Annotated in this window: 107 protein-coding genes and 1 tRNA gene (2 of these 108 only partly in view); 60 read left to right on the top strand and 48 right to left on the bottom strand. The window is 70.7% G+C overall.

The window, feature by feature from the left end:
- From Aco03nite_RS12025 to Aco03nite_RS12015, 3 genes are all read left to right on the top strand, one after another.
- Positions 1-470, top strand: the 3' end of a protein-coding gene (locus Aco03nite_RS12025; protein WP_203795162.1) for a DUF1800 domain-containing protein. It extends 1,069 nt beyond the left edge of the window; only the last 470 of its 1,539 coding nucleotides appear in the window; the start codon falls outside the window, past its left edge; its stop codon occupies positions 468-470.
- A 9-nt stretch (positions 471-479) separates the two neighbouring features.
- Positions 480-1,712 carry a DUF1501 domain-containing protein gene (locus tag Aco03nite_RS12020; RefSeq protein ID WP_203795161.1) on the top strand — a complete coding sequence of 411 codons (1,233 nt, stop codon included), beginning with the start codon at positions 480-482 and terminating at the stop codon, positions 1,710-1,712.
- 61 nt (positions 1,713-1,773) lie between these two features.
- A complete protein-coding gene (locus Aco03nite_RS12015) occupies positions 1,774-2,112 on the top strand; it encodes a hypothetical protein (RefSeq protein ID WP_203795119.1) in 339 nt (112 codons plus the stop codon).
- Here Aco03nite_RS12015 and malQ read toward each other — a convergent pair.
- Positions 2,067-4,007, bottom strand: a complete 1,941-nt coding sequence (malQ, locus tag Aco03nite_RS12010; protein WP_203795118.1) for a 4-alpha-glucanotransferase — start codon at positions 4,005-4,007, stop codon at positions 2,067-2,069. The two genes, Aco03nite_RS12015 and malQ, sit on opposite strands and share 46 nt — an antisense overlap.
- 52 nt (positions 4,008-4,059) lie before the next feature.
- Here malQ and Aco03nite_RS12005 point away from each other — a divergent pair, with 52 nt between their 5' ends.
- Positions 4,060-4,296: a hypothetical protein gene (locus tag Aco03nite_RS12005; RefSeq protein ID WP_239145079.1), complete on the top strand. Its 237-nt coding sequence runs from the start codon at positions 4,060-4,062 to the stop codon at positions 4,294-4,296.
- 161 nt (positions 4,297-4,457) lie between these two features.
- Here the strand turns inward: Aco03nite_RS12005 and Aco03nite_RS54035 are convergent, their stop codons facing one another.
- The 5 genes from Aco03nite_RS54035 to aroA form a co-directional block, all read right to left on the bottom strand.
- Positions 4,458-5,183: a carbohydrate-binding protein gene (locus Aco03nite_RS54035; RefSeq protein ID WP_203795116.1), complete on the bottom strand. Its 726-nt coding sequence runs from the start codon at positions 5,181-5,183 to the stop codon at positions 4,458-4,460.
- Positions 5,184-5,252: 69 nt separating this feature from the next.
- Positions 5,253-5,795 (bottom strand): DUF5709 domain-containing protein, encoded by a 543-nt coding sequence (locus Aco03nite_RS11995; protein ID WP_203795115.1) that lies wholly within the window; start codon positions 5,793-5,795, stop codon positions 5,253-5,255.
- Between the two features lie 39 nt (positions 5,796-5,834).
- Positions 5,835-6,635 (bottom strand): histidinol-phosphatase, encoded by an 801-nt coding sequence (gene hisN / locus Aco03nite_RS11990; protein WP_203795114.1) that lies wholly within the window; start codon positions 6,633-6,635, stop codon positions 5,835-5,837.
- 69 nt (positions 6,636-6,704) lie between these two features.
- A complete protein-coding gene (gene rsgA, locus Aco03nite_RS11985) occupies positions 6,705-7,811 on the bottom strand; it encodes a ribosome small subunit-dependent GTPase A (RefSeq protein ID WP_203795160.1) in 1,107 nt (368 codons plus the stop codon).
- A complete protein-coding gene (gene aroA / locus Aco03nite_RS11980; RefSeq protein WP_239145078.1) occupies positions 7,798-9,099 on the bottom strand; it encodes a 3-phosphoshikimate 1-carboxyvinyltransferase in 1,302 nt (433 codons plus the stop codon). The genes rsgA and aroA overlap by 14 nt, the downstream gene beginning before the upstream one ends.
- 233 nt (positions 9,100-9,332) lie before the next feature.
- On the opposite strand from aroA, the gene Aco03nite_RS11975 reads away from it, so the two are divergent.
- The 5 genes from Aco03nite_RS11975 (at position 9,333) to rsrA (ending at position 12,461) form a co-directional block, all read left to right on the top strand.
- On the top strand, positions 9,333-10,010 hold the full coding sequence (locus Aco03nite_RS11975; protein ID WP_203795112.1) for an SOS response-associated peptidase: 678 nt from the start codon (positions 9,333-9,335) through the stop codon (positions 10,008-10,010).
- Positions 10,011-10,202: 192 nt separating this feature from the next.
- On the top strand, positions 10,203-10,598 hold the full coding sequence (locus Aco03nite_RS11970) for a WhiB family transcriptional regulator (RefSeq protein WP_203795111.1): 396 nt from the start codon (positions 10,203-10,205) through the stop codon (positions 10,596-10,598).
- Positions 10,599-10,718: 120 nt separating this feature from the next.
- Positions 10,719-11,330: an alpha/beta hydrolase family protein gene (locus Aco03nite_RS11965; protein ID WP_203795110.1), complete on the top strand. Its 612-nt coding sequence runs from the start codon at positions 10,719-10,721 to the stop codon at positions 11,328-11,330.
- Positions 11,331-11,416: 86 nt separating this feature from the next.
- A complete protein-coding gene (locus Aco03nite_RS11960; RefSeq protein ID WP_373872595.1) occupies positions 11,417-12,202 on the top strand; it encodes a sigma-70 family RNA polymerase sigma factor in 786 nt (261 codons plus the stop codon).
- Positions 12,203-12,206: 4 nt separating this feature from the next.
- Positions 12,207-12,461 (top strand): mycothiol system anti-sigma-R factor, encoded by a 255-nt coding sequence (gene rsrA, locus Aco03nite_RS11955; RefSeq protein WP_203795108.1) that lies wholly within the window; start codon positions 12,207-12,209, stop codon positions 12,459-12,461.
- Positions 12,462-12,507: 46 nt separating this feature from the next.
- Here the strand turns inward: rsrA and Aco03nite_RS54670 are convergent, their stop codons facing one another.
- The gene (locus tag Aco03nite_RS54670) at positions 12,508-12,582 is read right to left on the bottom strand and encodes a 50S ribosomal protein bL37 (protein ID WP_369700219.1); all 75 of its coding nucleotides are present in this window, start codon (positions 12,580-12,582) and stop codon (positions 12,508-12,510) included.
- A gap of 135 nt (positions 12,583-12,717) precedes the next feature.
- On the opposite strand from Aco03nite_RS54670, the gene Aco03nite_RS11950 reads away from it, so the two are divergent.
- Complete coding sequence (locus tag Aco03nite_RS11950) at positions 12,718-12,933, top strand: biotin/lipoyl-binding carrier protein (protein WP_203795107.1); 216 nt, start codon at positions 12,718-12,720, stop codon at positions 12,931-12,933.
- On the opposite strand, the gene Aco03nite_RS11945 is transcribed toward Aco03nite_RS11950, so the two are convergent.
- Positions 12,930-14,402, bottom strand: a complete 1,473-nt coding sequence (locus Aco03nite_RS11945) for a tetratricopeptide repeat protein (protein ID WP_239145076.1) — start codon at positions 14,400-14,402, stop codon at positions 12,930-12,932. The genes Aco03nite_RS11950 and Aco03nite_RS11945 overlap by 4 nt on opposite strands.
- Positions 14,403-14,617: 215 nt before the next feature.
- Here Aco03nite_RS11945 and Aco03nite_RS11940 point away from each other — a divergent pair, with 215 nt between their 5' ends.
- Positions 14,618-15,652, top strand: a complete 1,035-nt coding sequence (locus tag Aco03nite_RS11940; RefSeq protein ID WP_203795158.1) for an SIS domain-containing protein — start codon at positions 14,618-14,620, stop codon at positions 15,650-15,652.
- A 15-nt stretch (positions 15,653-15,667) separates the two neighbouring features.
- Positions 15,668-17,215 (top strand): sensor histidine kinase, encoded by a 1,548-nt coding sequence (locus Aco03nite_RS11935; protein WP_203795106.1) that lies wholly within the window; start codon positions 15,668-15,670, stop codon positions 17,213-17,215.
- Here the strand turns inward: Aco03nite_RS11935 and Aco03nite_RS11930 are convergent.
- The gene (locus Aco03nite_RS11930; RefSeq protein WP_203795105.1) at positions 17,124-18,245 is read right to left on the bottom strand and encodes a glycosyltransferase family 39 protein; all 1,122 of its coding nucleotides are present in this window, start codon (positions 18,243-18,245) and stop codon (positions 17,124-17,126) included. The two genes, Aco03nite_RS11935 and Aco03nite_RS11930, sit on opposite strands and share 92 nt — an antisense overlap.
- 358 nt (positions 18,246-18,603) lie before the next feature.
- On the opposite strand from Aco03nite_RS11930, the gene Aco03nite_RS11925 reads away from it, so the two are divergent.
- The 4 genes from Aco03nite_RS11925 to Aco03nite_RS54665 are packed head-to-tail and all read left to right on the top strand — an operon-like array spanning position 18,604 to position 22,149.
- A complete protein-coding gene (locus tag Aco03nite_RS11925; RefSeq protein ID WP_203795104.1) occupies positions 18,604-20,286 on the top strand; it encodes a nitrite/sulfite reductase in 1,683 nt (560 codons plus the stop codon).
- Complete coding sequence (locus Aco03nite_RS11920; protein WP_203795103.1) at positions 20,283-20,438, top strand: hypothetical protein; 156 nt, start codon at positions 20,283-20,285, stop codon at positions 20,436-20,438. Before Aco03nite_RS11925 ends, Aco03nite_RS11920 begins: the two co-directional genes overlap by 4 nt.
- Positions 20,435-21,199: a phosphoadenylyl-sulfate reductase gene (locus Aco03nite_RS11915; protein WP_203795102.1), complete on the top strand. Its 765-nt coding sequence runs from the start codon at positions 20,435-20,437 to the stop codon at positions 21,197-21,199. The genes Aco03nite_RS11920 and Aco03nite_RS11915 overlap by 4 nt, the downstream gene beginning before the upstream one ends.
- On the top strand, positions 21,181-22,149 hold the full coding sequence (locus Aco03nite_RS54665) for a sirohydrochlorin chelatase (RefSeq protein ID WP_203795101.1): 969 nt from the start codon (positions 21,181-21,183) through the stop codon (positions 22,147-22,149). Before Aco03nite_RS11915 ends, Aco03nite_RS54665 begins: the two co-directional genes overlap by 19 nt.
- A gap of 762 nt (positions 22,150-22,911) precedes the next feature.
- Here the strand turns inward: Aco03nite_RS54665 and Aco03nite_RS11905 are convergent.
- Both Aco03nite_RS11905 and Aco03nite_RS11900 read right to left on the bottom strand, forming a co-directional pair.
- Positions 22,912-23,166, bottom strand: coding sequence for a WhiB family transcriptional regulator (locus Aco03nite_RS11905; RefSeq protein ID WP_203795100.1), 255 nt, complete (start codon positions 23,164-23,166; stop codon positions 22,912-22,914).
- Positions 23,167-23,578: 412 nt separating this feature from the next.
- Positions 23,579-24,529 (bottom strand): diacylglycerol/lipid kinase family protein, encoded by a 951-nt coding sequence (locus Aco03nite_RS11900; protein ID WP_203795099.1) that lies wholly within the window; start codon positions 24,527-24,529, stop codon positions 23,579-23,581.
- Positions 24,530-24,600: 71 nt separating this feature from the next.
- Between Aco03nite_RS11900 and Aco03nite_RS11895 the strand changes: the two genes are divergently transcribed.
- Together Aco03nite_RS11895 and Aco03nite_RS11890 are read left to right on the top strand one after the other, a co-directional pair.
- A complete protein-coding gene (locus Aco03nite_RS11895) occupies positions 24,601-24,978 on the top strand; it encodes a hypothetical protein (RefSeq protein WP_203795098.1) in 378 nt (125 codons plus the stop codon).
- Positions 24,979-25,016: 38 nt separating this feature from the next.
- On the top strand, positions 25,017-25,709 hold the full coding sequence (locus tag Aco03nite_RS11890) for a FadR/GntR family transcriptional regulator (RefSeq protein ID WP_203795097.1): 693 nt from the start codon (positions 25,017-25,019) through the stop codon (positions 25,707-25,709).
- A gap of 13 nt (positions 25,710-25,722) precedes the next feature.
- Here Aco03nite_RS11890 and Aco03nite_RS11885 read toward each other — a convergent pair whose 3' ends face one another.
- Positions 25,723-26,121 (bottom strand): ATP-binding protein, encoded by a 399-nt coding sequence (locus Aco03nite_RS11885; RefSeq protein WP_373872597.1) that lies wholly within the window; start codon positions 26,119-26,121, stop codon positions 25,723-25,725.
- Between the two features lie 159 nt (positions 26,122-26,280).
- Complete coding sequence (gene sodN / locus Aco03nite_RS11880; RefSeq protein ID WP_203795095.1) at positions 26,281-26,685, bottom strand: superoxide dismutase, Ni; 405 nt, start codon at positions 26,683-26,685, stop codon at positions 26,281-26,283.
- An 84-nt stretch (positions 26,686-26,769) separates the two neighbouring features.
- Here sodN and Aco03nite_RS11875 point away from each other — a divergent pair, with 84 nt between their 5' ends.
- The 3 genes from Aco03nite_RS11875 (at position 26,770) to Aco03nite_RS11865 (ending at position 29,639) form a co-directional block, all read left to right on the top strand.
- Positions 26,770-27,078 carry a S24/S26 family peptidase gene (locus Aco03nite_RS11875; protein WP_275415859.1) on the top strand — a complete coding sequence of 103 codons (309 nt, stop codon included), beginning with the start codon at positions 26,770-26,772 and terminating at the stop codon, positions 27,076-27,078.
- A 144-nt stretch (positions 27,079-27,222) separates the two neighbouring features.
- Complete coding sequence (locus Aco03nite_RS11870) at positions 27,223-28,476, top strand: NAD(P)-dependent malic enzyme (RefSeq protein WP_373872594.1); 1,254 nt, start codon at positions 27,223-27,225, stop codon at positions 28,474-28,476.
- A 221-nt stretch (positions 28,477-28,697) separates the two neighbouring features.
- On the top strand, positions 28,698-29,639 hold the full coding sequence (locus tag Aco03nite_RS11865) for a zinc-binding dehydrogenase (protein WP_203795093.1): 942 nt from the start codon (positions 28,698-28,700) through the stop codon (positions 29,637-29,639).
- 98 nt (positions 29,640-29,737) lie between these two features.
- On the opposite strand, the gene Aco03nite_RS11860 is transcribed toward Aco03nite_RS11865, so the two are convergent.
- Complete coding sequence (locus Aco03nite_RS11860; protein WP_203795092.1) at positions 29,738-30,580, bottom strand: alpha/beta hydrolase family protein; 843 nt, start codon at positions 30,578-30,580, stop codon at positions 29,738-29,740.
- A 125-nt stretch (positions 30,581-30,705) separates the two neighbouring features.
- Between Aco03nite_RS11860 and Aco03nite_RS11855 the strand changes: the two genes are divergently transcribed.
- Positions 30,706-30,867: a hypothetical protein gene (locus Aco03nite_RS11855; RefSeq protein WP_203795091.1), complete on the top strand. Its 162-nt coding sequence runs from the start codon at positions 30,706-30,708 to the stop codon at positions 30,865-30,867.
- On the opposite strand, the gene Aco03nite_RS11850 is transcribed toward Aco03nite_RS11855, so the two are convergent.
- The 7 genes from Aco03nite_RS11850 to Aco03nite_RS11820 form a co-directional block, all read right to left on the bottom strand.
- Positions 30,856-31,968 (bottom strand): acetate/propionate family kinase, encoded by a 1,113-nt coding sequence (locus Aco03nite_RS11850; protein ID WP_203795090.1) that lies wholly within the window; start codon positions 31,966-31,968, stop codon positions 30,856-30,858. The genes Aco03nite_RS11855 and Aco03nite_RS11850 overlap by 12 nt on opposite strands.
- Positions 31,969-32,057: 89 nt before the next feature.
- A complete protein-coding gene (pta, locus tag Aco03nite_RS11845) occupies positions 32,058-34,130 on the bottom strand; it encodes a phosphate acetyltransferase (protein WP_373872593.1) in 2,073 nt (690 codons plus the stop codon).
- A 68-nt stretch (positions 34,131-34,198) separates the two neighbouring features.
- Positions 34,199-34,375 carry a DUF6104 family protein gene (locus Aco03nite_RS11840; RefSeq protein ID WP_173476669.1) on the bottom strand — a complete coding sequence of 59 codons (177 nt, stop codon included), beginning with the start codon at positions 34,373-34,375 and terminating at the stop codon, positions 34,199-34,201.
- Positions 34,376-34,433: 58 nt separating this feature from the next.
- The gene (locus tag Aco03nite_RS11835) at positions 34,434-38,144 is read right to left on the bottom strand and encodes a multifunctional oxoglutarate decarboxylase/oxoglutarate dehydrogenase thiamine pyrophosphate-binding subunit/dihydrolipoyllysine-residue succinyltransferase subunit (RefSeq protein ID WP_203795156.1); all 3,711 of its coding nucleotides are present in this window, start codon (positions 38,142-38,144) and stop codon (positions 34,434-34,436) included.
- A 189-nt stretch (positions 38,145-38,333) separates the two neighbouring features.
- Complete coding sequence (locus Aco03nite_RS11830; RefSeq protein ID WP_203795088.1) at positions 38,334-39,143, bottom strand: ABC transporter permease; 810 nt, start codon at positions 39,141-39,143, stop codon at positions 38,334-38,336.
- The gene (locus Aco03nite_RS11825; RefSeq protein ID WP_203795087.1) at positions 39,140-40,060 is read right to left on the bottom strand and encodes an ABC transporter ATP-binding protein; all 921 of its coding nucleotides are present in this window, start codon (positions 40,058-40,060) and stop codon (positions 39,140-39,142) included. Before Aco03nite_RS11825 ends, Aco03nite_RS11830 begins: the two co-directional genes overlap by 4 nt.
- Before the next feature lie 208 nt (positions 40,061-40,268).
- Entirely contained in the window at positions 40,269-40,934 is a 666-nt protein-coding gene (locus Aco03nite_RS11820; RefSeq protein WP_203795086.1) for a hypothetical protein, read from the bottom strand.
- A 93-nt stretch (positions 40,935-41,027) separates the two neighbouring features.
- Between Aco03nite_RS11820 and Aco03nite_RS11815 the strand changes: the two genes are divergently transcribed.
- From Aco03nite_RS11815 to Aco03nite_RS11785, 7 genes are all read left to right on the top strand, one after another.
- The gene (locus Aco03nite_RS11815; RefSeq protein WP_203795085.1) at positions 41,028-41,789 is read left to right on the top strand and encodes a GNAT family N-acetyltransferase; all 762 of its coding nucleotides are present in this window, start codon (positions 41,028-41,030) and stop codon (positions 41,787-41,789) included.
- The gene (locus Aco03nite_RS54030) at positions 41,786-42,580 is read left to right on the top strand and encodes a lysophospholipid acyltransferase family protein (RefSeq protein WP_203795084.1); all 795 of its coding nucleotides are present in this window, start codon (positions 41,786-41,788) and stop codon (positions 42,578-42,580) included. Before Aco03nite_RS11815 ends, Aco03nite_RS54030 begins: the two co-directional genes overlap by 4 nt.
- A gap of 75 nt (positions 42,581-42,655) precedes the next feature.
- A complete protein-coding gene (locus Aco03nite_RS11805; RefSeq protein WP_203795083.1) occupies positions 42,656-43,369 on the top strand; it encodes a response regulator transcription factor in 714 nt (237 codons plus the stop codon).
- Between the two features lie 55 nt (positions 43,370-43,424).
- The gene (locus tag Aco03nite_RS11800; RefSeq protein WP_203795155.1) at positions 43,425-44,957 is read left to right on the top strand and encodes a sensor histidine kinase; all 1,533 of its coding nucleotides are present in this window, start codon (positions 43,425-43,427) and stop codon (positions 44,955-44,957) included.
- A 39-nt stretch (positions 44,958-44,996) separates the two neighbouring features.
- Complete coding sequence (locus Aco03nite_RS11795; RefSeq protein ID WP_203795082.1) at positions 44,997-46,721, top strand: S1C family serine protease; 1,725 nt, start codon at positions 44,997-44,999, stop codon at positions 46,719-46,721.
- A 235-nt stretch (positions 46,722-46,956) separates the two neighbouring features.
- Positions 46,957-50,124, top strand: a complete 3,168-nt coding sequence (locus Aco03nite_RS11790) for a cyclic nucleotide-binding protein (RefSeq protein ID WP_203795081.1) — start codon at positions 46,957-46,959, stop codon at positions 50,122-50,124.
- A gap of 35 nt (positions 50,125-50,159) precedes the next feature.
- Positions 50,160-50,375 carry a hypothetical protein gene (locus Aco03nite_RS11785; RefSeq protein ID WP_203795080.1) on the top strand — a complete coding sequence of 72 codons (216 nt, stop codon included), beginning with the start codon at positions 50,160-50,162 and terminating at the stop codon, positions 50,373-50,375.
- Here the strand turns inward: Aco03nite_RS11785 and Aco03nite_RS11780 are convergent, their stop codons facing one another.
- A complete protein-coding gene (locus Aco03nite_RS11780) occupies positions 50,376-50,744 on the bottom strand; it encodes a MerR family transcriptional regulator (protein ID WP_203795079.1) in 369 nt (122 codons plus the stop codon).
- A 67-nt stretch (positions 50,745-50,811) separates the two neighbouring features.
- Here Aco03nite_RS11780 and Aco03nite_RS11775 point away from each other — a divergent pair, with 67 nt between their 5' ends.
- Together Aco03nite_RS11775 and Aco03nite_RS11770 are read left to right on the top strand one after the other, a co-directional pair.
- A complete protein-coding gene (locus Aco03nite_RS11775; protein ID WP_203795078.1) occupies positions 50,812-51,654 on the top strand; it encodes a patatin-like phospholipase family protein in 843 nt (280 codons plus the stop codon).
- On the top strand, positions 51,654-52,709 hold the full coding sequence (locus Aco03nite_RS11770) for a 1-acyl-sn-glycerol-3-phosphate acyltransferase (RefSeq protein ID WP_203795077.1): 1,056 nt from the start codon (positions 51,654-51,656) through the stop codon (positions 52,707-52,709). The genes Aco03nite_RS11775 and Aco03nite_RS11770 overlap by 1 nt, the downstream gene beginning before the upstream one ends.
- Here the strand turns inward: Aco03nite_RS11770 and Aco03nite_RS11765 are convergent.
- Positions 52,688-53,485, bottom strand: coding sequence for a hypothetical protein (locus Aco03nite_RS11765; protein WP_203795076.1), 798 nt, complete (start codon positions 53,483-53,485; stop codon positions 52,688-52,690). The two genes, Aco03nite_RS11770 and Aco03nite_RS11765, sit on opposite strands and share 22 nt — an antisense overlap.
- 153 nt (positions 53,486-53,638) lie before the next feature.
- Between Aco03nite_RS11765 and Aco03nite_RS11760 the strand changes: the two genes are divergently transcribed.
- A complete protein-coding gene (locus Aco03nite_RS11760) occupies positions 53,639-54,784 on the top strand; it encodes an FHA domain-containing protein (protein ID WP_203795075.1) in 1,146 nt (381 codons plus the stop codon).
- Here the strand turns inward: Aco03nite_RS11760 and rocD are convergent.
- The 4 genes from rocD to Aco03nite_RS11740 all read right to left on the bottom strand — a co-directional run bounded on the left by rocD (position 54,781) and on the right by Aco03nite_RS11740 (position 58,433).
- The gene (rocD, locus tag Aco03nite_RS11755; RefSeq protein WP_203795074.1) at positions 54,781-55,998 is read right to left on the bottom strand and encodes an ornithine--oxo-acid transaminase; all 1,218 of its coding nucleotides are present in this window, start codon (positions 55,996-55,998) and stop codon (positions 54,781-54,783) included. The two genes, Aco03nite_RS11760 and rocD, sit on opposite strands and share 4 nt — an antisense overlap.
- A complete protein-coding gene (gene ddaH / locus Aco03nite_RS11750; RefSeq protein WP_203795073.1) occupies positions 55,995-56,792 on the bottom strand; it encodes a dimethylargininase in 798 nt (265 codons plus the stop codon). Before ddaH ends, rocD begins: the two co-directional genes overlap by 4 nt.
- A gap of 233 nt (positions 56,793-57,025) precedes the next feature.
- The gene (locus Aco03nite_RS11745) at positions 57,026-57,367 is read right to left on the bottom strand and encodes a hypothetical protein (protein WP_203795072.1); all 342 of its coding nucleotides are present in this window, start codon (positions 57,365-57,367) and stop codon (positions 57,026-57,028) included.
- A gap of 460 nt (positions 57,368-57,827) precedes the next feature.
- Positions 57,828-58,433, bottom strand: a complete 606-nt coding sequence (locus Aco03nite_RS11740; RefSeq protein WP_203795071.1) for an ATP-dependent Clp protease proteolytic subunit — start codon at positions 58,431-58,433, stop codon at positions 57,828-57,830.
- Between the two features lie 94 nt (positions 58,434-58,527).
- Between Aco03nite_RS11740 and Aco03nite_RS11735 the strand changes: the two genes are divergently transcribed.
- Positions 58,528-59,376: an Fpg/Nei family DNA glycosylase gene (locus tag Aco03nite_RS11735; RefSeq protein ID WP_203795070.1), complete on the top strand. Its 849-nt coding sequence runs from the start codon at positions 58,528-58,530 to the stop codon at positions 59,374-59,376.
- A gap of 16 nt (positions 59,377-59,392) precedes the next feature.
- On the opposite strand, the gene Aco03nite_RS54025 is transcribed toward Aco03nite_RS11735, so the two are convergent.
- A complete protein-coding gene (locus Aco03nite_RS54025) occupies positions 59,393-60,724 on the bottom strand; it encodes a polysaccharide deacetylase family protein (protein ID WP_275415858.1) in 1,332 nt (443 codons plus the stop codon).
- Positions 60,725-61,067: 343 nt separating this feature from the next.
- Positions 61,068-62,204 (bottom strand): carboxylate-amine ligase, encoded by a 1,137-nt coding sequence (locus tag Aco03nite_RS11725; RefSeq protein WP_203795069.1) that lies wholly within the window; start codon positions 62,202-62,204, stop codon positions 61,068-61,070.
- A gap of 125 nt (positions 62,205-62,329) precedes the next feature.
- Between Aco03nite_RS11725 and Aco03nite_RS11720 the strand changes: the two genes are divergently transcribed.
- Together Aco03nite_RS11720 and Aco03nite_RS11715 are read left to right on the top strand one after the other, a co-directional pair.
- Positions 62,330-63,655: a carbohydrate-binding protein gene (locus tag Aco03nite_RS11720; RefSeq protein WP_203795068.1), complete on the top strand. Its 1,326-nt coding sequence runs from the start codon at positions 62,330-62,332 to the stop codon at positions 63,653-63,655.
- Positions 63,656-63,710: 55 nt separating this feature from the next.
- Positions 63,711-64,709, top strand: a complete 999-nt coding sequence (locus Aco03nite_RS11715) for a glycoside hydrolase family 18 protein (RefSeq protein ID WP_203795067.1) — start codon at positions 63,711-63,713, stop codon at positions 64,707-64,709.
- On the opposite strand, the gene Aco03nite_RS11710 is transcribed toward Aco03nite_RS11715, so the two are convergent.
- Positions 64,710-65,351, bottom strand: coding sequence for a DedA family protein (locus Aco03nite_RS11710; RefSeq protein ID WP_203795066.1), 642 nt, complete (start codon positions 65,349-65,351; stop codon positions 64,710-64,712). It lies immediately after the preceding gene.
- Positions 65,352-65,450: 99 nt separating this feature from the next.
- On the opposite strand from Aco03nite_RS11710, the gene Aco03nite_RS11705 reads away from it, so the two are divergent.
- From Aco03nite_RS11705 to Aco03nite_RS11680, 6 genes are read left to right on the top strand one after another with little or no spacing between them, the layout of a single operon-like run.
- The gene (locus tag Aco03nite_RS11705) at positions 65,451-65,798 is read left to right on the top strand and encodes a PadR family transcriptional regulator (protein WP_203795065.1); all 348 of its coding nucleotides are present in this window, start codon (positions 65,451-65,453) and stop codon (positions 65,796-65,798) included.
- A complete protein-coding gene (locus Aco03nite_RS11700) occupies positions 65,795-66,784 on the top strand; it encodes a hypothetical protein (RefSeq protein ID WP_203795064.1) in 990 nt (329 codons plus the stop codon). Before Aco03nite_RS11705 ends, Aco03nite_RS11700 begins: the two co-directional genes overlap by 4 nt.
- Positions 66,777-68,423 carry an alpha-amylase family protein gene (locus tag Aco03nite_RS11695; RefSeq protein WP_203795063.1) on the top strand — a complete coding sequence of 549 codons (1,647 nt, stop codon included), beginning with the start codon at positions 66,777-66,779 and terminating at the stop codon, positions 68,421-68,423. Before Aco03nite_RS11700 ends, Aco03nite_RS11695 begins: the two co-directional genes overlap by 8 nt.
- A 51-nt stretch (positions 68,424-68,474) precedes the next feature.
- Entirely contained in the window at positions 68,475-69,236 is a 762-nt protein-coding gene (gene fabG / locus Aco03nite_RS11690; protein WP_203795062.1) for a 3-oxoacyl-ACP reductase FabG, read from the top strand.
- A gap of 59 nt (positions 69,237-69,295) precedes the next feature.
- Positions 69,296-69,685 (top strand): hypothetical protein, encoded by a 390-nt coding sequence (locus Aco03nite_RS11685; RefSeq protein ID WP_239145075.1) that lies wholly within the window; start codon positions 69,296-69,298, stop codon positions 69,683-69,685.
- 15 nt (positions 69,686-69,700) lie between these two features.
- Positions 69,701-71,164 carry a glutathionylspermidine synthase family protein gene (locus Aco03nite_RS11680; RefSeq protein ID WP_203795060.1) on the top strand — a complete coding sequence of 488 codons (1,464 nt, stop codon included), beginning with the start codon at positions 69,701-69,703 and terminating at the stop codon, positions 71,162-71,164.
- Here the strand turns inward: Aco03nite_RS11680 and Aco03nite_RS11675 are convergent.
- Positions 71,158-71,598, bottom strand: coding sequence for a hypothetical protein (locus Aco03nite_RS11675; protein WP_203795059.1), 441 nt, complete (start codon positions 71,596-71,598; stop codon positions 71,158-71,160). The genes Aco03nite_RS11680 and Aco03nite_RS11675 overlap by 7 nt on opposite strands.
- Complete coding sequence (locus Aco03nite_RS11670; RefSeq protein WP_203795058.1) at positions 71,591-71,956, bottom strand: hypothetical protein; 366 nt, start codon at positions 71,954-71,956, stop codon at positions 71,591-71,593. Before Aco03nite_RS11670 ends, Aco03nite_RS11675 begins: the two co-directional genes overlap by 8 nt.
- A 77-nt stretch (positions 71,957-72,033) precedes the next feature.
- Here Aco03nite_RS11670 and Aco03nite_RS11665 point away from each other — a divergent pair, with 77 nt between their 5' ends.
- Together Aco03nite_RS11665 and Aco03nite_RS11660 are read left to right on the top strand one after the other, a co-directional pair.
- Complete coding sequence (locus Aco03nite_RS11665) at positions 72,034-72,915, top strand: Gfo/Idh/MocA family protein (RefSeq protein ID WP_203795057.1); 882 nt, start codon at positions 72,034-72,036, stop codon at positions 72,913-72,915.
- Between the two features lie 292 nt (positions 72,916-73,207).
- On the top strand, positions 73,208-73,534 hold the full coding sequence (locus Aco03nite_RS11660) for a hypothetical protein (protein ID WP_203795056.1): 327 nt from the start codon (positions 73,208-73,210) through the stop codon (positions 73,532-73,534).
- Between the two features lie 7 nt (positions 73,535-73,541).
- On the opposite strand, the gene Aco03nite_RS11655 is transcribed toward Aco03nite_RS11660, so the two are convergent.
- Positions 73,542-74,528 carry a helix-turn-helix transcriptional regulator gene (locus Aco03nite_RS11655; protein WP_203795055.1) on the bottom strand — a complete coding sequence of 329 codons (987 nt, stop codon included), beginning with the start codon at positions 74,526-74,528 and terminating at the stop codon, positions 73,542-73,544.
- 264 nt (positions 74,529-74,792) lie between these two features.
- Here Aco03nite_RS11655 and Aco03nite_RS11650 point away from each other — a divergent pair, with 264 nt between their 5' ends.
- Positions 74,793-75,149, top strand: coding sequence for an STAS domain-containing protein (locus tag Aco03nite_RS11650; RefSeq protein WP_203795054.1), 357 nt, complete (start codon positions 74,793-74,795; stop codon positions 75,147-75,149).
- 45 nt (positions 75,150-75,194) lie between these two features.
- On the opposite strand, the gene Aco03nite_RS11645 is transcribed toward Aco03nite_RS11650, so the two are convergent.
- The 3 genes from Aco03nite_RS11645 to Aco03nite_RS11635 all read right to left on the bottom strand — a co-directional run bounded on the left by Aco03nite_RS11645 (position 75,195) and on the right by Aco03nite_RS11635 (position 77,868).
- Complete coding sequence (locus Aco03nite_RS11645) at positions 75,195-76,706, bottom strand: MDR family MFS transporter (protein WP_239145074.1); 1,512 nt, start codon at positions 76,704-76,706, stop codon at positions 75,195-75,197.
- 67 nt (positions 76,707-76,773) lie between these two features.
- Positions 76,774-77,346, bottom strand: coding sequence for a TetR/AcrR family transcriptional regulator (locus tag Aco03nite_RS11640; protein WP_203795052.1), 573 nt, complete (start codon positions 77,344-77,346; stop codon positions 76,774-76,776).
- 63 nt (positions 77,347-77,409) lie between these two features.
- Entirely contained in the window at positions 77,410-77,868 is a 459-nt protein-coding gene (locus Aco03nite_RS11635) for a hypothetical protein (RefSeq protein ID WP_203795051.1), read from the bottom strand.
- 50 nt (positions 77,869-77,918) lie between these two features.
- Here Aco03nite_RS11635 and Aco03nite_RS11630 point away from each other — a divergent pair, with 50 nt between their 5' ends.
- The 4 genes from Aco03nite_RS11630 (at position 77,919) to Aco03nite_RS11615 (ending at position 82,003) form a co-directional block, all read left to right on the top strand.
- Positions 77,919-78,272 carry a YybH family protein gene (locus tag Aco03nite_RS11630; RefSeq protein ID WP_203795050.1) on the top strand — a complete coding sequence of 118 codons (354 nt, stop codon included), beginning with the start codon at positions 77,919-77,921 and terminating at the stop codon, positions 78,270-78,272.
- A gap of 39 nt (positions 78,273-78,311) precedes the next feature.
- Positions 78,312-79,775, top strand: a complete 1,464-nt coding sequence (locus tag Aco03nite_RS11625; protein WP_203795049.1) for a serine/threonine-protein kinase — start codon at positions 78,312-78,314, stop codon at positions 79,773-79,775.
- Positions 79,776-79,862: 87 nt separating this feature from the next.
- Positions 79,863-81,737, top strand: coding sequence for a capsular polysaccharide synthesis protein (locus tag Aco03nite_RS11620; protein ID WP_203795048.1), 1,875 nt, complete (start codon positions 79,863-79,865; stop codon positions 81,735-81,737).
- A 23-nt stretch (positions 81,738-81,760) separates the two neighbouring features.
- Complete coding sequence (locus Aco03nite_RS11615) at positions 81,761-82,003, top strand: hypothetical protein (protein WP_203795047.1); 243 nt, start codon at positions 81,761-81,763, stop codon at positions 82,001-82,003.
- A 1-nt stretch (position 82,004) separates the two neighbouring features.
- Here the strand turns inward: Aco03nite_RS11615 and Aco03nite_RS11610 are convergent, their stop codons facing one another.
- Entirely contained in the window at positions 82,005-82,931 is a 927-nt protein-coding gene (locus Aco03nite_RS11610; protein WP_203795046.1) for an LLM class F420-dependent oxidoreductase, read from the bottom strand.
- A gap of 91 nt (positions 82,932-83,022) precedes the next feature.
- Here Aco03nite_RS11610 and Aco03nite_RS11605 point away from each other — a divergent pair, with 91 nt between their 5' ends.
- The gene (locus Aco03nite_RS11605; RefSeq protein WP_203795045.1) at positions 83,023-84,006 is read left to right on the top strand and encodes an ABC transporter substrate-binding protein; all 984 of its coding nucleotides are present in this window, start codon (positions 83,023-83,025) and stop codon (positions 84,004-84,006) included.
- Here Aco03nite_RS11605 and Aco03nite_RS11600 read toward each other — a convergent pair.
- A complete protein-coding gene (locus tag Aco03nite_RS11600; protein ID WP_203795153.1) occupies positions 83,999-84,745 on the bottom strand; it encodes an ABC transporter ATP-binding protein in 747 nt (248 codons plus the stop codon). The two genes, Aco03nite_RS11605 and Aco03nite_RS11600, sit on opposite strands and share 8 nt — an antisense overlap.
- 45 nt (positions 84,746-84,790) lie before the next feature.
- On the opposite strand from Aco03nite_RS11600, the gene Aco03nite_RS11595 reads away from it, so the two are divergent.
- The gene (locus Aco03nite_RS11595) at positions 84,791-85,555 is read left to right on the top strand and encodes an ABC transporter permease (protein ID WP_203795044.1); all 765 of its coding nucleotides are present in this window, start codon (positions 84,791-84,793) and stop codon (positions 85,553-85,555) included.
- A 16-nt stretch (positions 85,556-85,571) separates the two neighbouring features.
- Here the strand turns inward: Aco03nite_RS11595 and Aco03nite_RS11590 are convergent, their stop codons facing one another.
- The 4 genes from Aco03nite_RS11590 to Aco03nite_RS11575 form a co-directional block, all read right to left on the bottom strand.
- A complete protein-coding gene (locus Aco03nite_RS11590) occupies positions 85,572-87,968 on the bottom strand; it encodes an ABC transporter permease (RefSeq protein WP_203795043.1) in 2,397 nt (798 codons plus the stop codon).
- A 6-nt stretch (positions 87,969-87,974) separates the two neighbouring features.
- Complete coding sequence (locus Aco03nite_RS11585) at positions 87,975-88,706, bottom strand: ABC transporter ATP-binding protein (RefSeq protein WP_203795042.1); 732 nt, start codon at positions 88,704-88,706, stop codon at positions 87,975-87,977.
- Positions 88,707-88,812: 106 nt separating this feature from the next.
- Complete coding sequence (locus Aco03nite_RS11580; protein ID WP_203795041.1) at positions 88,813-89,472, bottom strand: response regulator; 660 nt, start codon at positions 89,470-89,472, stop codon at positions 88,813-88,815.
- A complete protein-coding gene (locus Aco03nite_RS11575; RefSeq protein ID WP_203795040.1) occupies positions 89,469-90,659 on the bottom strand; it encodes a sensor histidine kinase in 1,191 nt (396 codons plus the stop codon). Before Aco03nite_RS11575 ends, Aco03nite_RS11580 begins: the two co-directional genes overlap by 4 nt.
- 255 nt (positions 90,660-90,914) lie before the next feature.
- On the opposite strand from Aco03nite_RS11575, the gene Aco03nite_RS11570 reads away from it, so the two are divergent.
- Positions 90,915-93,155, top strand: a complete 2,241-nt coding sequence (locus Aco03nite_RS11570; protein WP_203795039.1) for an ATP-binding protein — start codon at positions 90,915-90,917, stop codon at positions 93,153-93,155.
- 21 nt (positions 93,156-93,176) lie between these two features.
- On the opposite strand, the gene Aco03nite_RS11565 is transcribed toward Aco03nite_RS11570, so the two are convergent.
- A complete protein-coding gene (locus Aco03nite_RS11565; protein WP_203795038.1) occupies positions 93,177-94,010 on the bottom strand; it encodes a helix-turn-helix transcriptional regulator in 834 nt (277 codons plus the stop codon).
- A 101-nt stretch (positions 94,011-94,111) separates the two neighbouring features.
- On the opposite strand from Aco03nite_RS11565, the gene Aco03nite_RS11560 reads away from it, so the two are divergent.
- Positions 94,112-94,942 carry an oxidoreductase gene (locus Aco03nite_RS11560; protein ID WP_203795037.1) on the top strand — a complete coding sequence of 277 codons (831 nt, stop codon included), beginning with the start codon at positions 94,112-94,114 and terminating at the stop codon, positions 94,940-94,942.
- Here Aco03nite_RS11560 and Aco03nite_RS11555 read toward each other — a convergent pair.
- The 4 genes from Aco03nite_RS11555 to Aco03nite_RS11540 form a co-directional block, all read right to left on the bottom strand.
- The gene (locus tag Aco03nite_RS11555; RefSeq protein WP_203795036.1) at positions 94,939-96,318 is read right to left on the bottom strand and encodes a hypothetical protein; all 1,380 of its coding nucleotides are present in this window, start codon (positions 96,316-96,318) and stop codon (positions 94,939-94,941) included. The two genes, Aco03nite_RS11560 and Aco03nite_RS11555, sit on opposite strands and share 4 nt — an antisense overlap.
- Positions 96,319-96,620: 302 nt before the next feature.
- Positions 96,621-96,692 (bottom strand) — tRNA-Arg (locus tag Aco03nite_RS11550).
- Between the two features lie 104 nt (positions 96,693-96,796).
- Positions 96,797-97,405: a DUF305 domain-containing protein gene (locus tag Aco03nite_RS11545; RefSeq protein ID WP_203795035.1), complete on the bottom strand. Its 609-nt coding sequence runs from the start codon at positions 97,403-97,405 to the stop codon at positions 96,797-96,799.
- Positions 97,406-97,407: 2 nt separating this feature from the next.
- Positions 97,408-98,199, bottom strand: coding sequence for a thioredoxin-like domain-containing protein (locus Aco03nite_RS11540; protein ID WP_203795034.1), 792 nt, complete (start codon positions 98,197-98,199; stop codon positions 97,408-97,410).
- Positions 98,200-98,285: 86 nt separating this feature from the next.
- Here Aco03nite_RS11540 and argS point away from each other — a divergent pair, with 86 nt between their 5' ends.
- From argS to thrC, 4 genes are read left to right on the top strand one after another with little or no spacing between them, the layout of a single operon-like run.
- Positions 98,286-99,947: an arginine--tRNA ligase gene (argS, locus tag Aco03nite_RS11535; RefSeq protein WP_203795033.1), complete on the top strand. Its 1,662-nt coding sequence runs from the start codon at positions 98,286-98,288 to the stop codon at positions 99,945-99,947.
- A 2-nt stretch (positions 99,948-99,949) separates the two neighbouring features.
- A complete protein-coding gene (gene lysA, locus Aco03nite_RS11530) occupies positions 99,950-101,335 on the top strand; it encodes a diaminopimelate decarboxylase (protein ID WP_203795032.1) in 1,386 nt (461 codons plus the stop codon).
- A complete protein-coding gene (locus Aco03nite_RS11525) occupies positions 101,332-102,630 on the top strand; it encodes a homoserine dehydrogenase (RefSeq protein WP_203795031.1) in 1,299 nt (432 codons plus the stop codon). Before lysA ends, Aco03nite_RS11525 begins: the two co-directional genes overlap by 4 nt.
- 49 nt (positions 102,631-102,679) lie before the next feature.
- Positions 102,680-103,729, top strand: a complete 1,050-nt coding sequence (thrC, locus tag Aco03nite_RS11520; protein WP_203795030.1) for a threonine synthase — start codon at positions 102,680-102,682, stop codon at positions 103,727-103,729.
- Between the two features lie 26 nt (positions 103,730-103,755).
- Here thrC and Aco03nite_RS11515 read toward each other — a convergent pair whose 3' ends face one another.
- Positions 103,756-104,205 carry a MarR family transcriptional regulator gene (locus Aco03nite_RS11515; protein WP_203795029.1) on the bottom strand — a complete coding sequence of 150 codons (450 nt, stop codon included), beginning with the start codon at positions 104,203-104,205 and terminating at the stop codon, positions 103,756-103,758.
- A gap of 156 nt (positions 104,206-104,361) precedes the next feature.
- Here Aco03nite_RS11515 and Aco03nite_RS11510 point away from each other — a divergent pair, with 156 nt between their 5' ends.
- From Aco03nite_RS11510 to rho, 4 genes are all read left to right on the top strand, one after another.
- On the top strand, positions 104,362-107,619 hold the full coding sequence (locus Aco03nite_RS11510; protein WP_203795028.1) for an efflux RND transporter permease subunit: 3,258 nt from the start codon (positions 104,362-104,364) through the stop codon (positions 107,617-107,619).
- Positions 107,620-107,683: 64 nt separating this feature from the next.
- Complete coding sequence (locus tag Aco03nite_RS11505) at positions 107,684-108,940, top strand: MFS transporter (protein ID WP_203795027.1); 1,257 nt, start codon at positions 107,684-107,686, stop codon at positions 108,938-108,940.
- Between the two features lie 22 nt (positions 108,941-108,962).
- Positions 108,963-109,907: a homoserine kinase gene (gene thrB / locus Aco03nite_RS11500; protein ID WP_203795026.1), complete on the top strand. Its 945-nt coding sequence runs from the start codon at positions 108,963-108,965 to the stop codon at positions 109,905-109,907.
- A 294-nt stretch (positions 109,908-110,201) separates the two neighbouring features.
- Positions 110,202-111,925 carry the 5' portion of a transcription termination factor Rho gene (gene rho / locus Aco03nite_RS11495; RefSeq protein WP_203795025.1) on the top strand. 373 nt of this gene lie beyond the right edge of the window, so only the first 1,724 of its 2,097 coding nucleotides appear in the window; it begins with the start codon at positions 110,202-110,204; its stop codon lies off the right edge, out of view.

Genomic DNA, 111,925 nt, shown 5'->3' with positions numbered 1-111,925 from the left:
TGGCGGCGACCGTGCGGACCCTCGGCTACGGCCCGGCGACCGGTGGGACCAAGTTCCTGGAGAGCCTCTACTGGATGGCCCGGGACGCCGGGCAGGCGCCGCTGGGCTGGGCGCCGCCGAACGGCTATCCGGACGTCGCCGCGGCCTGGGCGTCCCCGTCCGGTCTGCTGGTCCGGTGGAACTTCCACCTGAACATCGCGGCCGGGTGGTGGCCGGACACGCTGGTCAAGCCGGCGAACCTGGCGACCGGGATGGTCGGGGCGCTGCCCGCCACGTACGGGGCGCTGATCGAGCGGACCGCCGTCCGGCTGGCCGGAATCGCGCCTACCGCGAAGCAGATCGAGGCACTTGCCGATTTCTACGGCAAGACCCCGGCGTCGCCGTTGAAGGCGAACGATCCGGCGGCCGGCTGGATGTACCCGTACCTGATGGGGATGATCTTGAATGCCCCGTCCTTCGCGTTGAGGTGAACGGTGAGCATGGAACCCGAATGTGGATGCGAGGAGAACCGGCTCTCCCGGCGGCGGCTGCTCGCGGCGGCCGGCGCGGGGCTGGCGGTGGCGGTGGCGGACACCGGCCTGGCCTACGCGGCTGACCCCGGATACGACGGGGACGTGCTGGTCCTGCTCTCGCTGCGGGGCGGTTTCGACGGGCTGTCCGCCGTGGTCCCGGCCGGCGATGCGGACTATTACACGTTGCGGCCCTCGATCGGCGTACCGCAATCGCAATTGATCGGGGTTGATGGTCTTTTCGGTCTGCATCCGGCGCTGGCGCCGCTGCTGCCGCTCTGGACCGGCGGGCAGCTCGCGGCGATCCACGCGGCCGGGCAGGCGGCGCCGAACCGGTCGCACTTCGAGGCGATGGAGCAGCTGGAACAGGCCGCGCCGGCGTCCCGGACCCGGACCGGCTGGCTGAACCGGATGGTCGGGATGTTCGGCGAACCCGAGGTGTTCCAGGCGGTCTCGATGGGCACCGCGATGCCGGCCCGGGTGCTCGGCGGCCTCAGCGTCACCTCGATCGACAGGACGGTGCTCAGCGGCGAACAGGCGGGCCGGCCGATCGCGGCGACGATGGACCGGCTGTACGCGTCCGCCCCGGCCGCCCTGAAACGGACGTCCGGGCAGCTCACCGATGCGCTCGGCTACGCGTCCGGGCTGCGCGCGGCCGGTTATCAGCCGGCGAACGGCGCGGCCTACCCGGCCACCGACCTCGGCGCGGCGCTGAAGGACACCGCCCGGCTGATCAAGTCCCGGGCCGGGCTGCGGGCGGTGACGGTGGACTGCGGCGACTGGGACATGCACGAGAACCTCGGCCCCGCGGTCGCCGGCCGGTGGATGTTCGACCAGCTCAAGGCGCTCGCCACCGGGCTGGCCGCGTTCGCCGCCGATCTCGGCCCGGAGACGTTGCGCCGGGTCACCCTGGTCACCGTCAGCGAGTTCGGCCGCCGGGTGGCGCAGAACGGGTCGGGCGGGGTGGACCACGGCTGGGGCAACGCGATGTTCGTGCTGGGCGGCAACGTCAAGGGCGGCAAGGTGTACGGGCGCTGGCCCGGCCTGTCGGGCGGCTGCCTGCGGGACGGCGATCTGGACGTCACCACCGACTACCGGCAGGCGATCGGGGAGATCCTGCAGGCCCGGTGCGGGGTGTCCGACACCGGCACGGTGTTCCCCGGGGTGACGCCGTCGGCGCTGGGGATCGTCACCGCTCGCTGAATCCGGCGATATCCGCTAAAACGCCTATCCAGTGACACCTGGGGCGATACACACTGACACCATGTCGAGCAACCTGCTTGCCGAACTCATCGACGCACGGCGCCGGCCGCCGATGCCGTTCCTGCCACCGGCCCGCCCGCCCCTGCAGATCCGCCGGCGCCTGTCCGACGAGGGCGCGCCGTTCTGGCGGTGGGACTGCACCGGCTGCGGCGAGTACGGCGGCGGGCGCCACCACGAGGACGCGATGAACCGGGCGCTGCGGCACTGCCACGAACACCCGGTCCACCGCTCGTCACTGCTGCCCCCGGCACACTGCCGGGAACCGCACACCTACCTGCCGCTGCACCCGATGCTCTACGCGATCGACGACGACCCGCCGCCGGAGCCGCTGCGGCTCTGAAGGATCCCGGCCACCTTCCGGAACAGCGGGTCGGCCACCACCTCGGTCAGGTCCCGGCCGAGCGGGATGCGCCAGTTCGGGTACTCCTCGAAGGTGCCGGGCAGGTTCGGCTGCCGCCGCTCCAGCAGCACGTCGTGCAGCGAGGCGGTGACCAGCCGGCACGGGGTCCGGGCCAGGAACTCGTGCATCGCCGTCACCGCGGCCTCCGGATCGGCGTCCTCGGGCAGCAGCTTCTCGGCCCGCAACCGGTCCAGCAGTTGTCCCCGGTCCTTGCGCCAGGACGCCCACTCCTGCTCCACCGGGCCGGCCAGCTGGCCCAGCTCGGCGCGGACCTCGACCTGCTCACCGGCCAGGAACCCGGCCGCCGTCGGCAGGTCGTGGGTCGAGACGCTGGCCAGGGCGTTCCGCGGATAACCGGCGGACGGGCGGTACCCGCCGTCGTCGTCCCGGGTGAACCAGAGCACCGCCGAACCGAGCATGTTGGTCCGCTGCAGCCCCTCGGTCACCACCGGCAGAACCGTGCCCAGGTCCTCGCCGATCACCACGGCACCGGCCCGGGACGCCTCCAGCGCCAGGATGCCCAGCATCGCCTCCGGGTCGTAGTGCACGTACGTGCCCTTCGCCGGACCGAGACCGGCCGGCACCCACCACAGCCGCCACAGCCCCATCACGTGGTCGACCCGCAGGCCCCGGGCGTACCCGAAGATCCGCCGCAGCATGTCCCGGTAGGCGGCGTACCCGGTCTCGACCAGCCGGTCCGGCCGCCACGCCACCCCACCCCACTCCTGGCCGAGCTGGTTGAACGCGTCCGGCGGGGCACCGATCCGGGCGTCCATCGCCAGCACGTCCTGGAGCAGCCAGCTGTCGGCGCCGGACGGCTCCACGGCCACCGCCAGGTCGTAGACGATCCCGATCGGCATGTCCCGGGCCTCCCGGAACACCCCCTGGAACTGGGCCTCCAGCAGGTCCTGCACCCAGATGTGGAAGCCGACCCGGTCCCCGCGCAGCTCCCGTACCGCCGGACTGTCCGGGCGGCGCAGCTCCTCCGGCCACTCCCGCCAGTCCGCGCCGTGCTCCTCGGCGAGCACACAGAACCTGGCGAAGTCGGTCAGCCCGGGATCCCGGTCCAGATCGACCGGCCCGGCCAGCGGCCAGAGCAACTCCAGCGCGGCCGTCTTGGCCCGGAAAACCGCGTTGTAGTCGATCAGCTCCGCGGTGTCCGGCCGCAGATCATCCACCCGCTTCTGCAGATCCGGATCCGCCCGCTGGTACTCGGCGGTGTCGGCGATCCGCAGGTACAGCAGGTTCGCGAACCGGCGGCTGGACGGCGAGTACGGCGACGCCGGCACCGGCGCCACCGGGGTGATCGCGTGCAGCGGGTTCAGCACCACCATCCCGGCGCCCGCCGACCCGGTCACGAAATCCCGTAGGTCACCCAGGTCGCCCATGCCCCACGACCCGGCCGAGTGCAGGGTGTAGAGCTGCAGCATCCAGCCCCAGGTGTCCGGCGGCTCCGGCAACTCGACCGGGACCACCACCAGGGTGACCTCCTGATCCCGGCAGCGCAGCCGGTGCCAGCCCAGCGGCAGATCCCCGGTCAGCCGGTCCACCGATCGGGTGGTGCCGTCCTCCAATGTCAGCTCGGCCGGGGCGGGCAGCTCCCGGTCCGCTCCGGCGCGCAGCACGATCGTGGCGGGCAGCCGGTCGTCACCGGCCCGGCGCCGGGCCTCGGCCAGCGACCGTTCGACCGCCGCCGGGGTGCTCGCGTCGACACCCAGCATGCCGAGCACGCCGATCACCGACTCGTCGGCCACCTCGGTGTCGAGGCGCTGCCAATTCTCGTACCGGGTGGCCACCCCGTGCGCCTCGGCCAAGGCCACCAGATCCGCGTCCATCCGAACCCCCCTCGTGGGCATTACGTTGCGTACATCGGCCAGCATGGGGCACATGAGTGAGATGGTGGGAAAGCTGAAGAAATGGTTCGCCGTGGCGCTGGCCGTCGTGACCGTGAACGTGGTGTTCCCGGCCCAGGCCTGGGCAGCCGATGCCGAGCCGGCGCTGGCCGCGGTGCGCCGGTCCCGGGGCGGCGGCGGCTTCCTGTTCTTCGGGATGTTCTGCTGCCTGGCCGTGGTGGTCGGCGCGGTGGTGATCGTCTACCTGATCACCCGTCGCCGGAAGCGCTAGGTCCTGTGTGGCAGACCCCGCGGGAGCGAGGCGAGGTCCAGGTGGTGGCTGGCGCCAGCCGGACAAAGGTCGCATACCGGTGTTGTATGTGGCCTTTGTCCGGCTGGCGCCAGCCACCACCTGGGCCACGCCGTAGCCCCACGGGGTCTGCCACACAGGACCTAGACCTTTTTGAACAGGTCCGGCACCAGGGTGGGCTGCCAGCCGGGTAACGAGGTGTGCTTCTCGCGGACCCGGTAGATCACGTCGTCGTACTCGACGAACTGGCCGGGCGTGTACGCCGTGAACGCCCGCCACCGCGGCGCCGACTCCGGGGCGACAGTCACCCGCACGGTGACCGTCACCCGGTCCACGACCATGCCCGACGACCGGCGGTCGCCCGAGCCCAGCCCCAGCACCACCGAGTACGGCACCTTCGTCACCGGGGTGAACCGCTGCACCGGGTGGCCGTCGATCGTCCAGGTGATCGTCGTCGGGGTCCAGGCGAGCGCGTACGAGTGGAACGCGCCGCCACCGACCGGCGACGCGTCGAGCACGTCGACCGTCCCCTCCAGACTCCGCCCCTCGCCGTCGACGACCCCGATCGCACGCCAGGGCTCGTCGGCCCGGTTCATCAGGACCTTCACTTCGGCCCGGCCGTACGCCTGACCGAAGGTCTTCGTGGTCCGCATCATCGAACCCAGCACCAGCCGGCCGGAGCCGTCCAGCCGGGCCGACCCCACCGACCAGACCGCGGTGTCGGGCCCGGTGGTGAAGTCGTCGTCGATCACGACCTTGTCGGCCGTGTCTGCTTTCTGGACCGCCGAGGCTTTTGCGACCGCGGGGGCTTTTGCGACCGCGGGGGCACCGGTCACCGCCAGTGCCATGATGACGATCGCCCACTTCACGAGGGCACTCTGCGGAACCGGCGACACCTCCGGCAAGCCCCTGTGACCGGATCGTGATCTGGCGCGGGCTCAGTCGAATCCCGGTGCCCGGGTCTCGTGCATCGCCAGCTCCTCGGCGCTGGCGCCGCCACCTGCCGCACCCGCGTCGTAGGCGACACTCTCCGCCTCGTCGTCCCACCCGGAACCCTCGTCCGGCGCGACCAGGCGGCCGACCGGCCGGGGCGAGTCCCCGTCGAGCTGGCCGTCGTCGTACAGCGAGATCGGCGAGTCCGGGTCGGAGGTGGGGCTGGGGCTCCACACGTCCCGGTCGAACTCGCGCTCCTCGGAGCTGCCGACGGTCTCCTCGGACGACTGCCGCGGCTCGGCGCCGAAGTCCGGCTCCTCTTGCCGCAGCCGGCGGTCCAGGCCTTCGCCCTGCAGCGCCTCCTCGGGAGTGTCACCGAACCGGCCGGAGCCGCCCGGGCCCGTCCCGGCGAGCGCGGCCGGATCCGGCCCGTCCGCCCACCGTGAGCTGTTGACCTCGTCGTAGGCCGTGGAATCGTCGTCGGCGGTGTCCGGCAGACCGGACGCCTCCGGATCGGTCACCTCGGCCGGGTAGTCGTTGTCTCGCATGACCCGTCGACTACCCACCGATGAGGTCGATCATGCCGGTCAGTTACGCCGGGCCAGCGCCGTCAGCACACTTTCGTGCAGCAGGCCGTTGGTACCGACCACCGAACTGTTGTCCGCGGTCGGCCGTCCGTCCAGGTCGGTGATCTTGCCGCCCGCCTCGGTCACGATCGGGATCAGCGCGGCCATGTCCCACAGCGACAGCTCCGGCTCGGCCATCGCGTCCAGGGCGCCCTCGGCCAGCAGCATGTAGCCGTAGAAGTCACCGTAGGCCCGGCTGCGCCACACCCCCAGCAGGATGTCCATCATCTGCTCCAGGCGGCCGTTCTCGGCCCAGCCGTTCAGGCTCGCGTAACAGAAGCTGGCGTCGGTCATCTTCCGCACCGACGACACGCTGATCCGGGTCGCCGAGTGCTGGTTGCGGCCGGCGAAGGCGCCCAGCCCGCGCCCGGCCCACCAGCGGCGGCCCAGCGCCGGGGCGGAGACCAGCCCGGCGACCGGGGTGTCACCCTCCATCAGCGCGATCAGGGTGGCCCAGATCGGCACGCCGCGGACGAAGTTCTTGGTGCCGTCGATCGGGTCGATCACCCAGTAACGGTTGCCGGGGCCGGCCGTCGCGGTGGTCCGCCCGAACTCCTCGCCGAGCACCCCGTCCCGCGGCCGGGCCCGGGCCAGCGTCGCGCGGATCGCCTTCTCCACCGCGGTGTCCGCGTCGGACACCGGGGTCAGGTCGGGTTTCGACTCGACCTTCAGATCCAGCGCCCGGAACCGCGCCATCGAGATGGCGTCGGCCGAGTCGGCGAGGATGTGGGCAAGCGCAAGATCATCGGCATATCCGGCCATGCCGGAAAGTTAGCCCATCAACCGCGCCCGCCGCCCGTCGCCGGTCCTATTCGAGATCAACTTCGGGGCCTACTTGAGATCGGCCTCGGGCTGGTCCCGCCAGTCACCGTCGCCGGCCCTCGATGCCAGCAGCCTGCGGTACGACGCCAGCCGGCGCTCGTCGGCCCGGCCATCCGCCACCCACGCGTCCAGGGTGCAGCCGGTGTCGGCGGCCGTGTGACCACAGTTCGGCTGGTCCTCCAGGGTGCCCTCGACCAGGTCGGGGAAACCGTGCAGCAGGCTCTCCGCACTCACGTGGGCCAGCCCGAAACTCCGGATCCCCGGCGTGTCGACGATCCAGCCCGGATCCTTCCCCTTGCCGGCCTTTTTGCCCGGGCCGGCTTTATCGACTGATCCGCCTTTTCCGACCGACGGCAGTCGCAGGGCCACCGCGCTTGTCGACGTGTGCCGGCCCTTGCCGATCGCGCTGACCACGCCGACCGCCCGCAGCGCGTCCGGCACCAGCCGGTTGACAAGCGTCGACTTGCCGACGCCGGAGTGGCCGACCATTACCGAGATCCGCCCGGCCAGCCGGTCCCGCAACTCGTCCAGATCACTGCCCGGACCGACCAGCACGTACGGCAGGTCCAGCTCGGCGTAGTAGTCCAGCACCTGCTCCGGGCCGGCCAGATCGGACTTGGTGAGACAGAGCAACGGCTCGACATCCGCGTCGTACGCCGCCACCAGGCACCTGTCGATGAACCCGGTCCGCGGCGGCGGGTCGGACAGCGCGCTCACGATGACCAGCTGATCGGCGTTGGCGACCACCACCCGCTCCAGCCGGCCCTCCGGAGTGGTGTCGTCGTCGTCCGCGGTGCGGCGCAGCACCGACGTCCGCTCGCTGATCCGCACGATCCGGGCCAGCGTGCCCGCATCACCGGACGAGTCCCCGACCAGGGCCACCCGGTCGCCCACCACCACCGACTTGCGGCCCAGCTCCCGGGCCCGCATCGCGGTGATCACGTCGAGGTCGCCGGTGTCCTCGCGGACACAGCCGTACCGGCCCCGGTCCACGGTGATGACCAGGGCGTCGACGGCATCGTCGTGTTTCGGTCGGGTCCGGGTACGCGGCCGGGACGACTTACCCGGACGAATCCGGACGTCGTCCTCGTCGTACTCCCGTTTACGCGGAGGCAGATCCAACTCCGTTCGCCACGAGTCCCGCCCAGAGTTCCGGGAACTCGGGCAACGTCTTCGACGTACAACCTACGTCGGTGAGGTCGACGCCCGGCACGGAGAGTCCGATCACCGCGGCCGCGTGCGCCATCCGGTGGTCGGCGTAGGTCTCGAAGGCGGCCCCGCGCAGCGGCCCCGGCTCGATCCGCAGCCCGTCCGGGAACTCGGTCACCCGGGCGCCCACCTTGCCCAGCTCGGTGGCGAGCGCGGTGATCCGGTCCGTCTCGTGGCCCCGGATGTGCTCCACCCCGCGCAGCTCGGACGGCCCCTCGGCCAGCGCGGCCAGCGCCGCCACCACCGGGGTCAGCTCGCCCACCTCGGACAGGTCGGCGGTGATGCCGCGCAGCGTGCCGGTGCCCCGCACGGTCAGGCCCTCCGCCGATCGGGTGACCTCGGCGCCCAGCGACCGGAAGATCCCGATCGCCTGCTCCACCGGCTGCCAGCTCTGCGCCGGCCACCCGGCCAGGGTGACCGCGCCACCGGTGACCGCGGCCGCCGCGAAGAACGGCGCCGCCCCGGACAGGTCCGGCTCGATCGTCCAGGTGCGGCCGCTCAGCGGTCCCGGCTCGACCGTCCACACGTCCGGCACGCTGTCGTCGACCACCACACCCGCCGCCCGCAGCATGTGCGTGGTCATCCGCAGGTGCGGGGCGCTCGGCACCGGCGGGCCCTCGTGCCGCAGCGTCAGGCCCTTGGTGAACCGGGCCGCGGACAGCAGCAGACCCGAGACGAACTGGCTGGACGCCGACGCGTCGATCACCGCCGTGCCGCCCTCGACCGCACCCGACCCGTGCACGGTCAGCGGCAGGCCGTCGATCGGCGACGCGTCGATCGTCACGCCGATCGCACGCAGCGCCGCCACGATCGGGCGCAGCGGCCGCTTGCGCATGTGCGGGTCGCCGTCGAACTCGACCACACCCTCGGCCAGTGCGGCCGCCGCCGGCAGGAACCGGGTGATGGTGCCGGCCAGCCCCACGTCGATCCGGGCCGGCCCACGCAACGGTCCGGGAGTCACCGTCCAGCGGCTGTCGTCGGTGGTGTCCACCGCGACACCGATCGCCCGCAGACCGGCGGCCATCAGCTCGGTGTCCCGGGCCCGCAGCGGCGCCTCGATCACCGAGGGCCCGTCAGCGAGCGCGGCCAGAATCAGGGCCCGGGCGGTCATCGACTTGGAGCCGGGCAGCCGCACGGCAGCCGTGACCGGCCCGGTGGAGGACGGAGCGAGCCAGGGACGGAGTTCAGCAGTCACGCCCCCATTCTGCCGCCCACCCCCGACACCCCCACCCACCCACACACGGCAAGTCCCCACCCCGTCATCCCCGCCGCCCCATCCCGCCATCGCCGCCGATCCGCCTGATCCGGCCCGCCGGCAGCGCTGTCCTTCGGGCGCCCGGTTCGGCCCATCGGCGCGAGTGGGTGGTGGTGCCGGGTCGGGGGTTTCGGGGCGGACGAGGGGCTTGTGGGCGGCGTAACCTGCCGCTTATGTGCGGGCGATATGCGACCACCAAGAGCAACGCCGACCTGAGCCAGCTGTTCGAGGCGGTCGATGTGGCCGAGCCGTTGCGTGCCAGTTGGAACGTCGCGCCCACCAGTGCGGTTCCGCTCGTCCGGATGTCGGCCGAGCACGACGGCCGGGTGCTGGACACCGCGCTCTGGGGGCTGGTCCCGCACTGGGCCAAGGATCTGAAGGCCGGCGGCCGCATGATCAACGCACGTGCCGAGACGGTCACCGAGCTGCGGTCGTTCGCGCCGTCGTTCGCCAAGCGCCGCTGTCTGGTTCCGGCTGACGGCTGGTTCGAGTGGGTGCGGGACGGCAAGCAGAAGCAGGCGTTCTACATGACCCCGGCGGACGGTTCGACGCTGGCGTTCGCCGGGATCTGGTCGGCGTGGGGGCCGGAGTCGGTGCTCACCTGCAGCGTGATCACCACGGCCGCGCTGGGCGGGCTGACGAAGGTGCACGAGCGGATGCCGCTGATCCTGCCGGCCGACCGCTGGGGCGACTGGCTGGCCGGTGGCGGGGACGCGGCGGAGTTGTTGCGCCCGCTGTCCGCGAGTGATCTGGACGCGATCGAGGTGCGCCCGGTCGGCCCGGCGGTCGGCAATGTGCGCAACAACGGTCCGGAGCTGATCGATGCGGACACGAAAGTTACGCTTTTTTGAACTCTCAAAGATCAACGAGAATCTTTGTCGTGATATGTGAGCATTCTGAACAGGAAGTTTTGTTTAAAGATAGATAACCCCCTTGTTCTGATCTTGTAGCCTGCGGTACAAACCAGCGCCGGAGTGGTGCTGGACCGTAAGGTGCGGCCCGGCCGCCACATGCAGTTCCGGTCCCACGGGGGAGGTGGGCTGATGACACGAGCACGCATGCCGCGTCCGCACGAGGTGGCCATCGCGCGACGTGACCCGCGACTGCTCGAAGCGATCGCGCAACGCAGCACCGATGAGGCCTGGCGCACGCGGGGCGCCTGCCGGAGCGTTGATCCGGAGACGTTCTTTCCCGCGCCCAACGAGCCATCAGGGGGCGCCGTCGCGCTCTGCGGCACCTGTGACGTGCAGGGCCCCTGTCTCGCCTGGGCACTGCAGGTCGGTGACTGTCACGGGGTCTGGGGCGGCACCACGCCACGGGAGCGCCGGGCCATGCTGGTCGCCTGGCGCGAGCGGATCGAGGCCAACGGCGACGAGATCGACGGTACGCCGGACGACGAGGACCGCCGGCTGCTGACGCTGATCCCGCTCAGCAGGTGAAAGAGCGAGCACTGGTCAGAGCGAGCACTGGTCAGCGGGTGAAAGGGCGAGCACCGGTCAGTGGGTGAAAGACCGGGCACCGGTGCGGCGGCAGAGGTGGCCGCGGGTAGAACGTTCGGTGTGACCAGCACTGATCTGCAGATCGAGACTCCACGCGGCCCCGCCGCGGTGACCGTGACCGACCCCGTCGGGCCGGTGCGCGGCATGCTCGTCCTCGGCCACGGCGCCGGGGGAGGGGTGGATGCTCCCGATCTGGTGGCGGTGCACGACGCGGCAGTGGCGGCTGCCGTGCGGGTCGCTCTGGTCACCCAGCCCTACCGGGTCGCCGGCCGCCGGGCGCCCGCTCCGGCGGGGCATCTGGACGAGGCGTGGACGACTGTGGTGCGGGAGTTGGGCGTACCGGCGCAGGTGCCGTTGATCGTGGGCGGCCGGTCGAGCGGAGCGCGGGTCGCGTGCCGGACCGCGACCACCGTCGGCGCCGCGGGGGTGCTCGCCCTGGCCTTTCCGTTGCACCCGCCGGGCAAGCCGGAGAAGAGCCGGGCCGGTGAGCTGCCGGAGAAGGTGCCGACCCTGGTGGTGAACGGGGATCGTGACCCGTTCGGGGTGCCGGTGGCCGGTGGCGTGGTCGAGGTGGCGATTCGCCCGGGTGCGGTGCACGATCTGCGAAAGGGGCTGCCCGGCACGGTGGAGACCGTTCTGGAGTGGCTGCGGCGCTATTCCTGGGCGCTGTGAATCCGCTGAAAGATCACAAGGGAATGTCGAGCCCCGTCCCCGGCGTTGTCGGTGCTGGAAAGATGTCGGCGGGAAGGGGTTCTCAAGTGCGTGCCGGTACCGAATACGCCGAGCGTGGCGGTCGGGAGGCGACCAGGGTTCGGAGCCTGCTGGAGTCGCCCGAGTGGCCCGCCACCTCTACGGTGAGCGTCAGCACACCCGCGGTTTTGGAGAGCGTTGCACGGGTGTTGCCCGTATCCTCGGCGGGGCGGTCGAGGGGAGATGCCAGGGTGGCCCAGAAGGAACGAACGGACGAGCGCCGGGCGCGCTTCGAGCGTGAGGCGTTGCCGTTCGTCGACCAGTTGTACGCGGCCGGCCTGCGGATGACCCGCAACCCGGCCGATGCCGAGGATCTGGTGCAGGAGACGTTCCTCAAGGCGTTCTCCGCGTTCCACCAGTTCGAGCAGGGCACGAACCTGAAGGCCTGGCTCTACCGGATCCTGACGAACACCTACATCAACTCGTACCGGCGCAAGCAGCGTCAGCCGGTCCAGGCGCCGACCGAGGAGATCACCGACTGGCAGCTCGCGTCCAGCGAGTCGCACACGTCGCAGGGTCTGCGGTCGGCCGAGACCGAGGCGCTGGACCGGCTGCCGGACAGCGACATCAAGGAAGCGCTCCAGTCCCTGCCGGAGGACTTCCGGCTCGCCGTCTACCTCGCCGATGTCGAGGGTTTCTCGTACAAGGAGATCGCCGACATCATGGGCACGCCGATCGGCACGGTCATGTCCCGGCTGCACCGCGGCCGGCGCAACCTGCGCAAGCTGCTCGAGGGTTACGCCGCGGACCGGGGCATCACCCGTACCGCCACGTCCGAGCCGCAGGAGGCGTGACGAGATGGGGCAGCACGAGGACACCGATTGCAGCGCCGTGCTCGGCGAGGTCTACCTCTACCTCGACCTGGAGTGCTCGGAGGAGCGCCGCAGCCTGATTCAGAAGCACCTGGCCGAGTGCTCGAAGTGTGTGCGCGAGTTCGGCATCGAGAACGAGGTGAAGGCGCTGGTCGGCCGCTGCTGCGGGGACGAGCGCGCACCTGAGGAGCTGCGTGAGCGGCTGCGCCTGAAGTTGGGGCAGCTCGAGACCCCGCACTGAGTGCACGAAACGAAAAGGCCCGGCTGATGCCGGGCCTTTCGCGTGTTCAGCTGTTGGGGCGCTTGCCGTGGTTCGCGCCGCTCTTCTTACGGGCCTTCTTCTTACGGGCCTTCTTCGCCATGTCGGCACTCCTTCCGTGGTGCGTGAAACTCCGCTGCCGATCGTAGTGGGCCCGCCGCGCCGGGCCGGACCTACCCGCGCCCGATCCGTGATTTGATGACCTCACCGGAAGCTGATGAGGGAGGTGGTTGGACCCATGGCGGACGAGATCCGGGCCGAGATGGTGGCCAACGTGTGGAAAGTCGTGACGGCGCCCGGCGCCACCGTCGCCGAGGGGGACACGCTCGTCATCCTCGAATCGATGAAGATGGAGATCCCGGTGCTGGCCGAGCACGACGGCACGGTCGCCGAACTCAAGGTCAACGAGGGCGACGTGGTGCAAGAGGGCGATCTGATCGCGGTGATCAGCTAGTCGCGTCGCCAGCGCAGTAAAGAGCGGCCTCGTCCGCGCTGGCGCGGGGCGGCCGGAACCCGGATGGTGGCCGCGGCCAGCTCCCGGGTCGGCCGGTCCAGGCCCGGCGCGGCGAGAGCCAGCTCGGCGACCGCCCGCGCGTTCGCCCCGGAGGCGGTCTCGGTGAGCCGGGCGGCCACCACGGCGGCGACGTCCTCGCGCGCCTCCGGATCCACCCAGGCATAGGCGACCATGGCGAAGAGCGCGGCCTGGGTCACCCGGTCGACCTCGCCGTCGAGCAGCCCGAGCAGCAGACGCCGGCGGCTGGAGTCCAGCCAGGGCTCGTCGGTGCCGTGGTGCAGCAGCCCGAGACAGGCCCACACCTCCAGACCGTCCTGCTGCTCGGCCCGTGCCGTCTCCGGGTGGGCCAGCAGGGCCAGCAGCTCCCACGGCTCGACCAGCACCAGGCCGAGGGCCCGGTCGTAGGCGCCCGGCGGGTGCGGCCAGGCCGGGCCGGAGACCCGCTGGAGCCGGTGCAGGGCGTCGGCGGAGGGCTGCGCGTTGACCGGCGCCCGGCCGGCCGGCAGTGGTGTCCCGGACGGCAGGCCGCCGAGCCACGCCGCGTTGCGGCAGCACTCCTCCAGGTCGGTGTGCTCGTGTGCGTCGTCCGGGTGGTCGCGGACGAAGTCGGCCAGGGCGACCAGGTGCTCGACGTCGCCGTCGGCCCGGTGGCGCAGCCGGTGCGCGGTGTGCACGACGCAGTCGAAGTCCGGGTCGCGCTCCAGGGCCAGCTCGGTCCAGCGCAGCGCCTCGTCGAGGCGGCCCAGGTCGGCCAGGGTGGCCGCCACGTCGGCGTAGACGGAGAGGTCGTCCGGGTCGTAGGCGACGGCCCGGCGCAGAGCGGCCAGGGCTTCCGGCATCCGGCCGGCGCTGCGGTAGGCGTACCCCAACCAGATCTCGCCCAGCTTGGACGGCTGTGCCCGAGCGCCCCGCCCGGCCCATTCCACCGCCAGTCGGACCTCGCCGAGCCGGCGCGCCAGCGCCGAGCCGGCCCCGAGCAGCATCGCGTGCTCGCCGTGCGCGTCGACGGCGTGCCGGACCACGGTGAGGTACGGCCGCAGCGACGTCACGGTGGTGGCCGGCGCGGGATCGCCGACCGCGGTGCAGAGCCGCATGACGGTCCGGGCGAGCAGGCCCGGCTCGATCCGGGGGCCGAGGGTGGGGTCGGCCACCCACGGGACGCCGGCCCAGTGCTGTGCCGGGGTGGTGCCGCTGGCCGCGGCGAGCAGGGGCAGGCCTTCCTCGGGGCGCCCGGCGGCGGCGAGCAGGTGGGCGCGGGCGGCGAGCCGGCCGGCCGGGGCGTGTGGTTCCACCGGGAAGAGGTCCAGCCCGCCACCGGACCGGACGGCCAGCCGGCCGAGCAGTTCGTGGATCTCGGGGAGGGCTGGGGCGTGCCCCAGAGCGGCGGCGAGATGGCCTGCCGCCTGCATGGTTTCACCGCGCTCGAGGGCTTCGCGAGCGCGCGCGACATCACGGCGGGCCGAGGGGGAATCCACGAGTGAAGACCTTATGGGAACCGCGGTCGATTGTCAGTCCTCGCGTTTGCGCGTTAGTGCACGAAACCTTGACTCTTCGAGCTGATTCTTGCAAGACTGAGCACCTAACGAGCAAAAGGAGGATTCTCGTGACGCAGCGAGGCTTGGGGATGTCCACGGACATCGCGGAACAACCGGCCGGTTTCGCGCGATTGCTGGAGACGGAGTCGGCCGGCGCGATCGCCGCGGTGGCCGCCGAGGTCGCCCGCCGAGCGCCGCGCAGCATCCTCTTCGTCGGCCGGGGCACCTCCGACCACGCCGCGCTCTACGCCGCCTACCTGGCCGAGATCCGGCTGGGCCTGCCGGTGGCCAGCGCCTCGCCGAGCGCGATCACCCTCTACGGCGCCCGCCCCGACCTGACCGGCACGCTGGTGGTCGGCGTCAGCCAGAGCGGCGGATCCCCCGACCTGGCCGGCGTGATGAGCGTGGCGCGGGAGACCGGCGCCCTCACCCTGGCCGTCACCAACAACCCGTCGTCGCCGCTGGCGCAGGCCGCCGAGCTGTCGATCGACGTGGTCGCCGGGCACGAGCGGGCGGTCGCCGCCACCAAGAGCTACACCGCCGAGCTGCTCGCGCTGCTGATGCTGGTCGAGGGCATCCGGGCCGGTGACGGTCACCTGCCGGCCGAGGAGCGGGCCGCCCTCGACGAGCTGCCCCGGCTCGCCGAGAAGACCCTGACCGACCCGTCGGCCACCGAGCTGGCCCAGCGCTACCGGTTCGCGTCCAGCCTGGTCACCACCGGCCGGGGCTATGCGTACCCGACCGCCCGGGAGACCGCGCTCAAGCTGATGGAGACGTCGTACCTGCCGGCGCTCAGTTTCTCCGGCGCCGACCTGCTGCACGGCCCGCTCGCGATGGCCGACCCGGACGTGCCGGTGCTGGCGGTCGTCGGTGAGGGCCCCGGCGGGCAGTCGATGCGCGACGTGGTCACCCGGCTCAGCGACCGGCGGGCCGACGTGGTGACGATCGGTGCGGCCGACGTGCCGGGCGCCTCGGCCCGGCTCGCCGTCCCGGCCGTCGACGAGCGCTACTCGCCGCTGCTGGACATCCTGCCGCTGCAGCAGCTGGCGCTCTCGCTGGCCCTGGCACGTGGCGAAGATCCCGACTCTCCTCGGGGCCTGAAGAAGGTAACCACCACGCTTTAGAAATAAGCTGGGCTCGTGTCCACGCTGCGTGATCTCGTCGAGGAGCACACCACCCTCAACGCCGGCGACATCGACCACCTGCACCGGCTCGCCGGCGACTGGTTGTTGCTGTCCGACCTGTCCTTCGCCGACCTGCTGCTCTGGGTGCCGATCAAGGGGGATCCGCGGAAACCCCGCGAGTTCCTCTGCGTCGCCCAGGTGCGGCCGGTCACCGCGCCCACCGCGTACCAGGACGACCAGGTCGGCAAGATCGTCGGCGGGCCGGAGGTGGCGCATCTCGAGGTGGCCCTGACCCAGGAGCGGATCTGGCGGGAGGGCGACCCGGTCTGGTACGGGGACACCCCCGCCCGCCACGAGGCCATCCCGGTGCGCCGCCGGGACGAGACCGATCTGGAGGAGGGCTTCAGCGAGGTGATCGCGGTGATCGGCCGGGACACCAACCTGAGCACCGCGCGCACCCCCAGCCAGCTGGAGCTCAACTACCTGACCACCGCCGACGACCTGGCACAGATGGTCGCCGACGGCACGTTCCCGCCGCCCCGGCACCCGGGGGAGATCACCTCGGCGCCCCGGGTCGGCGACGGGCTGATCCGGCTGGACGCGTCCGGCAAGGTCACCTACGCCAGCCCCAACGCGCAGTCGGCGTACCGGCGGCTCGGTTTCAACGCCCACCTGGTCGGCGAGGAGCTGGCGAAACTGTCCAGCCGGCTGTCCGGCGACCCGCTGGAGGGCAACGACGCCGCCGAGCGGATCCTGTCCTCGCTGCGCGGCGAGTTCCCGGCCCGGATGGAGATCGAGGCGCGCGGCGCGACGGTGCTCACCCGGGCGCTGCCGCTGCTGCCCGCCGGGGTGCCGATCGGCGCCTTGGTCCTGGTTCGGGACGTGACCGAGGTGCGCCGCCGGGAGCGCGCGCTGATGACCAAGGACGCCACCATCCGGGAGATCCACCACCGGGTGAAGAACAACCTGCAGACCGTGGCCGCGCTGCTGCGCCTGCAGGCCCGCCGGGTGGACGCCCCGGAGGCGCGGATGGCGCTGGAGGAGTCGGTGCGGCGGGTCGCGTCGATAGCGCTGGTCCACGAGACCCTCTCGATGTCCAGTGACGAGGCGGTCGAGTTCGACGGCATCGTGGACCGGGTCGCCACCGCCGCCACCGAGGTCGCCGCCACCAGTTTCCCGGTCCGGATGCGCCGCGAGGGCACGTTCGGGGTGCTCCCGGCCGAGATCGCGACCTCCCTGGTGATGGTGCTCAACGAGCTGCTGATCAACGCGGTGGAGCACGGGTTCCCGGCGCCCGAGGACGACGATGCCGAGCCGGTGATCCCGGACAGCCCCGGCGAGGTGGTGGTCTCCGCGCACCGGTTCCGCAAGCAGTTGCACGTCACGGTGGCCGACAACGGTCAGGGCCTGCCGGACGGGTTCAAGGCCGAGGGCGGCAAGCGGCTCGGTCTGCAGATCGTCCGGGCGCTGGCTACCGGGGAGCTGCGCGGCAGCATCGAGCTGCGCAACCGGGCCGGCGGCGGCACCGAGGCGGTCCTGGTGGTGCCGCTCGGTACGCGGTGACCAGGTGGCCGTCGGCCCGCCGGACGGCGTGCTGCCCGGGGACGCCGAGCGCGGCCACCAGCACCACCGCGATCAGCGTGCGCAGCCGTAACCCGCGGACCGCGGCCGCCGCGCAGAGCGCCACCGCGGGCAGGGCGATCAGCACGTGCCGGGGCGCCCGCAGCGGCCCGGTCAGGAACGACGCCGCGAGCAGCAGCAGCGGGGGCAGCACGGCGAGCGCGGTCAGTTCGCGCAGCAGCTCCCGGTCGGTCCACCGGGCGGCCAGCGCCAGGCCGATCAGCACCAGCCCGGCGGTGAGCGAGCCGAAGAACTCCGCGGGGGCGGCGCGGGCCAGGTCCCAGGGCGTGCCCGGATGCCAGGTGAAGAGGCCGGTGTGCTGGCGCACCCCGAGGGAGAGCAACGGCGCCGGCGGTACGAGGGACAGCACCGTCACCGGGAACCACCAGAACAGGGCGCGTTCCCGGCTGAGCCGCCACCGGGAGAAGACCGTCCACGAGTGCCCGGCCAGGATCAGCAGCGCCGCCGGGTGGGCCAGACCGGTCAGGGCCACCGCGGTGCCGTACCCCAGCCAGCGCACCCAGCCGGGCCGGTCCATCGCCAGGTAGAGCAGCAGGGTCGCGAGTGTCGCGAGGAACAGCGCCGGCCCCCACGGCTCGGCGCCCTGGGCGGCCCGGTTGACGATCGGCAGCGAGACCAGCAGCAGTCCGGCGCAGAGCCCGGCGCCGGGGGTGAGCAGCCGGCGGCCGAGTTCGCCGGTGAGGGCGGCGGCCAGCGCGACGGCGATCAGGGACGGCAGGCGCTGCATCGCGAGGGAGTCACCGGTCAGCACCGTCCAGTAGTGCAGGAACAGATGGTAGGCCAGCCGCCCGGAGTCCTGGTCACGACCGAGATCGATGATCATGGCGGCGCTCGCGGCGCCGGTGCCCTCGTCCGGGCCGGGCAGTGGGGTGAGCAGCCCGATCCGCCCGATCGCCAGCATCGCGACGCCGGGCAGGAGCGACGGGGCCAAGGACCAGAATCGATTTCTCACCGTGCAGGCATGGTAACCGCGGGTGGCGATACAGCTTAGAAGCCAACTGTTACAAGATGTTGGCGTTGTGTAACACGGCACACTCCCGAAATCTGGACCGCGCTGGCCGAGAATCGCCGGGCGTGAGAGGCTTGCCGACATGACCGCTGCTGTTGACCGCCGCTTCGTGGCCCGCCGCCACGTTGACTACGGCCGTGTCCGCAGCGCCATGTGTCCGGCTTTCTGACGACGCCCGATTTCTATTTTCCGGGTGCTCGACCGCCGGGCCCACTCCTGACACAGATGTCACGAGCCTCCCAGGGCCGTGAGCGGATCGTCACGCCCACGAAACGCTCACGAACCCCGGAGGACCGCCGAGATGGCGATTGGAAACACTGCCGCCGCCCGCCCGCGTAAGGCGCGTGGTGAGGGTCAGTGGGCGCTCGGACATCGCGAGCCGCTCAACCCCAACGAGCGCAGCAAGAAGGACGACAACCCGCTGAACGTCCGGGCGCGGATCGAGAACATCTACGCGCACGGTGGCTTCTCCTCGATCGACCCCGCCGACCTGCGCGGCCGGTTCCGCTGGTGGGGGCTCTACACCCAGCGCAAGGCCGGGATCGACGGCGGCCGCACCGCGGTGCTGGAGCCGGAGGAGCTCGAGGACGAGTACTTCATGCTCCGGGTCCGCTGTGACGCCGGCTCGCTGAACCTGGCCCAGCTGCGCGCCATCGCCGAGATCTCCACCGAGTTCGGCCGGGACAGCGCCGACATCACCGACCGGCAGAACATCCAGCTGCACTGGATCCGGGTCGAGGACGTGCCGGAGATCTGGCGCCGTCTCGAAGCGGTCGGACTGCAGACCACCGAGGCGTGCGGCGACTGCCCCCGCGTCGTGCTCGGCAGCCCGGTCGCCGGTGTGGCGGTCGACGAGGTCATCGACGCGACCCCGGCCATCGACGAGATCGTCAAGCGTTATGTCGGCGACCCCCGCTACTCGAACCTGCCCCGCAAGTTCAAGTCGGTCATCTCCTGGCTGCCCGACGGGCCGTACCAGGCCAACGACATCTCCCTGGTCGGTGTGGTGCACCCGGACCACGGCCCCGGCTTCGACCTGTGGGTCGGCGGCGGCCTGTCCACCAACCCGCGCCTGGCCGAGCGGCTCGGCGTCTGGGTGCCGCTGGAGGACATCCCGGACGTCTGGGAGGGTGTCGTCGGCATCTTCCGCGACTACGGCTACCGCCGGCTGCGGCACCGCGCCCGCCTGAAGTTCCTGCTCGCCGACTGGGGCGTGGAGAAGTTCCGCGAGGTCCTGGAGAAGGAGTACCTCGGGCGGGCCCTGCTCGACGGCCCGGCGCCCGAGCTGCCGGAGAAGCCGCTGGACCACATCGGCGTGCACAAGCAGCAGGACGGCCGCAACTACATCGGCGCCGCCCCGGTCGTCGGCCGTTCCTCCGGAACCCAGCTCAGCAAGCTCGCCGATCTGGTCGAGGCGCACGGGTCGGACCGGGTGCGGCTCACCGCGTACCAGAAATTGCTCGTTCTGGACATCGCCGACGACCAGGTGGAACCGTTCATCACCGGCCTCCGGGCCATCGGGCTGGAGGCCCGTCCCTCGGCCTTCCGCCGCGGGACCATGGCCTGCACCGGCATCGAGTACTGCAAGCTGGCCATCGTCGAGACCAAGGCCCGCGGCGAGGAGCTGGTCGCCCGGCTGGAGGACCGGCTCAAGGACTTCGACGCCGACCTCTCCATCCACATCAACGGATGCCCCAACGCGTGCGCCCGCACCCAGGTCGCCGACATCGGCCTCAAGGGCCAGCTCGTCATGAACAAACATGGTGAGCAGGTCGAGGGCTTCCAGATCCACCTCGGCGGCGCCCTCGGCATGGCCAAGGGCGAGACGGCTGGCTTCGGGCGCAAGGTCCGCGGTCTCAAGGCCACCGCCGAAGAGCTTCCGGAGTACGTGGAACGCGTCGCCCGGCACTACCTGGACGGCCGCTCCGACGGCGAGACGTTCTCCAACTGGGTGCTCCGCGCCGAAGAGGAGCTCCTGAAATGAGCGAGCGACAGGCCCCGATGTACTGCCCCTACTGCGGGGATGAGGACCTGCGTCCCAACGAGGCATCGCACGGCGCGTGGGAGTGCCACTCCTGCGCCCGCGTCTTCTCGATCAAGTTCATCGGTCTGCTGTCCAAGGGAGTGGCCAAATGAGTCTTCTCAACGCCTCCGGTCTGAGCCTGATCAGCCTCGGTGAACCCGCTGCCGGCGCCGACCTCACCCGCCGGAAACCCGCGGAACTCGAGGCCCTGGCCCTCGCCGCCGCCGAGGCTCTCGAGGGCGCGCCGGCCGAGGAGATCGCCAAGTGGGCGACCGACACCTTCGGCTCCCGCTTCTGCGTCACCAGCTCGATGGCCGACGCCGTGGTCGCCCACCTGTTCTCCCGGGTGTCCCCCGGGGTGGACGTGGTCTTCCTGGACACCGGCCTGCACTTCCCGGAAACCCTCAAGGTCAGGGACACCGTCGTCCGTACGATGAACGTCAACGTCCGCTCGATCCGGCCCCGGCTCACCGTCGGCCAGCAGGATGGCGAACACGGCCCCCGCCTCTTCGCCCGCAGCCCCGACCAGTGCTGCTTCCTGCGCAAGGTCGAGCCCCTGGAGCGCGCCCTCGCCGAGTACGACTCGTGGGCCACCGGCCTGCGCCGCGACGAGTCGCCGACCCGCGCCAACACGCCAGTCGTCGCGTTCGACGCCAAGAAGGGCAAGGTGAAGGTCAACCCGATCGCCGCCTGGACCCAGGACGACGTCGACGCCTACATCAGCCGGTGGAACGTGCCGGTCAACGAGCTGTTCAAGAAGGGCTACGGGTCGATCGGCTGCTGGCCGTGCACCCGCCGCACCAAGGCCGGCGAGGACCCGCGGGCCGGCCGCTGGGCGATGTTCGAGAAGACCGAATGCGGTCTGCACGTCTGATCGGCGATCACCGGCCGGCCGTGGTCCTGGTGGCCCACGGCAGCCGTGATCCCCGCGCCGCCGCGTCCACGTCGGCGCTGGCCCGGGCCGTCCAGCGGGCCCGCCCCGACTGGCTGGTCCGCCCGTCGTACCTGGACCACGCCGGCCCCCGGCCCCTCGACGTCCTGGCCGCTCTGCCCGGCACCCGGGCGGTCCTGGTGCCGCTGCTGCTGACCGCCGCCTACCACGGGCGGGTGGACCTGCCCGCGGTGGTCGAGGAGGCGGGCACGCTACCGCTGACGGTGACCGCCACCGACGTCCTGGGCCCGGCGTCGCCGCTGCTGCTGGCCGCCCTGACCCGCCGCCTGTCCGCGGCCACGCCCGTCCACTCCCCGCCGTCCGACGCCACCACTCGTTCCTCCGCTCCCGGTGCCGGCCGTCGGTTGTTCGAGGCCGCACCGGAATGCCTGTTGTTCTCCGCTGATCCGGGACGGGGATCGGGCACTACCGGGTGGGACTGCCACCCGCTGGCCGTGGGGCTGGACGCGGTTGATCCGGGACGGGGGCCGGGCGCTGCCGGGTGGGACTGCCACCCGGCCGCCGCGGGGCTGGACGCGGTAGTGCTCGCGGCCGCCGGCACCAGGAACGACGCCGCCCGCCAGACCGTCACCGACGCGGCAGCGTCTCTCGGCAGGCATCTGGGCCTGCCGGCAGAGGTCTGCTTCGCCTCCGGCCCGGGAGCCCGGGCCGACGAGGCAGTCACCCGTCTGCGTGAATCCGGAGCCCGGCGGATCGGGGTGGCCGCCTACTTCCTGGCGCCGGGCCTCCTCTACGACGCGGCGATGGACGCCGCCAGGGCAGCCGGCGCGGTAGCGGTGGCACCCCCGCTGGGCGACGCCCCCGAGCTGGTACACCTGATCGCGTCCCGCGTCGAGTCGGTCCTACCGCGCTCGCTGGCCACCGCGGCCTGACTCCAGCTGGCCACCGCGGCCAGATCCCGGCTCCCATTCCACACCGTCCGTCCGTCCGCCTCGCCGGGCGGCCCATGCCCGCGCTCACCCCATCCGCGGCGGCCCATGCCCGCGCTCACCTCGCCCGCGGCGGCTTTGCCCGCGCCCTACCTCGCCCGCGTCCTACCTCGGCCCGCGCTCACCTCGCCCGCGCTCACCCCATCCGCGGCGGCTTTGCCCGCGCTCACTTCGCCCGCGGCGGCTTTGCCCGCGCCCTACCTCGCCCGCGCCTCACCTCGCCCGCGCCCTTCCTTGCCCGTGCCCACCTCGCCCGCGTGGGGTGGCTTGCCGGTCAGAGGTGGCTTCTGCGGGGCGGAGATCCACTGTGTGCGGTCAGCGCCCGGCCGGGCTGTCCCGGGGTGGGGGTGGCGGGTTCGGCGGGCGTAGCGGCCCTCAGGACGCCGCCGGCTGAGAGGTGGCTGTCAATCTCGGCGGCGGCTGCGGGAAGCGAGATCACGCCGTCACTCTCGGTGTTGATCACTCTGCGTTGTGCGACGATTCGGCAAAGGAAGAGAGTGAATCGTGATCGTCCATTGCGGAGTGTGCCGGAGTCGCGACTCAAAGCGTCTCGATCGGAATTTCGAGATCATTTCGTGGATCCGGCTAAACGTACCGTGATCGCATTAGCGCACTGTGGAATGAGAACGCAGGGTGAGTGCCCGGAAACAGCAAGACGCCCCGTGCCGACCGGCCCGGGGCGCAAATGCTGTGTGGGGGATTGATTCAGGCGGTGGGAGCGCCGACCCGAAGGCCGCCGCGGCGCTTGACGGCGCGCCGTTCATCCTCGCTCATCCCGCCCCATACGCCGGCGTCCTGTCCGGACTCGAGTGCCCAAGAAAGGCATCCCTCGGTCACCGGGCACCGCCGGCACACGGCCTTGGCCTGCTCGACCTGCAGGAGCGCCGGCCCACTCGTCCCGATCGGGAAGAACAGCTCGGGGTCCTCGTCGCGGCAGATCGCATCGTGACGCCAGTCCATGGCGGCAAACTCCTTGTTTCGGATGGGGTAATGAAAACAGTGCTGTTTACCTATATGCGAGCGCAGTGGTCGGCGACGGCTTGTGCCCGTACGCTCACCGATGCGTCAGCAAGCTTTTGTGTTTGGTAGCTCTTCTGCGCTTCTGTATTAGGAACGCGCACAAGCAGCAACCGGTTACTTCTTATCGCTTGTGAATGCTTTCACGAACTCACGCGATGTCAAGGGTAGCGCCGGAAGTTTCTCCCGGTGGGTGAGCTGGCTCACGCACCCATATGTCCGGTTCCGCCGCTCCCGGCCGAGCCGGTTGACGAACGCTCCCATCAATGTAGTACGGTCCCGGCCACTTCGCCGACCTTTTAACCCGGTTTCTGTAACGGATCGTGAGCGCCTGTCCGGTACACCTACCCCGAAGTCAGCAGACCACACGTAGTGCCGAGGGGACGGACACAAAGTGCACCTTCTGTCGTTCCCCTAGGTAGTCGCCGTCCAGCTGGAAGGGCTGGGGCCGGGAGGCCACGACCGTGAACTCCGCGACGTCATGTCGGCGCAACACCTGTTTACCTCGCGGATCATCGGCCCGCCACGCGAGTTCTGTCACGGTCCGGGCACTGCTCGGAATGGTCAGCCTCCGAAGTGCGGCGATATCCAGCCCGAGATCGAACGAGGCGTCCGGATTCAAATGGACAGCGCGGTCGCCGAGGTATGTCCAGGGCGCGGTGTTCTGCACGATGACCGTGCTGAGCCCGGTGTCCGGCGTCTCACCCGGGTACTCCAGGGTCAGCGGCGGATTCCTCCGGTCGGCCCCGGCGAGTAACTGGCCGGACATCGCCCGCAGGTAGAGGAACGGCGTCGAGGTCCGGCCGCGGAGCCGGGCCTGCTCCACCCGCCGGATCGTGGCGGCATCCCAGCCGAGCCCGGCGGTGAAGGTGAACCAGCGATCATCGGCGCGACCGAGACCGATCACCCGGTACCGGCCGTCGCGCAGCCCGTCCAGGATCACGCCGGTCCCGTCCACCCAGTCGCGGGGCAGCCCGAGCGCGCGGGCGAAGACGTTGGTGGAACCGCCGGGGACCACGGCCAGCGCCGGCAGCCGGTCGGCCGGAGTGCCGGGCCGGTCGGCGAAGGCGGACGGCGCGGTGAGCAGCCCGTTCACCGCCTCGTTCACGGTGCCGTCGCCACCGAGCGTGACGACCACGTCGAAACCGTCCGTGGCGGCGTCCCGGGCCAGCGCCGTGGCGTGCCCGCGGCGTTCGGTGTAACGGACCGTCAGGTCGACGGCGCTGTGCAGCGCCCGCACCAGGACGTCGCGACTGCGTTCGCTGGTCGTCGTAGCCCGGGGATTGACCACCAGCAGCGCTCGCATGCGCGGCACTGTATCCGGGATCGGTGTGATCAGGGTATGGGTAAGGTGCAGCAGTGACCGGTGAGAAACCCGTGACTACCGAAGCCGCCACCCTCGACTGGGGAGTGCGGCTCCTCTACCTGCAGGGCGCCGGGCTCGCTGTGCTCACCGCGTACCTGATCGTGCTGGAATTGACTCGCGATGAGGTCATCATCGCGATCGCCGCCTCGCTGACCGTGATGTGCGCCCTCGCCGCGGCCGTGGTTCTCCTGGTCGCGCGCGCTCTCGGCCGGCGTTCCGTCCGGGCCCGCGGGCCGGCCGTGGTGGTGCAGCTGTTCGTGCTGGCCACCGGCGGTTTCCTGGTGCAGTACGGCACGCTCTGGGCCGGCATCGGGCTGCTGATTCTGGGCGCCGTGACCGCTGCTCTGGTGCTGGTGCCACCGAGTAGTCGAGCGTTGGGCGTCGATTAGCGGGTCTCGGGGCGCTCATCAGGGCCTAACCTGAACGGGTGACCGGCTCAACGGTGCGCCCGCCCGCCTATCAGCAGCTAGCCGACGAGTTGCGTGCGGAGATCACGTCCGGGCGACTGCAGCCCGGCGAGCGCCTCCCACCCGAACCCGAACTGTGCGTCAAGATCGGCGTCAGCCGGAGCACGGTGCGTGAGGCTCTTCGCCTGCTCGCCAGCCAGCACCTCATCGTCACCACGAGAGGTGTCACCGGGGGTAGTTTCGTCTCCCACCCCGACGCCGAGCAGTTGGCCGACGGGCTCTCGACGGGCTTCGCCCTGCTCACCCACTCGGCCGCGGTCGGGTTCGCCGACCTGCTCGAGTTACGCCGGGCACTGGAGGTGCCGGCCGCCGGACTGGCCGCGCTGCGCCGGGACGAATCGCATCTCCTGGAATTGCGCAGCGCCCTTTTCGACCCGGTCGTTGACGACTTCGACACGATGATGGCCGCGCATTCGGCGTTCCACCGGGCGATGGCGAAAGCGACCGGCAACCCGCTCTTCGAACTGGTCGGACGGCCGCTCTACCAGGTCAGTTACGGCGAAGAAGTGATCGGCGACCTGCCCGAGGGCTATTGGGTACGCATCGACGCCGACCATCGCGCGATTCTCGACTGCCTCACCGCGGGCGATGCCGAGGGCGCCAGGCGCGCGGCGGCGGCCCATCTCGACTACATCGCCGAGACGGTGCGTTAGAAAAGGCCCTCAACTAATAGTCGGTACGCCGGGTCAGCAGGCGGATCGTCGCATAGCGGCCGTTCGCCTGGGCCTCGGCGGACGTGGTGAGCGCGGTCAGCACCTTCCACGCGAACGACGACTCGGACGGCAGTTTCGCCCCGCGGACCGTGGCGACCGTCACCTCGACGGTCAGCGCGTCCTCGGTCACCGCGAAGCGGCACTCCAGCTCCGCGTTCTGCGTGGCGATCGCCAGCAGCATGGCGCACGCCTCGTCGACGGCGATGCGCAGGTCCTCGATCTCGTCGAGGGCGAAGTGCAGGCGAGCGGCCAGGCCCGCCGTGGCCGTCCGGAGGACGCCCAGATATCCGCCGTCGGCGGGCACCGTCAGTAGTACGACGTCGTCTCCGACGTCCGGCTCGATATCCGTCACCTGAGTCACCCGGTCCCCTCCTCCCGATGGAGAGACTGTAGCGGCTGAAAGACGCTACGGGGCCACCCGGTCACCGCCTGTTTTCCACAAACCGGAGAAAACACGACAGCCGACCCCCAATAGGCGGCCGGCTGCTGTGTGAATCGAGGAAGCCCGTGGTCAGGCCTGCTTGGTCTCCCAGAAGATCTTGGAGATCTCCTCGATCTTGCCGAGCAGCTCGTCCGCGACGGCCACGTCGACCTTGCCCTTGGCGCCGGCGGCGCCAGCGAGTTTGGTGGCCTCGTTGAAGAGCTGGTGCAGGTGCGGGTACTTCTCGAAGTGCGGGGCCTTGAAGTAGTCGGTCCAGAGCACCCAGAGGTGGTGCTTGACCAGTTCGGCGCGCTGCTCCTTGATCAGGATGGCGCGGGTGCGGAACTCGGGGTCGGTGTTCCCCTGGTACTTCTCGGCGATCGCCTTGACCGACTCGGCCTCGATCCGGGCCTGGGCCGGGTCGTAGACGCCGCACGGCAGGTCGCAGTGGGCACTGACCACGGTGCGCGGGGTGAGGAAACGCGGAAGTCGCATCAGGACTCCTCCAAAGAGTTTGCGATGATCCGACTTGACCCTACCCCTTACATCCCGGACGTAACGCGACGGAGGCTTGATGCCGTGAGATGGCAATTGCCACTGTTCACCGCACTGGTGCACGGTCCCTCGATGGTTCCCACACTGCGGTCCGGGGACGCGTTGATCGTGCGCCGTGGCGGGCGGGTAAGGAGTGGCGACGTGGTGGTCGCCGAGTTCCGCAGCCGCCCCGGACTGCTGGTGGTGAAACGCGCGGCCGAACCCCGGGACGGCGGGTGGTGGCTGATCGGTGACAACGAGTTCGTGACCGACGATTCCCGTGCTCACGGCGTCGCCGACGTCATCGGGCGTGTGATATTTCGCTACTACCCCCGACCGTTCCGGGTAGGTTAGTGTCCTCTGATCCCCAGCGCACACCCGCGCTGGTGGTGGTTGTACCGGGTGATCCCCGCATCGCACCGCGGTCCTGGCGCATACTCGCGACCAAGATTTCAGCAGGTGCCACGTATCAATGTCGATGCAGTGTGGAGTTTCACCGTGTCTTTCTTCAGTTTCGAACTCGACCCCGCCCTCGCCGCCGACCCCGTCTTCGACCTGCACCGGCGGGGCAAGATGACGATGAGCGCGACAGTCCCGCTGGCCAGCAAGGACGACCTCTCCCTGGCGTACACGCCGGGTGTGGCCCGGGTCTGTGAGGCCATCGCCGAGGACGAATCGATCTACCCCGACTACACCTGGACCGCGAACACGGTCGCCGTCGTCACCGACGGTTCGGCGGTGCTCGGTCTCGGCAACATCGGGCCCAAGGCCGCGATGCCCGTCATGGAGGGCAAGTCGGTCCTGTTCAAGCAGTTCGGCGGCGTCGACTCGATCCCGATCGTGCTGGCCACCCAGGACGTCGAGGGCATCATCGCCACGGTCAAGGCGATGGCCCCGTCGTTCGGCGGGATCAACCTGGAGGACATCAGCGCGCCGCGCTGCTTCGAGATCGAGCGCCGTCTGGACGCCGAACTCGACATCCCGGTCTTCCACGACGACCAGCACGGCACCGCGGTGGTCACGCTCGCCGCGCTGCGCAACGCCGCCAAGCTGCTCGGCCGGGACTTCGCCGGCCTGCGGGTCGTGATCAGCGGCGCCGGCGCGGCCGGAGTGGCGATCACCCGGACCCTGATCGCGGCGGGTGTCGCGGGCGCCAACATGATCGTGGTCGACTCGCGCGGCATCATCCACGCCGAGCGCGGCGATCTGAGCGGCATGAAGGCGGAGATCGGCGACACCACCAACTTCTCCGGCCGTACGGGTGGGATCACCGAAGCGCTGATCGGCGCGGACGTGCTGGTCGGCGTCTCCGGCGGCACCATCCCGGAGCAGGCGGTGGCCGGCATGGCGCCCGGTGCGATCGTCTTCGCGCTGGCCAACCCGACGCCCGAGGTGCACCCGACGGTCGCGCACCGGTACGCCGCGGTCGTCGCCACCGGCCGCAGCGACTTCCCCAACCAGATCAACAACGTGCTGGCGTTCCCCGGCATCTTCCGGGGCGCCCTGGACGTCCGGGCCACCACGATCACCGACCGGATGAAGGTCGCCGCCGCCGACGCGATCGCCTCGATCGTCGCCGACGACCTGCGCCCGGACGCCATCGTGCCGTCCCCCCTGGACCCGCGGGTCGCCCCGGCCGTCGCCGCCGCGGTGGCCGCCGCCGCCATCCAGGACGGCGTCGCCCGGCTCTCCGCGTCCCCCGACCCGGCGGTGGCCCCGGTCCCGGTCACCGGAGCGGCACAGCCCGCCTGACCCGCTGGTACGACCGGCCGGGCCCACGCGGACAGCGACGGTCCGGCCGGCCTGCTTCCCGCCACCGGCGCCGGCGGGCCGGGAGGCGGCGGCAGGCCGGGCCGGGAGGCAGCGGCGGGCCGGGCCGGGAGGCAGCGGCGGGCCGGGAGTCGGCGCCGGGCGCGCCGGGAGAAGGCGGGCTGCGGGCGGCGCATGGCGTTAACGGTCGCTAAGGTCAGGTGATGCGTGCTGCCTTCGCTTCCGCCGTCAACCCGGAGGAGCCGCTCAGCGGCCTGACCCTGGGGGAGTTGCCGCTCGTCGTCCCGGACGGCTGGGTGCCCGTCGACGTGCGGGCGGCCTCCCTCAACCACCACGACATCTGGTCCCTGCGCGGTGTCGGCCTGCCCGCCGACCGGCTGCCGATGGTCCTCGGGTGCGATGCCGCCGGGCTGGATCCGGACGGCAACGCGGTCGCCGTCTATCCGGTGGTGGAGGACAAGGCCGACCCGCGTGGCTACTCGCTCTTCTCCGAGCGCCATCCCGGCACCCTGGCCGAGCGGCTGGCGGCGCCGCCCGGCAACCTGGTCCGGATCCCGGACGGGGTCTCCTTCGCCGAGGCGGCCTGTCTGCCGACCGCCTGGCTCACGGCGTACCGGATGCTGGTCGTCCGTGGCCGCCTCGCCGAGGCCGGGTCGGTGCTGGTCCAGGGCGCGGGCGGGGGAGTCGCGACGGCGGCCGTCGCACTCGCCGTCGCGCTGGGCAAGCGGGTGTACGCCACCAGCCGCGACCCCGGGAAACGGGAGCGGATCGGCCGGCTCGGGGCCACCGCGGTGGAGCCGGGCGCCCGGCTCCCGGAACGGGTCGACATCGTGATCGAGTCGGTCGGAGCGGCCACCTTCGACCACTCGATGAAGTGTTCGGCGCCGGGCGCCCGGATCGTGGTCTGCGGCGCGACCGCCGGGCACCGGGCCGACGTGGACCTGCGCCGGGTCTTCGCCATGCAGCTGGAGATCCTGGGCAGCAGCATGGGCACCCCGGACGAGTTGGCCGCCCTGCTGGACCTGGTCGCGGCGGGCACGGTCAAGCCGGTGATCGACTCGACGTTCCCCTTCGCCGACACCACGGCCGCCTTCACCCGCCTGGCCGAGGGAGACGTCTTCGGCAAGGTGGTGGTGGAGTTCTGAGTAGGCCGAGCGGCCTCCTCAGCGGTGGTGGTGGGGAGGCCGGACGGAGGTGGCGGTGAAGGCCGGGTGGGCGGCGTCCGGAACGAGGGCGGCGTCCTCTAGAAAGTGCTGGTCAGCTGGCCCGCGTTGGTCGACGAGGCGTCGATCGGCATGCGGCCCTTGGCGGCCTCGTCGTTGTTGAAGACCCAGCGCCAGAAGTCGGTGGTGGTCTCGGCCACCATCTGCGGCTGGTCGCGGTGGGGCAGGTGGGTGCCCTGCGGGATCTCCAGGAAGCCCTTGGGCCAGGTGACCTCGTTGTACGCCCCGTACGCCTGCTCGTAGGTGACCGTCTCGTCCAGCTTGCCCTGCACGAACAGCAGCGGCGCCGGGTCACCGGAGAACGGGGCGGGCTGGGGCATCTGCCGCCCGGCGATCAGCAGCCCGGCTTTGAGCCGCTCGTCCCGGCTGCCGCTGAACAGCCCGACCGTGGTGATCGCCCCGGCGGAGTGCCCGGCGGCGGCGATCCGCTGCGGGTCGATCGAGCCGGACAGTGTGGTCAGCAGCTCGGTGATGACGAACTGGGCGTCGGCCGGCTGGTTCACCACGTCGTCGGCGTCGTACTCGGCCGCCTGGTACCAGGTGTGCGGGTATTTCGGGCCGGCCACCACGAACCCGGCGGACGCCCAGAAGCTCAGCAGCTCGGCGTAGTCATCGGGCTGCGAGGTGAGCCCGTGACTGAAATAGATCAGTGGAAACGGGCCGTTGCCGGCGGGCAGCCACACCTTCGTCGGCAGTGCACGGTCCCCACCGCGGTTGAACTCCAGCTCCCGCGTCGTCACACCGGTGGACTGCTCCGGCATCGCCGAGGGCGAGGCTGCGGGCGAGCCCTCGGACGAGGGGGTGGAGCAGGCGGCGAGACCCGTGAGAGCGGCCAGGGAGAGGAAGGAGCGACGACGTAACACGCGGTCATTGTGCCCGCCGAAGATCAGAGTTACCTGTCAGTGACGGGTCACCGATATCACACCCGGTTCCGCCGAACAGGTGCAGAGCTTCGCCATCCTTGACCCGTTTGGCTAGGGTCCTTCCCATGTCTGACAACCACGTCGACCCCAGCGGCAACACCGAGGCGTTCCGCGCCTTCACCCGGACGACGCCCGACTCCGAGGCGTCGTCCAAGGTCCCGTTCTACGTGATCGGCGGCGTCGCCGCGATCATCGTGCTCGGCCTGCTGGCCTGGTTAATCCTCTGAGATAGCCCGGCGGGCCTCCGAGGCGATCTCGAGCTCCTCCTCGGTCGGCACCACGCACACGGTGATCGGTGAGCCGTCCGGCGAGATGACCGTGTCGTTGCGGGCGTTGCGCTCCGGATCCACCGTGATGCCCAGCGCCGAGAGCCCGGCCAGCGTCCGTTCCCGGACCGGCCGGGAGTTCTCGCCGGCCCCGCCGGTGAAGGTGATCGCGTCCACCCGGCCGAGAACGGCCAGGTAGGAGCCGGTGTACTCGCGAATCCGGCGACAGTAGAGGTCGAACGCGAGCGTCGCCTCCGGATCGCCTGCCTCGAACCGGTCCTGCACCGACCGCAGATCGTTGTCCCCGGCCAGGCCCAGCAGCCCGGACCGGCGGGTGAGCAGGTCCTCGATCTCGTCGAGCGGCATCCCGGCCACCCGGTGCAGGTGGAAGATCAGGCTCGGGTCGACGTCACCCGACCGGGTGCCCATCACCAGGCCCGGCAGCGGGGTCAGTCCCATCGAGGTGGCCACACTGCGGCCACCCTGCACGGCGGCCGCGCTGGCCCCGTTGCCCAGGTGCAGCGTGATCACGTTGGTCTCGGCGACCGGCTTGCCGAGGATCCGGGCGGTCTCCCGCGAGACGTACGCGTGGGACGTCCCGTGGAACCCGTAGCGCCGGATCCCCCACTTGGCGGCCACCTGCCTGTCGATCGCCCAGAGCGCGCCCTCCGGCGGGATCGTCGAGTGGAACGCGGTGTCGAAGACGGCCACCTGCGGCACGTCCGGGAGCAGTTCGCGGGCCACCCGTAGCCCGGTGACCGCGGCCGGGTTGTGCAGCGGCGCCAGCGGGATCAGCGCCTCGATCGCGGCCAGCACGTCGTCGTCGACGACGGTGGCCGAGGTGAACCGCTCGCCGCCGTGCACCACCCGGTGCCCGACCGCGGCCAGCCCGGTCAGGTCCAGTTCGTCCATCAGCCGGCGCAGTGCCGCGCCGTGGTCGGCCGCGTCCCCGCCGGACTCGCCGATCCGCTGCACCAGGCCCTTGGCCAGGACGTCGTCGCCGTCGAAGAGCCGGTACCGCAGCGACGACGAGCCACTGTTCAGTACGAGTACCCGTGTCACTGAACTTTTTTCAACGTGGCGAGGCCGGGACTGCCCGGCGGTGGGCTGCGGACCTTGCGCGTCGGGCGCGAAGTCAGGTTGAAAAAGGTTCACTGTGCTCCCGCCTGGATCGCCGTGATGGCGACCGTGTTCACGATGTCCTTCACCGTCGCGCCCCGGGACAGGTCGTTGACCGGCCGCCGCAGACCCTGCATCACCGGGCCGACCGCGACCGCGTTGGCCGACCGCTGGACCGCCTTGTACGTGTTGTTGCCCGTGTTCAGGTCCGGGAACACGAAGACGGTGGCCTTTCCGGCGACCGCGCTGCCGGGCAGTTTCGCCGCGGCCACCGCCGGGTCGATCGCCGCGTCGTACTGGATCGGGCCCTCGACCGGCAGGTCCGGACGGCGTTCGCGGACCAGGGCGGTGGCCGCGGCCACCTTGTCCACGTCGGCGCCGGAGCCGGAGCTGCCGGTGGAGTAGGAGAGCATCGCCACCCGCGGCTCGATGCCGAACGCGGCGGCGGTCTGCGCCGAGGAGAGCGCGATGTCGGCGAGCTGCTCGGCGTCCGGGTCGGGGTTGACCGCGCAGTCGCCGTAGACCAGCACCCGGTCGGCGAGCAGCATGAAGAAGACACTGGACGCCACGGTCAGGCCGGGCACCGTCTTGATGATCTCGAAGGCCGGGCGGATCGTCGCGGCCGTGGTGTGGGTGGCGCCGGAGACCATGCCGTCGGCGAGGCCCTGCGCGACCATCAGGGTGCCGAAGTAGTTCACATCCCGCACCACGTCGTACGCCAGATCCAGGGTCACACCCCGGTGCTTGCGGATCTCCGCGTACCGAACCGCGAATTCCTCCCGCAGCGACGACGTCGCCGGGTCCACCAGCCGGGCCCCGCCGATCTCCACGCCGATCTCCCGGGCCCGGCGGTTGATCTCGTCGGGGTCGCCGAGCAGGGTCAGGTCGGCCACGCCCCGCCGCAGCAGGGTCTCGGTGGCCCGCAGGATGCGCTCCTCGGTGCCCTCCGGCAGGACCAGGTGCCGACGGTCGGCGCGGGCCCGGTCGATCAGGTCGTTCTCGAACATCAGCGGGGTGACCCGGCTGGACCGGGCCACGTCGAGCAGCCGGGACAGCTCGGCGGTGTCCACGCTCTCCTCGAAGACACCGAGCGCCGCCTCGATCTTGCGTGGGGTGCTGAGCTGCGCCTCGATCCGGTCGGCGGCGGCGATCGTGTGATAGCTGTCCGACTTGGTGACCAGCATGGCCAGGCCGGTGTTGAGGCGCTCGATGACCTTGACGGCCCGCTCGTCGGCGGACTGGCCGAGGGTGAGCACCAGACCGGCCAGGGTGACGTTGCCGGCCGCGTGCGCGGCGCTGGCGGCCACCAGCAGGTCGGCCCGGTCGCCGGCGGTGATCAGCAGTGCCCCGTCGGTCAGGGCGCCCAGCACGGTCGGCACGTGCCCGGCGCCGACCACGTAGTCCAGCACGTCGCGCTCCAGCGACCCGGCCGGGCCGGCGAGCACCGTGGCGTCCAGCGCCCTCGCGACCTCGCCCACCGTCGGGGCGGCGATGGCCGGGACCTCCGGGACGGCCCAGAACGGCACCGGCAGCCCGTCCGGCACGCCGGGGGAGACACCGTCCGGCACCCGGTTGGCGATCACCGCGACGACGGTCGAACCCAGATCGACAAGCGAGTGGTACGCACTACGGGCGGCCGCCGCGAGCGACTCCCTGGTCCGGCCCTCGCCGCTGACCACCGGGATCACCACGCTGCCGAACTCGGTCGCCAGCCGGGCGTTGAAGGCCAGCTCCCGGGGCAGCTCGTCGTGACCCTCACCGGGTTTGTCGGTGAAGTCGCTGCCGATGATCACCACGGCGCTGCTGCGCCGCTCGACCTCGCGGTAGCGCTCGACGATCCGGCCGATCAGCTCCTCGCGCCGGCCGTCGGCGACCAGCGCCCCGGCCTCGGCCAGGGTCGCGCCGAACGACTCCTCCACCCCGACCGGGCCGGGGTATCGGTCGCGCAGGACGGCGAGCAACGGATCCTCGCCTGTCCCGGAGACCAGTGGCCGGAAGACGGCCACCTTAGCCACTTGACGGGAGAGCAGCTCGACGATGCCGAGAGCCACGGTCCCCTTACCAACGGACGGGCCCAAGCCCGCTACGTAGACGCTGCGTGCCACGGGTCTCAAACTACCTGCCCGGAACCTGCCCGGCCGGGTCGAAAGTCCCGACTACCGCGTGAGGCCGGTTACTCGTCGTCCTCGTCGTCGCGCGCCAGCCAGGTGGCGAGACGCTCGATCGGGGTCTCGAACTCCGGGTTCATGTCGACGAAGGTGCGCAGCTGCTCGCCGAGCCACTCCAGCGTGACGGTCTCCTCGCCACGTCGCTGGACCAGTTCCTCGATACCGCGGTCGGTGAAGTACATGCCTGGATCGTAAAAGGGCCGCCCCGGTCTCCCGGAGCGGCCCCTCACTACTTCACTGTCACGGGCGCGGCAGCGCCGCCTCGATCAGCGCGGCCTGCTCGGCGTCGTGCATCTTGGCCGAGCCGACGGCCGGAGCGGCCGCGGCCGGGCGGGAGATCCGGCGCAGGCGGACCCCCTCCAGGTGCTCCAGCATGTTGAGCGCCACGAACGACCAGGCGCCCTGGTTGGCCGGCTCCTCCTGGACCCAGGCGAAGTCCTCGGCGTTCGGGTACTGCGCCAGGATCGCCTTCAGCTCCTCGACCGGCTGCGGGTAGATCTGCTCCATCCGGATGATCGCGGTGTCGGTGATACCGCGCTCGGCCCGGGCCTGGAACAGGTCGTAGTAGACCTTGCCGGAGCAGAGCAGCACCCGCTTCACCGACGCGGCGTCCAGCGGCTGGCCGTTGACCCCGGCGTCGCCGATCACCGGCTGGAACGCGCCCTGGGTGAAGTCGTTCACCTGGGAGACCGCCAGCTTGTGCCGCAGCAGCGACTTCGGCGAGAGGACCACCAGCGGCTTGCGCTTGGTGGACAGGGCCTGACGGCGCAGCAGGTGGAAGTAGTTCGCCGGGGTGGTCGGGTTCGCCACCCGCATGTTGTCCTGCGCGCAGAGCTGCAGGAACCGCTCCGGGCGGCCGGACGAGTGGTCCGGGCCCTGCCCCTCCATGCCGTGCGGGAGCAGCAGCACCAGCGACGACTGCTGGCCCCACTTCACCTCGCCGGAGGAGAGGAACTCGTCCACGATCGACTGGGCGCCGTTGACGAAGTCACCGAACTGGGCCTCCCAGAGCACCAGCGCGTCCGGGTTCTCCACCGAGTAGCCGTACTCGAAGCCCATCGCGGCGTACTCGGACAGCAGCGAGTCGTGCACGAAGAACCGGGCGCTGCCGGTGGCCAGCGTGCCGATCGGCAGGAAGTCCTTGCCGGTGACCGAGTCGACGATGGCCGCGTGCCGCGAGGTGAAGGTGCCCCGCCGGGAGTCCTGACCGGCGAGCCGGACCGTGACGCCCTGGGCCAGCAGCGAACCGAACGCGATCAGCTCACCGAAGCCCCAGTCGATGCCGCCGTCGGTGGACATCTTGGCCCGCCGGTCGAGCAGCTGCTGGACCCGCTTGTGCGGGGTGAAGCCCTCGGGCAGCTCGACGTGCGACTGGCCGACGGCGCGGACCACGCTCGGGTCGATCGCCGACTCCACCTCGGGCTCCGGCTCCTCGGCGATGATGCGCGGCCGGGGCGGGGTGCCGGTGGTGTCGCGGGTGGCCTTGAAGACCTCCTCGAGACGGCCCTGGTAGTCGCGCAGCTGCTCCTCGGCCTCCTGCACGGTGATGTCGCCGCGGCCGATCAGCTCCTCGGTGTAGAGCTTGCGCACGCTGCGCTTGGTGTCGATGATCTGGTACATCCGCGGGTTGGTCATCGACGGGTCGTCGCCCTCGTTGTGACCACGGCGGCGGTAGCAGATCATGTCGATCACGACGTCCTTGTTGAACGTCTGGCGGTACTCGAACGCCAGCTTCGCGACCCGGACCACTGCCTCCGGGTCGTCGCCGTTGACGTGGAAGATCGGCGCCTCGACCATCCGGGCGACGTCGGTCGAGTACATCGTGGACCGGCTGTACTCCGGCGCGGTGGTGAAGCCGACCTGGTTGTTCACGATCACGTGGATCGTGCCGCCGGTGCGGTAACCCCGCAGCTGGGAGAGGTTCAGCGTCTCGGCGACCACACCCTGACCGGCGAACGCGGCGTCGCCGTGGATCAGCAGCGGCAGCACCGTGTAGCCGTGCAGACCGAGGTCCAGGCGGTCCTGCTTGGCCCGGACGATGCCCTCCAGGACCGGGTCGACGGCCTCCAGGTGCGACGGGTTCGCGACCACGCTGACGGTGGTGGAGAACTCGCCGTCCGGCGTGGTGTACTTCCCGGTCTGGCCCAGGTGGTACTTCACGTCGCCGGAACCGTGCGCGGTCTTCGGGTCCATCTGACCCTCGAACTCGTTGAAGATCTTCTCGTACGGCTTGCCGACGATGTTGGTGAGCACGTTCAGCCGGCCGCGGTGGGCCATGCCGATCACCATCTCGTCCAGCCCCGCCTCGGCGGAGTCCTGCAGCACCGCGTCCAGCAGCGGGATCAGCGACTCGCCGCCCTCCAGCGAGAACCGCTTCTGCCCGACGAACTTGGTCTGCAGGAAGGTCTCGAACGCCTCGGCCGCGTTCAGCCGGTGCAGGATGTGCTTCTGCTCCTCGGTGTCCGGCTTGGCGTACTTGACCTCGATGCGCTCCTGGACCCAGCGGCGCTCCTCCGGGTCCTGGATGTGCATGTACTCGATGCCGATGCGGCGGCAGTAGCTGTCCCGCAGCACGCCGAGCACGTCACGTAGCTTCAGCTTCTCCTTGCCGGCGAAGCCGCCGACCGGGAAGCTGCGGTCCAGGTCCCACAGGGTCAGACCGTGCTGGAGGACGTCCAGGTCGGGGTGCTTGCGGATGGTGAACTCGAGCGGGTCGGTGTCGGCCATCAGGTGACCGCGCACCCGGTAGGCGTGGATCAGCTCGACGACCCGGGCCGCCTTGCTGATCTGCCCCTCGGAGGTGCGGGCCACGTCGCGGACCCAGCGGACCGGCTCGTACGGAATCCGCAGCGACGTGAAGATCTCGTCGTAGAAGCCATGGTTGCCGAGCAGCAGCTCGTGCATCACCTTGAGGAACTCGCCGGACTGCGCGCCCTGGATGACCCGGTGGTCGTAGGTGCTGGTCAGCGTGGTGACCTTGCTCACGCCGTGGTCGGTGAGCATCTCGTCGCTCATGCCGGCGTAGGGCGCGGGGTACTCCATCGCGCCGACGCCGATGATGGCGCTCTGCCCGTTCATCAGGCGGGGGATCGAGTGGACCGTGCCGATGCCGCCCGGGTTGGTCAGCGAGATCGTGGTGCCGGCGTAGTCGTCCATGGTCAGCTCGTTGCGGCGGGCCCGGCGGACGATGTCCTCATATGCCTGCCAGAAGCCGCGGAAGTCGAGCGTCTCGCACTTCTTGACCGACGGGACCACCAGCGTGCGCGACCCGTCCTTCTTCACCAGGTCGATCGCGATGCCGAGGTTGACGTGCTCCGGCTGCACCAGGGTGGGTTTGCCGTCGATCTCGGCGTAGGTGTTGTTCATCTCCGGGTGCGCGACGACCGCGCGGACCAGGGCCCAGCCGATCAGGTGGGTGAAGCTGACCTTGCCGCCCCGGCCACGGGAGAGGTGGTTGTTGATGACGATGCGGTTGTCGACCATCAGCTTGGCCGGGACCGAGCGCACCGACGTGGCGGTGGGCACCTGGAGGGAGGCCTCCATGTTCTGCACGATCTTGCCGGCCACACCGCGCAGCGGGACGGTCTTCGCACCGCTCGGCGCCGGAGCGGCGGCCGCGGGCTTGGCGGCCGGCTTGGCCACCGGAGCGGGAGCCGCGGCCGGCTTGGCGGCGGGCGGGGTGACCGGTTTCGCCGGGGCGACGGTCGAGGCGGCGGGGGCGTCCGTGCCCGCTTTCGCCGCGGTGGCCTTCGCGGTGGCCGCCGTCGCCTCAGCCGGGGTGGCGATCGAGCCCTGAGCCGCCGCCGGCTTGTAATCAGCGAAGAAATCGTGCCACGCGGGGTCGACACTGGTCGGGTCGGCCAGATAGCGCTGGTACATCTCATCGACGATCCACTCGTTGGGGCCGAAGTCCGCGAGTGGATTGTCCTGCGAAGTCTGCTGCGTCGACACTGCCGCGTTCGCCTCTTTCACCGGTTTTGTCATCACGTGACCGCCTCGTCACGCGGGACGGGTGGGATTCGGTGTCCAGGCTACGCCGTGCGCGAGCGCAGTCGGTGCGGACGTCCCACGCCCTGTGGACAACAGGGCCGATGAGGTGGGACGAGCCGCGGTGATGAGAGACAGGTCACCGTTCGGGCTTTACGAAATGTCCCGCTGCTTGGTGATCAGCGTACCGACGATCGAGGTGATCGCGGCGTAACCGACGAGGATCAGGCCACCGACCCAGCGCGGCGGGTCCTCGGCCAGCTGCGGCCCGGAGATCAACAGGTCCGACGCCAGGGTCGGCACCAGGATCCGCAGGGCCAGGAACGGCTCCCAGACATAGGTGCTGAGCGCGAAGAACACCACCTGGAGCACCTGGGTGCCGATGATGTAGACGACGGCCAGCGTGATCACCGCGCCGATCTGGCTGCGGATCAGCACCCCGGCGCCGACGCCGACCAGCGACCACAGCACGTGGACCAGGCCGTTGAGCGCGATCGCCTGCCAGACCTCCGGCGCGTCCAGGTGCGCCGACGCGCCCAGGCCGCTGAGCACCAGCGGGCCGACGGCCAGGTTGAGCACCGTGGTGATCAGCCAGAAGGTCAGGGCGACGAGCACCCCGATCACCATCTTGGCCGCGATCACCAGCTCGCGGCGCGGGGTGGCCAGGAACGTCGAGGTCGCGGTCAGGTGGAAGAACTCGCTGGTCACCAGGATCGCGCTGAGCAGCATCACCAGCAGCACCCCGGAGAACTGCCCGCTGGTGTAGAGGCCGGCCACGACCCGTTCCAGGGAGCCGAAGCCCATGTCGCCGCCGCCCAGCGGGCCGTCGGTGGACAGGGTCACCTCGGCGGCCAGCCAGTTGTAACCGACAGCCAGTCCCCAGAGCGGCAGCAGGATGACGGCGAAGATCCACCACATCGATGTCGTACGGAGTTTCAGCAGCTCGGCACGGATGAGGTTCATCGGGCGCCAGCCTTTCCGGCAGTCAGTTCCAGGAAGGCCCGCTCCAGATCGGCGTTCTCCCCGATCAGCTCGTGCAGTTCCACCCCGGCGGCGAAGGCGAGCTGACCGACCCGGGCCGGATCGGCGCCGAAGACCCGCAGCGCCCCGTCCGGATCGGCGCTGACCTGCAGCTGCGCGTCGCGGAGCACGGCGGCCAGCTGCTCGGCCTGCGGCGTGCGCACCCGGACCCGGGCGGCGCCGGCGGTGTTGCCGAGCACCTCGGCGACCGGGCCCTGCCGGATCAGCCGGCCGGCCGCGATGATCACCACGTCGTCGGCGAGCTGCTGCATCTCGGCGAGCAGGTGGCTGGAGACCAGCACCGTGCGGCCCTCGGCGGCCAGTGCCCTGAGCAGGTCGCGCATCCACCGGATGCCCTCCGGGTCGAGCCCGTTGGTGGGCTCGTCCAGGATCAGCACGCGCGGGTCGCCGAGCATCGCCGCGGCGATGCCCAGCCGCTGCTTCATGCCCAGCGAGTAACCCTTGAACTTGCGGGTGCCGACGGTGTTCAGCCCGACCATGGTGAGGACCTCGTCGGCCCGGGAGTCGGGCAGGCCGGCCGCCCGGCAGATCACCCGCAGATGGTTGCGGGCGCTGCGGCCGCGGTGCGCGCTGGACGCCTCCAGGACCGCGCCGACGTGCCGCAGCGGGTCGGGCAGATCGACGTAGCGCGCGCCGCCGACGGTGGCGGTGCCGGCGGTCGGCGTGACCAGTCCCAGGATCATCCGCAGCGCGGTGGTCTTGCCGGCCCCGTTCGGGCCGAGGAAGCCGGTGACCCGGCCCGGGTGCACGGTGAAGGAGAGGTCGTCGACGGCGCGCACCCGGTGGTACTGCTTGGTCAGGTGCTCGACGGTGATCCCCTCATAGCCCGGCTGGCTCATCTGCGACTGCTCCTTCCCCGGTGAGCTGAAGTCGCCCAACCTACTAGGTCCTGTGTGGTAGACCTCGTGGGGCTGCGGCGTGGCCAAGCCGGCGCCTGACGGCATCCGAACAAAGGTTACATACAACACCGGTATGCGACCTTTGTCCGGCTGACGCCAGCCACCACCTGGACCTCGCCTCGCTCCCACGAGGTCTGCCACACAGGACCTAGATCACCGCGAGCCAGACGGCACGTGCGGTGGCGAGCCGCTCACCGTCCGGCCCGTACACCGTGGAGTCGACAGTCGCCTTGCGGCCGTCGAGGCCGGACAGCGCGCCGGCCACCACGCACCCGGCGCCCGGCTCGGGCAGCGCGGTCACCTCGGCGGTGATCCGGCCGAGCAGGAAGGCCCGCCCGGAGGAGCCGATCGCCGACCAGCCGCCCGGGCAGTCCAGGGCGGCCCACACCGTCTCCGCGGTGACGTCGGCCGGGACCGTCCACGGCGCCGCGGTCCGGCCGTCCGGCAGCGGTCCGGGGAAGATCCGCAGGCCGTCACCGGGCGCGCGGTCCGGCCCGCAGACGAAACACGTCGGGAAGGGATGGTGGGCGAACCCGGGGTAGCCCCGGGACGCGGCGACCGCCTCGTCGAACGGGACCGGCGGCACCGCCCCGGCGATCGCGGTCCCGGCGGCCACCTCGGCGACCAGGGTTCCCCCGGCGAACACCGAGCCGTCCCGCAGCTCCAGCGAGGTCTCCAGTGGAGGCGGCACCCGCAGCGTCACCTGAACCGCCGGACCACCGATCGCGGCCCCGCCGGCCAGGGCGAACACCCCCGCGCACCAACCGCCGTTGCCGGTGCCGGGAGGACCGTTGAAACGTGCCGGGATACGCATCTCCCGACCATCGCACACGTCGTTCATCAACCGGTCACACATCGCCACCTGTCGCGACACGCCATCGGCAGACATCGGCCTTACACAGATCACATGGCAGTTCTGATGACCGCCGCCGCACCCACCGGGACCAGCGGCTACACCCTGATCCTCGCCGACGACCCCAGCCTGGTCGAGGCCGCGCAGCGACTGCGCCACGACGTCTTCGCCGGTGAACTCGGCGCCCGTCTCCAGGGCACCGCCGAGGGGGTCGACGCGGACGAGTTCGACGCCTTCTGCGACCACCTGATCGTCCGCGACGACGCGACCGGTGACGTGGTCGGCACCTACCGGATGCTGCCGCCGCGGGCCGCCGAACTGGCCGGCCGCCGGTACGCCGACTCGGAGTTCGACCTGAGCGCGCTGCGCCCGCTGCGTGACCACCTGGTCGAGACCGGCCGCTCCTGCGTCCACCCGGACCACCGCTCCGGCGCCGTGGTCAACCTGATGTGGGCCGGCATCGCCCGGTACATGCACCTCAACAACCTGCGCTGGCTCGGTGGCTGCGCCTCGGTGCCGCTCGCCGACGGCGGCGCCCTCGCGGCCGGCGTCCGCGCCCGGGTCAACAACAAGCACCTGTCCCCGCCCGCGCTGCGGGTCCGCCCGCGCCGGCCGTGGGTGCCCGCCGACGACCTGGTGGCCGACCCGAAGGTGACGGTGCCCGCGCTGCTCAAGGGCTACCTGCGGCTGGGTAGCTGGGTGTGCGGCGAGCCGGCCTACGACGCCGACTTCGACTGCGCCGACTTCTACGTGCTGTTCTCGATGGACCGGCTGGACCCGCGGTACCGCCGGCATTTCCTGGGCGCGACGCGATGACCGCCCCCGCCCTGTCTCCCCGGCTCTCCACGCTGTGGCAGCCGGCCTCGGACTGCGGCGACCGGTGCCGTCCGGGTGGCGAGCGCCGGTCCGGTCCGGTGCGGGTCGCCGTGCGGGTGACGGCTCTGGTGGGCGTACTGCTGCTGGGGGTGCTGCCGGCCGCGCTGCTGCGTGGCGCCGCGGTGGGGATGCTGAGTCGCGCCATCCTCGCGGCCCTCGGGATCCGGCTGGTGTGGCGGGGCCCGCTGCCGCGCCCGGGCAGCCTGCTGGTGGCGAACCACGTGTCCTGGCTGGACCCGGTGGCGCTGGCCGCGGTGCTGCCGGTGCGGGTGGTCGCCAAGCACGACGTGCGGTCCTGGCCCGGTGTCGGGTGGGCGTCGGAGCGGATCGGCTCGCTGTTCATCGACCGGAACCGGCCGAGATCCCTGCCCGGGACGGTGGCCGAGGTCGCCGCGTCGCTGCGGGCCGGGCGCTCGGTCGCTCTCTTTCCGGAGGGTACGACGTTCTGCGGTCCCGACCGGGGCCGGTTCCGTCCCGCGCTGTTCCAGGCGGCGATCGACGCGGGCGCCCGGGTGGTGCCGGTGTCGGTCGGCTACGACTCGCCCGAGGCGTCGTTCCTCGGCGAGGAGACGCTCGGGGAGTCGGTGCTGCGGGTGGCCCGGGTCCGGGAGCTGACGCTGACCCTGGTGGCGGCCCCGGCGTTGCGCCCGGAGACCACCGCCGACCGGCGGGTGCTGGCCCGGGCGGCCCAGTCCAGCCTGGCGGGTGGGGGATATCACCTGGCCGCATGAACACCGACCAGGCTCACAGAAAATTTTCAGCGAGTGCGCAGGCAAGCCGCAGCGGCTGGGGAAATACTGGGCGGCATGGCTACCCAGACCCAGCCCAAGCAGAGTGAGGCCAAGCTCCTCGTCGTCGAGGACGACGCGAACATCCTCGAGCTGCTCTCCGCCAGCCTGCGTTTCGCCGGGTTCGAGGTGACCACCGCGACCAGCGGCAGCGCCGCCGTCAGCGCCGCCCGCAACGCCACTCCCGACCTGGTCGTCCTCGACGTGATGCTGCCCGATCTGGATGGCTTCGAGGTGATCAGGCTGATGCGTGAGGGCGGGCAGCGGACCCCGGTGGTCTTCCTGACCGCCCGCGACGGCACCGATGACAAGATCCGCGGCCTGACCCTGGGCGGCGACGACTACGTGACGAAACCGTTCAGCCTGGAGGAGCTCACCGCCCGCATCCGGGCCGTGCTGCGCCGCACCAACGCCGGTGACGAGCAGCCCTCCCGGCTGGTCTTCGCCGACCTGGAGCTGGACGAGGAGACGCACGAGGTCTACCGGGCCGGCAGCCGGGTGCAGCTCTCGCCGACCGAGTTCAAGCTGCTGCGTTATCTGATGCTGAACGCCAACCGGGTCCTCTCCAAGGCGCAGATCCTGGACCACGTGTGGAAATACGACTTCCGCGGTGACGACAACATCGTCGAGTCGTACATCTCCTATCTGCGCCGCAAGGTCGACAACGTCCAGCCCCGGCTGATCCATACGCTGCGCGGTGTGGGCTACGTCCTTCGTAAGCCAGCCGTCTAGGCCCGCCGTGAGCATCGCCGAGCGGGTCCGCACAGCGCTTCCCCGCCAGCCCAACATGCGCAAGATCTCCCTGCGGACCAAGCTCGTCGCCTCGGTGCTCTGCCTGGTCTTCGCGGCGCTGGCCCTGATCAGCGCGTCCAGCACCTTCGCGTTGAACCGGTTCATGCTCGAGCGGATGGACGCGCAGCTCAAGTCGTTCGCGCAGGACGCGGTCGAGGTGATCAACCAGGACCGGCGGGTGGACGTCTTCCTCCCACCCGACTACTACGTGGCCCAGACCTCGGTGAGCGGTGTCGGCGTCCACTCCTATGACAAGACCCAGCTCAGCATCGACGAGCTTCCGCAGCTGTACGTCGGGGTCGACGACGTCAGCGAGCACATCACCGGCCCGTTCACGGTCCGCTCCAAGAACGGTGACTACGTCTGGCGGGTGGTGGTCACCCGGCTGGACAACGGCGACGTGCTGCACGTCGCGCAGATGATGACCGGTGTCGACGCGGTCATCGCCCGGCTGATCTGGGTGGACTTCCTGGTCGGGGTGGGCGTGCTGATCGCGCTGGCCACCATCGGCGCCGCTCTGGTCCGGCAGACCCTGGTCCCGCTCGGTCAGATCGAGCGCACCGCGGCCCGGATCGCGGCCGGCGACCTCACCCAGCGGGTGCCCGACCCGGAGGAGCAGGGTGAGCCCACCACCGAGCTGGGCCGGCTCTCCAACGCGCTGAACGCGATGCTCGCCCAGATCGAGTCGGCGTTCATCGCCCGGGCGCTGTCCGAGCAGGCCGCGCGGGCCGCCGAGCAGATCGCCCGGGACAACGCCGACGCCGCCCAGCGCTCCGAGTCGCGGGCGGTGGAGTCGGAACAGAAGATGCGCCAGTTCGTCGCGGACGCCTCGCACGAGCTGCGCACCCCGCTGACCACCATCCGCGGGTTCGCCGAGCTGTACCGGCAGGGCGCCGTCTCCGATCCGGAGCAGGTGGCCCGGCTGGTCCGCCGGATCGAGGACGAGGCCTCCCGGATGGGCCTGCTCGTCGAGGACCTGCTGCTGCTCGCCCGGCTGGACCGGGAGCGGCCGCTCACCCTGGCGCCGGTCGAGCTGCCGGTGCTAGCGATGGACGCGGTGCAGGCCGCCCAGGCCACCGCGCCGGAGCGCGAGGTGAACCTGGAGATCCGTGACGAGCCGGAGCGCCTGGTGGCGGACGGGGACGACGCGCGGCTCCGTCAGGTGATCGGCAACCTGGTCACCAACGCGCTGGTGCACACGCCGCCGGAGGCTTCGGTGACGCTGCGGTTGTTCGCCGGTGAGGGGGACACCGCGGTGATCGAGGTGTCGGACACCGGCCCGGGGCTGAACCCGGAGCAGACCGAGCGGGTCTTCGAGCGCTTCTACCGGGTGGACGAGGCACGCACCCGCAAGACCGATCGAGAGGCCACCGGCACCGGTCTGGGGCTCGCGATCGTGGCGGCCATCGTCAGGGCGCACCAAGGTTCCGTGGAGGTTGAGTCCGAAGCGGGCCGTGGAGCCACGTTCCGGGTCACTTTGCCGACCATAAATCCGGATAAAAGCTTCACAGAAAACGTCCAGGGGTAACACAGTTCGGTACGAGTCCGACGGGGCAGAGTAATCAGCATGAACGAGAACGAGACCAACCCGCGGCCCGCGGACGCCGCCGCTGACAACAGCAGCGCGGAGCGGGTGGAGTCTGAGCAGCCGACGCTTGCGCAGCCGACGGTTGCCCCGCAGTTTGCTTCTCCCCAGTCCGCGGCACCCCCGGCGCCGCAACCGCCGCAGCCTGCCGCCTGGGCGCAACCCTCGCCCTGGCAGCAGCCACAGGAGCCGGTCGCCACCCACCCGGTGTCGGCTCAGCCCGCTTCCGCCCAGCCCGTCTCCGCCCAGCCCGGCGCGGCCCAGCCCACGTCGGCCCAGCCCACGTCGGCCCAGCCGGTGATCGCTCAGCAGGTGCCCGGCCCGTCCCTCAGTGGACAGCCGGTCTCCGCCCAGCCGTTCGCCGGTCAGCCGGTGTCCGGCATGCCGGTCACCGCCCAGCCCGCCGAGGGCGCCTACGGCCACCCGCACTACGCCTACCAGGCGCCGCAGGGCTACGGGCAGCCCGGTTACGACGCCACCCAGCAGCAGCACCAGTCGGCGTACCACGCCTGGCACGCCGCCGCGACGCAGTCCGCCGCAGCCGGTGGCGGCGGCCACGTGCCACCGTGGACCCCGGCCCCGGCCGGCGCCGACCAGCGCCCGCCCGGCCGTGGCCGCAAGATCCTGTTGACCGGCGCGGCGGCCGTGCTGATCGCGCTGCTGTCCGGCGGGGTCGGTGCCGCCACCGCGTTGGCCCTGGGCAACGACGGTTCCACCGCCGGCGTGCAGACCGGCAACACCTCGGTCACCCGGGTGGTGGACCGCTCGTCGCTGGCCCAGATCGCCGCCGCCGTGCAGGACACCGTCGTGTCCATCACCACCGGCTCGGGCGAGGGCTCCGGCGTGGTGCTCAGCGCCGACGGCTACATCGTCACCAACAACCACGTGGTCTCCACCGCGCAGGGCGACAGCGTGACGGTCATCTTCGCCGACGGCACCAAGACCACCGCCACCATCGTCGGCACCGACCCGCGCACCGACCTCGCCGTGATCAAGGCGACCGGGGTGAGCGACCTCAAGGCCGCCACGTTCGCCGACAGCTCGCAGATCCAGGTCGGCGACACGGTTCTGGCCCTGGGCAGCCCGCTCGGGCTGGAGGGTTCGGTGACCGCCGGCATCATCAGCGCCAAGGACCGCACCATCCAGTCCAGCGGCGAGCAGGAGCAGCAGGAGCAGCAGCAGAGCCCGTTCGGCGGCGGCCAGCAGCAGCAACAGCAGCAGCAGTCGTCCAGCACCACGATGACCGGCCTGCTGCAGACCGACGCCCCGATCAACCCGGGCAACTCCGGTGGCGCGCTGGTCAACACCAACGGCGAGATCGTCGGCATCAACTCGGCGATCGCCACCGCCGGCTCGAGCACCGGCAACATCGGTCTCGGCTTCGCCATCCCCAGCAACAAGGCCAAGGAGGTCGCCGAGGCCCTGATGAAGGGTGAGAAGGTCAGCCACCCGGCTCTCGGCGTCAGCGTCGCCAACGCGGAGAACGGGGGCGCTCTGATCAGCAGCGTCACCGCCGACAGTGCGGCCGCCAAGGCCGAGCTGCAGACCGGCGACGTGGTCACCGAGGTCGACGGCAAGGCCATCGACGACTCCGACGACCTGGTCGCCGCGGTCCAGGCCGGCACTGTCGGTCAGCAGATGTCCCTGACCTTCACCCGCAACGGGGAGAAGAAGTCGGTCACGGTCACGCTGCTGGAAGCCAAGTAAGCACGCGACTCGTCCCGCTACGGCGGGTGACGTGGCCCAGGGGGTGGGCACGTCACCCGCCGTATTCCTGTCTATGGCGGGATTCTGGACCTTTCGCTATCAAGAGGACGTTTTTGCCGCCGGGGACTCGCGTTTGCACAGGGGAGCGCCTAATCTGCGTTCGCCACTGGCGCAGCCCTCGTCCGCCGGTGCGGACACATGGTCCTCGCTACGGCGGAGTGAAAGGCCCCCTCAGTTGACGTACGTCGAAACCCGGACCAACGTCTGGGAAGCCCTGGCCGGACGGGCTCCGGGGGTGCCGTCGGGACCGGCCGACACCGGCCTGTGGCACACCGTGGCGGACCGGCTCGACCCGGGCAGCGCCCGCCCGGTGCTGCGGCCCGGCATCGAGGTCCGGCACCGTACCGCGGTCCGTGGCGGCCGGTACGTGATGTTGCGCTCGCCCGAGGACGGCGGTCGCTCCTCGTACCTGCGGCTGACCCCGGAGGAGTACCAGCTCGCGCTGATGATGGACGGCGACAGCACGGTGGCCCGGCTGGTCGCCGAGTTCGCCCGGATCGCCGGCCGGCTCGCTCCGGACCAGGTCCGCCGGGTGGTGGCCGACCTGGCCGCCAACCGGATGCTCGAAGAACTCCCGGTGGACGCCTTCCGCCCGCTGCGCGACATGCGCCGGGAGCCGCTGCCCCGCCGGGTCGGTGACTCGCTGGTCGCCGCCGCCCGCGGCCGGGTGGTCCTCTCGCTCCCGGTGGACGGCCTGGTCACCGCTCTGTACCGGTCGGCCGGCCGGTTCCTCTTCACCCGGGTCGCGGTCTGGCTCGGCGCGCTGCTGGCGGTGGCCGGGGTGCTGCTCTTCGCGCTCACCTGGCAGCGCGGCAGCCGGTCGCTGTTCCTGGTCGGCGACTCGTACCTGCTCGGTGCCGTCGTCCTGGTGTCACTGAACGTGGTGGTGCTGGCGATACACGAGTTCGGTCACGCGCTCGCCGCGAAACGTGTCGGCCGGGAGGTGCCGGCCGCCGGGCTGATGCTCTACTTCGGTGTCCCGTCGGTCTTCGTCGACACCAGCGACGTGTGGATGGCCGGCCGCCGGGCCCGGCTCGCGGTCACCGCCGCCGGTCCGGCCACCGCCTTGGGCCTGGCCGGGCTGCTGCAGGTCGTCGGGTTCGCCTGGCCGGCCGCCGCCGGGATCACGTTCAAGCTGGCCTTCCTCTTCTACCTGCACACGTTCTTCAACCTCAGCCCGCTGCTGCCGCTGGACGGCAAATACCTGCTGATGGACTGGCTGGAGATCCCGGACGTCCGGGCCCGCGGCCTGTCCTGGCTGGGTGGCCGCCTGCGCCGCCGCGGCCCGCGCTGGCGTTCGCTGGACCGGGAGGGCCGCCTGGTCGCCCTCTACGGTTTCCTCGCCGCGCTCTGGCTGGTCGGCGCGGTGGGTCTCGGTTACCGGCTGTGGACCGACCGGATCCACGGTCTCGCGGTCGGCCTCTGGTACGAGGGGATCGTCTCCCGCCTGCTGCTCGTGGTGATCGTCCTCGGCGTGATCGCCCCGCCGCTCTACTTCCTGCTCGGCCGCCTGGCCCGGACCTTCCGCCGGTGGCGCCAGCAGGCCGCCGAACGGGACCGGGAGGCCGACATGCCCCGCCGGGTGGCCGCGCTGCGCGCCTCCGAGCTGGGCGGTCTGCCCGAGCCGTCACTGAACGCGCTGGCGGCCCGGGCCCGCTGGGCCCGCCCGCCGACCGGCCGGCAGATCGTGTCCGCCGGGGACACCCAGGGCGCGGTGCACGTGGTGATCGAGGGCGCGATGCACGGCCGCCGTCCGGGCGACCCGGGCGGCACCATCCGGCACCACGTCGGCCCCGGCGGCGTGGTCGGCCTGGCCACCGCTCTGACCGGCCGCAGCGCCCAGCTCGACTGGCACACCGCCGGCGTCACCCTGCTCTCGATGCCGGCGTCCACGGTGGCGACCGTGATCGGGCCGATGCCCGGCCCGCCGCCGCAGGAGCGGGCCGAGGCCGAGGCGCTGTTCGCCGACACCCCGGCGCTCGCCGCGCTGGAGGAGGACCAGCGGCTGGCCCTGATCGCCGCCGCGCACGCGTCCGACCTGGAGCCGGGCGCGCCGGTGATGCTGCCCGGCCCGACCCACGCGGTGGTCGTCGAATCCGGCGTGATCGCCATGCCGGACGGGGTCGAGCTGCGCCGCGGCACCCTGGTCGGCCCGGTCGGTGACGGCAGCCCCGGCATGGTGGCGCAGGCCCGCACCCCGGTCCGGCTCTGGGTCATCCCGAACGCGTCCGACCTTCCCCCGCTGATCGGCTCGTACGGGCCCGGCGTCCCGATGCCGGCCCTGCGCCCGAGCACCCCGGCGGTGGCCCGTCCCGGTTCCGCGCACCCGCCGCTGGCGGTGCCGCCCGGCCCGCCGGACGCCGACGAACAGTTCGACGTGGACCATCACTTCGAGCGCCGGATGTGGGGCTTCACCAGCCTGATGCTGGTGTTCGCGGTCGGCAGCCTGCTGGTGAACGTGTCGGCCGGCCCGGCCTGGGCCGAGATGCCGGCCGAGCGGGTGATGCTCAGCGTGCAGCGGGGTTCCGCGACCGCGCTCGCCGACCGGCAGAGCACCGCGCTGTCCGCCGGCGACCGGCGCTATCTGGCGACCGGCTCCCGGATCGACGTGCCCGGTGGCGGGGTGGCGATGCTGACCTTCCCCGGTGGCGCCGCCGTGGTGCTCTGCGGCGACTCGCGGGTCGAGGTCACCGGGGTCGGTGTCGAAGACGGGCGGCAGTCCGCCCCGTCCGGCCGGCTGACCCTGGAGAACGGGCGGCTGCTGGCCGACACGAGCAGCCCGAGCGGGGCGTTCCAGCCGCTCGGCCTGACCGTGCTGCGCGCCCAGGGTGACGTGGCCAGCGCCGGCCGGGCCTGGTACTCGGTCGACTCGGCGGGTGTCGCCGTCTCGACCGGTGCGGTGACCGTCGCCGGCGCCGGCGCCCCGGCCAGTGGCGAGGCGCTGAACTGCGGCGACGGGGTCGAGGTCAAGAAGCCGACCGAGACCGAGCCGAGCGAGTCGCCGGCCGGGGAGTCCGGGCCGCCCGTCGAGCCCAGCGCCTCGATCTCCCCGGAACCGTCCACTTCGACTAGCGTGGCGGGTACCGGTGACGAGGAGGTGGACTCGCCCGGCGACGACGAGACCACCACGCCGACGACCGGCGCGACGACCCGGCCGACCACGACGGCGCCGACCATCACGGTGCCGACCAGCCGGCCGACCACCACCCGGACCAGCAGCCCGAAACCGACGACGACCACGACGACGCCGGCTCCGAACCCGACGACCACCACTCCGGCGCCGGATCCGACGACCACGACGCCCGCACCCGATCCGTCGATCGCGGACCCGTCCGGCGACTGACCCCGGGCGGCCGCGTCAGTGAGGAGTGGCCGCCCATGCTCTGCTGGTTCTGCGCCGAGGGCGCCCGAGCGACATGCCGGTTCTGTGGCCGGGGCGTGTGTGCCGAGCACGCGCGCTTCGGCCCGTACCTGCTGGAGGTGACCCGCTCGCAGGTGCGGGACCGGGCTGAGGCGCTGGTGGTGGAGGACGCCGTCCAGTGCGGCACCTGCCACCCCCGACCACAACCCGTGGCCATGCCGGAACTGGACTAGTCATTCACGTACGGCGAAATGGCATTTGATCTCCTGCAACTGGTCCCGCAGCCGCTCCTGGACCGCGGTGAGCTGATCGATGAAGTCGTCCACCTCGGCCAGCTTGCGGCGCAGCACGACGGCCGAGTCCGGGCAGACGTGACCGGCGCTGTTGCCGGCCCGCAGGCACTCCACGAACGGCCTGATGTCACCGACCCCGAAGCCGTCGGCCAGCAGCGCCCGGATCTCGTGCACCACGCGCAGCTCACCGTCGTCGTACTGCCGGTAGCCGTTGGCGTCGCGGCGTGGGCGGATCAGGCCGTGCTCCTCGTAGTAGCGCAGCGTCCGCGGACTGGTGCCGGCCCGCTCGGCCAGCTCTCCGATCAGCATGAACACGACGGTAGTCCCTGACACCGGCGTCAAGGCAAGCCTCGGCACGGGGTGGGAGGATGGTCGGATGATCGACGGTCCGGTGGCGTTCGTGCTCGGTGGCGGGGGTGTCCTCGGCGCGGTCGAGGTGGGGATGCTGCGGGCCCTGTTCCGGGCCGGGTTCCGGCCGGACCAGGTGGTCGGCACCTCGATCGGCGCGGTCAACGGCGCCCTGGTCGCCTCCGATCCGTCCGAGGGGGTCACCGAGCGGCTGGTCCGGCTCTGGACGTCACCGGAGGCGGCGGCGGTCTACGGCGACTCGCTGGGCCGGCAGATGCGCCGGTTCGCGGCCCGCACCCACCTGCACTCGCCGCGCCCGCTGCGCCGGCTGCTGGAGTCCGAGCTGGGCGAGTCGGCCACCTTCGCCGATCTGAAGGTGCCGTTCCACTGCTGCGCGGCCAGCATCGAGCGGGCGGCCGAGCACTGGTTCGACAGCGGTCCGCTGGTCGAGGCGGTGCTGGCGTCCTCGGCGGTGCCCGGGTTGCTCCCGCCGATGGAGATCGGTGGCGAACACTATGTGGACGGTGGCATCGTGAACTCCATCCCGATCGGCGAAGCGGTCCGGCTCGGGGCGAAACTGATCTTCGTGCTGCAGGTCGGCCGGGTGGAGCGTCAGCTCGCCGTGCCGAAGCGGCCGTGGGAGGTGGCACAGGTGGCGTTCGAGATCGCCCGGCGGCACCGGTTCGCGCGCGAGATCGCGTCGCTGCCGGACGACGTCCGGGTGCATGTCCTGCCGAGTGGTGGCGAGGGCGAGGTCGACTCGCCGTGGGCCTATCGGGACATGGCCGCGGTCGGCCGCCGGATCAGCCGGGCCTACACCGCGTCCCGGCGCTATCTGACCGCCAACGTGCATCCCCTGCCGGCCGAGTGATGGGACTGCCCCCGGTCTGGGTGCGGCGTCTCGTCCTCGCCCCCACGGTGATCCTCCTGGCCGTGACGGCACTGACCACCCTGCCGCTCTGGCTGCTGCTGGCGCTGGCGGTCTCCCCGCTGGTGGCCGGCCGGCTGCGGGTGCCGCGCCTGGTCTTCCTGATGATCGTCTACCTGGTGTGGGACGCGTTCGCCCTGGTGTCGCTGGCCGTACTGTGGGTGGCGTCGGGGTTCGGGTGGCAGATCCGCTCGCCCTGGTTCCAGCGGGCCCACTACGTGCTGACCGGCTTCTTCCTGCGGATCCTGTTCTGGTTCGCGAAGTGGTCGCTGCACCTGGAGATCGAGGTGGTCGGCACCGACCCGGACACCGCCCAGCCCGGCCGCCCGGAGATCGTGGCCAGCCGGCACGCCGGTCCGGGCGACTCGTTCACGCTGATCCACGGCCTGGTCAACTGGTTCGACCGGGAGCCGCGGATCGTGCTGAAAGCCGCGCTGCAGTGGGATCCGGCGGTGGACGTGCTGCTCAACCGCCTGCCCAACCGGTTCATCTCACCGGGCCGGACGCGGACGGCGACGCTGGAGGAGCAGATCGGCGAGCTGGCCACCGGGCTGGACGAGAACGACGCCTTCGTGATCTTCCCGGAGGGCGGCAACTTCACGCCCCGCCGCAAGGTCAACGCGATCGCCCGGCTCCGGGCCCGGGGCCTGCACGACATGGCCGGGCGGGCCGAGCGGATGCGCAACCTGCTGCCGCCGAAACCGGGCGGTCTGCTGGCCGCGATCGACGCCGCCCCGGACGCCGGGGTCATCTTCGTGGCGCACACCGGTCTGGACCGGATGGTCACCGTCGGCGACGTCTGGCGCGAGCTGCCGATGGACAAGAAGCTGGTGATGCGGTTCTGGAGTGTGCCTCCGGAGGAGGTGCCGGCCGGTGAGCAGGAACGGATCGACTGGCTCTACGACTGGTGGGCCCGCATCGACGCCTGGATCGACGAGCACCAACCGGCACCGCGCCCCTTGTGGACGCCCCGGACTCAGGCGCCGCCGAGAGCCTGATAGACGTCGGCCGGCGCCTCGATCACCTGCGCGGCCGGCGGCTGCTCGGCGGTCACCGGCTCGCCGTAACCGGTGTAGAGCGCCTCGATCGGCGCGCTCTGCTTGCCTTCCACGGCGGGCAGCTGGATGGTCAGCACGGAGAGACGGCCCTGGTCGTCCAGGCCGGCGGTGAACGGCACGGTGCGCGCGTCCGGGCCGTACCCGTCGATGGTCACCTTGTCGATCCCGGCGACCCCGGCGGCCTTGGTGAGGTCCAGGGTGCCGGCGTACGAACGCGAGCCGGTGGAGCGTACGTCCGTGGTGGAACCGAGGAGGTTCGCGGTGTTCACCGGGTCGATCTGGCCGGGGCGCAGGCCGACGTTCGCGCCCTCGGGCAGCCGCGCGATGTCCAGGTGGGTCCAGGTGTTGTCCTTGGTCACGCCGGGGATCTGCGCGTAGAGGTCCTGGCCCAGCAGCAGCGACTTGACGGTGAGCTGGGTGTTGGTGCCGGTGGCGGTCAGCTCCGCGCTGCCCTTGCCGTTCGGCGCGTCGATCGCCGCGACCAGGTTGAACCCGGTGCCGGCGGTTACGGTCGCGCGGAAGCTGCTGGTGCCCAGGGCCGCGGTGGCCTTGGCCAGGTCCGAGGTCGCCGCGGGGTCGGCGGCCGACGAGGACGCCGAGGGTGCGGCGGTCGCGGGCGCGGAGGGCGCGGTGGGTGTCCCGGGAGACGTCCCGCCCTGTTCGGCGCAGCCCGCCAGTGCGATGACGGCGGCTACTGCCAGTACTGGTGCCCGCATGATCGTCCTTCCTGAAGACGCCGGTCGATCTCCGACTCTTGCCCGATCGGCCGTGTCAGCAAACGGACACCGGTCGGCCCCGGTTTCGAAATTGATCATGGGCGGGGCATGATGGTCGGAGGACCAGCAGGTGTACGAACAGGGGGAGGACTCGTGAGATTCGAGGTCAGCAAGGTCCTCGACGCCATCGAGACCCGGCTCACCACCGATCCGGGGCTCGCCCGGGCCGTGGTGGATCTGTCCGAGGTCGTGCGTTACGCGGACCTCGACGGAGGCCGGCCGGCCAGCCTGGTGCGTCTCGGGCTCCTGGTCGACGCGCTCGGGCGCTACATGTCCGAGGAGAACGTCCCGGTCTACGCCGTGGTGCCCCGGGCACTGCTCTCCGACACCGATCTGACCTCCAACGAGCGCATGGTGGTGCGCCGCTGGGCCGACGACGGCAAGGTGGAGGTCGTCCCGTCGGTCGACGACCGGCCGCTCGAGGTGGCCGAGATGCTCGGCCTGCCGGTCCTCACCCGCGATCGGGAGGACCACTTCCGCAGCCACCGCCCCTGGGTGACCGAGCCGGGCCGGCTGCTCGCGCTGGTCTCCGGCCAGGGCGGTCCGGCGCTGGTGGCCCGGGTCGGCCGGGGTGAGGTGGCGCCGCCGGTGCCGCGTTCCCCGCTCGGCGACCGGCTGCTCGCCCGGGTCTGGCAGTGCCCGTCGATGAGCTGCAACGCCTACGGCGACGGCGGCGACGCGGACAGCCCGTTCGCCGACATGCGCACCTACACCAGCCCGGTCTCGCAGCCGCCGCCGGCGATGCGCTCCGGGGTGCCGACCTGCCCCCGGCACGGCGACCGGCTCCGCGACGTCGGGCCCCGCCCGGCGACCGAGATCTTCTCGGTCCGCGTCGACGGGGTCATCCGGCAGCGTTTTGTGGTCTCCGAGGACCGGGCCGTGGTGATCGGCCGGGCCCCCGAGGGCGGCGGCGTGATGCTGGGCCAGTGGCTCAGCGACGAGGCCCGGAAATGGATCAGCCGTGGGCACGTCCAGCTGTCGCTGCGCAACGGCGAGATCACCGTCACCGACATCAGCATGAACGGATCCGGCGTCCGGCCCAACGGGTCGATGGACGACGACGTGCGGATCACGCTGCGCCGGGACGAGAGCCGCCCGGTCAACATCGACGACATCGTCGAGCTGTACCACAACGTCCTGGTCGGGCGTTCGCGGCTCTGGTCCAGCGGCGGCATGGTGCAGCCGGAGTCGGTGATGGGCGAGGCCCCGACGATGGCCTTCCGCCCGGTCGGCCGCTAGCTCGACTTCAGGACATCGGCCAGGTGCGCGAGCGCCTGGTCGATCTCCTCCTCGGTGACCACCAGCGGTGGCGCCAGCCGGATCGTCGAGCCGTGGGTGTCCTTCACCAGCACACCCCGCTCGGCGAGCCGCTCGCACGCCTGCCGCCCGGTCATCAGCGCCGGGTCGATGTCCACGCCGGCCCAGAGACCGCGCCCGCGGACCGCCACCACACCGTGCCCGATCAGCGCCGTCAGGCCGCTGTGCAGCCGGGCGCCGAGCCGGTCCGAGCGCTCCTGGAACTCGCCGCCGGCCAGCAGCGTGACCACCTCGGCGCCGACCGCGCAGGCCAGCGGGTTGCCGCCGAAGGTGGAGCCGTGTTCCCCCGGCTTCAGCACCCCGAGCACGGCCCGGTCGGCGGCCACCGCGGAGACCGGCACGATGCCGCCGCCCAGCGCCTTGCCGAGCACGTACATGTCCGGGACGACACCCTCGTGCTCGATCGCGAAGGTCTTCCCGGTGCGGCCCAGGCCGGACTGGATCTCGTCGGCGATCAGCAGCACGTCGCTGCCGGTGCACAGTTCGCGCAGCCCGGCGAAGAACCCGGCCGGCGGCACCAGCACCCCGGCCTCGCCCTGGATCGGCTCCATCAGCACGGCGACGGTGTTCGGGGTGATCGCGGCGCGGACCGCGTCCAGATCGCCGTAGGGGACGACCACGAACCCGGGGGTGTACGGGCCGAAGTCGGCACGCGCGTCCGGATCGGTGGAGAAACTGACGATCGTGGTGGTACGCCCGTGGAAGTTGTCCGCCGCGACGATGATCTCGGCCTGCCCGTCCGGCACACCCTTGACCTGGTAACCCCACTTACGGGCCACCTTGATCGCGGTCTCCACCGCCTCGGCGCCGGTGTTCATCGGCAGCACCAGGTCCTTGCCGCACAGTCGCGCCAGGGCGCCGCAGAACTCGGCGAACCGGTCGTGCACGAAGGCCCGGCTGGTCAGGGTGACCCGGTCGAGCTGGGCGTGGGCGGCGGCGATCAGCCCGGGGTGCCGGTGCCCGAAGTTGAGCGCCGAGTACCCGGCCAGGAAGTCCAGGTAGCGGCGGCCGTCGACGTCGGTCACCCAGGCGCCCTCGGCCTCGGCGACCACCACCGGCAGCGGGTGGTAGTTGTGGGCGGTCCAGCGTTCGGCGTCCGCGAGAGCCTCGGCGGTACGGAATTCCACTGTCGTCACGGCCGAACCTCCAGCGTGCAGCACTTGGGGCCACCGCCGGCTTTACGCAGCTCGGACAGGTCGACCCCGATGGTCTGATATCCGGCGGCCCGCAGCGAGGCGGCCAGACCGGCGGCTTGCACGGGCAGGACCACGGTGTCGCCGTCGCTGACCGCGTTGAGGCCCAGCACTGCCGCGTCCTCCGGCGTTGCGATGATCGCATTCGGGAACAGCTGCCGCAGCACGGATAACGAACCCGGGGAGAAGGCCTGCGGCAGGTACGCGATATTGGTCGCGTCCAGCACACAGAGCGCCGTGTCCAGGTGGTAGTAGGCCGGGTCGACCAGCTGCAACGTGATCACCGGCCGCTCCAGGAACTCCTGGGTCTCGGCGTGCGACGCGTGCGAGGTCCGGAACCCGGTGCCGGCCAGCAGCAGATCGCCGGCGAGCAGGATGTCGCCCTCGCCCTCGTTGGTGTGCTTGGGTTCGCGCACCTCGAAGCCCTGCTCACGGAACCAGCCCGCGTACGCCGGGGCCTCGTCGGCCCGCTCGGCGTCCCGGAACTGCACGCCCAGCACCCGGCCGTCGACCACGGTGGCGCCATTGGCGGCGAAGACCATGTCGGGCAGCCCGGGCAGCGGCTCGATCAGGTCGACGGTGTGGCCGAGCCCGAGGAACGTCTCCCGCAGGGTCTCCCACTGACTGATGGCCAGCGCGTTGTCGTACGGCGCCGTCGGGTCCATCCAGGGATTGATCCGATAGGTGACGGCGAAGTGGGTGGGCCGGCACATGAGGTAGCGGCGCGGGATGCTCATGACCAGAAACGCTATGCGGCCAGGGGTTACGGACCCCCTGGATCAACCATGCGTCCAGCAGCCGATCGTTGCGTGATCATCGGCAGCCGCGGCGATTCATTGCAAAGGCCCCGGCGGGGAGGTGAACCACCACCCATGCCGGGGCCTCGGCGAGTCCAGCGAATCGCCGGAGTGTGAACGGGGCGGGACGCTTACCTGCTGTCCCGGTTCCGCTGCTGACTGTCAATTACCCGTCAGATCCGTCCCTGAAACTGTGTGTCGAGCCACGTCCGGAACTCCGGAACGGTCTGCACGTCGGTCCCGAGCCACCAGAGCTGCCCGGAAAGCGCCAGCACCCCGATGACCAGCGCGGCAGCCGAAAGCAGCACCCCGATCAGAGCACTGCTCTTACCGGCCACATGCCGCTTACGGGTCGCAAACAGGCCCGCGAGGGACAGCACGAGCCCGAGCCCGGCCACCCCCAGCCCGTACCCCAGAAGCGGCCCGGAGAGCACCAGAAGGGCACCCGCGACCGACAGGATCAGCCCGACCGTGGCCACGAAGCTGACCCGGGCCTTGGGCCCGGCCGCAGGCACCGGAACAGCCACCGGCGGCGAAGAGATGGCCCGAGCCCGCTCAGTCTCACTGCCCACCGGCCGCACCGGCGCAGGAGCAGGCTGAACAGGCGGAAGAGTAGTAGTGGTGGACGCGCTGTCGTCCCGGCGAGGGGCCACCGGCGTGCGCTCGGTGTCCGCTTCATCAACCGTGGACTGGCGAGGGAAGGTAGGGATCCTCACGTCAGTACCTCCTAGGCGGTGTTGACGCACCTCATACCCGAACCCCCCACAAACGACACAGCAACCCGCTGTAGAGCGGAAACAGCACAACAGCAGCGCCGAAAGGCGAGTCCCACGTGATCCCCCCAGCCACGGCCAACCCAGAACCGTGAGAGGAAGGCCCATGCAAGGTTTTCGGGGCGGCGGTGGCCCACGGAGGGATCAAGCCTGACCGCCCGGAGTGGGCCACCGCCGCCCCGAAAACCGCCCCCCGCAGCCGTCAGACCAGCGGAGAGGAGTTATGAACGTCAGCAGCCTTGGCGATCACATGGTCGACGAGTCCGTACTCCTTGGCCTGGGCGGCGGTGAACCACCGGTCCCGGTCGGAGTCCCGCTCGATCTCCTCGGGGGTGTGCCCCGAGTGGAAGGCGATCCGCTCGTTCATCACCTGCTTGATGTGCAGCATGCTCTCGGCCTGGATGGCGATGTCGGCAGCCGTGCCACCGATGCCACCGGACAGCTGGTGCATCATCACCCGGGCGTGCGGCAGCGCGTAACGCTTGCCCGGGGTGCCCGCGCAGAGCAGGAACTGCCCCATCGAGGCGGCCATGCCCATCGCGATGGTGGCCACGTCGTTCTTGATGTACTGCATCGTGTCGTAGACGGCCATGCCGGCGCTGATCGAGCCGCCGGGCGAGTTGATGTAGAGCGCGATGTCACGCTCGGAGTCCTCGGAGGCGAGCAGGAGCATCTGCGCACAGATGCGGTTGGTCACCTCATCATTGACCTCGCTGCCGAGGAAGATGATCCGCTCCCGGAGCAGCCTTTCGAACACCTGGTCGTCGAAGGTCGCACCGCCACCACGCATAGTCGTCTCAATGCTCATGGTCCCTACTTTCCCGCAGCGACGGACGGGATCCCAGTGATTCGCCTGAAGGGCGAATCAGCTGACGGCATAATGCCCGGCTACCTTTGGTCCCGTGCCGGAGGGACATACCATTCACCGCCTAGCCGCCCGCCATCGTGAGCTCTTCGCCGGGCAACCGGTGCGGGCGAGCAGCCCGCAGGGCCGGTTCGCCGCGGGCGCCGCGTCGATCGACGGCCGCGTGCTGCGCGACACCGAGGCGTTCGGGAAACATCTGTTCCACCACTACGAGGGCGACCGGATCCTGCACGTCCATCTGGGCTTGTACGGCAAGTTCGCCGACGGGGAGCTGCCGGCGCCCGAGCCGGTCGGCCAGCTGCGCATGGTGCTGACCGGAAACGATCGCTGGCTGGAGCTGCGCGGCCCGACCGCGTGCGAGGTGCTCGACCCGGCCGCGGCCGATCTGTTGCGGGCCCGGCTCGGCGCCGACCCGCTGCGCGACGACGCGGACCCCACCATGGCGTACGCCCGGGTCAGGTCCAGCACCAAACCGCTCTTCGCCCTGCTCCTGGACCAGTCGGTCGTGGCCGGCTGCGGGCTGATCTACGCCAACGAGGTGCTCTTCCGGGCCGGGCTGGCCCCGGAGACGCCGGGCACCGCGATCGACCCGGCCCGCTGGACGGCGATCTGGGACGACCTGCGGGCGCTGATGAAGGAGGGTGTGGTGCGCGGCCGGATCGACACCGTGCACAGCGAGCACACGCCGGAGGCGATGCGCCGGGCGCCACGGGTCGACAGGCACGGCGGCGAGGTGTATGTCTACCGCCGCCCCGGTCAGCCCTGCCTGGTCTGCGGCACCGCGATCACGATGGGCGCGATGGCCGGCCGGAATCTCTACCGCTGCCCGTCCTGCCAGCCGTCCGCCCCCACGACCGGGTCACGGTCGCGGAAGCGGACGGGCTAGATCAGGACCGGCTGGGTCAGGAGGCCGCGGACGGGCTGGGGCTGCCGGACGGTGCGTTCAGCGAGGGTGCCACCGAGGGATTCGGCGACGACGTGGACGGATCCGGCTCCGGGGTGGTGTCCTCGTGGCCGGGGACGCCGATCTCGAAGTTGTCCATCAGCCACGGGAGCAGTTCCGCGTACGCCTTGATGGTGTCCGGCTGGTTGAAGTCGTGCGACAGCACGATCGCGCCGTCCCGGGTCTCCTTGCGGACCTGCTTCACGATCCGCTCGGTGTGCTGCCCGGAGGACTCGCCCTCCAGGTGCTCCCAGTCGCGCGGGTCGACCTCCCAGTAGAGCGAGGTCATGCCGACGCCGTACGAGGTCTTCACCAGCCGGTCGGTGAAGTTGCCACCGGGGGCCCGGAAGTACGGGATCTCGGCGTCCGGCACGGCCGCGCGGATCGCCGCGTTCGTCCGATTGAGATCAGCGAGGATCTGGTCCTTCTTCTTCTTGCCGATCGACAGGTCGTGGCTCCACGTGTGGTTGCAGAGCACGTGGCCCTCGTCGGCGATCCGCTTGACCAGGTCCGGGTGCCGGCGGGCCTGCGTACCGACCAGGCAGAAGACCGCCTTGGTCTGGTTCTCGGCCAGCAGGTCCAGGATCTTCGGCGTCTGGATCGGGTCCGGCCCGTCGTCGAAGCTCAGCATCACCGTCTTGGATCCGGTGGTGCGCAGCGAGTTGAACGGCCCGTCGCCGACCGGGACGACGGCCTGCTCGGCCTTCTCCTCGGTCTTCTCGGCGCTGGGCGTGACGACGGGTGGCGCGGACTCCTCGGCCGGGGCCTTGCCGGTCGCGGCGGGCAGCGCCTCCACCGGATCGCGCTCGGGGGCGCGCTGCTCCGCGGGCTGCTTCTTCTCGGTCCGGCTGATCACGCCGACCGCCTCGGCGGCGGCGGTCATCACGCTGGTGCTCTCGCCGTTCTGATCCTGCCGGATCGGCAGCGCGGTGAGAGCCAGACCGACCGCGACCAGCGCGGCGAGGGCCAGCTGCGGGCGACGTCGGGCGTTCTGCACCCAGGCCTTGCGGCCGGTGGGCGCCTGAGCGGCGCGGTGCGCGCCACGGGCGTTGTCGGATCGGACGGTCAGGGTGCCGAAGCGTTCCACGGTGTGCCGGGCGGCGCGACCGCCGGGCCGGGGCGTGGTGGGGCGTCCGGCGCTCCAGGACTCGCCCGAGGAGGCCCGGTGCCGGGGTGCCGGAACGGTGGCGCCGGAGGCGTCGATGAAGGCGGCACGGAGCCCGGTGATCCGGGCGGTGACGGAGGTGTCCGCGGAGGACGAGTCCGGAACCCGATGCCGTCCACGGGCCACTGCGTCGTCACGAGACGTCGGCCCTGGTGAGAGGGGGGCGTTCGGCGGCATTCGTCATGAGTACACGTGTTGCACGATCGAGCGCGATACCAGATGAGTGACCCCATCGATACATCGGGTGATTTACACAGGTCATTCCCTGTGGTTACGCTGTGCAACTTTCGTCAGAACGACGCCGATTCGTCCTCTCCCGCGAAGGGTTCACCTAGAAGTCTGTGCTTATGATCACTCCGCGGGAGGCGCCGATCACCCTGCGGGGAGCGTCGATCACCCGGCGGCGTGCGCCGATCTCTCCGCGGGGAACGCCTATCTCTCCGCGGAGAGATCGGCGCCCAAGCGTGGATCACTCCCTCGTCGCGCGCGCCAGCCAGTCCACGACGTCGCCGACCGATCCGCCCCGGGCGAGCAGCGCCCGCTGCCGAGCCGCCCCGGTGCCCTGCTCCCGCAGTCGTCCCATCAGGACGGTCACCGTCTCCAGGTCGCCGTGCCGCTCGAGTTCCGGCCGGACGTAGTCGAACAGTTGCCGCAGCAGTCGCCCGGCGGGCCGGGGCTGCCGGGTGGCCATGTCGATGTTGAGGCCTTCCAGCCCGTCGTGCGCGGCCCGCCAGTGCGCCGCCATCAGCAGTGGATGGGCGACGTCCGGGGCGGAGGTGCCGGCCCGGACCTCGCGCACCAGGGTGGCGACCAGGCCACGGGTCAGCCCGGCCAGCAGGACCGCGTCCTCGGCGGTGGGCATCACGTCGCCCATCCGGATCTCGACGGTCGGGTAGCTCGCGGAGAGCCGGGCGTACCAGTAGAGCATCCCCTCGTCGAGCATCGCGCCGCTCGCCTCCAGGTCGGCGACGAGCGTCAGGTAGTGCTCGTGCGACCGCAGGTAGGGCGTCGGGCCGACGGTGGGCCAGCGCTCCCACATCATCGAGCGCCAGCTGGCGTACCCGGTGTCGCGCCCGCCGAACAGCGGTGAGTTGGCGGTGGCCGCCTGCAGGATCGGCAGCCAGGGGCGCAGGTGGTTGAGCACCTGCACGCCGGTGTCCGGGTCGGGGATGCTGACGTGCACGTGGGTGCCGCACATGCCGGGGCCGGGGGACAGGTCGCCGAAGTGCTCGCGCATCCGGTGGTAGCGGTCCTTGTCGACCAGCCGGGCGTTGGGGCCGGTGGCCGGGCCGGTGCCGACCGCGACGAGTCGCCCGCCGGCCCGTTCGGCGGCCGCGGCCACGCCGGAGCGCAGCCGTTTCAGCGACGTGGTCAACTCGCCCAGCTCGAGCTGTGGCGGGCTGGCCACCTCGATCTGGCTGCGGTAGTACTCGTGCTGCACGACGTCGCGCATGCCGTCGGGCAGCTCGGCGAAGACCTCCTCGACCAGCTCGGCCGCTCTCGGCTCCACGGCGTCGACGAGCATGTACTCCTCTTCGACGCCGAGAGTGTGCAGGTCGTCCTGTTCGGCTCTGGCGGCGAGTCCCGCAGAGATCTCGGTCTCCATGGCCGCTGTGATACCCGGCCGGATCACCACGAAAACAATAGACAAACTTCCATATTGACAAGCTTTGGAAACAAGCGTGCAATCTGCGAGAGCGCTCTCTCGAATCCACTGGAAAGGCACGTTTTATGAAAAGACTCCTAACCGTGGCGAGCGCGTTGCTCGTCGCGGCCCTGCTCACCGCCCCGGCCGAGGCCGCGGTCCCGCCGGCGCCGTCCGGCATGACCCTGGTCTTCAGCGACGACTTCACCGGCGCGTCCGGCACCGGGCTCAACCGCTCGAACTGGCTCTACTCGACCGGCACCGGCTATCCCGGTGGCGCCGCCAACTGGGGCACCGGCGAGATCGAGACGATGACCGACTCGACCGCGAACGTCTACCAGGACGGCGCCGGGAACCTGGTGATCAAGCCGCTCCGGGACTCGGCCGGCAGGTGGACGTCCGGCCGGGTGGAGACCCAGCGCACCGACTTCGCCGCACCGGCCGGTGGCCGGATGCGCATCGAGGGCCGGATCCAGCAGCCCAACGTGACAGGTGCGGCCGCCGCCGGGTACTGGCCGGCGTTCTGGGCGCTCGGTGACGCCGCCCGCCCGGTCGGCGCCACCAACTGGCCGAGCATCGGCGAGCTGGACATCCTGGAGAACATCAACGGCCGGTCCAGCGTCTTCGCCGCCCTGCACTGCGGCACCAACCCGGGTGGCCCGTGCAACGAGACCACCGGCCTGACCAGTGGTGAACGGGCCTGCACCGGCTGTCTGGGCGCCTTCCACACGTACGCGATCGAGCACGACCGCAGCGTCTCGCCCGAGCAGCTGCGGTGGTACCTGGACGGCGTCAACTACTTCACCCTCAACTCCACCGCGGTCGACGCCACCACCTGGAACAACGCCACCCACCACGGGTTCTTCGTGATCCTCAACGTGGCGATGGGCGGCGGTTTCCCGGCGGCGTTCGGTGGCGGCCCGACCGCGGCCACCCAGCCCGGCGTGCCGATGCTGATCGACTACGTGGCGGTCTACCAGTCCAGCGGCTCGACCACGCCGACCGGGCGGGACGCCTACGCGAAGATCGAGGCCGAGTCGTACGACGCGTCCGCCGGGATCCAGACCGAGACCTGTTCCGAGGGCGGTCAGAACGTCTCGTACGTGGCCAACGGCGACTGGCTGCAGTTCAACGACGTCGATTTCGGTACGGGCGGGGTGAAGGACTTCGTCGGCCGGGTGGCGTCCGGCGCCGGAACCGCGGTCAGTGGCCTGGTCGAGGTGCGCCTGGACAGCCGGAGCAACGCGCCGATCGGATCCTTCGCGCTGGCGAACACCGGCGGCTGGCAGACCTGGCAGTCGATCCCGGCGAACGTGTCCGCGGTGACCGGCGAACACACCGTCTTCCTGACCTTCACCAGTGGCCAGTCCGCCGATTTCGTAAATGTGAACTGGATCCAATTCCGGAGGTGACGGTATCGCGGGGGCCCGGCCGATGCGTCGAGCCGGGTAACCGAGAGGAGCCCCCGTGAAGCTGAGCTGGAAGCTCGCGATCGCGGCGGTCGCACTGACCGCCGCGATCATCCCGGTAGCGATCTCCAACGCCGGGACGACCGGTGCCGGGTCCACCGGCGCCGTGGAAACAGAGAGCACGAGCATGCCCGCCGCCCCCTACCTCTATCCGGGCTGGGGTGACGCGCCCGACCCGGCCGAGGTGATCGAAGCGACCGGGGTCAAGGCGTTCACTCTGGCCTTCGTCGTCGCCGGGCAGGGCTGTGAGCCGGTCTGGGCCGGCGAGACCGGGCTGACCGGCGGGGTGCACGAGGAGGCCATCGCGAAGATCGAGGCGGCCGGCGCGGAGGTGATCCCGTCGATCGGTGGCTGGAGCGGCGACAAGCTGGGCCCGGCGTGCTCGACGGCCGAGGACCTGGCCGGGGCGTACCAGAAGGTGATCGACGCGACCGGCACGACCACCATCGACATCGACATCGAGAACGCCGACGAGTTCCAGGACCACGACGTCCAGGACCGGATCCTGGAGGCGCTGAAACTGGTCAAGGCGGCCAACCCGGGCCTGACCACGATCCTCACCTTCAGCACCACGGCGACCGGCCCGAACGCCGACGGGCAGCGGCTGATCGCCCGGGCCGCCGAGCTGGAGGCGGGCATCGACGTCTTCACCCAGATGCCGTTCAACATCGCCGAGGGCACCGACATCTACGCCACGACGGTCGGCGCCACCGAAGGTCTGCGGGACGAGTTGATCGAGGTGTTCGGGTACACCGAGGCCGAGGCGTACAGCCACATGGGCATCTCGGCGATGAACGGGATCTCCGACCAGAAAGAGGTGACCACCCTGGCGACCTTCGCCGAGATCCGGGAGTACGCCTCGGCGAACGGTCTGGCCCGGCTCTCCGTGTGGTCGGTCAACCGGGACCGCGGGTGCACCACCGGGGAGGTGACCTCGGACTGCTCCGGTATCGAGCAGGACGACTGGGCCTTCACCACCGAGGCCGCGAAATTCTGACTACCGGTCGTGGGCGGCGGCGCGCTGCCGCCGCTTGCGCACCTTCTTGACCACCCAGGATCCGATCGCGACCACGAAGAACGCCCAGATCGCGTAGTCGAACCAGTGCGCGTACTTCTCCACGTCCTGCCAGCGGGAGCCGAGTGCGAAGCCGGCGCCGACGAAGAGCGCGTTCCACACCCCGCTGCCGATCGTGGTGAAGACGATGAACTGGCCCATCGGCATGTGGTTGGCGCCGGCCGGGATCGAGACCAGGCTGCGCACGACGGGGGCACAGCGCCCGAACAGCACCGCGGCCTTGGCGTGCTTCTCGAACCAGCGGTCCGCCTTCTCCAGATCGTCCGGATCGACCAGCGGGATCCGGTCCAGCCAGTGTTTGAGCCGTTCCTCGCCCAGGCCCCGGCCGAGCCAGTAGAGCGCGACCGCGCCGGCCAGCGCGCCGAGGGTCGCGGTGAACCAGACCAGGATCAGGTTGACCCGGCCCTCACTGGCCAGGTAACCGGCCATCGACAGGACGATCTCGCTGGGAATCGGCGGGATCAGGTTCTCCAGCGCCACCAGCAGGCCGACGCCGATCTCGCCCATCGAGTCGATCACCGAGGCGACCCAGCCGGCCAACCCGCCGAGATTGCCGTCGGCCATGTGCCCACCCTCTTCCCCAGGTCCGGTCCGTTCACTTACCCGTAACCTGCCCGGGAAACCCCTCGACGTATATACCCGTCATCGGTATATGCTCCTGACATGACTGACAGTCCGATGCGGGAGCCGACGTTCCTCGTCCTCACCGCGCTGGCCGAGGAGCCCCGGCACGGTTACGCCGTGATCGAGGACGTGGCCGCGATGACCGGCGGCCGGGTGCGCCTGCGGGCCGGCACCCTCTACGCGGCGCTCGACCGGTTGCGCGCCGAGGGCCTGATCGAGGTCGACCGGGAAGAGGTCGTGCAGTCCCGGCTGCGGCGTTACTACCGGCTGACCGGCGCCGGCGAGCAGGCCCTGGCCACCGAGACCGCCCGCCTGCGTGCCCAGGCGACCATCGCCGAGCGCCGCCTGAGCGCCCGCCGTCCCCAGCTCGGAGGTTCGCCCGCATGACCGCTCTGGAGATGCGTTACCGCAGCCTGTTGCGGGTCTATCCGGTCGGCCACCGGGCCGCCTACGAGGAGGAGATGGTCGCCGTGCTGATGTCCGGTGCCGAGCCCGGCCGCCGTTTCCCGGCCGCGGCCGATGCGGTGGACCTGGTCCGCGCCGGCCTCTCGGCCCGCCTGGGCCGGGCCTTCTCCTCCCAGCGGGGTACGGGGTGGCGCGACGCCGCCTCGGTCGCCGCCCTGTTCGCCGCGCTGGCTCTGGCCGGCGCCGGGTTCAGCCGCCTGGTCGAGGGCCTGGGCCGGATGTGGCGGCACGGCGACCTGCTGGAGGCCCACGGCGTGCCGGGTCTGCTGTTGGCCGACCCGGCGGCCCGGAGTGCGATCTGGCTGCTGGTGGTGGTCGCGGCCCTGCTCGGCCTGCGCCGGGTGACGAGCGGGCTGGCGGTGGCCGGGGTGCTGGTCCAGGCCGGTGCGCTGGCGTTCTGGGTGGATCTGGCGCCATGGCAGTCGATGCGCATGATCTGGATGCTGGTCGCCGCCGTTCTGGTGGTGGTGCTGTTCCGGGCCGCGTCCACCGGCCGGCCGGCCCGTGCGGTGCTCGGGGGTCGTGGAGTCGTCCTGGTCAGCGCCGCGGCGCTGGTCATGATCGGTGCGAATGTCCTCTCCCTCGCGGCGCCGATGCTCTCCTCGAGCGTGCTGACGTTCCAGGTCCCCGGCCTGCTGCTGGTGGCGGCGGCGCTGGCCGCGCCGTCTCCGGCCCGGGAGCGGATCGTGGTGCTCGGCGCGACGGTCTTCGCCGTCCAGTTCGTCTTCATCACGATGTGGCAGTCGCAGATGATGTTCCGCACCGAGATCACCCCGGCACTGGTGTCCGCCGTGGTCACGATCACGCTGCTGAGCCCGGTCGTGGCGTTCGCCCTCGGGCTCGCCGGACTGCGCGCCCGGGAACGTTTCGCCCTCCGGAGGGCCGGTCATGTAAGGGCGCATGAGTGACCGCTGGTATTCCAAGGCCGTCGTCTACTGCCTCGACATCGACTCGTTCGCCGATTCCGACGGTGACGGCTGCGGTGACATCCGCGGTCTGATCGGCCGGCTCGACTATCTGGCCCGGCTCGGGATCAACTGTCTCTGGCTGAACCCGATCCACCCGTCGCCGGGCAAGGACGACGGTTACGACGTGTCCGACTTCTACAACGTGGACCCCCGGTTCGGCACCCTGGGCGACTTCGCCGAGCTGCTGCACCAGGCTGCCAACCGGGGCATCAAGGTGATCATCGATCTGGTGGTCAACCACACGTCGGACCAGCACCCGTGGTTCCAGTCGGCGCGGTCGTCGCCCGATTCGCCGTACCGCGACTGGTTCGTCTGGAGCGAGACCGAACCGGCGGACCGCAACCAGGGCATGGTCTTCCCCGGCGAGCAGGACGAGACGTGGAGCTACGACCGGACCGCGAAGCTCTGGTACTACCACCGGTTCTACAAGTTCCAGCCGGACCTGAACATCAACAACCCGGCGGTCCGCGCGGAGATCAAGAAGATCTGCGCGTTCTGGCTGCAGCTCGGGGTGGCCGGGTTCCGGATGGACGCGGTGCCGTTCATCATCGAGCAGACCGAGCCGGGCAACCCGTCCTCGCCGATGGACTTCGACTTCCTCAGCGACCTGCGCCAGCACGTGCAGTGGCGCAAGGGCGACGCGGTCCTGCTGGCCGAGGCCAACGTGGAGCCGGATTCGCTGGTCCGCTTCTTCGGTGACGAGGGCGGCTCCGGCAACCGCATCCACATGCTGTTCGACTTCATGATGAACGCCCGGCTGGTGCTCTCGCTGGCCCGGCGGGACGCCGAGCCGCTGATCGACGCGCTGCGCGACACCCCGGAGCTGCCGGAGGGCGGTCAGTGGGCCACCTTCCTGCGCAACCACGACGAGATCGACCTGTCCCGGCTCACCGCCGAGCAGAAGAAGGACGTCCTCGACGAGTTCGGGCCGGACGAGAACATGCAGCTGTACGGCCGGGGCATCCGCCGCCGGCTGGCGCCGATGCTCGGCAACGACCGCCGACGGCTCGAGCTGGCCTACGCGCTCCAGTTCAGCCTGCGCGGCACCCCGGTGCTGCGGTACGGCGAGGAGATCGGGATGGGGGAGGACCTCGACCAGGACGGCCGGTACGCCATCCGTACGCCGATGCAGTGGAACGCGACCAAGAACGGCGGGTTCTCCGCGGCCGACCCGAAGGACCTGATCCGCCCGGTGATCAACGAGGGCGAGTACGGGTACGAGACGGTCAACGCCACCCTGCAACGGCACGACCCGAAGTCGCTGCTGTCGTGGTTCGAGCGGATGATCCGGACTCTCCGGGAAGCGCCAGAGATCGGTGGCGGGTCGTGCACCCACGTCGACGTCCCGGCGCCCCGCGGCATCCTGGTGCACCGGGCCGACGCCGACACCGGAACCATGCTGTTCCTGCACAATCTGGGCACCGAGGCGGGTGAGGTGGATCTGAGCGAGCTGGCCGCGGAGGCCGATTTCCCGAACGACGTGCTCGCCGATCAGCAGTACCCGGATCTGGGCGATTTCTCCAAGATCCGGGTCGAGGGCCATGGTTATCGCTGGATCCGGATGCGCAGAACCGCCTGACGGCGATTAGCATCGGGCCCGGGAACAGGGCAATCGATGCAGGAGGCCGCAATGTCGCAGTCCGCACCTCGCGTCGCGATCGTCACCGGTGCCGCTCGCGGCATCGGCGCGGCGATCGCCCGCAAACTCGCCTCCGACGGTCTCGCCGTCGCGGTCGTCGACCTGGACGAGAAATCCGGGGCCGAGACCGTCGCGGCGATCGTCGAGGCGGGTGGCCGGGCGATCGCGATCGGCGCCGACGTGGCCGATTCGGGTCAGGTGGCGGCGGCCGTCGAGCGCACCGCCGCCGAGCTGGGCCCGCCGGCGGTGCTGGTCAACAACGCCGGTGTGCTGCGCGACAATCTGCTCTTCAAGATGTCCGAGGACGACTGGGACACCGTGATGTCGGTGCACCTGCGCGGCGCCTTCCTGTTCAGCAAGGCAGTGCAGAAACACATGGTCGACGCGGGTTACGGGCGGATCGTCAGCCTGTCCAGCACGTCCGCTCTCGGCAACCGCGGGCAGGCCAACTACGCCGCCGCGAAAGCCGGTCTGCAGGGCTTCACCAAGACGCTCGCGATCGAGCTGGGCAAGTTCGGCATCACCGCGAACGCGGTCGCGCCCGGCTTCATCGTGACCGATATGACGAGGGCGACGGCGGCCCGGATCGGCGTAGACTTCGCCGACTTCGAGAAGGCGACCGTGAGCCAGATTCCCGTCGCCCGCGCGGGCCGTCCCGAAGACGTGGCGAACACGGTGTCGTTCCTGGTCAGTGAAGGTGCCGGATTTGTCACCGGCCAGGTGATCTATGTCGCCGGTGGCCCACAGGACTGACCGGTCGAAGTTGCTGGCAACTTGCTGAGAAGAGTTACAAAGAAATCATGAACCGACGCATGAGTTCCCGAACCATATCGTTGACCAGCACCTTCCTCCTGCTGGCCGCGGGCGGTACGGCCGCGTGCGACAACGACGAATACACGGACGAGGGTTTCTACTGCGCCGACTCCAATGGCGTCATCGTCGACGAGGACTACTGCGACGATGACAACAACGGTGGCGGCGGTGGTGGCGGATTCTTCATCTGGCACTCCTCGGGTTACCGGTCGGGTTACCCGGTCGGGACGAAGCTGCCGGCCGGCGGCAGCAAGTTCGCCTACAACGACAAGGTGTCCCGCTCCAAGTTCGGGTTGCCGTCGAGTGGCAAGATCAGCAACGGCACGGTGAAGACCAGTGTCGTCGGCAAGGGTGGCAGCGGCTACAGCGGTAGCAAGTCCGGTTCTTAAGGGGTTTCAACACCGATGCGACGGATTCCTCACGGCCCGGTTCGCGACGGATGGCGGCTGACCAACTACAGCCTCGGCCTGACGTACAACGACGACGTCCTGCCGGACGGGACCACGTATTCGTACTGGCACGAGGGGCCGTACTACGACTTCACCGCGGCCGAGATCGAGGAGCTGGAGACCGCCACCACGACGCTGTACGCGATGTGCATGGAGGCCGGCGACTGGATGGTCCGGCAGTGCCCGCGGCACACCGTCGAGGGCCGTAAGAAGGGCTTCTTCGGGTCCGTCTGCGGCGCCGAGAGCTGCTTCCTGAGCAAGATCGGCATCCCGGAGTACGCGCACGAGCAGATCATCCGGACCTGGTTCGACGGCGACGCGGAGACGTGGACGCACTCCGACAAGGACCCGGACATGCGCCTGCCGATGCAGACGCCGGATTATTCGCCGACCGTCTACGGCCGGTTCGATCTCTGGTACAACGGGGCCGGAACTGTGCCGCGACTGCTGGAGTTGAACGCGCAGACGCCCACCTCGCTGGTCGAGGCCGCGGTCATCCAGTGGCACTGGATGGATCAGACCGGCGTCACCCAGCACGAGTGGCGGCAGTGGAATTCGATCCACGAGCGGCTGGTCGGCTGGGAGGCCACCCCGGGCGAGCCCGGCGACCCGGGCGCGTGGCGGCGCAACATCGACAAGCTGCGCGAGGCCCGTCCGTGGCTGCCGGCCAAACCCAAGATCTTCTTCGCGTACGAGACGTCGGAGACCTCCGGCGAGGACCGGATGAACGTCGCCTACCTGATGGCCACCGCCGAGGAGGCCGGTTACCCGGTCGAACTCATCGCGATGAGCCAGATCGGCTGGGACGTCGCCGGGGACCGGGTGCTGTTCGTGCCGGCGCCGGGCCAGGAGCACAAGTCCGAGCCGATCGACGTCATCTTCATGCTCTACCCGTGGGAATGGTTCTGGCACGAGGAGGGCGGCAAGGCCTTCTTCCGGAACATGGCCGACCCGGAGAAACGCGGCACGGTCTGGATCGAACCGCCCTACAAGGCGGCGCTGCTCGGCAACAAGGCACTGCTGCCGGTGCTCTGGAAACTGTTCGGCGACGACCCGGAACGGGCGAAATACCTGTTGCCGTCGTATTTCGCGGAATCGTCCAAGGCGGCCACTCTCACGTCGTACGCGAAAAAGCCGGTCTGGGGTCGGGAAGGTGGATCGGTGACCCTGGTCAAGGACGGGAAACAGATCACCACCTCACCGTCCGAGTACGGCAGGGACGGCCGTTTCGTCGTCCAGGAGCTGTGTGAGCTGCCGTCCTTCGAAGGGCTGGAGGGCACGGTGCACCCGGTGATCGGCGCCTGGCTGATCGACGGCGAGCCCGCCGGAATGGGCATCCGGGAAGGGCTCGGCGACGCCGGCCTGGTCACCAACAACGGGTGCAACTTCGTGCCGCACGCCATCGAGAGCGATTACTGAGCCTTCTCGGGTTTGTGCCGCCAGATCCACCAGAGACCGATGAACGGCAGCACCAGCGGGACGTAGCCGTAACCGCTGCCGAAATTCGACCAGACGGTGGCGTCCGGGAAGTCGACGCTGTCCACCACGGTCAGGGTGCCGATCGCCAGCACGCCGACCAGCTCGATGGTGCAGCTGACCAGGGCGATCAGCCGGCCGGTCGACCCGCCCCGGGCCAGGCCCACGGTGGCGGCGACGTAGACCAGCCCGGCGAACCCGGACAGCAGGTACGCCAGCGGGGCCTCGTCGAAGTGCGTGGTGATCTGGACCAGGGCCCGGGCGCTCGCGGACAGGGCGAACACGCCGTAGACGAGCAGGAGCACCCGGCCCAGCCCGGAGCCGAGGGCGGCGTCGCGGGGGCGGGTGGTGGCTTCGGTGGGGTTCTTGTCAGGCACCGGTTACCGACGCTATCTGCTGCAGGCGCAGCACTAGAACGGGGATGATCAGGCACCCGATGCCCAGGGTCAGGCTGCCCCAGCGGGTCGGCTCCATCACGGCCAGATAACCGGCGGTGGGGACGAACGCGACAGTGGTGATCAGGTAGCCGGCGAACGTGCCGATGTCGGCGACCTCCGTGCCGGTGGCCAGTCCGATCGCGGCCACCGCGACCAGGACGAGCACGAGAAGGCTGAGCACACCGGCGGCGATCAGGTCGTTGCGGCCGGGGGCTCGATCGAGAGCCGAGCGCAGCAGGTACCACACCGCCAGGACCAACGCGGCGATGATCGTCGCCGACGACAGGGGACCGTTCACCCGGCCAGGTTACTGAGGTGGCTCCGGCCTGGTAACTTCCGGCCCGGTGACGATCGACGAACAGGATGGGCGATCCGGTGCGCTTCGGACTTTTCGGTACGGGACCTTGGGCACACCTCACGCACGCGCCCGCCCTGGCGGCGCACTCCGGGGTGGAGTTCGCCGGGATCTGGGGGCGTGATCCGGGCCGGACGGCCGAGTTGGCCGGCCGCTTCGGGGTACCCGCATACGCCGACGCCGACGCCCTGATCGCCGACGTCGACGCGATCGCGGTCGCGCTCCCGCCGGACATTCAGGCGCCGATCGCGCTGCGGGCCGCCGCGGCCGGCCGGCACCTGCTGCTCGACAAGCCGATCGCCACCCGGGTCGACCAGGCCCGCGAGCTGGCCGCCGTCGACGTCGCCTCGGCGGTGCTGTTCACCCGCCGGTTCACGCCCGAACTGGACGGATTCCTGGCCGAGGCGGTCGCCACCGGCGGCTGGAGCGAGGCCCGTGTCGACCACCTCGGCGCGATCTTCACGCCGGACAACCCGTTCGGGGCGTCGCCGTGGCGGCGCGAGCGCGGCGGCCTGTGGGACGTCGGCCCGCACGCGCTGGCCGTGGTGCTGCCGGTGCTCGGGCCGGTCGCCGAGGTGACCGCGGTGGCCGGTGCCCGTGACCTGACGTACCTGCTGCTCAAGCACGTCGGCGGCGCGGTGAGCCGACTGACCCTGGCGGTGGACGCGCCACCCGCCGCGGCCCGCGAGGAGGCTTTCTTCGCCGGTGACGCCGGGATCCGCGAGGTGCCGCGCGCCGAGTGGGATCCGGTCGAGGCGATGGGCCGGGCCCTCGATGAGTTGCTGTCCGCGGCCGCCGGTGGCCCGGCGCCCGCCTGCGACACCCGGTTCGGCGCTCGGGTGACCGAGATCCTGGCCGCCGCCGAGCGGTCCATCGCGGAGAGTGCCACGGTTCGGCCCTGATTCAACGCTTGATTCCCGATTTCGGTACGCCTACGCGGGGTAACCGTGATCGGCGACGTGCACGGGCCGATCCGAGCGCTAACTGGACAGAACCTGCGCGTTACGGATGGACGCAAAGTAGCGAGCCGAATACATTTTCGGCTTGTCACGCGCACCGGGCCGGACGACCCGGGGTGTGGTCGTCGCGGGCCCGCGACGACCCGCCGGGCGTGTGTCGGGGTGAGGGGATGCACTGCATGACCGACCGCACAGCCTTGTACGAGATGCCGGCCACGCCCGGGGGAGCGGCGGCGTGACCGGTCTGTGGGACGCCGAGCGGGACGCCTCCGAGGCGGTGCGGGTGCTGGCCGGGCTGGCCGACCTGCTCCGCGAGGACGGGACGGTGGACCGCCGGGCACTGCTGACGTTGACCGAGAACAGCGGGGCGGCGATGGACCGGGTCGTCGAGTACCTCCGGCGGCAGTGCCGCGCCGGGGACGGCGAGCTGGCCGGGGTGCCACCCCGGTTGTCCCCCTGGCGGGACTGGGTGCCCCCCCGGGGTGACCTGTTCGGCACATCCGGGGTGACCCGCCGCGCGGACGGGGTACCGCAGCCGCGCCGCTGTGACCCGGGGGAGTGACACCCGTTCAGGTAACGTTCCGCAGCGTCTCCGACGGAGACTCTCCGAAACGATGGCGGTAGGCCGACGCGAACCGGCCGAGATGGGCGAAGCCCCATCGGTGCGCCACGTCGGCGACCGTGATCCGCGCCGGATCACCCTGCCGCAGCGTCTCGTGGGCCCGGCCGAGCCGGACCTCCTGGAGGTACGCCATCGGGGCGCTGCCGAGGTGCCGGCGGAACCCGGACTGCAGCGACCGGACACTCATCCCGGCGATGGCCGCCAGCTCACCGACGGTGAACGCGTGCTCGGGCTCGTCACGGATCGCCGTCACCACCCGGCGGATCGGCTGGGTGATCACCGCGGCCGGTGGCGCCACCAGCTCCTCGTGGTAGCGGTGCGGGACGCTGAGCAGCAGCCCGCTGAGTACACTGCCGCAGAACTGTTCGGCGATCACCGGCTCGTGGATCAGGCTGGTCTCGTGCACCAGCTCGTCGCGGAGCAGCCGGACCATCCGGCTCCAGCTGTGCGCCGGCCCGGCGGTGAGGTCGAAGACCGGCGGCAGGTCGATCGGGCCCCGCACCGGATGCCCGAGCAACCCGGCCAGCTCCGCCTCCAGGGCCCAGCTCTCGATCCGTACGTCCAGTTCCGCGGTGTTCGGCTCGTGCCGCAACCGGATCCGGTCGCCGGGCCGGAAGGCGAGCGCGGTCGCCGGGGTCGCGGCCAGCTCGTGCCCGTCACGCAGCGCCAGCACCCGTCCCGAGGTGGGCAGGGTCACGTGGTAGGCGTCGAGGGCGGGAACGTCCAGAGTCGCGCTTTCCGCGAAGGTGAGATGCCCGACGGTCAGGGGTCCGAGTTGGATCACCTCGATGCCCAGTTCGAGATCACTTCCGGCGGCCACCGGGTGGTAAAAACGATTCACGGTGTCCCGGGCCCCGGGGCCGCCGGCGCTGTCGGCCCTGTCGAAGTGGACGTTGCCCGGCGCCGGCGTGGCGCTCGGCAGGGCGTCAACCATCCCGTCCGGAGTTCCAACGCATACGGTGAGTATTCGGTTCGGGACGGTGGACAGTCAACGTGGTCGCCACGCAGTGACCGTTCCAGCACATTCCGGCCCGATGAACTACTCTGGCGTTCCGCGCCTACGTGGCGTAACTTGCAGACCAGCGGATTGTTGTAGGAACGCGGGTTCCGGGCGGCGTCCCTTTCTTTTCCGGTCGAATCGGCCGTGTTCCGCGGAAGTCGGCGTCAGCCCCGGCTGTACGCCAGGAAGAGGGCAGCTGTGTATCTGCCGATCACGACCCGCCAGCTGGCCGACGGCACTGTCGAGATCGCTCCGAGCGGTGAGATCGATCTGGACAACGCGCACGTCATGAGGGACGCGGTCAACGACGTCCTCACCACGATGACGCCGAGCCGGATCTGTCTGGACCTGCAACGGGTGATGCTGATCGACAGTATCGGCATCGGGATTCTGGTCGCCTGTTTCCACACCGCCGCCGCGAGCGGAGTGAAACTGGTGGTCAGCCACCCGAGCGCCACCGTCTACCGGCAGTTGTGGGTGTCCGGGCTGGTCGGGCTGCTCGGTTGTGCCGAGCCGCCGAACCCGCGCACCTCGGTCGGACTCCGCCCGTCCTGACGATCTGAGCCGGGGTGAGCCGCGCGCCGCGGCTCACCCCGGTACTCAGTGGGACAGCGTCTTCTCGGCGGCCAGGCGCTCGTCGCCGGACATGGTCGAGAGCGGCTTCTCCTTGATGAAGACGACCGCGATCACCGCGAGGAACGCGATCGGCGCACCGATCAGGAACAGGTCGGCGGTCGCCGTACCGTAGATGTCCTTGATCACCGCGAGGACCTCGGGCGGGAGAGCCTGGAGATCCGGGACCTCGCCGCCACCGGCCGCCGGGCCGAACCGCTCCTCGGAGAGCTGGGTGACCCGGTGGGTCAGGACGGCGCCCAGAGCGCTCACCCCGATCGAGCCGCCCATGCTGCGGAAGAACGTCAGCGCCGAGGTGGTGGCGCCCAGTTCGGCGGCGGGCACGTCGTTCTGCGCGGCCAGCACCAGGTTCTGCATCAGCAGGCCGACGCCGACACCGAGCACCGCCATGAAGACCGAGATCACCGGCACGCCGGTGCTCGCGTCGATCGTGCTGAGCAGCAGCATCCCGATGGTCATCACGATCGAGCCGCTGACCAGGAAGATCTTCCACTTGCCGTACTTGGTGATCAGCGCGCCGGCCACGGTGGAGGAGATCAGCAGGCCGAAGACCATCGGCAGGCCCATCAGCCCGGCCTGGGTCGGGGTCTTGCCGAGCGAGGTCTGGAAGTACTGGGACAGGAAGACGGTGCCACCGAACATCGCCACGCCGACCAGCACGCTGGCGACGATGGCGAGGCTGACGGTGCGGTGCCGGAAGATGCCGAGCGGGATGATCGGCTCCTTCGCCTTCGACTCGACCAGCACGGCCAGCGCGAGGATCAGCACCCCACCGGCCACCATGGCGGCGGTCTGCCAGGAGCCCCAGTCGAACTTGTCGCCGGCCAGGGTGGACCAGATCAGCAGGGTGCTGACGCCACCGGTGATCAGCAGCGCGCCCAGCCAGTCGATGCTGACCTCCTGCTTGCGGCCGGCCGGCAGGTGCAGGGTCTTCTGCAGCAGGGCGATCGCGATCACCGAGAACGGCACGCCGATCAGGAAGCACCAGCGCCAGCCCAGCCACGAGGTGTCCACCAGGACACCGCCGATCAGCGGCCCGGCGATGGTGGCCACCCCGAAGACGGCGCCGAACATGCCGGAGTAGCGGCCCAGCTCCCGCGGCGGGATCATCGCGGCCATCACGATCAGGGCGAGGGCCGTCATGCCGCCCGCGCCGACACCCTGGATGACCCGGCTGACCAGCAGGATCTCGACGTTCGGGGTGAGGCCGGCGACCAGCGAGCCGAGCACGAAGAGGCCGAGCGAGAGCTGGATCAGCAGCTTCTTGCTGTAGAGGTCGGCCATCTTGCCCCAGAGCGGGACGGTGGCCGTCATGGCGAGCAGCTCGGCGGTGACGATCCAGGTGTAGACGGACTGGCTGCCGTGCAGATCGGCGATGATCCGGGGCAGTGCGTTGGCGACCACTGTCGACGCCAGGATGCTGACGAACATGCCGAGCATCAGACCGGAGAGGGCCTGGATGACCTCCCGGTGCGACATCCGGCCGGATGATGCGGCGGTTTCGGGCTCTACGTCTGTCATCGACTTCTTTCAGATGCTGGTGAGGTCAGATGGTGGTGAGGATGGTGAAGGCTTCGCGGACGTGGTCGATCAGTGGCCGGGAGTCCCGGTCCTCGGCCCAGCGGCAGACCGCGACCCGGACCGCGGCGTTCGCGACCGAGGCGGCGACCGGTGGGTAGGGGTGGCCGTCCGGCAGGCTGTCGCGGACGGCGATGTCCTGGGCGAGCCGCTGCTCGGCGGAGGCCGCCGCGGCGATGAGCAGCGGCAGCAGGTGCGGGTTGGCGCCGATCACGCGCATCCGGAGCAGCCACAGGTCCCGGTCCTTCTGGATCTGCTCGAAGGCCGGGGCGAGCGCGGTGAGCAGCGCCTCCAGCAGCGGGCCGGGCGGCAGTGACAGCTCGCCGGAGCCCTCCATGGGGTCGCCGACGAGGGCGTCCTCCTTGGTGGCGAAGTAGTTGAAGAACGTGCGCGGCGACACCCCGGCCGCCGCGCTGATCTCGTCGGTGGTGACCCGGTCGGCGCCCCGCTCGTCGGCGAGACGGAGCGCGGCGGTGATCAGCGCCAGGCGGGTCTGCCGGCGCTTGATCTCCCGTCGGCCGGTCTCCCGGGGTCTGGGCATGGCTGTGGAATCCGCGTGCACGGCGGAGACTCTAGAACCAAACTTGCAGAAACTGCAAAGTTGTTAATCGTTGAGCTGAGACCTTTCGATCTCCGCCAGCGCCGCCGTCCACCAGGGGGCGATCGGGCGGCTGGCCAGCAGGTCGGCGATCAGCACCGCGGAGTGCCGGGCCAGCGCGTCCGGTTTCGGAGCCGGACTGCCGTCCTCCTCCAGCACCCCGAGCGCCCCGGCCAGCAGCCAGAGCACCACCGGCGGGTCGGCGTCCGGCCAGGAGCGGACCGCGCTCGCCAGTGCGGCGCGCACGTCGTCGGCGGTCAGCCCGTCCGGGTTCCGGTCCTCCAGCAGCAGGCGGACGGTGGTGCCCAGGATCAGGCCGGTGTGCGCCGGGTCGAGGGCGGCCAGGACGGCGGTCGCCTCGTCCAGCGCGGCGGTGTCCCCGGCCCGGACGGCGGCGACGGCGGCGGTGGCCGAGGCGGCGATCGGGCGGGCCGGTGCGGGCAGATGCCGCCAGGTATCCGTCATGGGCCGACCCTACGGCGGTCCACCTGCAAGGGTGGGGACGGGAGGCCGGGATGACGAGTCTGGACGCCGTGACGGCGTGGGTGCAGAAGTACCGCAAGGCCTGGGAGTCGAACGATCCGGACGACATCCGGGACCTGTTCGCCGAGGACGCCGCCTACTTCACCGCGCCGTACGCGAAACCCTGGATCGGCCGGGAGGCGATCGTGGCCGGCTGGACCGCGCGCCGGGACCGGCCGGGGACGACCACCTTCTCCTGGCATCCGCTGATCGTCACCGAGGAGATGTCGGTCATCGAGGCGGCCACCACCTATCCCCGGGACCGTTATCGCAACCTGTGGATTCTCCGATTGGATCACACCCTGCAGGCCCGGCAGTTCACCGAATGGTGGATGCGGGAAATGTGAAAATGTGCGGTCCGGCGATTCTGCGGGCAGACTGCCACGGTGGAGCCGGACCAGAGACTCGGCGGCCGATATCGGCTGATCAATGAACTCGGCCGTGGTGGCATGGCCGTCGTCTGGCGCGCCCGGGACGAGGTGCTGAACCGCCCGGTGGCGGTGAAAGTGCTGGCCGGGCGCTATGCCACCGACCCCGGCTCGCGGGATCGGATCCTGCGGGAGGCCCGGGCCGCGGCGGCCCTGTCACATCCGAACATCGCCCAGATCTACGATTTCGGGGAATCGGATCGGATTCCCTATGTGGTGATGGAATTGATCAACGGTCCGACCCTGCAACAACGGATCTCGCACGGCCGGATTCCACCGCGGACGATCTTCCGGATCTGTGGCGAGGTGGCCACCGCACTGGCCGTCGCGCACGAGGACGGACTCGTGCACCGGGACATCAAACTCGCCAACGTGATGGTCACCGGGGCCGGCGCCAAAGTGGTGGACTTCGGCATCGCCGCGGTCGCCGGACCCGCCGCGCCCGAGGAGGTGCTGCTCGGCACCCCCGCCTACCTGGCGCCGGAACGGCTCACCGGCGGCGCTGTCGTGCCCGCCTCGGACGTCTACGCGCTCGGGGTGCTGCTCTACCGGCTGCTCGCCGGGGTCGCGCCGTGGAGTGTGGAGAGCACCACCCAGATGCTCCGGGCGCACGTCTACCAGGAGCCGCGGCCGCTGCCCCGGTTGCCGGGGGTGCCGTCCGCGGTCGCCGGACTGGTCGGCCGCTGCCTCGCCAAGGATCCCGCCACCCGGCCGGGCGCGACGGAGGTGGCCGGTCTGCTCGGCGACGCGGCCGAGGCCGCCGACGCGATCCACCCCGCGGCGGTACGCCCGGGGCGGGTGCCCGTGGACCACCCCGGGTTCCGGGAGCCGTCGTCACCCGTACCGCAGCGGCGGTGGAAGAAGGCCCGGCCGGCTGCCGCGGCCCTGACGCTGACGCTGCTCACCGGCCTGCCCCTGCTCCTGTCCGGTCGGACCGGTGACGCGCCCCGGGCGGCCCGGACCGTCGCGCCGCCCGCGCCCTCACCGGAGGTGACTGGGACCGCGAGCCGGCAACCGGCGCCGCAACGCCCGCCCGGCAGCCGCGATCGCCCGGAGCGGGCCCCGGCGACCAGCGCCGGTGCGGCCGCCCAGTGGCCCAGCCCGACGGCCGGGTCCGGTTCGCCGACGGCCGGCCGTCCCTCCGAACCGTCACCGAGCGTGTCTGTCTCCGCGTCCCCGACGGCTCTTCCCGAACCGTCCGGAACCCGGCTGGAGTCGCCCGGCGGATCGGTGCTGGCCCGCTGTGTGTCGGCCGGCGCCGAGCTGCTGGCGTGGGAGCCGGCGCCCGGTTTCGGCACCGAACGTGTCGACCCGGGACCGGGACTGACCGCGGTGGCCGTCTTCGGCGGCCTCCTGGAGCGGCACCGGATGACCGTGACCTGCGTGGCCGGGCGCCCGTCGGCGGTGGTCCTGCCGCTGTGAGCACGATCCGCACGGTACGTCCGCTCGCTGCCCGGGGGCGCTCGATGTCCGACTAAACTGCGGCGGCACGCTGCGAAAGGGACATCGATGACGGCGACCGCACCCACCGACCAGAGTCTGTTCACCCGGTTCCGGGGTGCTCTGCGCCGTGATCCGCCGTCCCAGCCGGTCCCCGTCGCGGCCCCGCCGTCGCTGGTCAACCTGGTGCCGGACCCGGGTTTCCGGGGTGATCCGGACGGGTTCGCGGTGCCCGACCGGGTCGCCGCCGAGCGGGCCGAGGTGCCCGGCCGGCCCGGCACGCACGGCCTGCGGGTGAGCGCCCTGCGCGGCAACGACACCTCGATCGCGCCGGGCGGGGTCGCACTGCCACCCGGCACGTACACCGCGGCGGTCTCGCTCTTCCTGGACGAGCCGCTGCCCAGCCCGCCGCGGCTGACCGCGGAGTGGACGATCGGCGACGGCGAGGCGGTCGCGCCGGTGCGGTCGATGCCGGCCCGCAACGAGCACGGGCATCACCGGATCACCGTGACCTTCACCGTCCCGGCCGGCGCGCAGGACGTCGCGGTCTGGCTGACCGCCGGCAGCGGCGCGGTGACCTGGTACGACTACGCGATCACCGCGACCACCGGGCCGGTCGCCCACTTCACCGGCGCGACCCCGGGCGACGACCGCTACCGCTACGAGTGGACCGGCGAGCCGGACGCGTCACCGTCGCGCCGCACCCTGCTGCCCGGCGCCGTGCCGGGCGCGCTGACCACGGCCGAGGCCACCTACCTGCGTGATCTGGCCGGCGGCGATCCGATGGCGGAGGCCCGGATCGCGCTGGCCGAGGGCGACCGGGAGACCGCGGTGGACCGGTTCCGGCGGGTGGTCAAGGCCGGTGACCCGGACGGCGACGCCGCCTGGGAGCTGGGCCGGATCGCTCTCGCCGACGAGCGGTGGGCGGCGGCCGAGCAGCTGCTGCGCGGCGCGGCGGCCAAACAGCCGGAGGCCTTCGAGCGGGGGTACGCGCTGGCCCACGCCTACGACAAGCTCAAGCGCCGGGACGACAGCCGCCGGGCCAGCGCGGCCGCCCTGGCGCACGACACCAAGCTGCCGTTCGACGGCGCGGCCCTGCTGGACTCCGACGTCACCGCCTTCGGCGCCCGCCGGGAGCTGGGTGTCTTCCTCGCCGAGCACCTGAAGCAGATCCGCACCCAGGCCGGGCAGCGGCTGGCCCGGCCCGTGCACAGCACCTTCGACCAGCCGATCTTCGTCTACTGGGCGCAGGGGTTCGCGGCCGCGCCGCCGGTGGTGCGGGCCTGTCTCGCCGCGCTGAAGGCGAAGAACCCGTCGGTGCACGAGCTGAGCCGGGAGACGATCGGCGCCTACGTGGACGTGCCGGTCGATCTGGCCGCCGTGCTCGGCGACGACCACGCGCACTTCTCCGACCTGCTGCGCATGCTGCTGCTGGAGAAGTTCGGCGGGGTCTGGGTGGACGCCGGCTGTTTCGTCTCCGAGCCGCTGCGCCCGCACGTCGACCGGGCCCTGGCCCGGAGCAGCATGTTCGCGTTCAACTACACCGGTCCGTACCTGTCGAACTGGTTCCTGGCGAGCCGGCCGGACAGCTACGTCATGCACCTGTGGCGGGCCGCGTCCTTCCTGTGGTGGGAGAAGCGGGGCGAGGCGCTGGACCCGCTGCTGCACCTCCACGTCTTCGAGATGCTGCACCGGCTGGACGACCGGTTCCGTGCCGAGTGGGACGCCGGTCTGCGCCTGAACGCCACTCCGCCGCACACGTTGCAGTCGGTGATGCTGCGGCCGTACGAGCCGGAGATGTTCCAGACGATCGTGGAGGGCGCGTTTGTGCACCGGCTGCGCCACCGGTTCCGCCCGGAGGAGACGACCAGCGAGTCGTACGTGTCCCGGATCATCCGTGGTGATCATCAGGATGCGCTTCGGGAATTCAAAGGGAACTGCTAGCCGGAATTCCTAATGTCGGGCGCATGATACGTAGCGCCATGGTGCCCGAGGCGTCCACCGCCACACAGATCTTCGTGGATTCCACCGGGCGCCGTAAAAGGCTTCTCTCCGTCGCGGGTTTCCTGGTCGCATTTCTCGCCGCCCTCTACATCGGAATGGTCGGCACCAGTGTGGTTCGCGCTTCCGACGCCGCGCTGACCGTCAAGGTGGGAGCCTTGCCGACGGCCACATCGGCCAGCGCTTCGGCGTCGGCCGCCGTGGAGTGAGTCAGGGCAGGTGCGGCAGGACCTCGGCGGCCAGCAGATCCAGGTGGTCCAGGTCACCGAGGTCGCGCAGCCGCACGTAGATCCGGGTGGCGCCGATCTCGGCGTACTGCCCGATCGCGTCGACGACCTGCTGCGGGGTGCCGGTGATGGCGCCCTCCGGTGGCAGCGCGGACGCCTCGTCCATCTTCTGCTGCCGCCGTGTCGCCTCCGCTTCGGTGCGCCCGCAGGCGATCGCCAGCCCGACCGACAGCACCAGCGGCGGCTTGGTCCGGCCGTGCTTCTCGCAGGCTTCGGCGACCCGGGCGTACTGGGCGGCGCTCTGCCCGACCGGGGTGAACGGCAGGTTGAACTCGTCGGCGTACCGGGCGGCCAGCTCGGGCGTCCGTTTCGGGCCACGGCCACCGATGATCACCGGCGGGCCGGGGACCTGCACCGGCTTCGGGAGACCGGGGGCGTCCTTGAGCTGATAGTGCTGTCCACTGTAGGAGAAGCCCGCCGTTGCCGACCACAGTCCGGTGATCACCGCGAACTGCTCCTCCAGCAGGTCGAAGCGCTGTTTCGGAGTGTGGAACGGGATGCCGTACGCCTCGTGCTCCTTACCGAACCAGCCGGCGCCGAGCCCGAAGTCAACCCGCCCGCCGCTCATCCGGTCGACCTGGGCGACGCTGATCGCGGTGACCGCCGGGTGCCGGAAGGTGGCGCAGGTGAGCAGGGTGCCCAGCCGGATGGTGCTGGTCTCGCGGGCCATCGCGCCCAGGGTGACCCAGGAGTCGGTCGGCCCGGGGAAACCGTCCGAGTCGTGCATCGGCAGGTAGTGGTCGGCCCGGAAGAAGCCCTCGAACCCGGCCGCCTCGGCGTGCCGTGCCGCCGTCAGCAGCTCGTCGTAGGTGGCGCCACGATGTGGCTCGGTGAAGATGCAGACGCGCATGGGCGCAGAGATTACCCAACTTCCTGTCCAATTCGGATGCTCTCTCGTACTCTGTGCCCGCACATGACAGATCTAGAGAGGCGTCAATCTGATGAGAACGTTGCGGGCGGTCGCGGCGGCGCTGGCCATGGTTGTGGTGGCCGGATGCAGCGAGGCGGCCCCGGGGGACGCTGCGGACCTGACGAAGGTGAAATACCTCACCGCCTTCAATGCCTTCGGGCGTGAGGCGTACGCGTTCGTGGCCGACGAGAAGGGCTTTTTCGCCGAGCAGGGCCTGGACGTGGAGATCGCGATCGGCTCCGGCTCGGGCGAGAACATGGCCGCGCTCTCCTCCGGCGCCGCCGACTTCGCCCCGGTCGACTCGACCGGGTACATCCTGACCAAGGCGACCGGCAAGGTCAGCGGGGTCACCGCGATCACCGCGATCCAGCAGAAGTCGATGGTCGGCATCATGACCCTGGACGGCAACGGCATCACCTCGCCGAAGGACCTGGAGGGCAAGGTGATGGGCGACCAGGAGGGCGCCACCACCACGATCCTCTTCCCGACGTACGCCAAACTGGCGGGCATCGACGCGTCCAAGGTGGAGATCATCCCGGTGGCCGCGCCGGAGCTGGCCGGTGCGCTGGCCGCGAAGAAGGTCGACTCGATCGGCCAGTTCGTCGTCGGCAAGCCGCTGATCGAGAAGGCGGCCGGCGGCAAGACCGCGGTGGCGCTGCCGTTCAGTGACGTCATCACCGACCTGTACGGCCACTTCCTGCTGACCTCCGACAAGATCGCGAACGACGACCCGGAGCTGGCCAAGAAGTTCACCACCGCCCTGCTCAAGGGCCTGGACTACAGCATCGCCAACCCGGCCGAGGCCGCGAAGATCCTGAACAAGGCCCAGCCGGAGACGGACGCCGAGATCGCCACCAAGGAGCTGGAGATCATGGCGGCTTACGTCAAGGGCGACGGCGCCGAGACCGGCAAGGTCGACGCCGAGCGGGTCACCCGGGTGATCCAGGTGCTCGAGGGCGCCGGTTCGGTCCCGGCCGGCAAGAAGCCCGAGGACTTCGTGAAGGTGCTCAACTGACGCGGTCCATCAGCAGCCCGTGCAGCCGGGCCGAACAGCGCGCCAGTTCCTCGGTGTGCTCGTTCTGGCCCAGGCTGCGCGGGCGCGGCACGTCGATCGTCACGATCTCGGCGATCCGGCCGGGCCGCGGCTGCAGCACCACCACCCGGTCGGCGAGCAGCACCGCCTCGTCGATCGAATGCGTCACGAACAGCGTGGTGGTGCCCTGCTCCATGTGGATGCGCTGCAACTCGACGGTCAGCTCCTCGCGGGTCAGCGCGTCGAGGGCGGAGAACGGCTCGTCCATCAGCATCACCCGGGGCCGCTGGATCAGCGACCGGCACAGCGACACCCGTTGCTGCATGCCGCCGGAGAGCTCGTGCGGCATCGTCGTCTCGAAGCCGGTCAGGCCCGCGGTGGCCAGCAGCTGCCGGGCCCGCTCCACGTGCTCCTTCCGCCTCCAGCCGAAGATCTCCACCGGGAACAGGACGTTGTTCAGCACGTTGCGCCACGGCAGCAGGGCCGGCCGCTGGAACTGCATGGCGATCTCCCGCCGGCGCGCGGTGTCCACCGTCACCGTGCCCGCGGTCGGCTGCAACAATCCGGCGACCAGCCGCAGCAGCGTCGACTTGCCGCACCCGGACCGGCCGACGATCGCCACGAACTCGCCCTCGCCGATCGTCAGATCGATGCCCCGCAACGCCTCGACCGTGCCCCGGCGCCCGGAGAAGGTGTGCGAAACCTCGTCGAGCCGGATCATCGTCCCGTTTAGACTCACGGGCCCAGCATAAGGATGGATCTTTCGATGGCCAGACGAGCCACCGCTCTCCTGCTCCCCGTGGTGACCCTGGTCGCCCTGCTCGCCGCCTGGTATGTACTGGTCCGCGTCTACGACGTGCCGCCGCAGGTGGTGCCCTCGCCGGAGACGATCGGCAGCGAGCTGGCCCGGCTGCCGGAGTACCTGGCGGAGCAGTCCTGGTACACGTTCAAGGAGGTCTGGTTCGGGTTCGGCATCGCGGTCGTGGTCGGTGTCGCCATCGCGCTGGCGATCTCCTCGTCCGACCTGGTCGACCAGGCCGTCTCCCCGCTGCTGATCGGTTTCAACGCCATTCCGAAGATCGCCATCGGCCCGATGCTGGTGATGTGGTTCGGCTTCGGGATGGAACCCAAGATCTTCGTGGTGGTCCTGCTCTGCTTCTTCCCGATCGTGCTCTCCACCGCGGCCGGCCTGCGGGCGGTCCCGGCCGAGATGATCGAGCTGACCCGGTCGCTGGAGGCCTCCAGGATCAAGACCTTCCTTCTGGTACGGGTGCCGTGGGCGCTGCCCCAGTTCTTCACCGGCCTCAAGCTGGCAATCTCGCTGGCCTTCGTCGGCGCGGTGGTCGGCGAGTTCATCGGCGGCGGCCGGGACGGCATCGGTTACGTCATCGTCTCCGCGAAGGCCCAGATCCAGACCGGTCTCGCCTTCGCCGGGATCTTCCTGCTCGCGCTGATGAGCATCTTCTCGTACTACCTGGTGGTCGCCCTGGAACGCCTGCTCCTTCCCTGGGCCAGGGAGACCACCTCCTGATCGTCCGGCTATTCGGCTATTCGGCGGCCAGGTTGGCGGTGATCGAGTCGCGGACCGCTCGACGGGCCGGGATCACCGACGCGGTCAGGGCGGCCAGCGCGGCGATCGCCAGCAGCACGGCCAGCCGGTCCCACGGGATCGTCAGCTCCAGGCCGTCGCCGTCACCCGCGACCGACTTCAGGCCGGAGATCGCGATGCCGATGCTGAGCAACGTGCCGATGATGGTGCCGGTCAACGCCATCACCAGCGCCTCCGCCGACAGTGTCAGCCGCAGTTGGCGCCGGGTCAGGCCGATCGCCCGGAGCATCGCGTTCTCCCGGGTCCGCTCCACCACCGACAGGGTCAGCGTGTTCGCCACCCCGACCAGCGCGATGATCACCGCCAGCGACAGCAGCGCGGTCACCACCGCCAGGGCCTGGTTCATCCGTGCGTTCAGCCGATCCACGTACTCCGCCTTGTTGTAGGCGACCGCCGACGGGAACGCGTTCAGGACCCGGTCCAGGGTGGCTCGCGCTTCGGCCTCGGCGACTCCCGGCGGCGGTTCGACCTGGACCTCGGTGAGGAACGCGTACTCGAACCGCTTCTTGATGTCGTCGGCGGTGAGCCAGACCGTCCGGTCGCCGGGTCGCACACCGGCCACCGGGAACGCCTGCCCCTGAACGGTGACCGTGCCGCCGACCGCGATGCCCAATCCGGCCGAGACCAGCGCCGACCCCTGGGCGGGCGCGTCCCGTCCGGCGGTCAGCACCTCGGCGTTGAGGGCGTCGTCGTAGACCTGATAGCTCGGGTAGACCGTGCCGACCTCCGGCCGGTCCCGCAGCACGGTGGCCAGTTCGTCGGGGATCAGGGTGGTATCGGTCGATCCGGTCACCAGGAAGTGCGCGAACATCTTCTCGTCGGCCGCGCGCTCGGACGGCGCCTCGGTGCTCTTGGCCAGCAGGGTGACCGTGGCGATCAGGGTGACCCCGACGACCAGGGCGTTCGTGGTGGTGGCGATCCGGCGCGGGTTGCGCACCGCGTTGGCCAGCGCCAGCGACACGGTCGCCCCGCCGAGCAGGGCGAACGGCTTGCTGACCACCCGGACCAGGGCCGGCACCACGGCCGGGCTGAGCAGCAGGAACCCGGTGACGGCCAGCAGCGCGCCGCCGACCACCAGGCCCACCTGGTTCGCGATGGCCAGCAGTCCCGCGCCGATCGCCGCGACCAGCCCTCCGGAGATCATCCGGAACCGCCCGGCCGGCCGGGCGACCTGCACGGACGCGTCACCGAGCGCGGCCACCGGCGGTACCGCGGTGCCCCGCCGGGCCGGCAGCATCGCCGACACCATCGTCACGCCGACTCCGACGGCCATCGCGATGAGCACGGTCCCGCCGGAGAGCACCGGGGTGACCCCGCTCGGCGCGCCGACCGAGGCCAGCGCGGCCGGCAGTCCGAGCGCCAGCAGGACACCGGCGCCCAGCCCCAGCACCGAACCACCGAAACCGATCACCGCCGCCTCCACCAGCACCGACCGGAACACCTGGCGCCGGGTGGAGCCGATCAGCCGCAGCAGCGCGGTCTCCCGGGTGCGCTGGGCCAGCACGATGGTGAACGTGTTGGCGATCACGAACGCGGCCATGCACACCGCGATCACTCCGAAGCCGAGCAGCGCGTTGCGGAACTCCTCGGCGTTGCCGACCGCGGAGTCCATCGCCGATCGTACGAGCTGATCATGGGTTCGGGCCTCGATGCCGACGGCGGCGCCGAGCCGGGCCGCGAGATCGTCGGGGGAGACCCCGTCCGCGGCGGAGACCACGATCGTGGTCGCCGGATAGCCGGCCATCGCCGCCATGTCCGGGGTCGCCATCACGACCAGGGCGCCCTGGGTGTCGAACCCGCCCTTGGTGGACGAGGTCAGCCCGACCAGCCGGTATTCGCGGGCCTCCGAACCGAAGTTGCTGACCTGGACGGTCGCGCCGATCGGGATGCCCTCCCGGCTCGCGGTGCGCTTGTCCAGCACGATCTCCCCGGCAGCGGCGGGCATCCGGCCCTCGGCGGCCCGGATCGGCTGCAGCCCGGGATCGGCCGACACGTTGACCGCCTTGTGGTCACCGAGCACCTTGCGGGCGCCGCCGTCGAAGGACAGACCGATGTTGAACATCGACCAGACCGGCTCGGCGGCCCGCACCCCGTCCACCTTCCGGACCCGGCCGATCAGCGCACCACCGTCGTCGTCACTGGAGATCGACTCCATCGACAGTCCGACGTCGACGTTGTCGTACTGGGTGGCGGCCTGCGCGGTCAGCATCGAGGACAGGCCGTCGGTGAACATCAGGCTGCCGGAGACGAAGGCCACCCCGAGCACCACCGACAGGGAGGACAACAGCGCGCGGGTCAGATTCGCCTTCGCGGTACGCAGAACCAGTGACAGCATCGTCAGTCACCGCCCGATCCGGTCGGCGTGCTCCAGCATCGCCACGATCTGGTCCGGGGACGGGCTGTCCAGGGCGGCGGCGTACCGGCCGTCGCGCAGGAAGACCACCCGGTCGCAGCGGGCCGCGGCGTGCATGTCGTGGGTCACCATCACCACGGTCTGGCCCAGCTGGGAGACCGCGTCGCGGAGCAGCCCGAGCACCTCGTCCCCGGAGCGCGAGTCCAGGTTGCCGGTCGGCTCGTCGGCGAAGATCACCCACGGCCGGGTGATCAGCGCGCGGGCCACCGCGACCCGCTGCTGCTGGCCGCCGGACATCTCCGACGGCCGGTGCCCGAGCCGGTCGGTCAGGCCCACCGCCGCCACCACCTGGTCGAACCAGGCCCGATCCGGTTTCCGGCCGGCGATCGCCAGCGGCAGCAGGATGTTCTCCTGCGCGGTCAGCACCGGCAGCAGGTTGAACCGCTGGAAGACGAACCCCACGTGATCACGGCGCAGCAGCGTCAGCTTCTCGTCGTTCAGGCTGCCCAGGTCGGTGTCGCCGATCCGGACCGCGCCGCTGGTCGGCTTGTCCAGCCCGGCCAGGCAGTGCAGCAGCGTCGACTTGCCGGAGCCCGAAGAGCCCATGATCGCGTGAAACCGGCCGGCCTGGAACGAGACGTCCACGCCGTCCAACGCGGCGACGGCGCTCTCCCCGGTGCCGTACACCTTGCTCAGGGCGGTCGCTTGCAGAGCGGGCATCAGTGCTCCCGTGGTCGATGATCGGTGTCGTCATCGACGCTAGGAATCATTCAAGGGCGACAGATCCACCCCGATGACCATCTTTCCCGTACGACTTGAGTCGTACTCAGTCCCCACCAGGTCGTACCAGACCCGACTCGTACGCCCAGACCACCGCCTGCACCCGGTCCCGCAGCTGCAGCTTGCCCAGGATCCGGCCCATGTGTGTCTTCACCGTCGCCTCGGCCACCTGCAACCGGCCACCGATCTCGGCGTTCGACAGGCCCTGCGCCACCAGCAGCAGCACCTCGGTCTCCCGGTCGGTGAGGTCCTCCGGCGCGACCCGGGCCAGCGACTCCGGGCCCAGCCGCCCGGCGAACCGGTCCAGCAGACTCCGGGTCACCCGCGGCGCCACCACCGCCTCCCCACCGGCCACCACCCGGATCGCGGACAGCAGCTCGTCCGGCGGCACACTCTTGAGCAGGAACCCGCTCGCCCCCGCCTGCAACGCCGCGAACGCCTCCTCGTCGGTGTCGAACGTGGTCAGCACCAGCACCCGGGGCGACGGTCCGGCCGCGCAGATCTGCCGGGTCGCGGCCACCCCGTCCAGCACCGGCATCCGCAGATCCATCACGACGACGTCGGCCTCGACCGTCCGCAGCAGGCGCAACGCCTCCGCGCCGTCGCCGGCCTCCCCGACCACCGTGATGTCCCGCTGGTAGTCCAGCACCAGCCGGAAACCGGCCCGCACCAGCTGCTGGTCGTCGACGAGCACCACCCGGATCATGCTTTCTCCCCCAGCGGAATTCTGGCGCGCACCCGCCAGCCACCGGCCAGCACCGGTCCGGCGTCGAACGACCCACCGTAGAGCAGGGCCCGCTCCCGCATGCCGACCAGCCCGTGCCCGCCGGTGGACGGCGGCCCGCCGGTCCCGTCGTCGGTGACCTCGACGTCCACCGCCCCCGGCGCGTACCTGACGTGCACGACGGCCGACGTCTCCGGCCCGCCGTGCCGCAACGTGTTCGTCAGCGACTCCTGCACGATCCGGTAGATCGCCAGCGCCACCCCGTCCGGCATCTCCGGCGCCGCGCCGTCCTGTCGCAGCTCGACCTTGAGCCCGGCGGCACCGGCCCGTTCGACCGCCGCGTCCACACCACCCAGCGGGGTGGCCGACTCCCCGGCGTCCCGCAGGATCCGGACCAGCTGCCGGATCTCCTCCAGCGCGTCGGCGCCGGTGGCACTGATCGTGGTCAGCGCCTGACGGGTCTGCTCCACGTCGTGGTCGAGGGCGTACTTCCCGCCGTTGGCCTGCAGGATCATCACCGACAGCGAATGCGCGACGATGTCGTGCAGCTCCCGGGCGATCGCCGCCCGCTCCTCGGCGATCGCGAGCCGCGCCGACTGCTCCCGCTCCCGCTCGGCGGCCGCCCGGCGCTCCCCGGCCGTGACCCGCTGCTGCCGGAGGAACCGGGCGCTCAGCCCGGCCGCCCACACCACCGCCGCGAACGCCGACAGCTGCCAGGCCGTGCTGAGGAAGTCCATCGGCTTCAGCGCGGTCACCGCATCCGCGCTCGGCGGCCGGGACACGATCAGGAAAGCCGCCCAGAGCAGGCCCGCGATCCCGCCGGCCGCGGCGGACCACAGCGTCGCGGCGTGGGCTACCACGGCGTACGTGGCGACCGCGACGGCGATCAGCAGCATGCCCTCGTGGATCCGGGTGCCGTCGACCTCGATCGGCGAGATCACCGCGGCGAGCAGACCGACCACCGCGAGCACCACCAGCGGCCGGTGCCGGCGCCACATCAGCGCCGTGCCGACCAGCACCCCGAAGACCAGCCCACCCAGCCGGAACTGATGCCACCACCAGAGCGACAGCCCGGCCACGGCACAGCTGACCAGCAGGTCGACGAGGACCGGATGCTTGGCTATGACGACTTTTGCAGTGACGGCTTCTGCAGTGACGGCTTCTGCCATGACGGCGAGAGTAGCGGCAGGTCCGGAGCCGATCGTCGGTATTGAGGTGCCCCGGCGGGGTACACCTCAATACCGAGTCTCCACGGCTGCCGACCGGCCAGGCGATGACGGCTCACCCCGCCGTGGCGGTTTCCGGTGAGTCTTCACAGCCCCCCGTTCGGCCTGAGGACAACCGTCCGGATCAGCTTCTACCCTGGCAACCCTCCGGTCTGCCCACCAGAGACTTCACCGGTAACTCACCCGTACTATCGCGGGGTGACCGGTGGATCTGCCTTCGGGCTCGCGGTGCGGGCCCACCGGCGGCGGCTGGGACTGTCGCAGGAGGACCTCGCCGAGCGCATCGGGATCAGCACCAGCACCATCGGCAAGGTGGAAGCGGGCCGGATCAGCCAGCCCCGGCCGGCCACCGTGCGCCTCCTCGCCGACGCCTTCGGCCTGACCGGCGCCGAGCGCGACGAGTTCTGCGGCGGCGCCGACAGCCCGCCGCCCGCACCCCGGGTGATGAGCCTGCTGCCCCCGGACGTGCATCCCTTCGCCGGCCGCGCCGACGAGCTGGCCCGGCTGGACGCGCTGCTGGACGGCCAGAGTGGACGGCCGTCGGTGGCAGTCATCGCGACCCTGTCCGGGATGGCCGGGGTCGGCAAGACCTCGCTCGCGGTGCACTGGGCCCACCGGGTCGCCGATCAGTTCCCGGACGGCCGGCTCTACGTCAACCTGCGCGGCTTCGACCCCTCCGGCCGGGTGATGGATCCGGCCGACGCCGTCCGCGGATTCCTGGACACCCTCGGAGTTCCCGCCGAGCAGATCCCGGCCGACGCCGACGCCCAGGCCGGCCGGTACCGCAACCTGCTCGCCGGCCGCCGCGTCCTGATCGTGCTCGACAACGCCCGCGACGCCGAACAGGTCCGTCCGCTGCTGCCCGGCACCCCGACCGCCGCCGTCCTGATCACCAGCCGCAGCCAGCTGACCGGCCTGATCGCCACCGACGGCGCGCGCCCGATCCAACTCGGCGTGCTGAGCCCCGAGGAGTCCCGCGACCTGCTCAACGAGCGGCTCGGCAAGACCCGGGTCGCCGCCGAACCGGGCGCCCTGCCGGACATCGTCGAAGCCTGCGCCGGCCTGCCGCTCGCGCTGAGCATCGCCGCCGCCCGGGCCCAGCAGTCCGGGTTCCCACTGGCCGCGCTCGCCGCCGACCTGAACGAGGCCGGCCACCGTCTCAACGTGCTGGACGCCGGCGACCCCCTCAGCGACGTCCGGGCCATCTTCTCCTGGTCGTACGCCACCCTCACCCCGCCGGCCGCCCGGCTCTTCCGGCTGCTGGGGGTGCACCCCGGCGCCGATCTGTCCACACTCGCCGCCGCGGCCCTGGCCGGTGAGCCGGTGCCCGAGACCCGCCGGCTGCTGTCCCAGCTCACCCGGGCCAACCTGGCCACCGAGCGCCTGCCCGGTCGCTACAACCAACACGACCTATTGCGCGCGTACGCCGCCGAACTGGTCGCCCCGGACGAAGCCGGCGCCGCCGAGGCCCGCATCCTGGCCCACTACGTGCACACCACCTGCGCGGCGAACCGGCTGCTGTACCCCACCCTGAATCCGATCGCCGTACCGCTCGGGCCGTTGCCGCCCGGCGCCGCCGTCGAACCGATCGCCGGCCAGCAGGCGGCCCTCGCCTGGCTGACCGTCGAACACGGCAACCTGCTCGCGGCCGCCGCGCACTCCGTCGCCGCCGGGCTGCACACCTACACCTGGCAGCTCGCCTGGGGCCTGGACACCTTCCACTACCGGCAGTCGCACCCGCAGGACCAGATGACCACCTGGCGGGCGGCCGTCACCGCGGCCGAACGACTCGACATCCCCGGGGTGCGGGCCTACACGCACCGCCGTCTCGGCGAGGCCTACCGCGGGCTCGGCCGCTCCGACGAGGCGTACGCCCAGGTCCGGGAAGCTCTGCGGCGCTACCGGGACGCCGGTGACGTGGTCGGTGAAGGTGACGTGCACCTCGACCTGTCCATGCTCGCCGAGCTCGAGGGCAACCTCGACGAGGCGCTGGAGCACGCCGAGCACGCGCTCACCGCCTACCAGTCCGCGGACGCGCAGGACCGGGCACTGGCCCGCTCCCTGAACACGGTCGGCTGGTTCCGGACCCTGCTCGGCGATCACGAGGCGGCCCTGGAGTTCTGCCGGAAGGCGCTGGCCATCAACATGCGGCTGGGCATCGAGGAGAGCATCGCCTCCACCCTGGACAGCCTCGGTCACGCCTACCGCCGGCTCGGACGCTACGACGAGGCCGTCGACCATTGCCGCCGGGCCGTCGAGATCTTCCAGCGGATGGGTTACGGCCCGCTGACGGCCGAATCCCTGGAACGCCTCGGCGACACCCACCGGGACGCCGGTCATCCGGAGGCCGCGCGCGAGGCGTGGACCCGCGCCCTGGAGACCCGGACCAGGCTCAACCACGAGGCAGCGGTCCAGGTGCTCAAACAGAAGCTTCACTGACCGTTTTTACTGACCGTTTTTTTACTGACCGACGGTCATCCGCTGCAGGCCGATCGTGGCGACCAGGTCGAGTCGGCCGCGCGCGTCCGTCCCCGGCCGGGCGGTGCTGACCACCATCCGCAGATCGGTGCTCTGGGTGGTCAGCACATTCGAATCGATGTCGATGTCGCCGACCTCCGGATGCTCCACGGTCTTGCTCGCGGTCTCGTGCTCGGCGACCGCCCGCAGCTCCCACCACTCCCGGAACCGGGGAACCCTCGTCAGCCGGGCCACCAGGGCGATCAGCTCGGGATCCTCCGGGTATCGACCCGTGCTCGCCCGAAGGTCGGCCACCAGCGACTTCTCGAACTCGGCGCGCTCCACGGCGGTCTGCCGAACCCGGGACGGGCGATCCTCGAACTGGCCGATCAGCATGCTCTGACCGGCATCGGGCCGGCCCGCCGGATCGCCGTAGGTCGCGGCGAACAACGGGTTCCAGTGCAACAGCCGCCAGGTCGCGTCGTAGATCCCGATCGGGTTGCCGGACAACTGCTCCATGATCCGGAGCAGGCTCGCCGGAATCAGCCGCGGCACCCGCCCCGGCCCGGCGGTGTGCCCCGCCAGCCGCATCAGATGCGCCTGCTCGTCGTCCGACAGCCGCAGCGCGCGGGCCAGCGCCGCACACACCTGCGCCGACGGGGTGGTCGTCCTGCCCTGCTCGAGCCGGATCACATATTCCACCGAGATGCCGGCCAGGGTCGCCAGCTCGGACCGCCGCAACCCGGCCACCCGCCGGGCCGGATGGCGCGCGAACCCCAGCTCCGCCGGATCCACCCGATCCCGCCAGGCCCGCAGCTCCGCACCGAGTCGACTCATGCCCCCATGGTCCCCCGAACGACCCGGCCGTGGGTGGTACAGATATTGCCACCATCATCTGTGGCTCCCCCATCTCCGGCCGCGGCCGCAGGCTCGATGGCATGAACACCACGATCACCCTCGCCGGGAACCTGACCCTGAGCCGCATCGGCTACGGCGCCATGCAGCTGGCCGGCCCCAACGCCTTCGGCCCGCCCCGCGACCGTGCCGCCGCCGTCCGGGTACTGCGGACCGCCGTCGAGCTGGGCGTCACCCACCTGGACACCAGTGACTACTACGGCCCGTGGACCACCAACGAGATCATCAAGGAGGCGCTGCACCCGTACCCGGCGGATCTCCGCATCGTCACCAAGGTCGGCTTCCGCCGCACCCCCGACGGCGACTGGGAGCCGTCAGCGCACGACCTGCGCGCCCAGGTGGAGGGCAACCTGAAGCGTCTGGGCCTGGACACCCTCGACGCCGTCAACCTCCGGGTCGCCGGCCCCGGCTCCCTGGCCGACGCGTTCAGCGAGCTGGCCGCCCTACGGGCCGAGGGCCTGATCCGACACCTGGGCGTCTCCAACGTCACCGCCGACCAGGTGGCCGAGGCCCGGAAGATCGCCCCGATCGTCTTCGTGCAGAACATGTACAACCTGGTCCTGCGCGGCGACGACGCTCTGGTGGACGCCTTGGCGGCCGACGGCATCGGCTACGTCCCGTTCTTCCCGCTGGGCGGTTGGAGCCCACTGCAGTCCACCACCCTCGACGAGGTGGCGGCGTCAGTGGACGCCACCCCACAACAGACGGCTCTGGCCTGGCTGCTCCAGAGGTCCCCCACCATGCTGCCGATCCCCGGCACGTCCTCGGTGACCCACCTACGCGAGAACCTGGCCGCCGCCGACCTGACCCTGCCCACAGAAGCGGTGACCCGCCTGAACACCCTGGCCGCCTAAGCCGCGGCGCGGAGGCGGGCGAAGAGAGTGGTCGCGAGGAGCGCGGTGGGTCGTGTCCACGCCCCGGTGAAGGCCTGCCAGCGAGCCGGCGAATCACCGCAGATCCGGACCACCTCGGCTGCCGACCGGGGACCGTAGACCGCATGTCGCTCCAGAGTCTGCACTGGTAGCCGCCACGCGAGGTCGTCGGTCATGTACCTCGAACCGAGCGCATGGTCGACGGCCTCGTCCCGGTGCTGGCCGCGTCGGCTCAGGAGATCGCGGAGGACTTCCCGGGGATCCGCCATGGCAGAGAGTTCGTCATCGGCCGGGAACACCGCCGGTGACTCGGTCTCAGTGGAGGAGAGGCTCGGGGTTCTCCTCCGTTTCTCGAGCGCTTGCGTGCACAGCCGGTAAAGCCGTCCTCGCTTACGAGCGGACGCTTGAAGATCCTGAACATGGTCGAGGTCGAGCCGGTCCAAAAGATGAACGAGCCCCTTCTCGGGAATCTTGCCCTTGTCGACGAGCAGATCGACGAACCGGTAACGGCGCAGATCCGTCCAGGGCTTCGTGACGCCTCCGGCGAACAGGGGAGTGGCGCGATCGAACACGGCAGCCCGCGTCAACGCTTCCCGAAGAGCGCTGCCGGCCAGATCGGGGTTCTGAGCGGTGTCGCGCGAGCCACGGCCGTCCGTCCACATCTTCGCCGCGTCGAGGTACTGCAGAGTCGCGATCACCTTGTGGGCCGCCTCCCGAGTCTCCACGCGGGACAGCGCGGCCTTGATGACGTACCCGGTGGTGCGAAAGCGGTGGAGTAGAGCAAGTGCCTCTTCCGGCGTGCAGGCATCGTCGGCGACGAGCGAGGCCGCCCGGTACGCGGGCACGCTGTCCAGAAGCGCATTGCGGGTGTCCGAGTCGAGATCCTTACGGCGGAGCAGAGCAACCGAGTCCTGATCGGTGACGTGATGATCGAGGAGTCTCGTAGTGAGCTGTCGTCGGCCCTCGGCAGGCAGTTCTGGCATCTCGGTGAGGTGATGCCAGAGCCGACCGGGTGGTACGAAACTGGACGGATCCCACGAGGGTGATCCAGTTGCACCCGCATTCCCTGGCGACGTCGTCCGTCTCTTTCTCGGCAGGCCGACTGCCAGGCGTGCGGCTTCGAGATCGTCGACCACGAAGACGTCCTGACTCCATTGTCCCGGCCAAGCCGCCAGCAGCAGGTCCTCGTCGTGCGCCGTGCCGAGCATCCTTCGTTTCTCGGTTTCGGACTCGGCCTGTGCAACCGAGCCATCCAGTCCGACATGAATCAGGGTCACCGGCTCGGATAACCAAGGAATCTCTGGATTCGCGCTGGTCGAACGCAGTGCAGACGCATCGAATCGAGCCTTGGACGTCATCCGCGACTACTACGAGCCACATCGATATTCCGGAACGGAACAGGGACCGCAGGCAAGCCACAGTTACCGGCACCCCGTTTCGCCGGCCGGGTGACTCCGCACACCGGCAAGCAGGGCGGTGCTCAAGTCGTACCGAAAGAAAAGATTGAAGCCGCACCGAATCACTCACCGTAACCACCGATGGTGCGGGGATCCGGGGGCGGAGCCCCACGGCGCGGAGTCTGAGGCTCGGGCCTCAGGAAGGAAAGCACAATGGGCACCGGTCCGCGCTTTCCGCGGACACAGGTGCCCAATCCCAATTGTGCCCCCGGCAGGATTCGAACCTGCGCTTTCGCCTCCGGAGGGCGACGCTCTATCCCCTGAGCTACGGGGGCTCAGTGAGGAAAGACTAGCAGGGCCCATAACGGCCTGGCCAACCGGTATCGCTCATAACGAGCGGGCCGCCGGGAAACCCTGACGGCCCGCTCGTTGTAGCTGGTCAGGAGGCTGCGCTGATCTCCTTCTGGAGGGACTGCATGTCGGTCAGCTCGCGTTGCTGGCTGTTGACCGTCAGCTCGGCGGCTTCCACGACCTCCTGGTCCTTGCTGAGTTTGATGACCTCCTGGGCCATGTGCACGCCGCCCAGGTGGTGCTGGATCATCAGTTCCAGGAAGAGTTTGTCCTCTTCCAGGCCGGTGGCCTCGCGGAGCTGTTTGAGCTGTTCCTGAGTGGCCATGCCGGGCATCAAACCGTTGACCACGCTCTCCGCGCCGTTGGGCATCCACGCCATCGGCGTCTGGCTACCGGTCGGCTGGAGGCTCCATTCACGGAGCCAGGCCTGCATCATGCCGATCTGGCCCTGCTGGTTGAGGGCGATGTCGACGGCCATGGTGCGGACGTCGGGGTTCTGGGCGCGGGTGTACGCGATCAGCCCCATCTCGACGGCCTGGGTGTGGTGGGTGGTCATGTCGCGGGCGAAGCCGGCCTCGGGGGAGTCGTCGCCGGGCAGGCTTTCGCCGCGCGGCACCACGAACCCGATGACGGCGCCCAGGACGATCCCCAGCAGCAGGGCGACCGGGATCCAGTAACTGAACCGGCGGGAACTCAAGGTCAGCTCTGCGGGGCGGTGCCGGTGGCGGAGACGCCGCTGTCGCAGAGTGCGGTCGGGCCCTCGATGGAGGCGTTGACGCGCAGGGCCTTGATGAACTCGTCGATGCGCGGGTCGTCGACCGAGTCGAGTTTCAGCTGGTAGCCCCAGGCCTGCAGGGAGACGGTGTTGGTGAGACCCGGGTACGGGCTCATCAGGGTCTTCTCCCGGCCCTCGACCTTGGCGGCCAACTTCGCGACCTGGTCGGCGGGGAGGCCCTCTTTGTACGCCACCCAGACGGCGCCGTGCTCGAGGCTGTGCACCGCGTGCTCTTTGGCGATCGGAGCGTCGTAGACGATGCCGTTGCAGTTCTGCCAGCTCGGGTTGTGCTCGCCGGCGACCGGCGGGTCCTGGGCGTAGGTGAGCGCGCCGTTCTTGTGCTGGCTGCCCTTGACCAGGTCGGGGTCGGTCTCCCGGAAGTTCACGATGTCGGCGATGGCGGAGGCCCGCTCCTCCCAGGGGATGCCGGCCTTCTTGTCGGACTGGACGGAGGCGGCGACGCTCCAGCCGATGATGCCGACGGCGATGAGGACGACGACACCGGCGACGGCGATCGGGCCCCAGTTGCGACCGCCCGCGACCTTGACCGGGGTGACGGGCTTGCGGCCCTTCTTCCCGCCCTTGCCTCCGGGCCGGTTGGGGCCACCTGGCCGACCGCCGGACGGCTTGCCCGCCGGGGGCTTACCCTGACCGGTGGTCTTGTCGACCTTGACGGTGGACGGGACCCGTTCGGGCCCCGGGGTGCTCATGCTCATCGTGCCTCGTCGATTCGTCAAAACGGGAAGGGCAGGGGCTCGGGTGGCCGCCGAACGCCGAAGTCTACCCCCGATAGCATGGTTGAGTGACTCCCGCCAACCTTGCTGACACCGTTCTCTCAGCCGCTCGTGCCGTTTTCGAGACGCGCGGACTCGACGTCGCGCTGCTTCCCGTCACGACGACGGTGGAGCGGCCACGCAACCCCGAGCACGGCGACTACGCGTCGAACCTGGCCATGCAGGTGGCCAAGAAGGCGGGCGTCGCGCCCCGTGAGCTCGCCACGGCTCTCGCCGAGGAGCTGGGCCGGCGGGACGAGATCGCGGCGGTGGAGATCGCCGGCCCCGGCTTCCTCAACATCCGGCTGGAGAACGCGGCGCTCGGTGCGTTCGCCGGCCTGGTGCTGACCGCCGGTGCGGCGTACGGGCGGAACACCGCCCTGGCCGGGGAGCGGGTGAACCTGGAGTTCGTCTCGGCGAACCCGACCGGCCCGATCCACCTGGGGCACACCCGCTGGGCCGCGGTCGGTGACTCGCTGCGCCGGGTGCTGAGCGCCGCCGGCGCCGAGGTGACCAGTGAGTACTACGTGAACGACGCGGGTGTCCAGATGGACAAGTTCGCGCGCTCGCTGTTCGCGGCGGCGAATGGTCAGGCGGCCCCGGAGGACGGCTACGGCGGCGACTACATCGCCGAGATCGCACAGCAGATTCTCAGCGTGGATCCAGGTCTGGCGGGTCAGCCGGCCGAGACCGCCCTGCCGGTCTTCATGGCCCGCGGCTACGAGCTGATGCTCGCCGAGATCCGGGAGAGCCTGGACCGGTTCGGGGTGCACTTCGACGTCTGGTTCTCCGAGCAGACGCTGCACAACGGTGGCGCGGTCGAGCACGCCATCGAGACGCTGCGCAAGCAGGGTCACATCTTCGACGACGGCGGCGCGGTCTGGCTGCGCACCACCGACTTCACCGACGACAAGGACCGGGTGCTGATCCGGTCGAACGGGGAGAAGACCTACTTCGCGGCCGACGCGGCGTACTACATCAACAAGCGCGAGCGCGGCTTCGACCGCTGCATCTACCTGCTCGGCGCCGACCACCACGGCTACATCGGCCGGCTCAAGGCGATCGCCGCGTGTGCCGGCGACGACCCGAAGCAGAACATCGAGATCCTGATCGGCCAGCTGGTCAACCTGGTCCGGGCCGGTCAACCGGTGCGGCTGTCCAAGCGGGCCGGCAACATCATCACGCTGGACGAGCTGGTCGAGGCGGTCGGCGCGGACGCCGCCCGTTATTCGCTGGCCCGCTCCTCGACCGACTCCATGCTGACGCTGGACATCGAGGAGATCACCCGGAACTCCAGCGAGAACCCGGTCTTCTACGTGCAGTACGCGCACGCCCGGATCTGCTCGCTGCTGAAGAACGCCGAGGAGAAGAAGGTCGCCCGGGGCGAGGACTACGACCCCGCGCTGCTCTCCCACGAGCGCGAGCGGAACCTGCTCAAGACGCTCGGTGACTTCCCCGGAGTGGTCGCCACCGCGGCCGAGCTGCGGGAGCCGCACCGGATCGCGGTGTACCTGGAGGAGCGGGTGGCCACCGACTACCACCGCTTCTACGACGCCTGTCAGGTGCTTCCCAAGGGCGACGAGCCGGTTTCCGAGTACGCCGCACCACGCCTGTGGCTGATGGAGGCCACTCGTACGGTGCTCGCCAACGGTTTGGACCTTCTCGGGGTCTCCGCTCCGGAGAGGATGTAAGCATGCGCGCACACGAGGCCGGGGCCCTGCACGGCGAACTCGGCAGCCGCGGGCCGGCCTGGCTCCGTTCTCCCGAGGACGTGAACGCTCTCGTCCCGCAGCTGTGGCCGCGGACCGTGACCCGCACCGGCGCCGGCGCCCTGGAGATCGGCGGGGTCGGCGTCGCCGAGCTGGCCGCCGACTACGGCACGCCCGCCTATCTGCTCGACGAGGAGGATCTGCGGGCCCGCTGCCGGGACTTCGCGGCCGCCTTCGCCGAGGCCGACGTCTACTACGCCGGCAAGTCGTTCATCTGCAAGGCCGTGGTCCGGGTGATCGAGGAGGAGGGTCTCTTCCTCGACGTGTGCTCCGGCGGCGAGCTGGCGGTGGCGCTGGCGGCCGGGTTCCCGCCCGAGCGGATCGGCTTCCACGGCAACAACAAGTCGGAGTCCGAGCTGCGCCGGGCGCTGGACGCCGGGGTGGGCCGGATCATCGTCGACTCGTTCCACGAGATCGCCCGGCTGAGCGCGCTGGCCACCGAGCTGAACAAGCGGCCCGGTGTGCTCGTCCGGGTGACGGTGGGTGTCGAAGCACACACCCACGAGTTCATCGCGACCGCGCACGAGGATCAGAAGTTCGGGTTCTCGCTGGCCGGCGGGGCGGCGTTCACGGCCGCCGCGCAGATTCTCGACGAGGACGTGCTCGACCTGCGCGGCCTGCACTCGCACATCGGCTCGCAGATCTTCGACACCAGCGGTTTCGAGGTGGCCGCGCGGCGGATCCTGGAGCTGCAGGCACAGATCCGCGACGCCCGCGGGGTGGAGCTGCCGGAGCTGGACCTGGGCGGTGGTTTCGGTATCGCGTACACCACGCAGGACGACCCCGCGACCCCCGGTGACCTGGCCAAACGCATCAACAAGATCGTCGAGTCGGAGTGTGAGCTGGCGTCGCTGCGCAAGCCACACCTGTCGATCGAGCCGGGCCGGGCGATCGTCGGCCCCTCGGTCTTCACGCTCTACGAGGTGGGCACGGTCAAGGACGTCGACGGGATCCGCACCTACGTGAGCGTCGACGGGGGGATGAGCGACAACATCCGGACCGCGTTGTACGACGCCTCCTACTCGGCCACGGTCGCCAACCGCCAGAGTGTGGCGGAGCCGATGCTCGCCCGAGTGGTGGGAAAACATTGTGAGTCCGGGGACATCGTCGTGAAGGATGAATTCCTGCCCGCCGACGTGCAGCCCGGAGATCTTCTCGCGGTCCCCGGAACCGGTGCCTATTGCCGGAGCATGGCCAGCAACTACAACCACGTTCCTCGGCCGCCAGTGGTGGCGGTGCGTGATGGCGCCGCCCGCGTCATCGTGCGGCGGGAGACCGAGGACGACCTGCTTGCATTGGATGTTGGATGAGCCCCGTGAAGTCGATCCGCCTTGCTCTCCTCGGCTGCGGAGTCGTCGGTACCGAAGTGGTTCGGCTGCTCCACGAACAGGCCGACGATCTGACCGCCCGGATCGGCGCCCCGCTCGAGCTCGTCGGCATCGCGGTGCGGCGTCTCGGCCGGGAGCGCGGTGACCTGCCGGTCGATGCGTCACTGTTCACCACCGACGCGCTAGGCCTGGTCAAGCGGGACGACGTGGACGTGGTCATCGAGGTCGTCGGCGGCATCGAGCCGGCCCGGACCTGGCTGGTCGAGGCGCTGCGGGCCGGCAAGAGCGTGATCACCGCCAACAAGGCGCTGCTCGCCGAGGACGGGGGCGCGCTGCACGACGCCGCCGCCGAGGGCGGTGCGGACCTCTACTACGAGGCCTCGGTGGCCGGGGCGATCCCGCTGCTGCGCCCGCTGCGCGAGTCCCTGCACGGCGACCGGGTGACCGCGGTCACCGGCATCGTGAACGGGACGACCAACTTCATCCTCTCCTCGATGGCCTCCACCGGCGCCGGCTTCAACGAGGCCCTGGAAGAGGCGACCGAGCTGGGGTACGCGGAGGCCGACCCCACCGCCGACGTGGAGGGTTTCGACGCCGCCGCCAAGGCCGCCATCCTCGCCTCGCTGGCCTTCCACACCCGGGTCACCGCCGCCGACGTGTTCCGTGAGGGCATGACCGGGGTGACCGCCGGTGACATGGCCAGTGCCCGGGAGATGGGCTGCACCATCAAGCTGTTGTGTATCGCGCAGCGCACCGCCGAATCGGTGAGTGTCCGGGTGCACCCGGCGATGATCCCGCTGAGCCACCCGCTGGCCGGCGTGGGCGACGCCTTCAACGCGGTGTTCGTCGAGGCCGAGGCGGCCGGCCCGCTGATGTTCTACGGCCGGGGCGCCGGTGGCCGGCCGACCGCCAGCGCGGTGCTCGGCGACATCGTCGCGGCCGCCCGGAACCGGCTGACCGGCACCCGGGCGCCGAGCGAGAGCAACTACGCCTCGCTGACGGTCCGGCCGATCGGCGAGTCGATGACCCGCTACCACATCAGCTTGGACGTGGCCGAGAAACCGGGCGTCCTGGCCAGCGTCGCCGGGGTCTTCGCCCGGCACGAGGTCTCGATCGCGACGGTCCGCCAGTCGGGCCGTGCGGATGACGCCAAATTGGTCATCGTCACCCATAGCGCTCCGGACTCGGCGCTCGCTGCCACGGTCGAGGCGCTGTCCGGGCTGGATGTCGTCCGCTCCATCGCCAGTGTGCTTCGCGTCGAGGGATCGCCGTCCTGAATAATGGCCTCGAAATCCCGAGGTTTGAACAGCGAAGAGGAGTACGGCCATGTGGCGGGGCTTGATCGAGGCGTACCGGGACCGTCTGCCGGTTTCCGCCACCACCCCGGTGATCTCGTTGCACGAGGGGAACACTCCGCTGGTGCCGGCGCCGGTGCTCTCCCAGCGCACCGGGGCGGACGTCTACCTGAAGGTGGAGGGCGCCAACCCGACCGGCTCGTTCAAGGACCGCGGCATGACGATGGCCGTCTCCAAGGCGGTCGAGGAGGGCGCGAAAGCGATCATCTGCGCCTCCACCGGCAACACCAGCGCCTCCGCCGCGGCGTACGCGGCCCGGGCCGGCATCACCTGTGCGGTGCTCGTCCCGCAGGGCAAGATCGCGCTCGGCAAGCTGGCCCAGGCGCTCGTGCACGGCGCCCGCCTGCTGCAGGTGGACGGCAACTTCGACGACTGCCTGGCGCTCGCCTCGAAGCTGTCGCAGGACTACCCGGTCGCGCTGGTCAACTCGGTGAACATCTTCCGCCTGCACGGGCAGAAGACGGCCGCGTTCGAGATCGTCGAGGCGCTCGGTGACGCCCCGGACATCCACTGCCTGCCGGTCGGCAACGCCGGCAACATCTCCGCCTACTGGATGGGTTACCAGGAGGACGCCGAGGCGGGGAACAGCACCCGTCTGCCGAAGATGTACGGCTTCCAGGCCTCCGGCGCCGCCCCGATCGTGAACGGCAAGGTGGTCGAGCAGCCGTCGACGATCGCCACCGCGATCCGGATCGGCAACCCGGCCAGCTGGACCAAGGCGCTGGACGCGCGGGACTCCTCGGGCGGCCTGATCTCGGCGGTCACCGACCGGGACATCTTGAACGCGTACCGGCTGCTCGCCCGTGAGGTGGGTGTCTTCGTCGAGCTGGGCAGCGCGGCCAGCGTGGCGGGTCTGCTCCAGCAGGCCGAGGCGGGCCGGATCCCGGCCGGCTCGCGGGTGGTCTGCACGGTGACCGGCCACGGCCTGAAGGACCCGGAGTGGGCGATCTCCACCGCCCCGTCCCCGACCGTGATCGCCAACGATGCCCTGCTCGCGGCGAAGGCCCTCGACCTGGCCTAGAGCCGCCTAGGTCCTGGGTGGCGGACCTAGCTTTCCGGAGTTTCCCCAGCGGCCGCGGCCCGGTCTGACAGACTGGCTGCGGCCGCTTCGCGGACCAGCAGTTCCATGGCCTGGGCCACGATCGCCAACTCCTCGGCTGAGAGCCGGCTGAGGATTTCGCGCTGTTTCGCCACCCCTGCCGTGATGATGCCCTCGATGACTTCGGTCCCCGCCTTGGTGAGTCCGATCCGGCGTACCCGCCGATCGTTCCGATCCTCCGCGCGTGTCACCAGGTCCTGCACGACCAGGCGGTCCACCATGCCGCTGAGGGCGGCCGCGCCGACCCCGATCAGGCGGGCCAGTTCACCGCCGGACAGGGTGCCGTGCCGGGACAGCAGCAGCATGATCTTGAGTTGCGACATCGTCAGGTGCGACGAGAAGAGCGGATCCGAGCGGTCGTCGGCGAACAGGTGCTCGAGCTGGATCGACGAACCCATGATGTCCGCGATGAGCTTCTCTTTCTGGCTCAGCGCCCGCTCCTTGCTCGTGTTTCCAACCTGTGACGGGACGTTACCAGCAGCCCTGGTGAAAAACTATTTGTTCGCGTCATGCAAACTATCAGTATCGACCGAACCTTTCTCGGGGGAGCTCCCATGTCAGCTCTGACACGGCTCAGCCTTGCCAACCGAGGTCTCGTAGCCCTGATAGCCCTGGTCATCAGCGGCTTCGGGATCTATGCGATCCCGTCACTCAAACAGCAGCTCCTTCCCTCGATCGAGCTGCCCGCCGCGTTCGTCAGCGCGGTTCTGCCCGGCGCCTCACCGGAGACCGTCGAGTCCCAGGTGACCAAGCCGATCGAGGACGCGGTCAAGGGCATCGGCGGTGTCGACACGGTCTCCTCGACCTCGCGGGAGAACGTCTCCAGCGTCGTCGTGATGTTCGAGTTCGGCACCGACATCGAGTCCGCCGTCAACCAGGTCACCACCTCGGTGAACCGGATCCAGTCGCAGCTGCCGGAGAGCGTCGACCCGACGGTCTTCGCCGGCGGCACCGATGACATCCCGGCGATCGTGCTCGCCGCCTCGGGCGGCACCGGCGAGGCGGACCTGCTCGCCAAGCTCAACGAGATCGTGATCCCGGAGCTGAACAGCATCGAGGGGGTCCGCGACACCCAGGTCACCGGGGCCCGCGCCAGCCAGGTGGTGATCACGCCCAACCTGGCCAAGATGGGTGCGGCCGGGGTCAGCCCGCAGGCGCTCACCCAGGTGCTGCAGACCAACGGCATCTCCATCCCGGCCGGCGCCGTCGTCGAGGCGGAGAAATCGCTTACCGTGCAGGTCGGCACGCCGATCACCTCGGTGGAGCAGCTCAAGGGGCTCTACCTGTCCGGCGCCCGTGGCCCGGTGCTGCTCGGTGACATCGCCGCGGTGGAGAGCAAGCTGCCGACCGCCGAGTCGTACACCCGCACCGACGGCGTGGACAGCCTCGGCATCGCGGTCACCGCCCGCCCGGACGGCAACCCGGTCTCGATCTCGCACGAGGTCCGGGACATGCTCGACGAGCTGCAGAAGGACTCCGGCGCCACGCTGACGGTGATCACCGACCAGGCGCCGTTCGTGGAGCGGTCGATCGAGAGCCTGACCACCGAGGGCCTGCTCGGCCTGGTGATGGCGGTCGTGGTCATCCTGGTCTTCCTGCTCAGCGTCCGCTCGACCCTGGTCACCGCGGTCTCCATCCCGCTGTCGGTGCTGGTCGCGCTGATCGCCCTGTGGGTCGGTGACTACACGCTGAACCTGCTCACCCTCGGCGCGCTGACCATCGCGGTGGGCCGGGTGGTGGACGACTCGATCGTCGTCCTGGAGAACATCAAACGACACCTGGAGTACGGCGAGGAGAAGGTCCAGGCGATCCTCGGCGCGGTCCGCGAGGTCACCGGCGCGGTGGTGGCGTCCACGCTCACCACGGTCGCGGTCTTCGCTCCGATCGCCCTGGTCGGCGGCCTGGTCGGGCAGATCTTCTCGTCCTTCGCGATCACCGTGACGGTGGCGCTGCTGGCATCGCTGGTGGTGGCCCTGACCATCGTGCCGGTGCTGGCGTTCTGGTTCCTCAAGCCGCCGCCCGCGGGCGCCGACACCGAGGCGGTCCGCAAGGCCGCCGAGGAGAAGGAGCTGCGCAGCCCGCTGCAGCGCGCCTACCTGCCGGTGATCCGGTTCGCCACGGGCCGGCGCTGGACGACCATCGCGCTCGGCCTGCTGGTGCTGGCCGGTACCGTCTTCCTCGGCCGTGGCCTGGAGACGAACTTCCTCGACCAGTCGGGGCAGGACAGCATCTCGATCAGCCAGGAGATGCCGGCCGGCACCAGCCTGGCGGCCACCGACGCGGCGGCCGAGAAGGTCGAGGACATCCTCAAGGGCCGTTCCGAGGTCGTCACCTACCAGGTGACCGTCGGCGGCAGCTCGGCCAACCCGTTCGCCGGGGGTGGCGGGGCCGGTGTCGCGTCGTACAACGTGGCGCTCGGCGAGGATGCCGACGCCGAGAAGCTCACCACCGAGCTGCGCGAGAAATTCGACCAGCTGACCGACGCCGGAGAGATCAAGATCGGTCAGGACAGCTCGGGTCTGGGCAGCAGCGGCCTCAACGTGCAGGTCTCCGCCGCCGACAACGACGTGCTGGCCGCCGCCACCGAGCAGGTCCGGGCCGCGATGGCCGGGGTCACCGGCGTCAGCGACGTGGACACCACTCTGAAGGAGAGCGTCCCGCGTCTGGACGTGGTCGTCGATCGTAAGGCCGCGGCTGCCGCCGGGCTCACCGAGGCGCAGATCGGCCAGACCGTGGCGGGCATGTTCCGCAGCGCCCCGGCCGGTCAGATCAGCATCGACGGCGCCAGCCAGGACGTGGTGATCTCGTTCGGCGCCGCGCCGGCCGACGCGGCCGCGCTCAAGGCCCTGCCGCTGACCACCGCCAAGGGCATCGTCCCGCTGGACCAGGTGGCCGACGTCAAGCAGGTCGACGGTCCGGTGACGGTGACCCGGGTGGACGGCAACCGCACCGCCTCGGTCACCGGCGCGGTGGCCTCCGGGGTCAGCCTGACCACGGTCAGCGCGGATCTCACCAAGCAGCTGACCGCCCTGGACCTGCCGCCCGGCGCGGAGTACGAGATCGCCGGTGTCGGCGCCGACCAGGCCGAGGCGTTCGAGCAGCTGGGGCTGGCCGTGCTGGCCGCCATCGCGATCGTCTTCATCATCATGGTCGCCACCTTCCGCAGCCTGCTGCAGCCGGTGATCCTGCTGGTGTCGATCCCGTTCGCGGCGACCGGCGCGATCGTCCTGCTGAAGGTCACCGGCACCGCGCTGGGCGTGCCCGCGCTGATCGGTGTGCTGATGCTGGTCGGCATCGTGGTCACCAACGCGATCGTGCTGATGGACCTGATCAACCACTACCGGGCCGAGGGCCTGGGCGTGCGGGAGGCGGTGATCGAGGGTGGCCGGCACCGGCTGCGCCCGATCCTGATGACCGCGATCGCGACCATCTTCGCGCTGATCCCGATGGCGCTCGGCCTCACCGGCGAGGGCGGCTTCATCTCGCAGCCGCTGGCCATCGTGGTGATCGGTGGTCTGCTCAGCTCGACGCTGCTGACCCTGGTGCTGGTCCCGACGCTCTACACGCTGGTGGAGGAGCGCAAGGAGCGGTCCCGGGACAAGCGCCGGGCCAAGCGGGAGGGCAAGGGCTCGCCGCGGCACGCCGCCGACGAGTCGGCCGAGGAGGAGCTGGTCCCGGCCGGCCGGGGCGGGGCGCACGAGGCCCGGTCCGAGGCGACCGGCCCGACCGGTGTGAAGTCCGCGCTGCGCGGCTTCACCGACCAGTTCGAGGTGCTGAAGATGCCGCCCGGGCCGGTCAACCCGGCTGAGTGACAGGTATCGCGAACGAGGCCCGGTCCCGATGGGGGACCGGGCCTCGTTTCTATAAGGTCGGTACGTGCCAGCAGCGTTCTCGGTCCTTACCCGCAACCGTGACTTCCGTCGTCTCTTCGGCGCTGAGCTGGTGGTCCTCGGCGCCGACTGGTTCATCATGGTCCCGCTGCTGGCTTTCCTGCCGGAGCTGACCGGCAACGGCACGCTCGGTGCGCTGATGCTGGCCGTGGACACCGGGATCCTGGCGTTGATGCTGCCGTTCACCGGCACCGTCGCGGACCGGTTCGACAGGCGCCGGATCCTGGTCCTGGCGAACATCGCGGCCCTGCTGTCGGTGCTGCTGCTGTTCGCGGTCCGGTCCGCGGAGACCGCCCCGCTGGCCCTGGTCGCGGTCGGTTCCCTCGCGATCGCGAAGGCGTTCTACACCCCGGCCGCCTCGGCCGCCCTGCCGAACGTGGTGGATCCGGCCGATCTGGCGGCGGCCAACACCATCGCCGGCTCGGCCTGGGGCACCATGACGGTGGTCGGCGCGTCGCTGGGCGGCCTGGTCAGTCAGGTGTTCAGCCCGTACGTCTGCTTTGCCGTCACCGCGATCCTGCTGCTCGCCGGCAGTGTTCTGACCGCCCTGATCAAGCGGCCGATGCAGGCGCCGCGCAGCGGCGACACCGAGCCGCCCCGGGCCCTGGCCGCGCTGATCGAGTCGCTGCGCTACATCGTCCAGCGGCCGCGGCTGCGGGCCCTGGTCACGGTCAAGTCGGCGGTCGGTCTCGGCAACGGGGTGCTCACCGTCTTCCCGCTGATCGCGGCGGCGCACGGGGTGGGCGCGCTCGGTCTGGGCCTGCTCTTCGCGCTGCGCGGGCTGGGCGCGCTGATCGGCCCGCTGGTGATGCGGCCGGTGCTGAACCGCCCGGCCCTGCTGCTACCCGGTCTGGCGCTGTCGATGGGCCTGTACGGGCTGGGCTACCTGGGCGTGGCCTTCGCGCCGTGGTTCCCGCTGATCGTGGTGCTGGTCTTCGTCGCGCACTTCGCCGGTGGCAGCAACTGGGTGCTGTCGAACTTCGCTCTGCAGGGCGCGGTGCCGGACGCGCTGCGCGGGCGGGTCTTCGCCACCGACATGATGCTGGCGACGCTCGCGATCGCGGTCAGCCAGCTCGGCGCCGGAGCGGTGATCGCCACCGCCGACCCCCGGTGGATCATCGCGGGTTGCGCGTCGATCACCCTGACCTATGCGATCGTCTGGCGGATCGCGACCCGTCGGCTGAGTCCTTCGGCCGAGCCGACATTCGGGACCACCGGGACCGGGGAGCTTCCCCGGAAATGATCAACCCCTAGCATGTGGCGATATGGGCTTGTCCTTCGTCACCGATCCGGTCTCCGTCAGCACACCGGCGACCAGCGCCAATCTGGGCCCGGGCTTCGACGCCCTGGGTCTGGCCCTGACGCTGTACGACGACCTGACGGCCCGCGTGACCACCGGCGGCTTCAGCGTGACGGTGACCGGTGAGGGTGCCGGCGACCTGCCGTCCGGCGCCGACCATCTGGTGATCCGTTCGATGTTGACGACCTTCGACGAGGTCGGTGAGCGCCCGCCGGGCATCGCGCTGGAGTGTGTGAACCGGATTCCGCAGGCGCGCGGCATGGGCAGTTCGTCGGCGGCGATCGTCGGCGGGGTGCAGCTGGCCCGCGGCCTGATCACAAACGGTCACGAGATCATCGACGATGCGGCGGCACTGCGGATCGCCGCACGCATCGAGGGTCATCCCGACAACGTCGCCCCCTGCCTGCTCGGGGGCTTCACCATCGCCTGGACCGAGGAGGGCGGCGCGCGCGCCGTCAAGCTCGCGCCGGCCCCGGGCGTACGGCCGACGGTCTTCATCCCGTCCGAGGTGGGGTACACCGCCACCGCGCGGGCGGCGCTGCCGGCCGAGGTGCCGCACCGGGACGCGGCGTTCAACGCCGGGCGGGCCGCGCTGCTCACCCACGCGCTGACGACCGACCCGTCGCTGCTGCTGCCGGCCACCGAGGATCGGCTGCATCAGGGCTACCGCGCCGCGGGGATGCCGGCCACCGCCGCTCTGGTGACCGCCCTCCGATCGGCCGGAGTGGCCGCCATGGTCAGTGGCGCGGGTCCCACCGTGCTGGCGTTGACGCAGGTCCCGGCCGATTTCGAGCCGGGCGCGCACTGGCGCGGCGAAGTGCTGGGCGTGGATGACACCGGTGCTTGTGTGAAAGGGGGTATGGTGGAACACGCCGAGCGGGGCCCTGTTGCCGCAGGTCGCACGAGTTGACTACGCTCAAGACCTAGCACAGCCGCGAAGCAAGCGATCTCTGCGGTTCGGCGCACCCCCGAGATTTCTGGGCCAGCTGGCCTATCTCAATTCTCATCAAGGCAAACGCCGGGCAGCACACCCTGATCGCTGCACTCGCCGAGACCTACCCGTCAAGCCCTGACGGGCAGGGATACCGGTCGAGCTGCCGTGCTGCACAACTCCCGCGCCGCTGTTGCGAAGCGGGTTCCGAGGGCACCCGGCCCACGCTGCAGTTCCGGGTGATCTCGGGCTTTTTCCGACGGAAGGAATCCATTGAGCGACACCACCGACGTGACGTCGGGTGTTTCTGACGTCGCTGACGGCGCCGGCACCACCGCGACCGCCACGAAGCGCCGCCGTGGCGGCACCGGGCTGTCCGCGATGCTGCTGCCCGAGTTGCAGAGCCTCGCCGCCTCCCTCGGCATCTCCGGCACCGCCCGGATGCGCAAGGGTGAGCTGATCGCCGCGATCACCGAGCGCCAGAGCGGCGGCGCCCCCGCCGCCGCAGCCGCCGAGTCGGCCCCGCGCCCGCGTACCAACAGCTCCGAGGCCGTCGCCACGGCTCCTGCCCCGGTCCAGACCACCCCGGTCGAGGCGCCGCAGACCGCCGTGGCCGAGCCGGCGCCGGCTGCCGAGCGTCCCGCCCGGAGCCGCCGTGAGCGGGCCACCCGCGAGCCTCGTGAGGCCCGCGAGTCCGCGCCCCGCCAGACGGAGACGGCGACCGTCGAGGCCCCCGTCGCCACCCAGGCTCCGGCCGTCGAGGCTCCCGCCCCGGCCGCCGAGACGAACGAGCGCCCCGAGCGGGCCGAGCGCGGCGAGCGGGGCGACCGTCCCGAGCGTGGCGAGCGCAACCGCGACCGGCAGCGCAACCAGCGTGACGGCCAGCAGCGCGACGGTGCGCCCCGCGACGGCCAGCGTGACGGTGGACCGCGTGACGGTGGACCGCGTGACGGTGGACCGCGTGACGGCCAGCGTGACAACGGCCCCCGCGACGGTCAGCGTGACGGCCGCCGGGACGAGCAGCAGCGTGAGGACCGCGGTAACAACGACCGTGGCCCGCGTGGTGACCAGGGTCACGATGACGACGACGCCGACGGTGACGGTGGCCGCCGCAGCCGGCGCAGCCGTTTCCGGGACCGCCGTCGTGGCCGGGACCGTGACGACAACCCGCGTGACGAGCGCGGTGGCCAGCAGCGTGAGGGCCGGGAGCCGCACGTGGCCGAGGACGAGGTTCTCGTCCCGGTCGCCGGCATCCTGGACGTGCTGGACAACTACGCGTTCGTCCGCACCACCGGTTACCTCTCCGGTCCCAACGACGTCTACGTCTCGATGTCCCAGGTCAAGAAGTACGGCCTGCGCCGCGGTGACGCGGTCACCGGCGCCGTGCGGTCCGCCCCGCGCGAGGGTGGCAACGACGGTCAGCGGCGGGACAAGTACAACCCGCTGGTCCGTCTGGACACCATCAACGGGATGGAGCCCGACGAGGCCCGCCGGCGTCCCGAGTTCTACAAGCTCACGCCGCTCTACCCGCAGGAGCGCCTGCGGCTGGAGACCGAGCCGCACATCCTCACCACCCGCATCATCGACCTGGTGATGCCGATCGGTAAGGGCCAGCGTGCCCTCATCGTCTCGCCGCCGAAGGCCGGTAAGACGATGGTGCTGCAGGCTCTGGCCAACGCGATCACGCACAACAACCCCGAGTGCCACCTGATGGTCGTGCTCGTGGACGAGCGGCCCGAAGAGGTCACCGACATGCAGCGCACGGTGAAGGGCGAGGTCATCGCGGCCACGTTCGACCGTCCGCCGCAGGACCACACCACGGTCGCCGAGCTGGCGATCGAGCGGGCCAAGCGCCTGGTCGAGCTGGGCCACGACGTGGTCGTGCTGCTCGACTCGGTGACGCGGCTCGGCCGGTCGTACAACCTGGCGGCGCCGGCCTCCGGCCGCATCATGTCCGGTGGTATCGACTCGACCGCGCTCTACCCACCGAAGCGCTT

Origin of the sequence: Actinoplanes couchii (assembly GCF_016862075.1) — a bacterium.
Taxonomy (GTDB): domain Bacteria; phylum Actinomycetota; class Actinomycetes; order Mycobacteriales; family Micromonosporaceae; genus Actinoplanes; species Actinoplanes couchii.
This window is presented reverse-complemented; position numbering and strand designations above follow the sequence as displayed.

Coding starts and splice junctions, on each gene's coding strand:
- Aco03nite_RS12020 (WP_203795161.1), top strand. CDS start 480: ATGGAACCCGAATGTGGATGCGAGGAGAACCGGCTCTCCCGGCGGCGG.
- Aco03nite_RS12015 (WP_203795119.1), top strand. CDS start 1,774: ATGTCGAGCAACCTGCTTGCCGAACTCATCGACGCACGGCGCCGGCCG.
- malQ (WP_203795118.1), bottom strand. CDS start 4,007: ATGGACGCGGATCTGGTGGCCTTGGCCGAGGCGCACGGGGTGGCCACC.
- Aco03nite_RS12005 (WP_239145079.1), top strand. CDS start 4,060: ATGAGTGAGATGGTGGGAAAGCTGAAGAAATGGTTCGCCGTGGCGCTG.
- Aco03nite_RS11995 (WP_203795115.1), bottom strand. CDS start 5,795: ATGCGAGACAACGACTACCCGGCCGAGGTGACCGATCCGGAGGCGTCC.
- hisN (WP_203795114.1), bottom strand. CDS start 6,635: ATGGCCGGATATGCCGATGATCTTGCGCTTGCCCACATCCTCGCCGAC.
- Aco03nite_RS11975 (WP_203795112.1), top strand. CDS start 9,333: ATGTGCGGGCGATATGCGACCACCAAGAGCAACGCCGACCTGAGCCAG.
- Aco03nite_RS11970 (WP_203795111.1), top strand. CDS start 10,203: ATGACACGAGCACGCATGCCGCGTCCGCACGAGGTGGCCATCGCGCGA.
- rsrA (WP_203795108.1), top strand. CDS start 12,207: ATGGGGCAGCACGAGGACACCGATTGCAGCGCCGTGCTCGGCGAGGTC.
- Aco03nite_RS11950 (WP_203795107.1), top strand. CDS start 12,718: ATGGCGGACGAGATCCGGGCCGAGATGGTGGCCAACGTGTGGAAAGTC.
- Aco03nite_RS11945 (WP_239145076.1), bottom strand. CDS start 14,402: ATGCAGGCGGCAGGCCATCTCGCCGCCGCTCTGGGGCACGCCCCAGCC.
- Aco03nite_RS11940 (WP_203795158.1), top strand. CDS start 14,618: ATGTCCACGGACATCGCGGAACAACCGGCCGGTTTCGCGCGATTGCTG.
- Aco03nite_RS11925 (WP_203795104.1), top strand. CDS start 18,604: ATGGCGATTGGAAACACTGCCGCCGCCCGCCCGCGTAAGGCGCGTGGT.
- Aco03nite_RS11920 (WP_203795103.1), top strand. CDS start 20,283: ATGAGCGAGCGACAGGCCCCGATGTACTGCCCCTACTGCGGGGATGAG.
- Aco03nite_RS11915 (WP_203795102.1), top strand. CDS start 20,435: ATGAGTCTTCTCAACGCCTCCGGTCTGAGCCTGATCAGCCTCGGTGAA.
- Aco03nite_RS54665 (WP_203795101.1), top strand. CDS start 21,181: ATGCGGTCTGCACGTCTGATCGGCGATCACCGGCCGGCCGTGGTCCTG.
- Aco03nite_RS11905 (WP_203795100.1), bottom strand. CDS start 23,166: ATGGACTGGCGTCACGATGCGATCTGCCGCGACGAGGACCCCGAGCTG.
- Aco03nite_RS11900 (WP_203795099.1), bottom strand. CDS start 24,529: ATGCGAGCGCTGCTGGTGGTCAATCCCCGGGCTACGACGACCAGCGAA.
- sodN (WP_203795095.1), bottom strand. CDS start 26,685: ATGCGACTTCCGCGTTTCCTCACCCCGCGCACCGTGGTCAGTGCCCAC.
- Aco03nite_RS11865 (WP_203795093.1), top strand. CDS start 28,698: ATGCGTGCTGCCTTCGCTTCCGCCGTCAACCCGGAGGAGCCGCTCAGC.
- Aco03nite_RS11855 (WP_203795091.1), top strand. CDS start 30,706: ATGTCTGACAACCACGTCGACCCCAGCGGCAACACCGAGGCGTTCCGC.
- Aco03nite_RS11840 (WP_173476669.1), bottom strand. CDS start 34,375: ATGTACTTCACCGACCGCGGTATCGAGGAACTGGTCCAGCGACGTGGC.
- Aco03nite_RS11830 (WP_203795088.1), bottom strand. CDS start 39,143: ATGAACCTCATCCGTGCCGAGCTGCTGAAACTCCGTACGACATCGATG.
- Aco03nite_RS11825 (WP_203795087.1), bottom strand. CDS start 40,060: ATGAGCCAGCCGGGCTATGAGGGGATCACCGTCGAGCACCTGACCAAG.
- Aco03nite_RS11820 (WP_203795086.1), bottom strand. CDS start 40,934: ATGCGTATCCCGGCACGTTTCAACGGTCCTCCCGGCACCGGCAACGGC.
- Aco03nite_RS11815 (WP_203795085.1), top strand. CDS start 41,028: ATGGCAGTTCTGATGACCGCCGCCGCACCCACCGGGACCAGCGGCTAC.
- Aco03nite_RS54030 (WP_203795084.1), top strand. CDS start 41,786: ATGACCGCCCCCGCCCTGTCTCCCCGGCTCTCCACGCTGTGGCAGCCG.
- Aco03nite_RS11805 (WP_203795083.1), top strand. CDS start 42,656: ATGGCTACCCAGACCCAGCCCAAGCAGAGTGAGGCCAAGCTCCTCGTC.
- Aco03nite_RS11800 (WP_203795155.1), top strand. CDS start 43,425: ATGCGCAAGATCTCCCTGCGGACCAAGCTCGTCGCCTCGGTGCTCTGC.
- Aco03nite_RS11795 (WP_203795082.1), top strand. CDS start 44,997: ATGAACGAGAACGAGACCAACCCGCGGCCCGCGGACGCCGCCGCTGAC.
- Aco03nite_RS11785 (WP_203795080.1), top strand. CDS start 50,160: ATGCTCTGCTGGTTCTGCGCCGAGGGCGCCCGAGCGACATGCCGGTTC.
- Aco03nite_RS11780 (WP_203795079.1), bottom strand. CDS start 50,744: ATGCTGATCGGAGAGCTGGCCGAGCGGGCCGGCACCAGTCCGCGGACG.
- Aco03nite_RS11775 (WP_203795078.1), top strand. CDS start 50,812: ATGATCGACGGTCCGGTGGCGTTCGTGCTCGGTGGCGGGGGTGTCCTC.
- Aco03nite_RS11770 (WP_203795077.1), top strand. CDS start 51,654: ATGGGACTGCCCCCGGTCTGGGTGCGGCGTCTCGTCCTCGCCCCCACG.
- Aco03nite_RS11765 (WP_203795076.1), bottom strand. CDS start 53,485: ATGCGGGCACCAGTACTGGCAGTAGCCGCCGTCATCGCACTGGCGGGC.
- ddaH (WP_203795073.1), bottom strand. CDS start 56,792: ATGAGCATCCCGCGCCGCTACCTCATGTGCCGGCCCACCCACTTCGCC.
- Aco03nite_RS11740 (WP_203795071.1), bottom strand. CDS start 58,433: ATGAGCATTGAGACGACTATGCGTGGTGGCGGTGCGACCTTCGACGAC.
- Aco03nite_RS11725 (WP_203795069.1), bottom strand. CDS start 62,204: ATGGAGACCGAGATCTCTGCGGGACTCGCCGCCAGAGCCGAACAGGAC.
- Aco03nite_RS11720 (WP_203795068.1), top strand. CDS start 62,330: ATGAAAAGACTCCTAACCGTGGCGAGCGCGTTGCTCGTCGCGGCCCTG.
- Aco03nite_RS11710 (WP_203795066.1), bottom strand. CDS start 65,351: ATGGCCGACGGCAATCTCGGCGGGTTGGCCGGCTGGGTCGCCTCGGTG.
- Aco03nite_RS11705 (WP_203795065.1), top strand. CDS start 65,451: ATGACTGACAGTCCGATGCGGGAGCCGACGTTCCTCGTCCTCACCGCG.
- Aco03nite_RS11700 (WP_203795064.1), top strand. CDS start 65,795: ATGACCGCTCTGGAGATGCGTTACCGCAGCCTGTTGCGGGTCTATCCG.
- Aco03nite_RS11695 (WP_203795063.1), top strand. CDS start 66,777: ATGAGTGACCGCTGGTATTCCAAGGCCGTCGTCTACTGCCTCGACATC.
- fabG (WP_203795062.1), top strand. CDS start 68,475: ATGTCGCAGTCCGCACCTCGCGTCGCGATCGTCACCGGTGCCGCTCGC.
- Aco03nite_RS11685 (WP_239145075.1), top strand. CDS start 69,296: ATGAGTTCCCGAACCATATCGTTGACCAGCACCTTCCTCCTGCTGGCC.
- Aco03nite_RS11680 (WP_203795060.1), top strand. CDS start 69,701: ATGCGACGGATTCCTCACGGCCCGGTTCGCGACGGATGGCGGCTGACC.
- Aco03nite_RS11655 (WP_203795055.1), bottom strand. CDS start 74,528: ATGGTTGACGCCCTGCCGAGCGCCACGCCGGCGCCGGGCAACGTCCAC.
- Aco03nite_RS11645 (WP_239145074.1), bottom strand. CDS start 76,706: ATGTCGCACCGGGAGGTCATCCAGGCCCTCTCCGGTCTGATGCTCGGC.
- Aco03nite_RS11640 (WP_203795052.1), bottom strand. CDS start 77,346: ATGCCCAGACCCCGGGAGACCGGCCGACGGGAGATCAAGCGCCGGCAG.
- Aco03nite_RS11635 (WP_203795051.1), bottom strand. CDS start 77,868: ATGACGGATACCTGGCGGCATCTGCCCGCACCGGCCCGCCCGATCGCC.
- Aco03nite_RS11630 (WP_203795050.1), top strand. CDS start 77,919: ATGACGAGTCTGGACGCCGTGACGGCGTGGGTGCAGAAGTACCGCAAG.
- Aco03nite_RS11620 (WP_203795048.1), top strand. CDS start 79,863: ATGACGGCGACCGCACCCACCGACCAGAGTCTGTTCACCCGGTTCCGG.
- Aco03nite_RS11615 (WP_203795047.1), top strand. CDS start 81,761: ATGATACGTAGCGCCATGGTGCCCGAGGCGTCCACCGCCACACAGATC.
- Aco03nite_RS11610 (WP_203795046.1), bottom strand. CDS start 82,931: ATGCGCGTCTGCATCTTCACCGAGCCACATCGTGGCGCCACCTACGAC.
- Aco03nite_RS11605 (WP_203795045.1), top strand. CDS start 83,023: ATGAGAACGTTGCGGGCGGTCGCGGCGGCGCTGGCCATGGTTGTGGTG.
- Aco03nite_RS11600 (WP_203795153.1), bottom strand. CDS start 84,745: ATGATCCGGCTCGACGAGGTTTCGCACACCTTCTCCGGGCGCCGGGGC.
- Aco03nite_RS11595 (WP_203795044.1), top strand. CDS start 84,791: ATGGCCAGACGAGCCACCGCTCTCCTGCTCCCCGTGGTGACCCTGGTC.
- Aco03nite_RS11590 (WP_203795043.1), bottom strand. CDS start 87,968: ATGCTGTCACTGGTTCTGCGTACCGCGAAGGCGAATCTGACCCGCGCG.
- Aco03nite_RS11585 (WP_203795042.1), bottom strand. CDS start 88,706: ATGCCCGCTCTGCAAGCGACCGCCCTGAGCAAGGTGTACGGCACCGGG.
- Aco03nite_RS11580 (WP_203795041.1), bottom strand. CDS start 89,472: ATGATCCGGGTGGTGCTCGTCGACGACCAGCAGCTGGTGCGGGCCGGT.
- Aco03nite_RS11575 (WP_203795040.1), bottom strand. CDS start 90,659: ATGGCAGAAGCCGTCACTGCAGAAGCCGTCACTGCAAAAGTCGTCATA.
- Aco03nite_RS11565 (WP_203795038.1), bottom strand. CDS start 94,010: ATGAGTCGACTCGGTGCGGAGCTGCGGGCCTGGCGGGATCGGGTGGAT.
- Aco03nite_RS11560 (WP_203795037.1), top strand. CDS start 94,112: ATGAACACCACGATCACCCTCGCCGGGAACCTGACCCTGAGCCGCATC.
- Aco03nite_RS11555 (WP_203795036.1), bottom strand. CDS start 96,318: ATGACGTCCAAGGCTCGATTCGATGCGTCTGCACTGCGTTCGACCAGC.
- Aco03nite_RS11540 (WP_203795034.1), bottom strand. CDS start 98,199: ATGAGCATGAGCACCCCGGGGCCCGAACGGGTCCCGTCCACCGTCAAG.
- lysA (WP_203795032.1), top strand. CDS start 99,950: ATGCGCGCACACGAGGCCGGGGCCCTGCACGGCGAACTCGGCAGCCGC.
- Aco03nite_RS11525 (WP_203795031.1), top strand. CDS start 101,332: ATGAGCCCCGTGAAGTCGATCCGCCTTGCTCTCCTCGGCTGCGGAGTC.
- thrC (WP_203795030.1), top strand. CDS start 102,680: ATGTGGCGGGGCTTGATCGAGGCGTACCGGGACCGTCTGCCGGTTTCC.
- Aco03nite_RS11515 (WP_203795029.1), bottom strand. CDS start 104,205: ATGGGTTCGTCGATCCAGCTCGAGCACCTGTTCGCCGACGACCGCTCG.
- Aco03nite_RS11510 (WP_203795028.1), top strand. CDS start 104,362: ATGTCAGCTCTGACACGGCTCAGCCTTGCCAACCGAGGTCTCGTAGCC.
- thrB (WP_203795026.1), top strand. CDS start 108,963: ATGGGCTTGTCCTTCGTCACCGATCCGGTCTCCGTCAGCACACCGGCG.